General features: G+C 70.0%; 104 protein-coding genes. 45 read left to right on the forward strand and 59 right to left on the reverse strand.

All coding sequences use genetic code 11. The features are described from left to right. The first annotated feature begins 96 nt into the window (after nucleotides 1–96). Together ACLBX9_RS24370 and ACLBX9_RS24375 are read left to right on the forward strand one after the other, a co-directional pair. Nucleotides 97–1,407, forward strand: a complete 1,311-nt coding sequence (locus ACLBX9_RS24370) for an RsmB/NOP family class I SAM-dependent RNA methyltransferase (protein ID WP_447720740.1) — start codon at nucleotides 97–99, stop codon at nucleotides 1,405–1,407. Between the two features lie 100 nt (nucleotides 1,408–1,507). Next, nucleotides 1,508–2,527, forward strand: coding sequence for an alpha/beta hydrolase (locus tag ACLBX9_RS24375; protein WP_010683529.1), 1,020 nt, complete (start codon nucleotides 1,508–1,510; stop codon nucleotides 2,525–2,527). Between the two features lie 4 nt (nucleotides 2,528–2,531). Here the strand turns inward: ACLBX9_RS24375 and ACLBX9_RS24380 are convergent, their stop codons facing one another. From ACLBX9_RS24380 to ACLBX9_RS24395, 4 genes are all read right to left on the reverse strand, one after another. Further along, complete coding sequence (locus tag ACLBX9_RS24380; protein ID WP_010683528.1) at nucleotides 2,532–3,770, reverse strand: hypothetical protein; 1,239 nt, start codon at nucleotides 3,768–3,770, stop codon at nucleotides 2,532–2,534. Between the two features lie 106 nt (nucleotides 3,771–3,876). Continuing rightward, nucleotides 3,877–4,401 (reverse strand): DUF2937 family protein, encoded by a 525-nt coding sequence (locus ACLBX9_RS24385; RefSeq protein WP_010683527.1) that lies wholly within the window; start codon nucleotides 4,399–4,401, stop codon nucleotides 3,877–3,879. Nucleotides 4,402–4,471: 70 nt separating this feature from the next. Beyond that, nucleotides 4,472–5,485: a WD40 repeat domain-containing protein gene (locus ACLBX9_RS24390; RefSeq protein ID WP_447720741.1), complete on the reverse strand. Its 1,014-nt coding sequence runs from the start codon at nucleotides 5,483–5,485 to the stop codon at nucleotides 4,472–4,474. Further along, on the reverse strand, nucleotides 5,482–6,156 hold the full coding sequence (locus ACLBX9_RS24395; RefSeq protein ID WP_010683525.1) for a YoaK family protein: 675 nt from the start codon (nucleotides 6,154–6,156) through the stop codon (nucleotides 5,482–5,484). Before ACLBX9_RS24395 ends, ACLBX9_RS24390 begins: the two co-directional genes overlap by 4 nt. A gap of 207 nt (nucleotides 6,157–6,363) precedes the next feature. Here ACLBX9_RS24395 and ACLBX9_RS24400 point away from each other — a divergent pair, with 207 nt between their 5' ends. Then, the gene (locus ACLBX9_RS24400; RefSeq protein WP_447720742.1) at nucleotides 6,364–6,795 is read left to right on the forward strand and encodes a response regulator; all 432 of its coding nucleotides are present in this window, start codon (nucleotides 6,364–6,366) and stop codon (nucleotides 6,793–6,795) included. A gap of 23 nt (nucleotides 6,796–6,818) precedes the next feature. Next, a complete protein-coding gene (locus ACLBX9_RS24405) occupies nucleotides 6,819–7,184 on the forward strand; it encodes a hypothetical protein (RefSeq protein WP_010683523.1) in 366 nt (121 codons plus the stop codon). 13 nt (nucleotides 7,185–7,197) lie between these two features. On the opposite strand, the gene ACLBX9_RS24410 is transcribed toward ACLBX9_RS24405, so the two are convergent. The 16 genes from ACLBX9_RS24410 to ACLBX9_RS24485 form a co-directional block, all read right to left on the reverse strand. Beyond that, nucleotides 7,198–7,827: a DUF2939 domain-containing protein gene (locus ACLBX9_RS24410; protein ID WP_447720813.1), complete on the reverse strand. Its 630-nt coding sequence runs from the start codon at nucleotides 7,825–7,827 to the stop codon at nucleotides 7,198–7,200. A 25-nt stretch (nucleotides 7,828–7,852) separates the two neighbouring features. Then, nucleotides 7,853–8,407 carry an RNA pyrophosphohydrolase gene (locus ACLBX9_RS24415; RefSeq protein ID WP_447720743.1) on the reverse strand — a complete coding sequence of 185 codons (555 nt, stop codon included), beginning with the start codon at nucleotides 8,405–8,407 and terminating at the stop codon, nucleotides 7,853–7,855. Nucleotides 8,408–8,502: 95 nt separating this feature from the next. Beyond that, nucleotides 8,503–9,747, reverse strand: a complete 1,245-nt coding sequence (locus ACLBX9_RS24420) for a divergent polysaccharide deacetylase family protein (protein ID WP_447720744.1) — start codon at nucleotides 9,745–9,747, stop codon at nucleotides 8,503–8,505. 169 nt (nucleotides 9,748–9,916) lie between these two features. Beyond that, nucleotides 9,917–11,254, reverse strand: coding sequence for a S41 family peptidase (locus tag ACLBX9_RS24425; RefSeq protein WP_010683519.1), 1,338 nt, complete (start codon nucleotides 11,252–11,254; stop codon nucleotides 9,917–9,919). After that, the gene (locus ACLBX9_RS24430) at nucleotides 11,254–12,618 is read right to left on the reverse strand and encodes a murein hydrolase activator EnvC family protein (RefSeq protein ID WP_447720745.1); all 1,365 of its coding nucleotides are present in this window, start codon (nucleotides 12,616–12,618) and stop codon (nucleotides 11,254–11,256) included. The genes ACLBX9_RS24425 and ACLBX9_RS24430 overlap by 1 nt, the downstream gene beginning before the upstream one ends. A 6-nt stretch (nucleotides 12,619–12,624) precedes the next feature. Continuing rightward, nucleotides 12,625–13,119, reverse strand: a complete 495-nt coding sequence (gene rlmH, locus ACLBX9_RS24435) for a 23S rRNA (pseudouridine(1915)-N(3))-methyltransferase RlmH (RefSeq protein ID WP_010683517.1) — start codon at nucleotides 13,117–13,119, stop codon at nucleotides 12,625–12,627. 14 nt (nucleotides 13,120–13,133) lie between these two features. Further along, nucleotides 13,134–13,583 (reverse strand): ribosome silencing factor, encoded by a 450-nt coding sequence (gene rsfS, locus ACLBX9_RS24440; protein ID WP_447720746.1) that lies wholly within the window; start codon nucleotides 13,581–13,583, stop codon nucleotides 13,134–13,136. Next, nucleotides 13,580–14,254 carry a nicotinate-nucleotide adenylyltransferase gene (locus ACLBX9_RS24445; RefSeq protein ID WP_447720747.1) on the reverse strand — a complete coding sequence of 225 codons (675 nt, stop codon included), beginning with the start codon at nucleotides 14,252–14,254 and terminating at the stop codon, nucleotides 13,580–13,582. Before ACLBX9_RS24445 ends, rsfS begins: the two co-directional genes overlap by 4 nt. Nucleotides 14,255–14,273: 19 nt before the next feature. Next, the gene (locus tag ACLBX9_RS24450) at nucleotides 14,274–15,572 is read right to left on the reverse strand and encodes a glutamate-5-semialdehyde dehydrogenase (protein WP_447720748.1); all 1,299 of its coding nucleotides are present in this window, start codon (nucleotides 15,570–15,572) and stop codon (nucleotides 14,274–14,276) included. A 161-nt stretch (nucleotides 15,573–15,733) separates the two neighbouring features. Next, on the reverse strand, nucleotides 15,734–16,849 hold the full coding sequence (proB, locus tag ACLBX9_RS24455) for a glutamate 5-kinase (RefSeq protein WP_010683513.1): 1,116 nt from the start codon (nucleotides 16,847–16,849) through the stop codon (nucleotides 15,734–15,736). Between the two features lie 193 nt (nucleotides 16,850–17,042). Beyond that, entirely contained in the window at nucleotides 17,043–18,071 is a 1,029-nt protein-coding gene (obgE, locus tag ACLBX9_RS24460; protein ID WP_447720749.1) for a GTPase ObgE, read from the reverse strand. Between the two features lie 89 nt (nucleotides 18,072–18,160). Next, nucleotides 18,161–18,757 carry a GNAT family N-acetyltransferase gene (locus ACLBX9_RS24465; RefSeq protein WP_447720750.1) on the reverse strand — a complete coding sequence of 199 codons (597 nt, stop codon included), beginning with the start codon at nucleotides 18,755–18,757 and terminating at the stop codon, nucleotides 18,161–18,163. A gap of 185 nt (nucleotides 18,758–18,942) precedes the next feature. Next, a complete protein-coding gene (rpmA, locus tag ACLBX9_RS24470) occupies nucleotides 18,943–19,209 on the reverse strand; it encodes a 50S ribosomal protein L27 (RefSeq protein ID WP_010683510.1) in 267 nt (88 codons plus the stop codon). A gap of 86 nt (nucleotides 19,210–19,295) precedes the next feature. Further along, a complete protein-coding gene (rplU, locus tag ACLBX9_RS24475) occupies nucleotides 19,296–19,610 on the reverse strand; it encodes a 50S ribosomal protein L21 (RefSeq protein ID WP_010683509.1) in 315 nt (104 codons plus the stop codon). A gap of 190 nt (nucleotides 19,611–19,800) precedes the next feature. After that, nucleotides 19,801–20,184, reverse strand: a complete 384-nt coding sequence (locus ACLBX9_RS24480; protein WP_447720751.1) for a hypothetical protein — start codon at nucleotides 20,182–20,184, stop codon at nucleotides 19,801–19,803. A 55-nt stretch (nucleotides 20,185–20,239) separates the two neighbouring features. Then, complete coding sequence (locus tag ACLBX9_RS24485) at nucleotides 20,240–20,872, reverse strand: YceI family protein (protein ID WP_010683507.1); 633 nt, start codon at nucleotides 20,870–20,872, stop codon at nucleotides 20,240–20,242. Nucleotides 20,873–21,007: 135 nt separating this feature from the next. On the opposite strand from ACLBX9_RS24485, the gene ruvA reads away from it, so the two are divergent. The 7 genes from ruvA (at nucleotide 21,008) to ACLBX9_RS24520 (ending at nucleotide 25,987) form a co-directional block, all read left to right on the forward strand. Beyond that, on the forward strand, nucleotides 21,008–21,625 hold the full coding sequence (gene ruvA, locus ACLBX9_RS24490; protein ID WP_447720752.1) for a Holliday junction branch migration protein RuvA: 618 nt from the start codon (nucleotides 21,008–21,010) through the stop codon (nucleotides 21,623–21,625). Nucleotides 21,626–21,820: 195 nt separating this feature from the next. After that, a complete protein-coding gene (locus ACLBX9_RS24495; protein ID WP_083920207.1) occupies nucleotides 21,821–22,105 on the forward strand; it encodes a (2Fe-2S)-binding protein in 285 nt (94 codons plus the stop codon). 43 nt (nucleotides 22,106–22,148) lie between these two features. Then, nucleotides 22,149–22,646: a bacterioferritin gene (gene bfr / locus ACLBX9_RS24500; protein WP_010683505.1), complete on the forward strand. Its 498-nt coding sequence runs from the start codon at nucleotides 22,149–22,151 to the stop codon at nucleotides 22,644–22,646. A 115-nt stretch (nucleotides 22,647–22,761) separates the two neighbouring features. Then, a complete protein-coding gene (dapB, locus tag ACLBX9_RS24505; protein WP_447720814.1) occupies nucleotides 22,762–23,559 on the forward strand; it encodes a 4-hydroxy-tetrahydrodipicolinate reductase in 798 nt (265 codons plus the stop codon). 17 nt (nucleotides 23,560–23,576) lie between these two features. Beyond that, the gene (locus tag ACLBX9_RS24510; RefSeq protein ID WP_447720753.1) at nucleotides 23,577–24,212 is read left to right on the forward strand and encodes a 2,3-bisphosphoglycerate-dependent phosphoglycerate mutase; all 636 of its coding nucleotides are present in this window, start codon (nucleotides 23,577–23,579) and stop codon (nucleotides 24,210–24,212) included. Next, complete coding sequence (locus ACLBX9_RS24515; protein WP_447720754.1) at nucleotides 24,213–24,860, forward strand: alpha-ketoglutarate-dependent dioxygenase AlkB; 648 nt, start codon at nucleotides 24,213–24,215, stop codon at nucleotides 24,858–24,860. It begins immediately after the preceding gene. A gap of 158 nt (nucleotides 24,861–25,018) precedes the next feature. Continuing rightward, nucleotides 25,019–25,987 (forward strand): hypothetical protein, encoded by a 969-nt coding sequence (locus ACLBX9_RS24520; RefSeq protein WP_447720755.1) that lies wholly within the window; start codon nucleotides 25,019–25,021, stop codon nucleotides 25,985–25,987. 4 nt (nucleotides 25,988–25,991) lie between these two features. Here the strand turns inward: ACLBX9_RS24520 and ACLBX9_RS24525 are convergent, their stop codons facing one another. From ACLBX9_RS24525 to ACLBX9_RS24535, 3 genes are all read right to left on the reverse strand, one after another. After that, nucleotides 25,992–27,611 carry a gamma-glutamyltransferase family protein gene (locus tag ACLBX9_RS24525; RefSeq protein WP_447720756.1) on the reverse strand — a complete coding sequence of 540 codons (1,620 nt, stop codon included), beginning with the start codon at nucleotides 27,609–27,611 and terminating at the stop codon, nucleotides 25,992–25,994. 163 nt (nucleotides 27,612–27,774) lie between these two features. After that, nucleotides 27,775–28,197 carry a hypothetical protein gene (locus ACLBX9_RS24530; RefSeq protein WP_447720757.1) on the reverse strand — a complete coding sequence of 141 codons (423 nt, stop codon included), beginning with the start codon at nucleotides 28,195–28,197 and terminating at the stop codon, nucleotides 27,775–27,777. Between the two features lie 137 nt (nucleotides 28,198–28,334). Next, nucleotides 28,335–28,901, reverse strand: a complete 567-nt coding sequence (locus ACLBX9_RS24535; RefSeq protein ID WP_447720758.1) for a hypothetical protein — start codon at nucleotides 28,899–28,901, stop codon at nucleotides 28,335–28,337. A 573-nt stretch (nucleotides 28,902–29,474) separates the two neighbouring features. On the opposite strand from ACLBX9_RS24535, the gene ACLBX9_RS24540 reads away from it, so the two are divergent. Further along, a complete protein-coding gene (locus ACLBX9_RS24540) occupies nucleotides 29,475–30,512 on the forward strand; it encodes an aspartate-semialdehyde dehydrogenase (protein WP_447720759.1) in 1,038 nt (345 codons plus the stop codon). 199 nt (nucleotides 30,513–30,711) lie between these two features. Continuing rightward, the gene (locus ACLBX9_RS24545) at nucleotides 30,712–32,544 is read left to right on the forward strand and encodes an alkaline phosphatase family protein (protein WP_447720760.1); all 1,833 of its coding nucleotides are present in this window, start codon (nucleotides 30,712–30,714) and stop codon (nucleotides 32,542–32,544) included. Between the two features lie 79 nt (nucleotides 32,545–32,623). Here ACLBX9_RS24545 and ACLBX9_RS24550 read toward each other — a convergent pair whose 3' ends face one another. The 3 genes from ACLBX9_RS24550 to ACLBX9_RS24560 form a co-directional block, all read right to left on the reverse strand. Continuing rightward, nucleotides 32,624–32,902, reverse strand: coding sequence for a DUF2312 domain-containing protein (locus ACLBX9_RS24550; RefSeq protein WP_191991933.1), 279 nt, complete (start codon nucleotides 32,900–32,902; stop codon nucleotides 32,624–32,626). Between the two features lie 127 nt (nucleotides 32,903–33,029). Then, nucleotides 33,030–33,338 (reverse strand): DUF1244 domain-containing protein, encoded by a 309-nt coding sequence (locus ACLBX9_RS24555; protein WP_447720761.1) that lies wholly within the window; start codon nucleotides 33,336–33,338, stop codon nucleotides 33,030–33,032. 61 nt (nucleotides 33,339–33,399) lie between these two features. Next, the gene (locus ACLBX9_RS24560) at nucleotides 33,400–34,164 is read right to left on the reverse strand and encodes an N-formylglutamate amidohydrolase (protein WP_010683495.1); all 765 of its coding nucleotides are present in this window, start codon (nucleotides 34,162–34,164) and stop codon (nucleotides 33,400–33,402) included. A gap of 178 nt (nucleotides 34,165–34,342) precedes the next feature. On the opposite strand from ACLBX9_RS24560, the gene ACLBX9_RS24565 reads away from it, so the two are divergent. The 3 genes from ACLBX9_RS24565 to pyk all read left to right on the forward strand — a co-directional run bounded on the left by ACLBX9_RS24565 (nucleotide 34,343) and on the right by pyk (nucleotide 37,659). Then, nucleotides 34,343–35,662 (forward strand): glycerate kinase type-2 family protein, encoded by a 1,320-nt coding sequence (locus ACLBX9_RS24565; protein ID WP_447720762.1) that lies wholly within the window; start codon nucleotides 34,343–34,345, stop codon nucleotides 35,660–35,662. A gap of 37 nt (nucleotides 35,663–35,699) precedes the next feature. After that, complete coding sequence (locus ACLBX9_RS24570) at nucleotides 35,700–36,110, forward strand: DUF1036 domain-containing protein (protein WP_010683493.1); 411 nt, start codon at nucleotides 35,700–35,702, stop codon at nucleotides 36,108–36,110. Between the two features lie 112 nt (nucleotides 36,111–36,222). Beyond that, nucleotides 36,223–37,659 carry a pyruvate kinase gene (gene pyk, locus ACLBX9_RS24575; RefSeq protein WP_447720763.1) on the forward strand — a complete coding sequence of 479 codons (1,437 nt, stop codon included), beginning with the start codon at nucleotides 36,223–36,225 and terminating at the stop codon, nucleotides 37,657–37,659. A 169-nt stretch (nucleotides 37,660–37,828) separates the two neighbouring features. On the opposite strand, the gene ACLBX9_RS24580 is transcribed toward pyk, so the two are convergent. The 6 genes from ACLBX9_RS24580 to ubiG all read right to left on the reverse strand — a co-directional run bounded on the left by ACLBX9_RS24580 (nucleotide 37,829) and on the right by ubiG (nucleotide 42,013). Beyond that, nucleotides 37,829–38,848, reverse strand: coding sequence for an alpha/beta fold hydrolase (locus ACLBX9_RS24580; RefSeq protein ID WP_447720764.1), 1,020 nt, complete (start codon nucleotides 38,846–38,848; stop codon nucleotides 37,829–37,831). Continuing rightward, a complete protein-coding gene (locus ACLBX9_RS24585) occupies nucleotides 38,845–39,456 on the reverse strand; it encodes a tetratricopeptide repeat protein (protein WP_447720765.1) in 612 nt (203 codons plus the stop codon). Before ACLBX9_RS24585 ends, ACLBX9_RS24580 begins: the two co-directional genes overlap by 4 nt. Before the next feature lie 133 nt (nucleotides 39,457–39,589). Continuing rightward, complete coding sequence (ykgO, locus tag ACLBX9_RS24590) at nucleotides 39,590–39,715, reverse strand: type B 50S ribosomal protein L36 (protein ID WP_003601867.1); 126 nt, start codon at nucleotides 39,713–39,715, stop codon at nucleotides 39,590–39,592. 162 nt (nucleotides 39,716–39,877) lie between these two features. Beyond that, nucleotides 39,878–40,498, reverse strand: a complete 621-nt coding sequence (locus ACLBX9_RS24595; protein WP_447720766.1) for a PAS domain-containing protein — start codon at nucleotides 40,496–40,498, stop codon at nucleotides 39,878–39,880. A gap of 134 nt (nucleotides 40,499–40,632) precedes the next feature. After that, nucleotides 40,633–41,205 (reverse strand): YbhB/YbcL family Raf kinase inhibitor-like protein, encoded by a 573-nt coding sequence (locus tag ACLBX9_RS24600; protein WP_447720767.1) that lies wholly within the window; start codon nucleotides 41,203–41,205, stop codon nucleotides 40,633–40,635. Nucleotides 41,206–41,251: 46 nt separating this feature from the next. Beyond that, nucleotides 41,252–42,013, reverse strand: a complete 762-nt coding sequence (gene ubiG, locus ACLBX9_RS24605; protein WP_447720768.1) for a bifunctional 2-polyprenyl-6-hydroxyphenol methylase/3-demethylubiquinol 3-O-methyltransferase UbiG — start codon at nucleotides 42,011–42,013, stop codon at nucleotides 41,252–41,254. A 244-nt stretch (nucleotides 42,014–42,257) separates the two neighbouring features. On the opposite strand from ubiG, the gene ACLBX9_RS24610 reads away from it, so the two are divergent. The 5 genes from ACLBX9_RS24610 (at nucleotide 42,258) to ACLBX9_RS24630 (ending at nucleotide 49,667) form a co-directional block, all read left to right on the forward strand. Further along, nucleotides 42,258–43,493 (forward strand): aspartate kinase, encoded by a 1,236-nt coding sequence (locus ACLBX9_RS24610; RefSeq protein WP_447720769.1) that lies wholly within the window; start codon nucleotides 42,258–42,260, stop codon nucleotides 43,491–43,493. Nucleotides 43,494–43,682: 189 nt separating this feature from the next. Further along, nucleotides 43,683–45,944: a phosphoenolpyruvate--protein phosphotransferase gene (ptsP, locus tag ACLBX9_RS24615; protein ID WP_447720770.1), complete on the forward strand. Its 2,262-nt coding sequence runs from the start codon at nucleotides 43,683–43,685 to the stop codon at nucleotides 45,942–45,944. A 220-nt stretch (nucleotides 45,945–46,164) separates the two neighbouring features. After that, nucleotides 46,165–47,250: a peptide chain release factor 1 gene (prfA, locus tag ACLBX9_RS24620; protein ID WP_447720771.1), complete on the forward strand. Its 1,086-nt coding sequence runs from the start codon at nucleotides 46,165–46,167 to the stop codon at nucleotides 47,248–47,250. Between the two features lie 11 nt (nucleotides 47,251–47,261). Then, nucleotides 47,262–48,164 (forward strand): peptide chain release factor N(5)-glutamine methyltransferase, encoded by a 903-nt coding sequence (gene prmC / locus ACLBX9_RS24625; protein WP_447720772.1) that lies wholly within the window; start codon nucleotides 47,262–47,264, stop codon nucleotides 48,162–48,164. A gap of 420 nt (nucleotides 48,165–48,584) precedes the next feature. Continuing rightward, the gene (locus tag ACLBX9_RS24630; protein ID WP_447720773.1) at nucleotides 48,585–49,667 is read left to right on the forward strand and encodes a DUF4167 domain-containing protein; all 1,083 of its coding nucleotides are present in this window, start codon (nucleotides 48,585–48,587) and stop codon (nucleotides 49,665–49,667) included. A 620-nt stretch (nucleotides 49,668–50,287) separates the two neighbouring features. On the opposite strand, the gene ACLBX9_RS24635 is transcribed toward ACLBX9_RS24630, so the two are convergent. The 3 genes from ACLBX9_RS24635 to ACLBX9_RS24645 form a co-directional block, all read right to left on the reverse strand. Beyond that, nucleotides 50,288–51,013 carry an RlmE family RNA methyltransferase gene (locus ACLBX9_RS24635; RefSeq protein ID WP_447720774.1) on the reverse strand — a complete coding sequence of 242 codons (726 nt, stop codon included), beginning with the start codon at nucleotides 51,011–51,013 and terminating at the stop codon, nucleotides 50,288–50,290. Nucleotides 51,014–51,023: 10 nt separating this feature from the next. Then, a complete protein-coding gene (locus ACLBX9_RS24640; RefSeq protein ID WP_010683479.1) occupies nucleotides 51,024–52,106 on the reverse strand; it encodes a Ppx/GppA phosphatase family protein in 1,083 nt (360 codons plus the stop codon). Between the two features lie 112 nt (nucleotides 52,107–52,218). After that, nucleotides 52,219–52,692: a response regulator gene (locus ACLBX9_RS24645; protein ID WP_007568119.1), complete on the reverse strand. Its 474-nt coding sequence runs from the start codon at nucleotides 52,690–52,692 to the stop codon at nucleotides 52,219–52,221. Between the two features lie 312 nt (nucleotides 52,693–53,004). On the opposite strand from ACLBX9_RS24645, the gene ACLBX9_RS24650 reads away from it, so the two are divergent. The 5 genes from ACLBX9_RS24650 to adh all read left to right on the forward strand — a co-directional run bounded on the left by ACLBX9_RS24650 (nucleotide 53,005) and on the right by adh (nucleotide 58,445). Continuing rightward, nucleotides 53,005–53,805 carry a cold-shock protein gene (locus ACLBX9_RS24650; RefSeq protein ID WP_447720775.1) on the forward strand — a complete coding sequence of 267 codons (801 nt, stop codon included), beginning with the start codon at nucleotides 53,005–53,007 and terminating at the stop codon, nucleotides 53,803–53,805. 602 nt (nucleotides 53,806–54,407) lie between these two features. Beyond that, nucleotides 54,408–54,719, forward strand: a complete 312-nt coding sequence (locus ACLBX9_RS24655) for an iron transporter (protein ID WP_447720776.1) — start codon at nucleotides 54,408–54,410, stop codon at nucleotides 54,717–54,719. Beyond that, nucleotides 54,716–56,239: a PepSY-associated TM helix domain-containing protein gene (locus tag ACLBX9_RS24660; RefSeq protein WP_447720777.1), complete on the forward strand. Its 1,524-nt coding sequence runs from the start codon at nucleotides 54,716–54,718 to the stop codon at nucleotides 56,237–56,239. The genes ACLBX9_RS24655 and ACLBX9_RS24660 overlap by 4 nt, the downstream gene beginning before the upstream one ends. Then, entirely contained in the window at nucleotides 56,236–56,583 is a 348-nt protein-coding gene (locus tag ACLBX9_RS24665; protein WP_447720778.1) for a DUF3325 domain-containing protein, read from the forward strand. The genes ACLBX9_RS24660 and ACLBX9_RS24665 overlap by 4 nt, the downstream gene beginning before the upstream one ends. Before the next feature lie 338 nt (nucleotides 56,584–56,921). Next, nucleotides 56,922–58,445 (forward strand): aldehyde dehydrogenase, encoded by a 1,524-nt coding sequence (gene adh, locus ACLBX9_RS24670; protein WP_010683473.1) that lies wholly within the window; start codon nucleotides 56,922–56,924, stop codon nucleotides 58,443–58,445. Between the two features lie 80 nt (nucleotides 58,446–58,525). Here adh and ACLBX9_RS24675 read toward each other — a convergent pair whose 3' ends face one another. Further along, a complete protein-coding gene (locus ACLBX9_RS24675) occupies nucleotides 58,526–58,819 on the reverse strand; it encodes a hypothetical protein (RefSeq protein ID WP_447720779.1) in 294 nt (97 codons plus the stop codon). A gap of 133 nt (nucleotides 58,820–58,952) precedes the next feature. On the opposite strand from ACLBX9_RS24675, the gene ACLBX9_RS24680 reads away from it, so the two are divergent. From ACLBX9_RS24680 to ACLBX9_RS24690, 3 genes are read left to right on the forward strand one after another with little or no spacing between them, the layout of a single operon-like run. Further along, on the forward strand, nucleotides 58,953–59,378 hold the full coding sequence (locus tag ACLBX9_RS24680; RefSeq protein ID WP_010683471.1) for a DUF779 domain-containing protein: 426 nt from the start codon (nucleotides 58,953–58,955) through the stop codon (nucleotides 59,376–59,378). A gap of 16 nt (nucleotides 59,379–59,394) precedes the next feature. Further along, the gene (locus tag ACLBX9_RS24685; protein ID WP_447720780.1) at nucleotides 59,395–59,808 is read left to right on the forward strand and encodes a carboxymuconolactone decarboxylase family protein; all 414 of its coding nucleotides are present in this window, start codon (nucleotides 59,395–59,397) and stop codon (nucleotides 59,806–59,808) included. Beyond that, entirely contained in the window at nucleotides 59,805–60,245 is a 441-nt protein-coding gene (locus ACLBX9_RS24690) for a cupin domain-containing protein (RefSeq protein ID WP_010683469.1), read from the forward strand. Before ACLBX9_RS24685 ends, ACLBX9_RS24690 begins: the two co-directional genes overlap by 4 nt. A gap of 41 nt (nucleotides 60,246–60,286) precedes the next feature. Here the strand turns inward: ACLBX9_RS24690 and ACLBX9_RS24695 are convergent, their stop codons facing one another. The 6 genes from ACLBX9_RS24695 to gap all read right to left on the reverse strand — a co-directional run bounded on the left by ACLBX9_RS24695 (nucleotide 60,287) and on the right by gap (nucleotide 66,259). Then, nucleotides 60,287–61,339, reverse strand: coding sequence for a tetratricopeptide repeat protein (locus tag ACLBX9_RS24695; protein WP_051072154.1), 1,053 nt, complete (start codon nucleotides 61,337–61,339; stop codon nucleotides 60,287–60,289). Beyond that, nucleotides 61,336–61,980, reverse strand: coding sequence for a thiamine phosphate synthase (locus ACLBX9_RS24700; protein ID WP_447720781.1), 645 nt, complete (start codon nucleotides 61,978–61,980; stop codon nucleotides 61,336–61,338). Before ACLBX9_RS24700 ends, ACLBX9_RS24695 begins: the two co-directional genes overlap by 4 nt. Before the next feature lie 19 nt (nucleotides 61,981–61,999). Further along, a complete protein-coding gene (gene fba / locus ACLBX9_RS24705; protein WP_447720782.1) occupies nucleotides 62,000–63,070 on the reverse strand; it encodes a class II fructose-bisphosphate aldolase in 1,071 nt (356 codons plus the stop codon). Nucleotides 63,071–63,467: 397 nt separating this feature from the next. After that, nucleotides 63,468–64,670, reverse strand: a complete 1,203-nt coding sequence (locus ACLBX9_RS24710) for a phosphoglycerate kinase (protein ID WP_447720783.1) — start codon at nucleotides 64,668–64,670, stop codon at nucleotides 63,468–63,470. A 34-nt stretch (nucleotides 64,671–64,704) separates the two neighbouring features. Further along, entirely contained in the window at nucleotides 64,705–65,172 is a 468-nt protein-coding gene (locus ACLBX9_RS24715; protein WP_447720784.1) for a hypothetical protein, read from the reverse strand. An 82-nt stretch (nucleotides 65,173–65,254) separates the two neighbouring features. Beyond that, nucleotides 65,255–66,259, reverse strand: coding sequence for a type I glyceraldehyde-3-phosphate dehydrogenase (gene gap / locus ACLBX9_RS24720; protein WP_010683463.1), 1,005 nt, complete (start codon nucleotides 66,257–66,259; stop codon nucleotides 65,255–65,257). 450 nt (nucleotides 66,260–66,709) lie between these two features. On the opposite strand from gap, the gene ACLBX9_RS24725 reads away from it, so the two are divergent. The 3 genes from ACLBX9_RS24725 (at nucleotide 66,710) to ACLBX9_RS24735 (ending at nucleotide 68,058) form a co-directional block, all read left to right on the forward strand. Beyond that, nucleotides 66,710–66,994, forward strand: a complete 285-nt coding sequence (locus ACLBX9_RS24725) for a DUF4164 family protein (protein WP_447720785.1) — start codon at nucleotides 66,710–66,712, stop codon at nucleotides 66,992–66,994. Between the two features lie 42 nt (nucleotides 66,995–67,036). Beyond that, a complete protein-coding gene (locus tag ACLBX9_RS24730; RefSeq protein WP_447720786.1) occupies nucleotides 67,037–67,408 on the forward strand; it encodes a cell division protein ZapA in 372 nt (123 codons plus the stop codon). Nucleotides 67,409–67,674: 266 nt separating this feature from the next. Further along, nucleotides 67,675–68,058, forward strand: a complete 384-nt coding sequence (locus ACLBX9_RS24735; RefSeq protein ID WP_447720815.1) for a DUF1203 domain-containing protein — start codon at nucleotides 67,675–67,677, stop codon at nucleotides 68,056–68,058. 70 nt (nucleotides 68,059–68,128) lie between these two features. Here ACLBX9_RS24735 and ACLBX9_RS24740 read toward each other — a convergent pair whose 3' ends face one another. The 3 genes from ACLBX9_RS24740 to madL form a co-directional block, all read right to left on the reverse strand. Beyond that, nucleotides 68,129–68,797 (reverse strand): GntR family transcriptional regulator, encoded by a 669-nt coding sequence (locus tag ACLBX9_RS24740; protein ID WP_010683459.1) that lies wholly within the window; start codon nucleotides 68,795–68,797, stop codon nucleotides 68,129–68,131. Between the two features lie 90 nt (nucleotides 68,798–68,887). After that, the gene (madM, locus tag ACLBX9_RS24745; protein WP_010683458.1) at nucleotides 68,888–69,691 is read right to left on the reverse strand and encodes a malonate transporter subunit MadM; all 804 of its coding nucleotides are present in this window, start codon (nucleotides 69,689–69,691) and stop codon (nucleotides 68,888–68,890) included. Between the two features lie 4 nt (nucleotides 69,692–69,695). Beyond that, entirely contained in the window at nucleotides 69,696–70,154 is a 459-nt protein-coding gene (gene madL / locus ACLBX9_RS24750; RefSeq protein ID WP_447720787.1) for a malonate transporter subunit MadL, read from the reverse strand. 225 nt (nucleotides 70,155–70,379) lie between these two features. On the opposite strand from madL, the gene mdcA reads away from it, so the two are divergent. From mdcA to ACLBX9_RS24790, 8 genes are all read left to right on the forward strand, one after another. Further along, nucleotides 70,380–72,026 (forward strand): malonate decarboxylase subunit alpha, encoded by a 1,647-nt coding sequence (mdcA, locus tag ACLBX9_RS24755; protein ID WP_447720788.1) that lies wholly within the window; start codon nucleotides 70,380–70,382, stop codon nucleotides 72,024–72,026. 234 nt (nucleotides 72,027–72,260) lie between these two features. Continuing rightward, nucleotides 72,261–72,569 carry a malonate decarboxylase acyl carrier protein gene (gene mdcC, locus ACLBX9_RS24760; RefSeq protein WP_447720816.1) on the forward strand — a complete coding sequence of 103 codons (309 nt, stop codon included), beginning with the start codon at nucleotides 72,261–72,263 and terminating at the stop codon, nucleotides 72,567–72,569. Between the two features lie 2 nt (nucleotides 72,570–72,571). Further along, on the forward strand, nucleotides 72,572–73,501 hold the full coding sequence (locus tag ACLBX9_RS24765) for a biotin-independent malonate decarboxylase subunit beta (protein WP_447720789.1): 930 nt from the start codon (nucleotides 72,572–72,574) through the stop codon (nucleotides 73,499–73,501). Continuing rightward, nucleotides 73,488–74,204, forward strand: coding sequence for a biotin-independent malonate decarboxylase subunit gamma (mdcE, locus tag ACLBX9_RS24770; protein ID WP_447720790.1), 717 nt, complete (start codon nucleotides 73,488–73,490; stop codon nucleotides 74,202–74,204). The genes ACLBX9_RS24765 and mdcE overlap by 14 nt, the downstream gene beginning before the upstream one ends. Beyond that, entirely contained in the window at nucleotides 74,197–74,856 is a 660-nt protein-coding gene (gene mdcG, locus ACLBX9_RS24775) for a malonate decarboxylase holo-[acyl-carrier-protein] synthase (RefSeq protein ID WP_447720791.1), read from the forward strand. Before mdcE ends, mdcG begins: the two co-directional genes overlap by 8 nt. Continuing rightward, nucleotides 74,853–75,779: an acyltransferase domain-containing protein gene (locus ACLBX9_RS24780; RefSeq protein WP_447720792.1), complete on the forward strand. Its 927-nt coding sequence runs from the start codon at nucleotides 74,853–74,855 to the stop codon at nucleotides 75,777–75,779. The genes mdcG and ACLBX9_RS24780 overlap by 4 nt, the downstream gene beginning before the upstream one ends. A gap of 173 nt (nucleotides 75,780–75,952) precedes the next feature. Then, on the forward strand, nucleotides 75,953–76,936 hold the full coding sequence (gene gmd / locus ACLBX9_RS24785; RefSeq protein ID WP_010683450.1) for a GDP-mannose 4,6-dehydratase: 984 nt from the start codon (nucleotides 75,953–75,955) through the stop codon (nucleotides 76,934–76,936). Nucleotides 76,937–77,005: 69 nt separating this feature from the next. Beyond that, nucleotides 77,006–78,487, forward strand: a complete 1,482-nt coding sequence (locus ACLBX9_RS24790) for an aldehyde dehydrogenase (RefSeq protein ID WP_447720793.1) — start codon at nucleotides 77,006–77,008, stop codon at nucleotides 78,485–78,487. A gap of 89 nt (nucleotides 78,488–78,576) precedes the next feature. Here the strand turns inward: ACLBX9_RS24790 and ACLBX9_RS24795 are convergent, their stop codons facing one another. From ACLBX9_RS24795 to ACLBX9_RS24805, 3 genes are all read right to left on the reverse strand, one after another. Further along, nucleotides 78,577–79,533: a substrate-binding domain-containing protein gene (locus ACLBX9_RS24795; RefSeq protein ID WP_447720794.1), complete on the reverse strand. Its 957-nt coding sequence runs from the start codon at nucleotides 79,531–79,533 to the stop codon at nucleotides 78,577–78,579. Nucleotides 79,534–79,562: 29 nt separating this feature from the next. Then, nucleotides 79,563–81,272, reverse strand: coding sequence for a HAMP domain-containing methyl-accepting chemotaxis protein (locus tag ACLBX9_RS24800; protein ID WP_447720795.1), 1,710 nt, complete (start codon nucleotides 81,270–81,272; stop codon nucleotides 79,563–79,565). 1,153 nt (nucleotides 81,273–82,425) lie between these two features. Then, nucleotides 82,426–83,586: a glycosyltransferase gene (locus tag ACLBX9_RS24805; RefSeq protein WP_447720796.1), complete on the reverse strand. Its 1,161-nt coding sequence runs from the start codon at nucleotides 83,584–83,586 to the stop codon at nucleotides 82,426–82,428. Nucleotides 83,587–84,177: 591 nt separating this feature from the next. Between ACLBX9_RS24805 and ACLBX9_RS24810 the strand changes: the two genes are divergently transcribed. Further along, nucleotides 84,178–84,897, forward strand: coding sequence for an HWE histidine kinase domain-containing protein (locus tag ACLBX9_RS24810; RefSeq protein WP_447720797.1), 720 nt, complete (start codon nucleotides 84,178–84,180; stop codon nucleotides 84,895–84,897). A gap of 9 nt (nucleotides 84,898–84,906) precedes the next feature. On the opposite strand, the gene ACLBX9_RS24815 is transcribed toward ACLBX9_RS24810, so the two are convergent. Beyond that, nucleotides 84,907–86,391 (reverse strand): methyl-accepting chemotaxis protein, encoded by a 1,485-nt coding sequence (locus tag ACLBX9_RS24815; protein WP_447720798.1) that lies wholly within the window; start codon nucleotides 86,389–86,391, stop codon nucleotides 84,907–84,909. Between the two features lie 325 nt (nucleotides 86,392–86,716). Further along, nucleotides 86,717–87,583, reverse strand: a complete 867-nt coding sequence (gene pucL, locus ACLBX9_RS24820) for a factor-independent urate hydroxylase (protein ID WP_447720799.1) — start codon at nucleotides 87,581–87,583, stop codon at nucleotides 86,717–86,719. Between the two features lie 207 nt (nucleotides 87,584–87,790). On the opposite strand from pucL, the gene ACLBX9_RS24825 reads away from it, so the two are divergent. From ACLBX9_RS24825 to ACLBX9_RS24835, 3 genes are read left to right on the forward strand one after another with little or no spacing between them, the layout of a single operon-like run. Beyond that, a complete protein-coding gene (locus ACLBX9_RS24825; protein WP_447720800.1) occupies nucleotides 87,791–88,630 on the forward strand; it encodes an FAD binding domain-containing protein in 840 nt (279 codons plus the stop codon). After that, nucleotides 88,627–91,362: a molybdopterin-dependent oxidoreductase gene (locus ACLBX9_RS24830; RefSeq protein ID WP_447720801.1), complete on the forward strand. Its 2,736-nt coding sequence runs from the start codon at nucleotides 88,627–88,629 to the stop codon at nucleotides 91,360–91,362. Before ACLBX9_RS24825 ends, ACLBX9_RS24830 begins: the two co-directional genes overlap by 4 nt. Next, nucleotides 91,359–92,708, forward strand: coding sequence for an NCS2 family permease (locus tag ACLBX9_RS24835; RefSeq protein ID WP_447720802.1), 1,350 nt, complete (start codon nucleotides 91,359–91,361; stop codon nucleotides 92,706–92,708). The genes ACLBX9_RS24830 and ACLBX9_RS24835 overlap by 4 nt, the downstream gene beginning before the upstream one ends. A gap of 34 nt (nucleotides 92,709–92,742) precedes the next feature. On the opposite strand, the gene ACLBX9_RS24840 is transcribed toward ACLBX9_RS24835, so the two are convergent. The 6 genes from ACLBX9_RS24840 to ACLBX9_RS24865 all read right to left on the reverse strand — a co-directional run bounded on the left by ACLBX9_RS24840 (nucleotide 92,743) and on the right by ACLBX9_RS24865 (nucleotide 100,546). Further along, complete coding sequence (locus ACLBX9_RS24840) at nucleotides 92,743–95,460, reverse strand: ATP-binding protein (RefSeq protein ID WP_447720803.1); 2,718 nt, start codon at nucleotides 95,458–95,460, stop codon at nucleotides 92,743–92,745. Between the two features lie 211 nt (nucleotides 95,461–95,671). Beyond that, nucleotides 95,672–96,277 (reverse strand): K(+)-transporting ATPase subunit C, encoded by a 606-nt coding sequence (locus ACLBX9_RS24845; RefSeq protein WP_447720804.1) that lies wholly within the window; start codon nucleotides 96,275–96,277, stop codon nucleotides 95,672–95,674. Between the two features lie 22 nt (nucleotides 96,278–96,299). Then, complete coding sequence (gene kdpB, locus ACLBX9_RS24850) at nucleotides 96,300–98,390, reverse strand: potassium-transporting ATPase subunit KdpB (RefSeq protein WP_447720805.1); 2,091 nt, start codon at nucleotides 98,388–98,390, stop codon at nucleotides 96,300–96,302. Between the two features lie 139 nt (nucleotides 98,391–98,529). Beyond that, nucleotides 98,530–98,718, reverse strand: coding sequence for a hypothetical protein (locus ACLBX9_RS24855; protein ID WP_447720806.1), 189 nt, complete (start codon nucleotides 98,716–98,718; stop codon nucleotides 98,530–98,532). Between the two features lies 1 nt (nucleotide 98,719). After that, a complete protein-coding gene (kdpA, locus tag ACLBX9_RS24860; protein ID WP_447720807.1) occupies nucleotides 98,720–100,435 on the reverse strand; it encodes a potassium-transporting ATPase subunit KdpA in 1,716 nt (571 codons plus the stop codon). 21 nt (nucleotides 100,436–100,456) lie between these two features. Next, nucleotides 100,457–100,546, reverse strand: coding sequence for a K(+)-transporting ATPase subunit F (locus ACLBX9_RS24865; protein ID WP_020091582.1), 90 nt, complete (start codon nucleotides 100,544–100,546; stop codon nucleotides 100,457–100,459). Between the two features lie 412 nt (nucleotides 100,547–100,958). Here ACLBX9_RS24865 and ACLBX9_RS24870 point away from each other — a divergent pair, with 412 nt between their 5' ends. After that, entirely contained in the window at nucleotides 100,959–101,726 is a 768-nt protein-coding gene (locus tag ACLBX9_RS24870; RefSeq protein WP_447720808.1) for a septal ring lytic transglycosylase RlpA family protein, read from the forward strand. Between the two features lie 421 nt (nucleotides 101,727–102,147). On the opposite strand, the gene ACLBX9_RS24875 is transcribed toward ACLBX9_RS24870, so the two are convergent. The 3 genes from ACLBX9_RS24875 to ACLBX9_RS24885 form a co-directional block, all read right to left on the reverse strand. Then, nucleotides 102,148–103,197: an ABC transporter substrate-binding protein gene (locus ACLBX9_RS24875; RefSeq protein WP_010683432.1), complete on the reverse strand. Its 1,050-nt coding sequence runs from the start codon at nucleotides 103,195–103,197 to the stop codon at nucleotides 102,148–102,150. Nucleotides 103,198–103,347: 150 nt separating this feature from the next. Beyond that, nucleotides 103,348–103,854: an ureidoglycolate lyase gene (locus tag ACLBX9_RS24880; protein WP_010683431.1), complete on the reverse strand. Its 507-nt coding sequence runs from the start codon at nucleotides 103,852–103,854 to the stop codon at nucleotides 103,348–103,350. Then, the coding region (locus ACLBX9_RS24885; RefSeq protein ID WP_447720809.1) for a bifunctional allantoicase/(S)-ureidoglycine aminohydrolase at nucleotides 103,851–104,664 on the reverse strand (814 nt) is incomplete at its 5' end. The genes ACLBX9_RS24880 and ACLBX9_RS24885, both read right to left, overlap by 4 nt.

Genomic DNA, 104,664 nt, shown 5'->3' on the forward strand with positions numbered 1-104,664 from the left:
GGTCTGGGCCGCGAAGGTGCTGGAAGCTCGGCCGTATCGTGGCGACTTCGTGGGCCAAGCGTGGCCGTTTCGCGTCGTCGCAGAACCGTTCGAAGGATGAGACCGCTGACACCCGCCGCCCGCTGCTCCGCCGCCATCGAGGTCCTGACCGACATCACCGAGCGCCGCCGTCCGGCCGCCGACGCTCTCAAGGATTGGGGTCTGGCGCACCGCTTCGCCGGCTCGGGTGATCGGGCCGGGATCGCGAGCCTCGTCTACGACGCCCTGCGCCGCCGGGCCTCCGCCGCCTGGATCATGGGTGCGGATTCCCCGCGCGCCATCCTCATCGGTGCCCTGCGGCTCCAGCAGGGCCTGGCCGCCGCCTCGGTGGCCAACCTCTTCACGGGCGAGCGCTTCGCCCCGGCGCCCCTCAGCGACGACGAGCGCGCCCGCCTGGAGACCGCGACTTTGCAGGACGCCCCGCCGGAGGTGGCGGGCGACGCCCCGGCCTTCGTCCTCGCCGAGCTCGCGGCCACGCTCGGCGACGAGCTCGTCCCGGAGCTGAAGGCGCTGGCGCGGCGCGCGCCGCTGGACATCCGGGTGAACGCCCTGCGCGGCCCTCGGGACGCCGTGATGCCGGCCCTCGCCGCCCACGCGGCGGCTCCGACGCCGCACGCGCCCTCGGGCCTGCGGGTACCGATCGGCGCGGACGGGCGCGGCCCGGCGCTGCATGTCGAGGCGGAGTTCCTGGAGGGCTGGTACGAGATCCAGGACGAGGGCTCGCAGCTCGCAGCGCTCCTGGCGGCGCCCCGGGCCGGCGAGACCATCGTCGACCTCTGCGCTGGCGGCGGCGGCAAGACCCTGGCGCTTGCGGCCGAGACCGGTAACGGCGCCCGCCTGATCGCCACCGATGGCGATCCGCGCCGCCTCGCACCGATCCACGAGCGGCTCCGGCGGTCCGGCGCCGCCGCGGAGGTGCGCACGCCGCGCACCGGCAAGGCGCGGGCCGACGTGCTCGAGGATCTCGACGGCCACGTTGATCGGGTCGTAGTCGATGCCCCGTGCACAGGCTCCGGGACGTGGCGCCGCAATCCCGACGCCAAGTGGCGGCTCCGGCCCGGCAGCCTCGCTCTCCGTACCCGCGAGCAGGCCCAGGTGCTCGATCGGGCGGCCCGGCTGGTGAAGCCCGGCGGCAGGATCGTCTACATCACCTGCTCGCTCCTCGCGGCGGAGAACGACGCGGCCGTGGCCGGGCTGCTGTCGCGCTGGCGCGGTCGCTTCGATGTGGTCCCGCCCACGGAGGTGCTGGCGGCGGGGCCGGCCTCGCTCCACGAGGCGGTGCGCCGGACCGCGCACGGCGTGCAGATGAGCCCGCTCCGAACCGGCACCGACGGGTTCTACGTGTCCGTGATCGCCCGGCGGGGCTGAGTCGCGAAACCACGGCCGACCCGCGACGTTGGATCCGGGCTTTGGCATGACCCGGGTCCGCACCGACGGCCCCGGCGACTGCACAACCGGGGAGATGCCCTTGCGCCTCGACCGCCGATTCCTCCTCGCCGGCCTCGGGAGCGCCTTCGGCCTGCGCGCCGCCCGAGGAGAGGGCGAAGGACCGGCGGCCCCGGCGAACCAAGGGGTCGCGGATGCGGCCGTTCATGCCCTCCCGCGCTCGCTTCCGGGCGCCGACCTGCAGGTGATCGACCTCTGGCCGGGCGAGGCACCGGGCGGCGGAAACGGACCGGACGCGAACGGGTACCGGTACGTGGAGGGGACCTTCGGCGACATCACGCGGGTGGCGCGGCCGTGCCTGCTGGTCATGCGGCCGGCCAACGCCAACGGCGCGGCCATGATCGTCGCCGCCGGAGGCGGTTACGAGTTCATCGCCCTGGGTAACGAGGGCGTCCCGGTGGGGCGCGTGCTCAACGCGGCGGGCATCACGGTCTTCCTGCTGATCTACCGCCTGCCCGCGGAGAGCTGGGGCGCGGGACCCGACGCGCCGCGACAGGACGCGCAGCGCGCCCTCCGGCTCGTTCGCGCCCGCGGCACGGAGTTCGGCGTCGATCCGGACCGGGTCGGCGTCCTCGGCTTCTCCGCCGGCGGACATCTCATGGGCGAGACGGCGGTCGGGAGCGCCCTCGACCTCTACCCGGGCGTCGATGCCACCGACGCCCAGCCGGTGCGGCCGGCCCTGGCCGGGCTGATCTACCCGGTCATCACCATGCGCAAGCCCTTCGACCGGACCCATACCCGCCGCATCCTGGTCGGCGACGAGGTCACGCCCCTGGAGATGAAGACCTACTCGGTCGATCTCCAGGTCGGCCCGGAGACGCCGCCGACCTTCCTCGTCCAGGCGATCGACGATCCCGTCGCGGTGGCCGACCACCCGCTGCTGATGTTCACGGCGCTGCGCAAGGCGCGGGTTCCGGCCGAGCTCCATCTGTTCGAGCGCGGCGGCCACGGTTTCGGGCTCGGCGCGCCCGGCACGCCGGTGGCGGCCTGGCCGGGCCTGTTCCTGGCCTGGATCCGCCTGCACGGCTTCCTGCGGCGCTGAATCCTCAGCCTCCGCTGCCCTGCAGGCGGTGCAGCTTGGCGACCTTCGGACGGCTGGTGCGGAACTGGCCTCGCTCCACCGCGACGAACACCACGATCGCGATGGCCACCGTCGTCAGCCACCAGATCGCCGTGAGGCCGACGCTGAGGCATGCCACCGTGAAGGCAGCGGCGAAGCACCCCATCGCGCCCGGCACCAGGGCCGGGACGTCGCGCCCGGCGCGCCGGACCGAGGCGTAGAGCGCGAAGGCGGCGGCCAGGGCGCCGACGATACCCAATTCGTACCAGAACTCGAACAGGGCCGTGGTCGGCGCGTTCAGCGGCAAGAGGCCGACGAGACGTCCGCGCAGGGCGGTCTCGAAGCCGTGGCCCGTGATCAGCCGCACCGGATCGGTGGTCACCACCTTCTGCCAGCTCTTGAGCGACAGAACCGAGGGCGCGAGGGGGCCCAGGATCGCCGCGCCGGCGGGCCGTGCCAGGAAGGGCAGCAACGGTGCCACGGCGAGCAGGAGCGCCGACAGGATCGCCGTGAGCGCGACGCCGAGCCTCGGCCGGTAGCTCGTGACCGCGAAGGCCACGGCCCCGACGGCCAGCGCGGCGATCTGGGTCGCGTCCGGCTGAACGGTGAGCGCCAGGGCGACCAGCAGCGCGAGCCCCAGCGCCTCGCGGTCGCGGCGCCGGGACCGGAGCCACGCGAGCGCCGGCCAGACCAGCAGAATCAGCAGGACGAGGCCGCGGTCCAGCGCCCCGTCATCCTCGGTGCCGGGCGGGGCCATGTGGGCGCCGAACACGCCGAGCATGATCGCCACGATGGCGCCCGCCACGATGCCGAGTGGCAGGAGGTAGAGGTTGGCCGACCGCATCCGGTCGGGCAGGGCGAGGTAGCCCAGCAGCGCGAGTCCGATCGTGGCCGTGAGGTTGGCCAGGCGCTCCAGCGCCGGCCCGGGGAACGGCGTCCAGATCAGCGACAACGCCGACCACAGCACCACCAGCATGCCGGCCAGGAAGGCAGGCGCGGTCAGGAGCCGAAAGGCGGCCGGCCGCACCGGACGCTGCCGACGATCGATCACGCTGGCGATGATGAGCAGGATGACGGCGATCGGCGCGAGGATCACGGAGGCGCGGCGGGCCACCTGCGCGAGAACCGGCAGCACCACGAACAGGCCGAAGAAGCCGATGCGCCGCAGCAAGGCGGCGGCGTCGAGCGCCGGATCGATGGTGGACGAGTTCGACGCGCGGGGCATCTTGCGCCTTCTCCCGGTCCGGAACGGCCGGATCCCTGCTCGATACGCAAGGCTCGCGCAAGCCGCTGTAGACGCGGCGCCACACTCCCGAAGGCGCAGCGTGTCGTCAGGCGGCCCTGACGGTCCTTCGCGGCCGCCGGCGCATGGCCCGACCGCCGAGATCCGACACCACCCGCCAGCCGCCCCAGGCGGCGAAGAAGCCGATCAAGGCCGCGGCCAAGCCGTCCGCGGTGGTCGGCACCGCCGGGCTGAAATCCCGATAGGCGGCCTCGGCGACGGGCAGGTCCGGATCGCGCAGCATCGCCACGACGCGGCCCAGCGGGCTCGTCGTCGCGGCGAGGGCCTGCTGCTGAGCACTGAGCCGGGCGAGGCGCGCGATGTCGGCGCGGGCCGCATCGCCGCGCTTGGCGACGAGTTGGTCCGGGTTGTTGCGCAGCCGGTCGACGGCATCGTCGCGCGTGGTCCCGGAGGCCTGCGCGTCCGATTCGAGGACCGCCACCTGCCGGCGCAGCTCGTCGGCGGCGCCGCCCAGTCGTTGCGCGTATTGTTGCGCAAATTCGGGAGCCTGGGCCGCCACGACGCCGCCGAGCAGGCCCAGGGCGAGGCCGAAGGTACGGAACACGCGCAGCACGTCTCAGTCCTCCGGCGCGGTGAATCGACCACCGACAAGAGCATGCCGGCGGCCGCGGTTCCAGACGGTCTCAGCCCGGCAGCGTCAGGAGACCCGCCTTCCCGTCCGCGCAGCCGAAGAGCAGCCTTTCACCACGGCCGTCCCAGGCCAGGGCCGTCACTGCGCTTCCCGGTACGGCCGGCCGCACGAGCAATTCGGCGGCGTCGGTGAAGCGGACCAGCAGGATGCAGCCGTCCTCGTAGCCGATCGCCAGGACCGGCGCCTTCGGGTGGAACGCGACCCTGGAGACCCGGGCGGGCCGGACGCCGCATTCCCGCGGCGCCTTCCCGGTCGGCCCCTCCTTCGAATCGAACGGCCACACGATCGCGGCCTCGGCCCCGCCCGTGGCGAGCCAGTTCCCGTCTGAGGACCACGCCATCGAGCGGACCTTGCCCGGATAGCCCGACATCCGCATGTGGCCTCGATCCGGCTGAAGGCGCCAGCCGTGCAGGGCGTTCTCCTGCATGGTCGATACGACGAAGCGGCCGTCCGGCGACCACGTCACGTCGATATGCGAGCCCTTCCAGCTGATGACCTCGGCCGGGGTCTCGAGATTCGGGTACCAGAGGCTCACGCCGTTGTAGTGGGCGACCCCGAGACGGTAGCCCTTGGGGGCGAAGACGAGGCCGCGGGCGCTCGACGGCGCCTGGAAGTGCCGCTCACGCCCCTTCGCATCCCGGGCGACGACGTTGCGGCCGGCCGACCAGGCCACGGCCCCATCGGGATGGAGCGCCAGGGCGTCGATCCAGGCGCCGCCCTTGGCGAGGCCGAGCTGTTCCAGGGAGCCGTCGGAGCGGATCTCGACCACGCGGCCGTCATCGCCGCCGGTGAGCAGCCTGCCGCCTGAGCCGGCGGCCACCAGAATCCCGCTGTCGGGATGCGCGGACAGGCGCGTCAGGCCGCCCTCCCGCGCCAGCACCACCGTGCCGTCGCTGAGCGCCAGGGCGGGGGTGTCCTTCAGGACATGCGCGGCGATGACGTGGGCGCCGGGCTCCAGCGCGGCCACGTGACTGGTGAGGGACGGGTTGCTGAGGGGGCTCGTCATTGCGGGGGGACCTTCGCGGCCGACGTGCCGGCGCGCAAGACCAGGATTGCGGTAATCAGCGCGAGCCCGCCGGAGATCGCCGCCGGCGCGATCAGCGCGTACAGGGCGAACAAGCCGTAGGCGTGCGCGCCGAGATAGGCGCCGAACAGCAGCGACAGCCATACTAGCCCGTCGCCGACCCAGCCCATCGGGTCGCCTGTCCGTGTGAGGGCCTGGGCGATCTTCTGTCCCAGGCTGAACAAAGCCCCGGTGACGAAGGTCGTACCGGCGCGGAAGCCCTTCACCTGCGCCAGAACCGCGTTCTGCGAGCCCATCGCCAAGGCGACGAAGAAGGCCGCGAGGCCGAGTTCCGGCGATTGGAGGCCGAGACCGAGGCCGCCGAGGATCAGCAGCGATTCGTAGGCCAGGACCACCGGCGTCGTCCAACGGGGCGGCACTAAAATGGCGAGGCCGCTGCCGAGCACCGAGCCGGTCAGGAAGGCCAGCAGCAGGGTCGCGGGCAGGATCATCCGGTGCAGCTCGGCACCGGCGCCGAAGACCGCGAGCTGCGTGGTGTTGCCGCTCATGAACGATGTGTAGAGGCCGCCCAGGCGCACGAAGCCCAGGGCATCCACGTAGCCGGCGAGCCCGGTGAGGAGCAGGCCGATGCCGAGCTGCCAGTTCCGGCTCACGCACCGGCTCCGCGGCCGGGCCCCGGTAACGGTCTGTTAACCATTTGGATCACTTCGTTCAGCAGGGCAGGGCCGCGGTTAACGAGCCGCTCACCAAACCCGAGCAATTCGATGCAAACAGGGTGAACGCCGTGTCGGAAGGGGCCGTTGCCCCTGCGATCCGGTTCGGGGCCACGCTGCCCCGGCCGGGTGAGTGGGAGTTGCGTCATGGTTCCGTTCGCCGCCGCTTTCGTCTGCCCGTCCATGCCCGTCCTGGACCCGGCTGCCGCCACGATCCTCGTGGTCGAGGACGAGCCGACCGTGTGCGAGCTGGCCGCCGAGGTGCTGCTCGACGAGGGTTATCGGGTGCTCACCGCCGCGGATGCGTGGCAGGCCGAAGCCATCCTGGCCGGCGAGAGCGTGGACATGCTCTTCACCGATATCGATCTCGCCCGCAACACGAACGGTTTGGCGCTCGCGCGGTGGGCGCGGCGCCACTGGCCGGATCTCGCGGTGGTCTACACCTCCGGCGGGCGCGCCTGCCTGCCGGCCGACGAGGCCGTCTCGGGTTCGGTCTTCGTGCCGAAGCCGTATCGGCCCGGCCAGCTCGTGGCCCTCACCCGCGACGTCCTGCACGCCGCGCTCCTCCAACACGCCTGATCCCGCCCTCGAGGACCCACGTCATGCGGTGCATCCTTTCCGCAGCCGGCATCGCCCTGGCGCTCGCGGTGACCGCCTCGCCTGCCGGCGCGGCCTGCGACGTGAAGGGCGCGCAGATCGAGGAGACCATCGCCGCCAAGCCCGAGCTGCGCGCCGACGAGAACGCCCAGCTCGTGCGCGACCTGCGCACGCTGCGCGACGCAGCCATCGTGCTCGAGACTTACAAGTTCCCCGGTGAGTGCGAGAATCTGCTGGGCATCGCGAAGTCGCTCCTCGCCAATCCCGCCAAGACGATCGAGCAGGGCGGCGATACCGACGAGGACAAGGCCGAAAGCCTGAGCGAGGCACGGGAGCCCAAGGAGGCCGCCGGCTCCACGAAGGCGAAGTGATCCAAGCCGGCGCCTAGCGCTCCTCGCCCGCGCTGGCGCCGATCTTGGCGCGCGCCAGCGCGCGGCTCAGTTTGGCGGCGATCTGCTGGCGCAGAGTGTCGGCCATCTCGATGTCGACCAGCCGCCAGCTCAGGCCGCGCAAGCGCAGCCGAATCCGCGTGCGCTCCGCGCGCGGCGCGTCCGGCGGGATCGGGATGACGACCGCGCGGAAGCCCCGCATCTCAAGGGCTGCGTAGTAGGGCAGGAGACGGTCGACGTTGCGGATGGCCAAGCCTTGCGGCCGCGCTCCGGCAGGCCGCTCGACGTCGAGCTTGTCGGGCCAGCCGTTGGCGAGCAGGTCGATGACCGTGTCGGGCGTCACCATCGTCTCGGACAGGGCGAGGGCGAGGCCGTAGGCGGCATCGTTCAGGCGCTGGCGGTCACGCGGCTCCAGGTCGGTATCCGTCTCGGCAGCGGTGCGCATCGCCGCGGTGATCTGCCGGACAAGGGACAACCGCAGCGTCCGGAAATTCACGTGCGTCTCGACATAGGCGGCGTCGTGCCGCCGCACCGCCTGCGCGAGATCGTAGAGCGACCACAGCGGGCTCAGAGTGTATGCCAGCCAAGCCAGGGCGAGGCAGAGCGGGATCGCGAGCCAGCGCACCACCGTCAGAACCCGCGTCGGGGCGTCATGGCTCGGCCGACCAATGCGCCAGACCTGAGAACGCCGCCACCACGCTCTCGTAGACCGGGCGCTTGAAGGGTACGATCAGGTCGGGCAGTTCCGAGAACCGCGCCCAACGCCACGCGTCGAACTCGGGCTTGTGGGCGCCGCCGCCCGGCTGGAGGACGTCGATCAGTGCCTCGCCGCCAAGGAAGCCGTAAGCGAACCATTTCTGGGCTTGGCCGCGGTAGCGGCCCTTCCAAGCCTGCTTCATGACGTCGGGCGGCAGATCGTAGGCGAGCCAATCCGGGATTTCGGCCAGCAGCTTGAGCGCGTCCGGCGGGACGTTGGTCTCTTCGTAGAGTTCGCGGCGGGCCGCCGACTCCGGGTCCTCGCCAGGGTCGATGCCCCCCTGCGGCATCTGCCACATGTGCGGACCGGCGACGTGCTCGGGACCAGCATCCTTGCTCCGACGCCCGACGAAGACGCCACCCGATCGGGAGATCAGCGCGACGCCCACGCAGGGCCGGTAGGGCAGGGCGCTGCCCGGGTCCGAATCCGTCGTCATCTCGGCGACCATAGGTCAGGCGCGCGCGAGGCGGCAACGTCGGCTAGGTTCAGGGGCCGAGTTTCGGTCGCTCGGTCTACCTGCGCGGATGGAGGTCGGGCGGTCACTCAATCCGCCGTTGAGACACGCTTGTCGCGTGCGCCGCGGAGGGCGACGCTGGCCGGCACGAGTCTGAGCCCGCGAGCGTCGAGATCTTTTGCCCAGCGGGCGATTCGATCGACCGTGAGCGCCGCGCCTCCGGCGGAGACGAGAACGAAGCCGTTGGCCTTGGCGCGCGCCTCGGCCTGGGCGAGGGCGGCGTCGATGGCGTCGGCGCGCGGCGTGGCGTCGAGGACGATCTCGGCGCGGGCGATCGGCGTGCGGGCCTTGTTGGCGGGGGCGGTCGCGGGCTTCGCGCCCGTCCCATCGTCGAGGAAGCCGAGGCCGCGACCTCCGATCTCCCGCAGGATCGGCTCGAACGCCGGATCCGCCATCAACTTGGAGCCCATGAAGTTCGCGACGCCGACATAGCCCGGGAAACGGGCGAGCGCCCAGGCGAGCCGGTCTGCGTTCTCCGGCCCCTTCAGCGCCGTGAGCAGGGCTTGCGGTCCCGGATCGCTGTCAGGATAGTCGAACGGCTCCATGGGCAGTTGAAGAAAGACCTCGTGTCCGGCGTCGCGCGCCCGGGCGGCCGCGCGTGCGGCCTCGCCGCCGTAGGGCACAAAGGCGAGACTGACGGCCGCCGGCAGGCGCGCGGTGGCGCCGGCCGTGGCGGCTTGGCCGACACCGAGTCCGGTCACCACGATGGCGATACGTGGTCCCGTTCCCGCCTCCTCAGCCCGGGCATATACGTCCAGGGCGCGCGCCCGACCCTCGCCGAGCTTCGGCATCACACCGTGGCGTCCCGTCTCGGTGATCCGCGGATCCGGCGCCGGAGCGAGGCGGGGCGCACTCGGCGGCGGCACGCGAATCACCACAGCGTCCGACGGGCCGGACCCGGCGGGCCGCACGACGGTCACGCCGGAGGCCGTCTCGATCTCCTCCGCGCTGCGCTGGAGCGACGTCGGGGTCGGGGCCGTCGTGGCGACCTGCGGCTCGGTGACGGGCGGCGAGGCGGCGGCCTGTGCGGGCCGGCCGGCCGGCTCACGGATCGTGATGCTGGCTTCGACGCGGGGGTCACCGCCCCGGGAATCGCCGAGCGCCAGCACCAGCCCGACCGTGACCGCGAGGGCGATCGCGATCGCGCCGCCCGTGACCCTCGGCCGACGTGCGAACGCGACGGCGCGTCCGAGCCTGCCGCTGGGCTGCTCCGGCGCTGCCGCCTCCGGTACCCCGAGGGGTCGCGTGAGCATATCGTCGGTGGACTCGGTCAAGCGGCTCTCGATGCGGGATCGCGCTCCCTGCACCGTCGGATGCGGCGCGGATCCCCGCCACCATTGCGGCTCCGCATGGTTAACGTTTCGCTAAAGCCGGACCCGGTACGAAAAACCGCCCGGCCTGGGGCCGGGCGGGTTCAAATCTCGCGCTCCGTAACTTGGCGGCTCAGTTCGGCAGGCTGGGCTTCTGCTGTGCCGCGGGGGTCCCGTTGGCCGCGCCCTTCTGGATGCCGTGCAGGAAGTCCACGGCCGAGATGAGCTGCTTGTCCTTCGCCGGATCCGGCGGCACGTAGGCGGAGGAGCCGCCGCGCTCGTCGGTGTCCTTCTGCTTCAGGTGGCCCTTCAGTCCGGCCTCACCCTTGGTCTCGTCCTTGCCCTTCAACTCGTCGGGCACGTCCTGCGTGACCTCGACATCCGGCTCGATACCCTTCGCCTGGATCGAGCGTCCCGACGGCGTGTAGTACCGCGCCGTGGTCAGCCGCAGCGCGCCGGAGCCGCCGAGCGGGATGATCGACTGAACCGACCCCTTGCCGAAGGAGCGGGTCCCCATGATCGTCGCGCGCTTGTGATCCTGCAAGGCGCCGGCGACGATCTCGGAGGCCGAGGCGGAGCCGCCGTTGACCAGCACAACCACCGGCTTGCCCTTGGTAAGGTCCCCCGACTTCGCCGAGAAACGCTGCGTCTCGTCCGGGTTGCGGCCGCGGGTCGAGACGATCTCACCGCGGTCCAGGAACGCGTCCGACACCATCACGGCCTGGTCGAGCAGGCCGCCCGGGTTGTTGCGCAGGTCGATGACGTAGCCCTTGATCTTGTCGGCACCGATCTCGCCGGTCAGCTTGTCGATCGCCGCCCGCATGCCGTCGAAGGTCTGCTCGTTGAACTGGGTCAGGCGGATGTAGGCGACGTCGCCGCCCTCGACCTTCGAGCGGACCGGCTTGATCTTGATCACGTCCCGCGTGAGCGTGACGTCGATCGGATCCTTCGACTCCTTGCGGCTGATCTTGAGCTTCACGTTCGAGTTCACAGGGCCGCGCATCTTGTCGACCGCCTGGTTCAGGGTGAGGCCCTGAACCTGATCGTCGTCGATCTGCGTAATGATGTCGTTGGCGAGCAGCCCCGCCTTGGCGGCCGGGGTGTCGTCGATCGGCGTGACGACCTTGATCAGGCCGTCCTCCATGGTGACCTCGATGCCGAGCCCGCCGAACTCGCCGCGGGTGGTGGTCTGCATGTCGCGGAACGCCTTGGCGTCCATGTAGCTCGAATGCGGATCGAGCGAGGTCAGCATGCCGTTGACGGCCGCCTCGATCATCTTCGACTCGTCCGGCTTCTCGACGTAGTCGGTGCGGACCTTCTCGAAGACGTCGCCGAACAGGCTGAGCTGGCGATAGGTCTCGGCCGAGGCGGCCACGGCGCGCGGACCCGACAGGAAATCGGTCTGCGTGGCTACCATGGAGGTGCCGGCACCCAGGAAGGCGCCCAGCATGATCAGGGATGTCTTGCGCATCAGCCGCGAACCTTCTCGCCAAGTACCGTATTGTTCGGGCTCTTCGCCCACCACGGCTCCGGATCGATGGAGCCGCCGTCCTTCTTGAACTCGACGTACAAGGTCGGATCGCCGTCGGACCCGGGTGGCCCAGCACCCTTGTCGCCCATGCTGCCGACCGGTTCGCCCGCGAGCACGAACTGCCCGACCTCGACGCTGATCTGATCCATCCCCGCGAGCAGGAGATAGTAGCCGTCGCCCGCGTTGATGATCAAGAGTTGCCCGTACGACCGAAAAGGCCCCGCGAATTGCACCCACCCGTCCGCCGGGGCAGAGACCGTCGCCTTCGGGCGCGTCGTGAAGGACACGCCCCGCGTGGTCCCGCCGTTGCCGTCGGGCTGGTTGAAGCCGCGTGTGAGCCGTCCACTGACGGGCCGCGGCACTTCGCCCCGCACGTCGGCGAAATGCACCTTTGGGGCCAGGCGTGCCGGATCACGGAACCCGGCCGCGGCAAATCGTTCCTGCGTGACCTTGACCTCTCGTTCGGCCGCAGCCTTCGCCTCCTCGGCGGTCTTCCTGTCGGCGGCCGCTTCGGCCTCGGTCCGGTCCATCAAATCCTTGAGGGTCTTGGCCTGAGCCCCGAGCTCCGCGGCCCGCCGACGCTCGGTGGACAAGCCGCTCTCGATCTCGGCCTGCCGGGCGCGGCGGGCCGCGACCAGCGCCTGCAGGCGCTGCTGCTCGCGCGCCCAGCCGGCGAGATCGGAGGCCAGACCTTCCTTGTCCTGCGCGATCAGGCCGCGCAGGCGGATCATCTCCGCGAGATCGGCCGCGAGGGTGTCGACCTCGCCTCGCAGCTCCGGCACGACGGCGCCGAGCAGCATCGAGGTGCGTATGGCCGCGAGGACGTCCTCGGGGCTCACGAGAACCGCGGGCGGCGGCCGGCGCCCCATCCGCTGAAGCGCCGCCAGGATCTCCGCGACGATGCCGCGGCGGGCCTGGAGCGAGCGCCGGATCGCGGCCTCACTCTCGCCCATCGCCTTCAAGCGCTCTTCCAGGCGGCTCAGACGCTCCTCGGTCGCCTGCGCTTGGCGACCCGCATCGAGGAGCGCGGCATCCAGCTTGGCCCTGTCGGTCCCGATCGTGGCAATCTCGGCCTCGAACTGGGCCCGCTGGCCGGCGCTGGCCGCGAGCGCCTCCTGCACGCGCTTGAGATTTTCGGCGCGGCGATCGCGCTCCTCGGCGGCGCGCTGAGCCGAATCTGCGTCGGCGGGCATCTCGGAACGCACCGGCGTCGCAGCGACGGCGAGGGCCAGCAGGACGACGGCGCGCAGCCGGTGCTGAGGACCACGGAAGGCAACCGCCCGCAGTCTTTCCACGGTCGACATGGCCGATCAGCCCGCCTCGCCGCGATGATAGGGGTGACCCGCCAAGAGGGTCAGGCTCCGATAAATCTGTTCGAGGGCGAGCACGCGCACAAGTCCGTGGGGCAGGGTGGCAGCCCCGAAAGACAGGATCAGCTCCGCCTTCGTCCGAATTGAGGCGTCCAGACCATCCGGGCCCCCGATAGCCACGACGAGGGCAGGGCGCGCGACGTCGCGCCACGCGGCGACGCGATCCGCTAGGGCCTCGCTGGTGACATCGGCCCGCCCGCGTTCGTCGTAGGCGAGTAGGACCCCCCCAGGGGGCAGATGGGTCAGGAGCGCGGCCGCCTCTTCGGCACAGCGGTCGGTGGCGCGCCGGGCCCGCGATTCTGGGATCTCGAGGCTGTCACAGGCGGGAAAGCCCAGTCCACGCCCCAACTGGGCCGCGCGGTCGCGATATCGTGACGCGAGTTCCCGCTCCGGACCGGCCTTGAGCCGGCCGACCGCCGCGAAGATCAGACGCAATCCGGACGTCCGCCCTAGCCGGCGGCGAGCCCGACCGGACGATCAGCGCCCCACATCTTCTCCAGATTGTAGAAGCCGCGAACCTCGGGGCGGAAGATGTGAACGAGCACGTCGCCCGCGTCGATCAGCACCCAGTCGCAGGCAGGCAAGCCTTCGACCCGAGCATTGCCGAAGCCGCGATTCTTCATTTCCTGGATCACCTTGTCGGCGATCGAGCCGACATGGCGCTGTGACCGGCCGGACGTGATGATCATCGTGTCGGCGAGCGAGGTCTTACCGGCGAGGTCGATGGCGATCGTCTCCTCGGCCTTCATCTCGTCGAGGCATCCGAGGGCCAGGGCCTTCAGGTCGTCCGAGCGCGCCTGGCCGGAGGGTTCCGGGGCCTGGACGGGGGTGCGGATCGTCTCCGTTTGAATGGTCTCGGGCAGAGTCCTGGTTCCTCGTGGTGCCGCAGGTGACGTCACGCCCCGCGGGATCGTCTGAAATTGGCGGTATCGGCCGTCGATTGCAACCGTGGCGACCCCGAATGCGCAGTGCGTCCCCGAACGCCCTCGCGGATCGCCGTCGATGACAGCGTGGAGCGGGGACCGTGCAGGAAGACCCAGGCCGGAGGAGCGCGCGTCGCGAGCGTCGCCGCAGCTTCTTCCGGCAGGCGCGCGCCAGCCAGGCGGCGCGCCGCCCGGGCGCTCAGCGGGGTCATGGTCGAGCCCGGACGATCGATGACCGCCATGGGCATCAGCCGGGCGATCTCGGCGAAGCCCTTCCAGCGGTGGAACGTCGCCAGCGAGTCGGCGCCCATGATCCAGACGAAGTGGACGCCGGGCCGATGGCGCTTCAGGAACCGCAGGGTCTGGACCGTGAAGCGCACGTTGAGCGCCGCCTCGATGCCGGTCACCGCGATGCGCGGATGTCGCGCGACCGACCGGGCCTGCGCGCAGCGCACGGTGACGGGAGGGAGCGCCTTTCGGCTCTTGAGAGGGTTGCCCGGGCTGACGAGCCACCAGACCCGGTCCAGCCCGAGTCGCCGCATCGCCATGAGGGTGACATGGCGATGGCCCAGATGAGCGGGATTGAAGGATCCGCCGTAGAGGCCGATCCGCATGCCGGGGGCGCTCGGCGGCAGGGTCAGCCGCACGCCGGCTCCTGGATGGGCGTCACGGACGCGTCTGGCCGCTGCCGTGGACGCGGTACTTGAAAGTGGTCAGCTGCTCGACCCCCACCGGCCCGCGCGCATGCATGCGCCCGGTAGCGATGCCGATCTCGGCACCGAAGCCGAACTCGCCGCCATCCGCGAATTGCGTGGAGGCGTTGTGGGTCACGATCGCGGAATCGACCTCCGCCAAAAACCGCGTGGCCTCCGCGTCGTCCTCGGTGATGATCGCGTCCGTGTGGTGCGAGCCGTAGGTCTCGATGTGCTCGATCGCCGCGGCGATCCCGTCCACCACCCGCACCGCGATGATCGCGTCGAGATATTCCGTGTGCCAGTCCTCCTCGGAGGCAGCGGTGACCCGGGGGTCGACGGCCCGCGTCTCGACGTCGCCGCGAACGGCGCATCCGGCATCCAGCAGGGCGCCGACCAGGGATGCGAGATGCGTCCCCGCGCAGGCCCGGTCCACCAGCAGCGTCTCGGCCGCGCCACAGACGCTGGTCCGGCGCATCTTGCTGTTCAGGAGGACGGTGCGCGCCATGTCGAGGTCGGCCGCTGCGGCCACGTAGACGTGGTTGATGCCGTCGAGATGGGCGAAGACCGGCACGCGGGCCTCGGCCTGGACGCGCGCCACGAGGCCGCGCCCGCCGCGCGGCACAATCACGTCGACGCAGCCGTCAAGTCCGGCGAGCATCAGACCCACGGCGGCCCGGTCGCGCGTCGGCACGAGCTGGATCGCGTTCTCCGGCAAGCCGGCATCGGCGAGGCCCTGACTCATCGCCCGGGCGATGGCCATGGCGGTGCGGTGGCTGTCGGAGCCCGCCCGCAGGATGGCAGCGTTTCCGGCCTTCAGGCACAGCGCGCCGGCATCCGCGGTCACGTTCGGCCGACTCTCGAAGATGACGCCGACGACACCGAGGGGCACGGCGACCCGCTCGATCAGGAGGCCGTTGGGCCGCTCGATGGCGGCGAGCTGGCGTCCCACGGGATCCGCCAGCGACCCGACCTTCTCCACGGCCTCCGCGATGGCCGACAGGCGGCCAGGATCCAGGGTCAGGCGGTCGATCAGCGCGGCGCTCTGACCGGCGTTGCGGGCGGCCGCCACGTCGCGGGCGTTCTCGACGAGGATCTCGTCGCGGTTCGCGCGCAGGCGCTCGGCGATCCGCTTGAGCGCCACGTCCTTGGTCCGCGCGGAGGCCAGCGCCATCAGCCGGGCGGCGGCTCGGGCGCGCCGGCCGATCGCCGCCATCTGCTCCGGCAGGGCGTCGGCCTCGGCGAAATCCGATCTCAGGTTTAGGACGGGCACGCTGGCGTCCTCGGTTGGCGGCGCCCTATGCTTCGGCGCGACAGAGAGAAGACGCCGTATTTGCACATCGCGCGCCGCACGCACAAGGGTGTCCGAGTGCTGGTCGACGCAATAATCAATTCGGAGATGATTGTGATTAATCCAGTGCGGAAAGTCGAGAACTAGAACAATGCCAAGTCATCCCGATGAACCATCCAGGCGCGACCGGGATAGTTGAGCAATTCCGGGATACGCGCGCTGGGATGCCCGATGATCAAGGCGGCTTCCGCGCTGTCGTAGGCGACGAGCCCGCGGCCGTGGACACGGCCGTCGCCATCGCGGATCACCACCGCATCGCCACGGGAGAAGCTGCCTTCGATGGCGCGGACGCCCACCGGCAGGAGGCTCGCGCCGCCACGCAGCGCCTTCACGGCGCCCGCGTCGATGGTGAGGCTGCCGCGCGGTTCGAGGGAGCCGGCGATCCAGGTCTTCCGGGCAGCGGTCGGCGTGGACCCGGAGAGGAACCACGTGCAGCGAGCCCCATCCCGAACGGCGCGCAGCGGGTTCTTCTGCCGACCGTCCGCGATCACGAGGTGCGTGCCGCCGGAGGCTGCGATCTTGGCCGCCTCGATCTTGGTGCGCATGCCGCCGCGGGACAGCTCGGAGGCCGGGCCGCCCGCCATCGCCTCGATCTCAGGGGTGATGCGCTCGACCACCGGCAGATGCTGCGCGTTCGGGTCGCTTTTCGGCGGCGCCGTATACAGGCCGTCGATATCCGAGAACAGGACCAGCACGTCGGCATCGATCATGGTGGCGACCCGGGCGGCGAGGCGATCGTTGTCGCCGTAACGGATCTCCGACGTCGCCACCGTGTCGTTCTCATTGACGACCGGCACCGCGCGCATCTCGAGCAGTTTGAGCACGGTGGCGCGGGCATTGAGGTAGCGGCGACGCTCCTCCGTATCCTGGGGCGTCACGAGGATCTGGCCGGCGACGATGCCGTGATGACCGAGCGCTTCGGCCCAATGCCGCGCCAGAGTGATCTGCCCCACCGAGGCCGCACCCTGGCTCTCTTCCAGCCGCAAGGCTCCGGAGGGCAGCCCGAGCACGGTGCGCCCGAGCGCGATGCTGCCCGAGGAGACGACCAGGACATCGACGCCGCGCGCGTGCAACTCGGCGATGTCCTCAGCCAGCGCCGCGAGCCAGGCGTGCCGCAGACGCCCGGCCCCCCGGTCGACGAGGAGGGCCGACCCGACCTTGAGGACGACGCGGCGGAAATCTTCGAGGACGGGGATCATGATGCTTGCGGGTCCGGGTCGATCGAGGCGATTTGAACGAAGATCGCGCTGTTGAACAGCCACTCCGCCTCGCGGCGATCACCCGTCACGATGGCGTTGGATCAGCGGCCTGTCGGGTGTCCGCAGGCTTCCGGCAGGGCGGCGAGGCGCAGGCCGGACCAGGCTGCCGCGGGGGGCCAGGAGCTCCCGCGAATCACGGCTGCCAAGCCACGGCCGGCTGCCGCTCGGCCTCCGCGCTGGCGTCGATTTCCGCCTGGAGCGCCCGAAGCGCCTCCGGCACGCCTTTCCGGCTGGCGGAGGACAGGACCAGCGGTGCACGACCGGCCGCCCGCTTTAGCTTGGCAACCTGGCTCTTCAGGGTATCGGCGTCGAGGGCATCCGCCTTCGAGAGGGCGACGACCTCGGGCTTCTCCGCGAGACCGTTGCCGTAGGCTTCGATCTCGCCACGAACCAGCTTGTAGGTCTTGCCGGCATGCTCCGTGGTGCCGTCCACGAGGTGCAGCAGCACGCGGCAGCGCTCGACGTGGGCGAGGAACCGGTCGCCCAGCCCGACGCCCTCGTGCGCGCCCTCGATCAGGCCCGGGATGTCGGCGAGGACGAATTCGCGCCCGTCCGAGCGCACGACGCCGAGCCCGGGATGCAGCGTCGTGAACGGGTAATCGGCGATCTTCGGCTTCGCCGCCGTGACGCTGGCCAGGAAGGTCGACTTGCCGGCATTCGGCAGGCCGACGAGCCCGGCATCGGCGATCAGCTTGAGCCGCAGCCAGATCCACATCTCCTGGCCTTCCTGGCCGGGATTGGCGTGCTTCGGAGCGCGGTTCGTCGAGGTGGTGAAGTAGGCGTTGCCGAAGCCGCCGTTGCCGCCCTTCGCGAGGCGGATCTTCTGGCCGACCTCGGTCAGGTCGGCGAGCAGCGTCTCGCCGTCCTCGGCGAAGATCTGCGTGCCGGCCGGGACCTTCAGGACCGCGTCGGAGCCGTTGGCGCCGTGGCAGTTCGAGCCCATGCCGTGCTCGCCCTTCCGGGCCTTGAAGTGCTGCTGATAGCGGTAGTCGATCAGGGTGTTGAGACCCTCGACGCACTCCACCCAGACATCGCCGCCGCGGCCGCCGTCGCCGCCATTCGGTCCCCCGAACTCGATGAACTTCTCCCGCCGGAACGAGACGCAGCCGGGACCGCCATCACCGGAGCGGACATAGACCTTGGCTTCGTCGAGGAACTTCACGACCTGAATCCTTTGTCGGGTGCGGGCTCGCGGCCCGCACCATCACCGTGTCGACGGCCGCCGGCCAGCCCCGGCGCCGTGGCGCCGCCTCAGGCGGCTGCCGTCATCGCCGGCTCGGACGACGGCCTCTGCCAGCGCCGCCGGTCGAGGCGGAAGAGATCGACCGGCAGATCCTCACCGCGCGCCGGGAAGGGCCGGATCGCGCTGCCGACCGGCACGAAGCCGCAGCTCTCCAGAACGCGCCGGGACGCCGGGTTGACCGTGCGGGCCGACGCCGAGAGTTCCGCGCCGCCGGTATAGGCGAAGAAGGCGTGGCACAGGGCCGTCACGGCCTCGGCCATCAGGCCGCTTCCCCAGTAGGCCCGCCCGAGCCAGTAGCCGAGCTCCGGCGGCGCGTCGGCCGGCGCCTCGATGCTGATGACACCGATGAGGCTGCCGGGCGCCGCCCGCGGCGCGAGGGCGAGCGTGAGGGCCGAACCGGCGGTGTTCTGCGCGCGTGCCTGAAGCAGGAACGCATCCACGACCGGGGCCGGGAGCGGGTGCGGCACCCGCGCCAGCATCGCGGCGACCGACGGGTCGCCGGCCAGCTTCAGGATCGCGTCCCTGTCCTTCGCGGTCGGCCAGCGCAGCCACAGCCGCCGCGTCTCGATCCGGAAAACGTCATCACGGGTCAGATCGGGGAACATCGTGCCCTCGCAGGGCGGCGCTCCCGGCTCCGGGTCACCGCCTCAAGACGACGAAGGGGAGGATGGCGTCCCATCCTCCCCGGGGTTCCGTCCGATCCGGCCCGTCAGGGGCTCGGCAACGACGTCTCCGGTCCGGTGTGGGACACCGGGCGGGACGCCAGCTTCGCCTCAAAGGCGCCCGCCTCTTATTCCGCGGCCTCGGCCAGCGGGGTAACGGCTACGAAGGCGCGCCCGCGGCGCGTCTCGAAGCGGACATGGCCCGGTACCAGCGCGAACAGCGTGTGGTCCTTGCCCATGCCGACATTGGCGCCGGGATGCCATTTGGTGCCGCGCTGACGCACGATGATGTTGCCCGGAATGACCGATTCCGCGCCGAACTTCTTGACGCCGAGGCGCCGGCCTTCCGAGTCGCGACCGTTGCGGGACGAACCGCCAGCCTTCTTGTGTGCCATGGGATGAGCTCCGAATTCTGTTTGGCTTCGATGCGGTCGCGGATCGGTCCCTCAGGGGACCGGACGCGCCCAGCGTCTGGCGTGCGTCAGGCCGAAATGCCGGTGATGCGCACGACCGTGTGGTCCTGGCGATGGCCGCGCTTGCGGCGCGAGTTCTGCCGGCGGCGCTTCTTGAAGGCGATGACCTTCTTGTCGCGTCCGTGGCGCACGATCTCGCCGGTGACGCTGATGCCCGACAGGGTCGGTGCGCCGACCTGGGTCGCGCCCGCGCCGTCGGCGAACAGGAGGACCTCGCCGAAGGTCACGGCCTCGCCGGCCTCGCCGGCCAGGGAGGCGATGGTGATGGTGTCGTTGGCGGCGACGCGGTACTGCTTACCGCCCGTCTTGATGACTGCGAACATCGTTCTCTCGTGTTCTCGAACGGCCTCCGGGGCGGCTGCCCCTGGACCGGCTTCTTGTTTGAAGTCATTGCACGGGCTTGTGCCCGGACAACGCGAAACGCGCGGACCTCAGGGAGGCCGCGCGCCATGCGGGGTCACTACGGGCGCGGGCGCCACATGTCAATCCGCGCGTCGATCCGCGCGGCCCGGATCAGCGGATCGGCGCGCCGGTCACCAGGATCCCCTTGGCGACCGTGCCCTGCGGACCGAAGGCCGCCAGAGCCGCGGCGCACCAGGCCTCGCGGCCCACGGCGGCCAGTTGCTGGCGCACCTGGGTCGACCGGGTCCGCAGCTTCTGCTCCAGCAGGGCTTCCTGGCCGGCATTCACGCGGGCGGAGAGGCGCAGCGTCGTGAGCTGCCCGGCCCTGACCTGGACACCCGGACAGGCCTGCTCGGCGATGATCGTCGTGGAGGCGGCATCGGCGTAGTTGTCGAGCGGTGAGGCCGGGCTCGTCGGGGCGACCGGAACCTGCGCGACGGCCGGGCCGGCGAGGAGCAGACTCAGACAGGCGGCGATGGCACGTGGGCTCCGCAAAGCTCAAAACTCCCTGGTGTCGCCAACCCCCTCGGCGGCCGTGCGGCACGCACCGCTACGGGGCAGCCTTGAACTCGCCCTCGATGCGCAAGGTCACCTCGTCGCCGAGATGGGGGAGATAGGCGTTGATCCCGAACTCCGACCTCTTGATGACGGCGCGCCCGTCGAAGCCCACGGTGTAGCGCTGGTCGACCGGGTGGATGCCGGCTTGGTTGAAGGTCGCGTCGATGGCGAGCGGCCGCACGGTGCCGCGCAGGTTCAGGTCGCCGGTGATCCGCGCCGTCGTCGGGCTCGTCGGCTCGACCGTCGTAGCCGTGAAGGTGGCGTTCGGGAACTTCGCGGTGTCGAAGAAATCCGGCGCCGCGAGGTGCTCGTTGAGGCGCGCGCTGCCGGTGATCACACCGCCGAGCGGCACGCTCACCTCAAGCCGGCTCTTGTCCGGCGCCTTGGGATCGAGGGTCAGCGTTCCCGTCAGGCCGGTGAACTGGCCGTAATAGGTCGAGTAGCCGAGATGCGAGACCGACCACGTGACCTTGCCGTGATCCGGATCCAGCACGTAGGCACCCGGGCGCACCTGCGTCGGATCGGCACTCGGCGCGACCGGCACGCCCTTGCCGGCCGGATCGTCGGCTGCCTGAGCCGGCCCCAAGGAGAGGAGGCCGATCAGGGCGAGAAGTGGCGCGCGCATTCTTGTCCCCCCGGAGCGCGGCCAAGCCCGGCCGGCGCGGGGCCCGTGATTTCACGATCTCCCTGCGCGCTCAAGCACGTCTGGCGGTGACCGGCGCGCTTCTGTAGTCAGCCCTGAACAGCGGGCAGGCATGGCATGATCGGCAAGCTCAAGGGCGTGGTGGACTCCTTCGGCGAGGATTTCGTGATCCTCGACGTGGCGGGGGTGGGCTACATCGCCCATTGCTCGGCGCGCACACTGCAGCGCATGCCCAAGGTCGGCGAACCGGCGGAGCTGTCGATCGAGACCCATGTCCGCGAGGACATGATCCGCCTCTACGGCTTCCGATCGGACGCCGAGCGCGAATGGTTCCGGCTGCTCCAGACCGTCCAGGGCGTCGGCGCCCGCGTCGCCCTCGGGGTGCTGTCGGTCCTGGAGCCCGAAGCCCTGGCCGGCGCCATCGCGACGGGCGACAAGGGCGCGATCAGCCGTGCCCCCGGCGTCGGGCCCCGGCTCGCGGCCCGGCTGGCGGCCGAGCTGAAGGACAAGGCTCCGGCCTTCGCGCCCATCGATCCGGCCCTCGTCGCCTTGACCGGCGCCGTTGAGGAGGGCGCGGCTCCGCAGCCGGTGGCGGATGCGGTCTCGGCGCTCGTGAATCTCGGCTACCCGCAGGTCCAAGCCGCCGCCGCCATCGCGGCCGCGCTCAAGGGCGCGGGGGAGGGTGCGGAGGCCAAGGTCCTGATCCGTCTGGGCCTGCGCGAACTCGCCCGCTGAGGGGCGCGCGGCAGACCCTTCGAGGCCCGTTCCGATCGCCCGCCCTTGACCCGCCGGAGCAGCGGTGCCATGTCCGCCCCGGCCAGTAAAACATTGAAAAGCAAGCTACTTTTCAATCTTTCTAATCTGGCGCGGCAGCTCGGGGCGGTCCGGAAGACCGTGGCGGGCACGGGGATGGCGGGATTAGCGGCGCGGATGATCGTCTGCTCTTGTAATGTCATATCGGATGGCGCGGTTCGCGGGTGTCTCGCGCCCGGACCGGGCTGCCCGCGCACCCCCGCCCAGGTCTACGCCTGCCTGGGATGCAGCCCGAAATGCGGGCGCTGCGCCCGCACCATCCGGTCCATCATGCAGAGCGCCCTTGGCTCGGTAGCTGGGCCGTTGCCGGCCGTCGAGGGCAGCCATGCCTGCACGACGGCTTGCGCCAGCGCCTGTAGTTTGGTGAAATTCCAAACTGCGGATGAGGGAGTCGCAGCCTGATGCTTCTGCCCCCGCCTGAAAGAACGGTAAGGAGTACGGGGGCATGAAGGGCGACACCAAGGTCATCGAGTACCTCAACCGCGGACTGCGCAGCGAGTTGACGGCCGTCAGCCAGTATTGGCTGCACTTTCGCATGCTCAATGACTGGGGCTACATCGACCTGGCCAAGTTCTGGCGCAAGGAGTCGATCGAGGAGATGAACCACGCGGACCGGTTCGTCGACCGGATCCTGTTCCTCGACGGGTTCCCGAACCTCCAGGAACTCGACCCGCTGCGGATCGGCCAGAACGTCCAGGAAATCATCGAGTGCGATCTCGCCGCCGAGAACGAGGCGCGCCGCCTCTACCTTGAGGCTGCTCAGTACTGTGATTCGATCAATGATCGCGTCTCCAAGATCCTGTTCGAGGATCTGGCGACCGATGAGGAAGGCCATATCGACTTCCTCGAGACGCAACTGGAACTGATCAAGCAGATCGGCCTGCCGCTCTACGCGCAGAAGCACATCGGCGGGCTGGAACAGATCGCGCCCGAGAAGGACTGAGGCCGTTCGAGCCCCGGGCGCCGTGACGGCGTCTTCCGGGGTGACGGACAACGCGGGAGGGGTCGGGCCGACAGGGTCCGACCCCTCTACGCCCCTGACGGAGATGGGACTCGGGATGCGGCTGGTGGTGGTCGGCGCCGACGGGCGCATGGGTCGGATGCTGGTGCGCGCGGTGGCCCAGGCCGAGGGCTGCACCTTGTCCGCGGCGATCGAGCGGGCGGGCTCCCCAGCGCTGGGGCAGGACGCCGGGACGCTCGCTGGTCTGCCGGCCCTCCATGTCCCCGTGACGGACGATCCGCTCGCGGCCTTCGCGGCCGCCGACGGCGTGCTCGACTTCACGGCCCCGGCCGCCACCGTGGCCTTCGCGGAACTCGCCGCCCAGGCCCGCATCGTCCACGTCGTCGGGACGACCGGCCTGTCCGAGGAGGATCTGGCGAAGCTGAAGGCGGCGTCCTACCACGCCCGCATCGTGCAGTCGGGCAACATGTCGCTCGGCATCAACCTGATGACCGAGCTGGTGCGGCGGGTGGCCAAGTCGCTGGGCGACGAGTTCGACATCGAGATCTTGGAGATGCACCACCGCATGAAGGTGGACGCGCCCTCCGGCACGGCGCTGATGCTGGGCGAGGCCGCCGCCGAGGGCCGCGGCGTGGACTTGAAGGCCGTCCGCGTCTCGACCCGGGACGGGATCACCGGCGCCCGCAAGCCCGGCGACATCGGCTTCGCCACCCTGCGGGGCGGCAGCGTCGTGGGCGACCACAGCGTGACCTTCGCCGGGATCGGCGAGAGCCTCACGATCAGCCACCACGCCGCCGATCGCGGCCTGTTCGCCGCGGGCGCCGTCAAGGCGGCGCTCTGGGCGCATCCCAAGCCGCCGGGCCTCTACGCCATGGCGGACGTGCTCGGCCTGTGACCGGAGGCGCTGCGGCCATGGAGCGGCTCCTCGTCCTCGTCCGGCACGGCCAGAGCGAGTGGAACCTCAAGAACCTGTTCACGGGCTGGCGCGACCCGGACCTGACGGAGCGCGGCGTCGCGGAGGCCCGGGCGGCCGGCACGGCGCTCGGGCGCGACGGCTACGGCTTCGACGCGGCGTTCACCTCCGAGCTGGTCCGGGCACAGCGCACCTGCTCCCTGATCCTGGAGGAGATGGGCCTGCAGGGCATTCCGGTCGCGCGCGACCGCGCGCTGAACGAGCGCGACTACGGCGATCTCGCGGGGCTCAACAAGGACGACGCCCGCGCCCGATGGGGCGAGGCGCAGGTCCATGCCTGGCGCCGGTCGTACGACGTGCGGCCCCCCGGAGGCGAGAGCCTGAAGGACACCGCCGCGCGGGTCCTGCCCTGCTACATCACGGCGATCCTGCCCCGGGTGATGGCGGGCGAGCGCGTGCTGGTGGCGGCGCACGGCAACTCGCTGCGCGCCCTCGTGATGGTTCTCGACCGCCTGGGCGAAGATTCCGTTCCGGATCTTCAGATCAAGACGGGCGTGCCGCTGGTCTATCGCCTGAATGCCGATACGACGGTCGCCTCGAAGACGGTTCTCGCCCGGGACGGCGACGGGGCCTGAATGGCGACCGCGCTCGCGCCCGGGCTGATCCACCATCCGGGCTACCTCGACGCGGCGGCCCGCGCCCGGCTCGCGGCCGAGATCGCCGCCATCCTCGCCGACGCCCCGCCCGTCACACCGCGCATGCCCCGGACCGGCAAGCCCTTCTCGGTGCGCATGTCGAATGCCGGGCCGCTCGGCTGGGTGTCGGACGTCCGGGGCTACCGCTACCAGCCGGCGCATCCCGAGACCGGCCGTCCCTGGCCCGCCATGCCCGCGACCGCGCTCGCAGCCTGGGCGGCGCTTGCGGCGTGTCCGGCCGCGCCTGAGGCCTGCCTGATCAATCTCTACGCCCCCGGAACCCGCATGGGCCTGCATCAGGACCGCGACGAGGCGGAGTTCAGCGCGCCGGTGCTCTCGCTCTCGCTCGGCGCGGACGCCCTGTTCCGCTACGGCGGCTTGCGGCGCACCGACCCGACGCGCTCGATCCGCCTGTCCTCGGGCGATGCCCTCGTGATCGGGGGCCCCTCGCGGTTGATTTTCCACGGGGTCGACCGGCTCTATCCCGTCGGCGATCGTCTCGCCGAAAAGAGTCTCCTGGGGGAGCTGCCTCCGGACGGTCGCTGCAACCTCACGCTCCGGCGCGTCACCCCCTGCGGCACGCCATGACGGGGCGGCGGCGCCGGCATCGGCCTGGCCGACTCCCGACGATCTCCCTTCATCGTGATGCCCGGCGCCATTCGCTCGCGGCTTGACAGATCCGGTCGTCGGGCAGACCCATCGCGGTCGGAGCCCCGGGGCGGGCCCGAGAGGAGAACCGAGTTCCGATGCTGGTGCGCAACCTGACGCTGCATCTCGGGCGTGCTCTCTGCGCGGCCGCCCTGGCGGCCAGCCTCGGTTCCGCCGCCCGGGCCGGTGATCCCGTCTTCCCGCCGGGGTCCCGCTTCGGCTTCGACCCGCCGTCCGACATGTCGCTGTCGCGGCGCTTCTCGGGCTTCGAGCGCAAGGAGGGCGGCGCGACCCTGTCGGTGGTGGAGCTGCCGCCGAACGCCTTCGCGGAGCTCGTCAGCGGCTTCACCGACGCGAACCTCCTGAGCCAGGGCTTCGCGGTCGAGAAGCGCGAGGAGGTCAAGATCGGCGACAACGAGGGCATGCTCTACACCGGCGAGCAGCCCGCCGACCCCAACGCCTCCACGCCGGCGATCCGCAAGTGGATCCTGGTCGTCGGTGCGCCCACCGTCACGGGACTGATCATCGCCCAGGCGCTGCCGGATGCCGAGACCGAGGCAACGATGCGCAAGATGGTGACCGGCGTCGCCGTGCGCCCGGCCCTGAGCCTGACCCAGCAGATCGACGCGCTGCCCTTCCGAATCTCCGACATGGCGGGCTTCCGCCCGGTGCGGGTTCTGGCCGGCAATTCGGTCCTGCTGACCCAGGGCCCCAAGGATCAGATGCAGAACCTGGAGCAGCCGATCCTCGTGCTGGCGCAGGCGGTCCAGCAGCCGCCCACCGCCGAGCAGCGGGACGGCTTCGCCCGCGCCGCCCTGGCGTCGAACCAGACCCTCAAGGACTTCGTCATCGAGCGTGCGCAGAGCTACCGCTCGAACGGCGTCGAGTGGCACGAGATCGTGGCCCGCGCCATCGATCAGCCGACCAACGTGCCGGTGGTGGTCTCGCAGACCATCCGGTTCGCCCCGGACGGCTACCTGCGCGCCCTGGGTGTCGTCCGCGAGGATCAGCGCACGGGCGTGCTCGCCAAGTTCCGCGAGGTCGTGGACAGCGTGCAGGTGAAGTAGCGCCTCACCAGACCACGGCCTGCCCGTCCCGCCGCGGGTCGCTCGCCGCCACGTAGCCCTCGACGGCGGGATCGCCCATCCGCCAGATGAACTGGCCGGCGCCGAAATCCTGGTAGCTGTCCTCGATCACCTCCAGGCGGTGGCCGAGGGCCTTCAACCGGTCGAGGGTCGCGGCCGGCATCGCGGCCTCGACATTGATGTCGAGACCCTCGTTCACCCGCCAGCGCGGTGCGTCGCAGGCCGCCTGCGGGTTCTGGCCGTGGTCGAGCATCCGCACCAGCGTCTGGACGTGTCCCTGCGGCTGCATGTTGCCGCCCATGACGCCGAAGCTCATCACCGGCGCGCCGTCCCTGGTCAGGAAGCCCGGGATGATGGTGTGGAAGGGCCGCTTGCCCGGCGCGACCGCGTTGGGGCTCGCCGGGTCGAGCACGAAGCCGTAGCCGCGATTCTGCAGGGAGATCCCCCAGCCCGGCACCACGACCCCCGAGCCGAAACCCATGAAGTTCGACTGGATGAAGCTCACCATCATGCCGCTCTCGTCGGCGGCGGTGAGATAGATCGTGCCGCCGGCCGGAGGCTTCCCCGGCCCGAAGACCTGGGCGCGGTTCCGGTCGATCAGCTTGGCGCGCTCCGCCAGATAGGCCGGGTCGAGCATCGCCTCCGGGGTCACCTCCATGCTGCGGGGATCGGCGACGTACCGGTAGGTGTCGCTGAAGGCGAGCTTCATGGCCTCGATCTGGAGATGCTGGGCCTCCGGCCCGTCCACGGCCATCCCGGCGAGGTCGAACTGTTCGAGGATACCGAGCGCGATCTGCGCGGCGATGCCCTGACCGTTCGGCGGGATCTCGTGCAGCGTGTGGCCGCGATAATCCTTGGCGGTGGGCGTCACCCATTCGGGCCGGAACGCCGCGAGGTCGGCCGCCGTCATCGCGCCGCCATGGGCTCGCGCGTGTGCGGCGATCGCCTCCGCGATCTCGCCCCGGTAGAAAGCCTCGCCCCTGGTCTCGGCGATCAACCGGAGCGTCCGCTCGGCGCCGGGGAAGGTCACGAGTTCGCCGACGTCGGGGGCACGGCCCCGCGGCAGGAAGAACTCCGAGAAGCCCGGCTGGCGGGTGATCGCCTCGATCCGGGCGGCGGCGGCCCATTTCTGCTGGACCACCACGGGTGCGAGATAGCCGCGCTCGGCGATGCGGATGGCGGGCTGCATCAGGTCGGCGAAGGGCAGGCGGCCGAAGCGTTCGCTCAGCGCCGCCCAGGCGCCGACGACCCCGGGGACGGTGACGGAGTCCCAGCCTCGCATCGGCGGGCGCTCCGCTGTGCCGTACTTGCGGGCGAAGTAATCCGAGGTCCACGCCGCGGGCGCTCCCCCGGAGGCGTTGAGGCCGTGCAGGGCCTGCCCGTCCCACAGGATGCAGAAGGCGTCCGAGCCGAGGCCGTTGCTGCACGGCTCGGTGACCGTCTTGGCCGCCGCCGCGGCGATCGCCGCGTCGACGGCGTTGCCGCCGGCCTGAAGCATCTGGATGCCGGCCTGAGCGGCCAGCGCATGCGAGGTCGCCACGCAGTTGCGCCCGAACATCGGCATGCGCAGCGACGGATAGCCCGTGACCCAGTCGAACGGCTTCATGGCCCAGATCCCGTCAGCGGCAGCCGACGCGGCTGCTTCTGATGGCTTGGCATACAGCATAACCGATCGCCGTGAAGTCCCGGTGCGTCCGGTCCCAAAAACGAAGAGCGCGGACCCGAGGGTCCGCGCTCCATCGACGTCGTCGTGTGGGGGCGAACGCGCCTCAGTAGGGCCGGCCGTAGAGCGGCGAAGTCGGATCCAGGCGGTCGACGAAGGACAGGTCGACGTTGCGGATGGCCGAGGACCGCGCACCGATGAACGGGCCGTTGGTGATCGGATCCGGCAGGATGCCGCGGCCGAAGCGGTCGGTCGGGCCGTAGGGCGGCGTCAGCTGGTTGGACGCGGCGATCAGATAGGGATTGAGGGCGGGGTTGCGCGAGCCGCCGGCGCCCGGAACGCCCGAGGACAGCGGCACGTTGCCAGCGTCGAGCCAGCTGCGCGGACGCACGCGGATCGGGAGCGGCCGGCCGACGCTGTAGACCGGGCCGCGAACGAAGCCATCCTGAGCCTGGGCCGGCGCGGAGGCCGCGGCGCCGAGGCCGGCGGCGGCGATGACGCCGAGGAGGGCGATCTTGAGCGAGCGCATGGCCAACCTTGTGTGAGAGTGCCGAACACTATGGCGATCGAAGCTTAACAGTTCGCCGCCTTTGAGGAGAAGACGCTTGAGCGGGGCTGTTGTTCCAGCGGAATGGCCGAGCTTGTGCGTTTTGCCACACTCCGGCCTCATTTTTTATTTTGCGAACGCTTCGCGATCGATCCGGTCCTGCCGGCGGACTCTCCGACGGTGACGACCGACGGGCAGACGCGCTCCGGTGCGGCAGCGAAGGCGGCCGTCGTCCCGGGATCGGAGAGGTCCACGAGGCTCAGCGCATCGAGCGTGCAGGCCAGCGATTCCGGCCTCGGGGGATGACCCAGGGGCGCACACGCCCAGCCATCGAGCCGGAACGTTTCGGTGTTGCGCGTCACGAACCCGGTGCAGGTCCGCCGCGCGGCGCCACCGAAGGTCACTTCGAGGGTCTCCACCGCGCCGAACTTGGTGGCGATCAGACCGCGCGCGCCGGTCCGCACGACCGAAAGCGCCGGTCCGTCGAGGACCGGCCCGCCGGCGGCACGCCGGGCCATGAGCACGAACAATGTCGGCACGGGCCCTGGCGATGGGCCGCGCGTCAGGGTGACCCGCAGGGCCGGCGTTTCATCGGTGGCAAAATCACCCCGGGTCAGGGTGTCCTCGCGCTGACCGGTCCTCGGATCGAACCGGGCCGAGACGCGCGCAGGATCGAGTCCGGCCACGGCGAGACCGAGGCGGGCGGTGGGCAGCGGGGGCGGAGCCGGAACCGCCGTCATCGACGGCACGAAAGGCGCCTCCACCCGCTGTTCGGACACGGTCACCGGTCTGCCGGGCCGCCACGCGTAGACGCACACGAGCGCGATCAGGCCTGAGGCCAGCGCCATGCGCAGGCCGAGGGTCGCCGGCGACGATGTCCGCCGGGAGGACAGGCGGGGTCCGAATGGCTCGACCGTGTGCGCTGATCCGATGGGCATGGTGCTCGGCGCGGATAGGAGACCTCATGGCGCGTCCGCGACACTGGGCGACAAGGATTGAATTCCCTTTCCCGTCGGGCGACCCGTCACGGATTTCCCGGCCGCAGGGTGAATCAATCGTTGCGGGGCCTTCGGCCTTGACAGCGCAGGCCCTTGCGCGCCTTGCTCGCCGCGACTGTCGATCCCACCTCAGGCGAGGCCGGGTTCTGCGGCCGCGCCCGTTCGGCGGGCGCCCGTCCGGCCCGAACGATCCTTCGGCCGGCCATTCAGCAGGAGCGCGGTACCCGGATTGATCGGGGTTTAAGCGCGCGGAGACGAGAAATGGGCTACAAGGTTGCCGTCGTCGGCGCCACGGGCAACGTGGGCCGCGAGATGCTCGATATCCTGGCGGAGCGGGCTTTCCCCGCCGACGAGGTCGTGGCACTGGCCTCGCGCCGCAGCCAGGGTCAGGAAGTCTCCTACGGCGACAAGACGCTCAAGGTCAAAACGCTCGACACCTACGACTTCTCCGACACGGACATCTGCCTGATGTCGGCCGGCGGCGAGACGTCGAAGGAATGGTCGCCGCGCATCGGCCAGCAGGGCTGCGTGGTGATCGATAACTCGTCGGCCTTCCGCTACGACGCGGACGTGCCGCTGATCGTGCCCGAGGTGAACGCCGACGCCATCGTGGGCTTCACGAAGCGCAACATCATCGCCAACCCGAACTGCTCGACCGCGCAGCTGGTCGTCGCTCTGAAGCCGCTGCATGAGGCGGCCACGATCAAGCGCGTCGTGGTCTCGACCTACCAGTCGGTGTCCGGCGCCGGCAAGGAGGCGATGGACGAGCTGTTCAACCAGACCCGCGCGGTCTTCACCGCCGGCGAGATCAAGCAGGGCGGCAAGTTCACCAAGCGCATCGCCTTCAACGTCATCCCCCACATCGACGTGTTCATGGAGGATGGCTACACGAAGGAAGAGTGGAAGATGGTCGCCGAGACCAAGAAGATGCTCGACCCGAAGATCAAGCTGACGGCCACGGCCGTCCGCGTCCCGGTCTTCATCGGGCACGCGGAATCGGTGAACATCGAGTTCGACAAGCCGCTCTCCGCCGAGAAGGCGACCGAGATCCTGCGCGCCGCCCCCGGCGTGCTGGTCATCGATAAGCGCGAGAACGGTGGCTACATGACGCCCCACGAGGCCGCCGGCGAGGACGCGACCTACATCTCGCGCATCCGCGAGGACGCGACGATCGAGAATGGCCTGAACTTCTGGTGCGTCTCGGACAACCTCCGGAAGGGCGCAGCCCTCAATACCGTGCAGATCGCCGAGGTGCTGGTGAACCGGAAGCTTCTGAACCGGTCCAAGCGCGCGGCGTGAGTCGGGTCGCTGGGGCGCGAACCCAGCGATCCTGCCGCCACCGGCGGGTGAAGCATCCCCTCTTCCATCGTGGACGAGGGGATCGCACGCTACCCCGTCCGACTTCAGGCCCGGCCGGGCGCGTTCCGTCCGCCGTCGCCGTCACGCCGCTGTCATCGTCCGGGCCCACCCCGCTTCGTGGAGTGCTCGGAGATTCGGGATGCGGCGTGTCTTTGTTTCGTGTCTGATCGGCTTCGCCGTCGCGGCCACGGCCCCCGCGCAGGCAGCGCCGCGCAACGTCGTCCTCTTCGTCGCCGACGGCCTGCGCTACGGCATGGTGAACGCAGCCAACGCACCCGCCATGGATCGGCTCGTGCGGGCCGGCGTGCGCTTCACCAACACGCACTCGCTGTTCCCGACCTTCACCTTGCCCAACGCCACCGCGATGGCGACGGGGCACCTGCTCGGTGATACCGGCCAGTTCGGCAACACGATCTACACGGCCTTCCCGGTGCCCGGTGCCGGCGACAGCCTGACCCCGTTCCTCGAGAGCGATCCGGTGCTCGGCGATGTGGATGAGCACTTCGCCGGGAACTACCTCAACGAAGAGACGATCCTTCGGGCCGCCCACGCCAAGGGCCTATCGACGGCCAGCATCGGCGAGCTCGGGCCGTCGCTGGTCTTCGACCACACGGCGCGGTCCGGCCAGGACACCGTCCTCGTCGATGACAGCACCGGACGGTCCGGCGGCATCCCGCTGAGCGAGGACCTTCGCACGCGCCTCGTCGCCGCCGGCCTGCCGCTGGAAGCCCCGAAGCGAGGCGCGAATGGCGAGGCCGGAACGGCGGACAGACCCGGGACCCTGGCGGCCAATGTCGAGCAGCAGGGATACTTCACGGCCGTCGCGACCCGGGCGGTGCTGCCCCTGTTCAAGGCCCGCGGGAATCCCTTCGTTCTGGTTTACTGGTCACGCGATCCGGACGGCACGCAGCACAACCAGGGCGACAGTCTCGGGCAGCTGGTGCCGGGCATCAACGGGCCGACGAGCCTTGCCGCCATCCGCAACGCGGACGCCAACCTCGCCGAGCTTCTCGCGGCCCTGAAGGATCAGGGCCTGGCGGATACCACCGACGTGATCCTGACCTCGGACCACGGCTTCTCGACCATCTCGAAGGAGAGCGCGACGAGCTTCGCGGCGACGCAGATCTACAAGGGCGTGCCGAAGCATCAGCTCCCGCCCGGATCCCTGGCCATCGACCTGGCGCACGGGCTGGGCCTCGGCCTGTTCGATCCGGACGCCAAGGGCGCGAAGCTCGGACCCGACAGCTTCCCCAGCCGGGCCAACGGCCTGATCGGCGCGGATCCGGCGAGGCCCAACGTGGTGGTCGCGGCGAACGGCGGATCGGATCTCGTCTACCTGCCGGCCGGCGACGCGGCGCTGGCGCGCCGGGTGGTGGAGGTCCTGTCCCGCCAGGATTACGTCAGCGGCCTCTTCGTCAGCGCGGCCCTCGGATCGATCCCCGGGACGCTGCCGCTCGCCAGCATCGCCCTCGACGGGTCGGCCCTGACGCCGATGCCGGCCATCGTGGTGAACTTCCGCAGCTTCTCGACGGGCTGCGCGGATCCGACGACCTGCGGGGTCGAGGTGTCCGACACCGTGCTGCAGCAGGGCCAGGGCATGCACGGCAGCTTCTCGCGGGCGGACACCCGCAACGTCATGGGCGCCGCCGGACCGAGCTTCAGGACGGGGATCGAGAGCCCGGTTCCGGCCAGCAACGCCGATCTCGGGCAGACGATCGCCCGGATCCTGGACCTCACGATCCCGGCCAAGGGCAAGCTGGTCGGGCGGGTGCTCACGGAGGCGCTGGCCAATGGCGGCACCCCAGATTTCACGATGCAGCTGCTGCGCTCGGAGCCGGACGCGGCCGGGCAGGTGACGGTGCTCAGGCACCAGACGGTCGACGGGACCCGCTACTTTGACGCGGCCGGGTATCCGGGCCGGACCCTCGGCCTCTCCGAGGCGACCCAGTCGGCCGCCGCCGATCCGCGCTAAGCCGGCTCCCGCCGGGCGATCAGGATCCGACGGCGGGCGGCGCTCGCAGTGGCGCGCCGCCCAGCGTCGGAGCGGCGGCCTACGCCATGCCCAGCGCCTGCAAGTAGAGCTCTAGGATCGCCTCCTGCTCCTGGCGCTCGCTGTGATCCTGTTTGCGGATCCGCAGGATCGTGCGCACCGCCTTGGCGTCGAAGCCGCGGCCTTTGAGCTCGGCGAACACCTCCTTGATGTCGCCCATGATGCCGGCCTTCTCCTCTTCCAGCCGCTCCAGGCGCTCGATGAACTGCTTCAGCTCGTCGGCGGCGACCCCTTCGGCGGACGACACGTCGCCGCCGGGCCGCTGCGCTGCGGTGGGCATCGAATGGGCGTTCATGAGGCTCTCCGGACTGTGCGGCGCGGTCGCGCCCTCGACCCGTGGTTAACGGGCCGGTCTTACCGGAAGCTTAGCCGATTCCCCACCGGACGGGGATCGCGGGTTGCACGCGTCAGTGTTCCTTCGCCTGCGCGGCCGCGAAGCCGGCCTGCTGCTCGGGGCTCGCCTCGGTCTGGTGGCGGGCCTTCCACTCGGCGTAGGGCATCCCGTAGACGGCTTCCCGGCTCTGATCCTTGGTGAGGGGCACGCCCTTCTCGTCGGCGGCGTCCTTCAGCCAGTTCGACAGGCAGTTTCGGCAGAAGCCCGCCAGGTTCATCAGGTCGATGTTCTGCACGTCTGTCCGGTCGCGCAGGTGCGCGACGAGGCGGCGGAAGACGGCCGCCTCAAGCTCCGTCTGCGTCCGGGTGTCGATCTCGGTCATGGGCGGCAAGTCTCTTCTGGTCGGGGCGAAGGCGTTGATCTTGGGCTCCGCCCGGATCGGATCAAGCCGCCAGGAGCGGGCGCAGGACGCGGGTGAAGCGGTCGGCCCACTCCCCCTGACCGGTCTCGCCCGCGATGAGGTCCTGGCGGATCTCCACGAGGGCGTTGGGCAGGCCCCGCGCCGTCGCGTGCCGGTCGATCGTATCGCCGGGTAGGCCACCGCCATAGGGCTGGTTGTCGCCGACCGTCAGCCCGGCGTGATCCTCCTCGAGGGCGCGGATGAGGGGACGGGCGAAGCGCTCGTCCCGGTCGTACAGGATGCCGACCTGCCAGGGCCGCGCGATGCCTCGCCAGTAGGGCGTGAAGCTGTGCATGGTCAGGATCACCGGCGGCCGGCCGGCCCGCTCGGCCGCCGCGACGGCCGCATCGATGGCCGCGTCGAAGGGGGCGTAGAACCGGGCGATCCGCGCCCGCTTGCCGGCCTCGTCGATTCGGGCATTCCCCGGCACGATCGCGCCATCGGAGAGCCGCATCACCAGGGTCGGATCGGCGCGGCCGCGGTTCGGGTCGATGATCAGGCGGGAGAAGTTGGTGAGGATCGCCGGCGCGTTCAGGCTGGCGGCGAGGCGGCGCGTGACCGCTGCGGCACCGATGTCGTAGGCGATGTGCCGTCCGAACTCGGCGGCCGGCACACCGAGATCGATGTCCGGTGGGACGAAATTGGAGGCGTGGTCGCAGGCGATCACGAGGCCGCAGGCCGGATCGCCCGGGATGATCTCGCAGGGATGCTCCGGCAGGGCGGCCGCTTCTGTCTCCGGACGGGTCACGGGGCTCCGAGGTCTTCAGATCTGTGCGAGGGCGCCGATGGCGCTTGCCGTGGCGCGGCCGCTCGGGCAGATCACCTATCAAGGATCGTGCGCTCACGGCAAGAAACGGGCCCGCCGCCCCCGGGAGAAACGGGCGGGGATCGCGCGACACAATCGAGAGAGGAGCCCGTTCGACGCCATGACCGAGACCGTACCGCCCGTCGCCGATCCGGCCATCCAGGCGCATCGCGCGCTGCTCGACGCGATCCTCACGGCGGCGATCCGCGCCGCCCATCCGGATCTCGCCCTGCCGCCCCACCTTCCGGAGCCGAGCCCGGGCCGGCTGATCATCCTCGCCGCCGGCAAGGCCGCGGGCAGCATGAGCGCCGTGGCGAGCCGGTTCTACCGGCAGCAGCACGGCCTGGGCGACGACCGGATCGTCGGCCTCGCGGTGGCGCGGCACGGCTACGGGCAGGAGGCGCCGGGGATCCACATGGTCGAGGCGGGCCATCCGGTCCCCGACGAGGCCGGCATCGCCGCCACGAAGGAGGCCTTGCGCCTCGCCACCGAGGCCGGTCCGGACGACGAGGTGCTGGTGCTGCTCTCGGGCGGCGGCTCGGCCAACTGGATCGCCCCGGCCGGCGACCTGACGCTGACCGAGAAGCAGGCGATTACCCGGGCGATGCTTCGCTCGGGCGCGCCGATCGGCGAGATCAACACGGTGCGCAAGCACATCTCCCGCATCAAGGGCGGCCGCCTCGCGCTCGCGGCCCGCAACGCCCGGCGGATCCTGACGCTGGCGATCTCGGACGTGCCCTTCGACGATCCGGCGGTGATCGCCTCGGGCCCGACGGTGCCGGATCCCTCGACCCTCGCCGACGCCCGCGCCATCTGCGCGAAGCGCGGCATCCCGCTGCCCGAGGAAGCGGTGCGCCTCCTCAACGATCCGAACAACGAGACGCCGAAGGCCGGCGATCCCGCCTTCGCCCGCGCCGAGTACAAGATCATCGCCCGCCCGATCGACGCGCTGAACGCGGCCGCCGAGGCGGCCCGCGCCGCGGGCTACGAGCCGGTCATGCTGGGCGCCGACCTGGAGGGCGAAGCCCGCGAGGTCGCGGCCGAGCATGCGGCGGAGGCCAAGCGGCACAAGGCGGCCGGGCGGCGTGTCGCGCTGATCTCTGGGGGCGAACTCACCGTCACGATCCGGGGCGAGGGCAACGGCGGTCCGAATCAGGAATACGCGATGGCGCTCGCGGTGGCGCTGGACGGGGAGCCCGGCATCTCCGGCATCAGCGCCGACACCGACGGCACCGATGGCGGCCGCGGCCTCGCCACCGATCCGGCCGGCGGCCTGATCGACCCGACCACGCTGGAGCGCGCCCGGGCCGCCGGCCTCGACCCGGCCGCGATGCTGGAGCAGAACGACTCCACCGCGTTCTTCGCGGCCCTCGGCGACCTCGTGAACCCCGGCCCGACCTGTACCAATGTCAACGACTGCCGCATCATCCTCGTCGATTAGGCTTCGGGTTCCGGCGGCTCAGATCCTTCCCGCATTCATGGCGCTCGGCCTCGCGCTCGTCTGCGCGAGCCCCGCGAAGGCCGACCTGCGCCTGTGCAACCAGACCGGCAGCAAGGTCGGCATCTCGCTGGGATACCGCGATCCGCAGGGCTGGGTGACGGAGGGCTGGTGGGATCTGGCGCCGAAGGCCTGCGAGACGCTGCTGAAAGGCGCGCTGGCTGCCCGGTTCTACTATGTCTTCGCGGTCGACTACACCCGCGGCGGCGAGTGGAGCGGGCGGTCTCTGATGTGCACGCGCGACTCCGAGTTCACGATCCGCGGGATCGAGGATTGTCTGGCTCGCGGATTCGACCGCAACGGCTTCTTCGAAGTCGATACCGGCGAGCAGAAGAGCTGGACGATCCAGCTCACCGACCCCAGCCGGGCGGACGCACCCGCGAAGCCTTGACCGGAAGACGGCGCACTTGACGCTGTCGTGCGCGGGATGCTCACACCCGCGCACATCATGAAGACTGGGCGATGCTGTTCGCCTTGCTCCGAAAACATCGGGAGGATTACACTTGAAACGCTCGCGCCGTACGAAGATTGTCGCCACCCTCGGGCCGGCCTCCGACTCGCCGGAGATGATCGAGCGGCTGTTCCGCGCGGGCGTGGACGTGTTCCGCCTCAACATGAGCCACCTTCCGCGGGAGAAACTGCCCGAGAAGGTCGAGGCGATCCGCACCATCGAACGCGAGGCCAAGCGGCCGATCGGGATTCTGGTCGACCTGCAGGGTCCGAAGCTGCGGCTCGGCACCTTCGCGGAGGGGGCCGCGATGATCGAGGCCGGCGCGACCTTCGTGCTGGATGGCGACCCGAGCCCGGGCGACGCCGCGCGCTGTCACCTGCCGCATCCCGAGATCCTCCAGGCCCTCGAGCCGGGCCACGCGATCCTGCTCGACGACGGCAAGCTGCGGCTCTCGGTGGTCGAGACTTCGGAGAACCGGGCGGTGACGCGGGTCGAGGTCGGTGGGCGGATCTCCAACCGGAAGGGCGTGTCGCTGCCCCACACCGTGATCCCTGTGCCGGCGATGACCGACAAGGACCGGGCGGATCTCGATGCCGGGCTGAACGCGGGCGCCGACTGGATCGCCGTCTCCTTCGTCCAGCGGCCCGAGGACGTGGCCGAGGTCAAGAAGGTCTGTGCCGGCCGCGCCCTGGTGATGGCCAAGATCGAGAAGCCTCAGGCGCTCACGCGCCTGGACGAGATCCTTGAGATCTCCGACGGCCTGATGGTCGCCCGCGGCGACCTCGGCGTGGAGATGCCGCTGGAGCAGGTTCCCGGCGTTCAGAAGCGCATCACCCGCGGCGCGCGGCGCTACGGCAAGCCCGTCGTCGTCGCCACCCAGATGCTCGAATCGATGATCACCGCGCCGGTGCCCACCCGCGCCGAAGTCTCGGACGTCGCCACCGCGGTCTACGAGGGCGCGGACGCCGTGATGCTCTCGGCCGAGAGCGCCTCGGGCGCGCATCCGATCGGCGCCGTGGAAACCATGAACCGCATCGCCGAGCAGGTCGAGCGGGACCAGATCTACTGGTCGATCATCCGGGCGCAGAGCGCCACCCCCGACGAGACGGCGGCCGACGCCATTGCGGCGGCCGCTCACCAGATGGTCGACGCGCTGAATCTCGACGCCATCATGGCCTGGACCAATTCGGGTTCGACGGCGCTCCGCCTCTCCCGCGAGCGCCCGAACGCCACCGTGATCGCGCTGACGCCCCGGCGCGAGACCGCGCGCCGCCTCGCCCTGGCCTGGGGCACGCATCCGATCGTCACCAAGGATGCCAGCGACGTGGACGACATGTCGTTCCGGGCGGCAAAATTCGCGGTGCGCGAGAAGTTCGCCGCGGTGGGTGACCGGGTCATCGTGGTGGCGGGTCTGCCGTTCGGTACGCCGGGGGCGACGAACCTCGTCCGGCTGGCCTTCATTACCCGCGAGCACGCCGAGAAGGCGTGACGGGCTTGCCGCGCCGCGCCATGCCGGGGCCGTCCTCTCGTCGGGGACGCGCGCCGCGGGGCGGGCCGGGTGATCGCGCGTTCGCGGCGCCTTAGGGTGGCCGCCGCGAACGTCGGCCTGACGACATCGGCCGGCGAGGCTGATGATGACGCGGTGATCGACCTTCGGCTCAGCGGGTCGCGGCCGGCATGGCTGCGGGGGTCCCTGTCACCGCACGTGAGAGCCGAGCGACCTCATCGACCACGCGCTCTGCGGCCACGTACTGCAGCATGTGCCCGATCCCCGGCAGGAGAACGAGCCGGGCACCTGGAATTGCCCGCGCCAGGGGCACCGCCTGCGATTCGCTCCGGACGATCGGGTCCGCCTCCCCGGAGATGACCAGGGTGGGAACCCGGATCGTGCCATAGCGCGGGCTCTGTCCCGCGAGCGCCCGCGACAATCCGAGGAGGTCCTGCACATTCGCCAGCAGGGTTCCGGGCCGCAGGACCAGATCGGCACGGGCCAGTTCCGGGTAGTCCGGGTTCGCCGCCTGGGGCTGGAAGACCCGCCGCGCCGCCTCCGGCAGGAAGTGCTGCGCCAGGGGCGGCCCGATTGTCCGGCTGAGCAGCCACGCCACAGGTGGCTTCACGGCGAGCTTCCAGTACCAGGGCAGGTCCGGCATCCGGTCCGGCATGGGCATCGCCACGGGGGCGGCGAGGGTCAGGGCTGTGACCCGCTCGGGATGATCGAGGGCCAGTGCCAACGCCAGGGCCCCCGCCCAGGAATGGCCGAACACCAGCGCCGGGCCGACGCCCATGTGCTCCAACGCCTCGGCGATCAGCCGGGCCTGGACGGATGGATCGGCAGCCTCGGCGCCCGCGATCCGATCGCTCCAGCCGAATCCCGGCCGGTCGAAGGCGATGACCCGGAAACCCCGGGCGGCGAGTCGGCGACCCACCCCTTCCATCGGGTCTGACGCGTTGGCCGACGCCCCGTGCAGGAGGACGATCGGAGGTCCGTCCGGCGGCCCGTCCTGAAGCGTAGCGAGGCGGCCGCCGGTCACCGCCACGAATGGACCGGCTGGCGGATGGGCAGCCTCGACCCGCAGGCTGATAAAGAGGCTGGCCAGCGCTCCGACCGCCAGCACGAGCCCTGCGGCCGCGAAGGGGAGGGCCAGGAGGGTGAGGAAGACGGCGAACACCCGACTCACAGGTCGCGGCCGTCGACCTCCGGCGTGAGGCGGTCGATCGCCTCGCCGATCTTCTCCATCTTCGGGTAGAGGGTACGCGCCCGGCGGAAGGCCGCCAGCGCGCGAGCCTTATCGTCATTCGTTTCGTAGATCCGGCCCAGAGCCGCCCAGGCCTCGAAATGGCGAGGCTCAAGCACGAGCGCCCGCTGCAGGTCGGCGATGGCGTCGTCCTTGTCGGTGAGCAGCCAGAACACGGTGGCACGCCGGTTCCATCCCTCGGACCAGTTGGGCTCCAAGGCCGTGACCCGATCCATGAGTTCGGCGGCGAGGGGGAAATCGTGGGCGGTCACGGCTTGCCGGGCCCGATCGGTGAGCAGGTCGACGGTCGGACTGCCGGAGCCAGCCAGCCTCCGCTCGATCAGCCGGGCTATGCCCTTCGCCTCAGCGGGGTCCTCGCTGGTGCGCAGACGGGCGAACAGCTCGTCCAGGGTCGGCGGCTTGGGCGCGGCCTTCGCTTCCGGCGCCGTGCGCCCGGGCCGGTTCGCGTCCGGAGCCGCCGCTGCGACCGTGGACCCGGCAGCGAAGGCCGCGAGGCAGGCCAGGATGGCGAGGGGGCGAGACGGCATCATCGCGTCAGACTGGGCGCCGTCACCGCGCCCGTCAACGTGCCGCGGTGCCGCGCAAACGAAAGCAGCCGCATCCCGACCGGGAGCGGCTGCCTGCAAAACGATGAGTCCAGCCGTTCTGCCGGACGAGCCGTCCTCAGCCCTGGCGGGCCTTGAAGCGCTTCTGGGTCTTGTTGATCACGTAGACCCGGCCCTTGCGGCGCACGAGCTGGTTGTCGCGGTGGCGGCCACGCAGGGACTTGAGAGAGTTGCGGATCTTCATCGGTCTTTCGAGCCCGGAGGGCCGTCCATCACAAGGGTGTCGGGAACGTGGTGCGAAAGCAGGACGCGCGATCGCGTCCGGCGATCACGGCTCACGCATCGCGGGATGGCGCCGCCATATCAGGATTCGCCCCCGCTAGGCAAGGCGCCGCGGGGCGAGGCCTCAGTGGATGCTGTCGAGGTCTGGCACCGGCGGAGCGCTCACAAGCTGGCGCCCGATCTCGTGAAGCAGCGCGTCCAGCAGCGGCTTCAGACGCTCGAAGCCGGTTCGAGGGAGACCCGCCTCGGCCGAGGCGAACAGCGCCAAGGCGAGCTCGGCGACCCTGTCGATGCCGCCCACCGTGGCGTCCGTCACGCAGAACGTGGCCTCGTCCTGAACGCCGTCACCGCCCGTCTCGGTCACGTCGATGACGATCCCGCGCGCCTCGCTCACGGGTCCCCCGGCATTCCCGCCGAAGCGGCCGCGCGCCAGGACCCATCGGACGTCGCCAGGCCGCGGAACGGTTCTGTACTGCGCGATGTACAGGCCGCCCCGGCCGCGAAGATCGTCGATGAGCGCGCCGACGCGGCGCCTGTCTTCCGGATGGACGCGGTCCAGGAAAAGCGCGAAGGTCGCGCCTCGTCCGGCCCGCGCCTGCGGTACGCCGAGCATCGCCGCAGCGGCCGCATCGCAGCGCAGGACGTCGTCGGCGATGTGCCATTCCCAGGTTCCGACACCCGAGGCGGCCAACGTCTGGGCCACGCGCGCGCTGCTGTGCCGCTTGGTCCGCGCGTCGACGCCCACGGGCCCGGTCTCCTGTCCTGATATGGCGGTGATGCCCAAGGGGCACGGCTGGTCGACTCAATACCGGCGTCGCATCGCCGGCACAACGTGACAGGATCCTGTCCGATCCCGATTTTTGCCTGTCCTCCCGAGGCTTACCGGCGCTCGTAGGTCCCGGTAAGTTGACCCTTGGCGACAACACGATCGCGCATCGCCGCCAGCAATGCGCCGCGCCCCGGATCCTCGCCGAGGGACAGCGCCTGCCGGAGCGCGTAGACTTGGAACACATAGTCGTGGCGACCGTGGCCGCTCGGCGGATCCGGCGGTAGCCACTCGGATTTCTGGAAGCTGTTCCGGCCGAGCCCGCGCGCCTCGCCCGGTCGGCCGGGGCTCGGAAGGGAACCTTCATCCAGACTGGCGGGCTCGGGCGGGAGATCCCAGGCTATGAGATGCACCAGAGGTTGCGGAGTCGGACTGCCGGCATCCTCGACGAGGAGGACCAGGGCGGCGGTTCCGTCCGGCAGGCCGCTCCAGGCCAGCGGCGGCGACACGCCTTCGCCATCCGCCGTGTGTCGGGCCGGCAGGCCTGCGCCATCGGCGAAGGCCGGGCTCGACAGCGTGAGCGTCTCCGGAACGTCGGAAAAGGTCGCGTGATAGGCCGTCTTATCCCTGCCGGCCTTCAGGCCCGACAGGGCTTCGCCCACCACGCTGGGTATCTTCTCAAGCATCGCCAGCACCTCCGCCGCGAACCCAACGGCGCGCGGCGGGTCCGGTTCAGCCCCGATGCGCCGCCGCGACCATATAGTTCACGGCCGTATCCCGGCCGGTGCGCCATCCGTCGGTGAGCGGGTTGTAGACCACCCCGGTCGTGTCCGTGACCGCGAGACCGCCCGCGCGGATCGCCCGGCCGAGCTCGTCCGGCGTCACGAATTTCGCCCAGTCGTGCGTGCCGCGGGGAAGCCAGCCGAGGACGTACTCCGCGCCGACGATCGCCAGCGCGAAGGACCGCATGGTCCGGTTGAGCGTCGCGGCGAACAGCATCCCGCCAGGCTTCACCGCGGCGCAGGCCGTGCGCACGAAGGCCGGCATGTCGGAGACGTGCTCAACAACCTCCATGATCAGCACCGCATCGAAGGTCCGTCCCGAGGCGACCACGGCCTCGATGGTCTCGCCACGGTAGTCCACCGGCACGCCGGCGCCTTCCGCGTGGGCCCGGGCCACCGCGATGTTCTGCTCCGCCGGATCCAACCCGGTCACCGTGGCGCCGAGGCGCGCCAGCGGCTCCGACAGGACGCCTCCGCCGCAGCCGACATCGCAGATCGTGAGCCCGTCCAGCGGGAACGGCTTCTGGGGGTCTCGACCGTGGTGGCGGCAGAGCGCGTCGCGGATGTAGGCGAGCCGCACCGGGTTGAATCGGTGGAGCACCCGCATCGGACCGGCCTCGTCCCACCAGGTCGCGGCGAGGGCATCGAACCGCGCGACCTCGCCACGATCGACGAAGCCGTCCCGATTGTGGTCCGTTCTTGACCTGTCCATGCGTGTTCCGTCCCGACATCGGCGGCTCGCCCCGCGGACGCGCCGCGCGAGGCGGCGATCGGTACCCTGGGGCGGCCCATCACGCCGTAGCACGCCGCTGCCGGGAAAGTCGCCGCGGCGCGCGGGCGCCATGCTTGGCAGGTTGTTGACACTCCGCGGAGGCGCTTGTACCCGCCGGGCACTGTCCGGACCGGCCTGAGGCGGGCGGGTCCGATCGCCACCGGGAACCCGCGACCGAGAGACCATGCCCCGTCTGGTGATGAAATTCGGCGGCACCTCCGTCGCCAACGTCGACCGCATCCGAAACGTGGCCCGGCACGTCGCCCGCGAGGTTGCGGCGGGCTACGACGTGGCCGTCATCGTCTCGGCCATGTCGGGCAAGACCAACGAGCTGGTCGACTGGGTCAAGGACGCGAACGCGCTCTACGATGCCCGGGAATACGATGCGGTGGTCGCCTCCGGCGAACTCATCACCGCCGGCCTCCTGGCGATCGCGCTGCAGAAGGACGGGATCCAGGCCCGGTCCTGGCAGGGCTGGCAGATCCCGGTGGTGACCTCGGACGCGCACGGTTCGGCCCGCATCGCCGAGATCGACCCCAAGAATCTCGAGGCCGGCTTCGCGAAGGGTGAGGTGGCTGTGATCGCCGGCTTCCAGGGAGTCCACGCCGAGACCGGCCGTGTGACGACGCTGGGCCGCGGCGGTTCCGATACCTCGGCGGTGGCGGTGGCGGCCGCGATCGGGGCTGAGCGCTGCGACATCTACACGGACGTGGACGGCGTCTACACCACCGATCCCCGCATCGTGCCGAAGGCCCGCCGCATGGAGCGGGTGACCTTCGAGGAGATGCTGGAGATGGCCTCGCTCGGCGCCAAGGTGCTGCAGGTCCGCTCCGTGGAGCTCGCCATGGTCCACCGGGTGCCGACCACGGTCCGGTCCTCCTTCGATCCGCCGGACGCCGCGCGCCCGGGCACCCTCATCTGCGACGAGGACGACATCGTGGAACAGCAGATCATCACCGGGATCGCCTTCTCCCGGGACGAGGCGCAGATCACCCTGCGCAAGGTCAAGGACAGCCCCGGCGTCGCCGCGGCCATCTTCGGGCCGCTCGCCGACGCCAACATCAACGTCGACATGATCATCCAGACCGTGTCGGGCGATCAGTCGACCACCGACATGACCTTCACGGTGCCGGCCTCCGAGTACCAGCGCTCCCGCGCGATCCTCGACGAGGCGCGCGGCCAGATCGGCTACGCGCAGATCGAGGGCGCCACCGACGTGGTCAAGGTTTCGGCGATCGGCGTCGGCATGCGCAGCCACGCGGGCGTCGCGGCGAAAGCCTTCCGCGCGCTGGCCGAGAAGGGAATCAACATCCGCGCGATCACCACATCGGAGATCAAGTTCTCCGTGCTGATCGATGCGGCCTATACGGAGCTTGCCGTGCGCACGCTCCACTCGCTATACGGCCTGGATCAGGCCTGAGCCTGGAACGGCGCGGTTTCGAGCGGGTCGCGTGCGGTGAACTGAACAGTCACGGGCCGGTTCGGTTGTGCCAGAGCGACTCTGGAACAGGCGGCACGACCCATCCGGCGGCGGCCTCCCTGGGGTTGGCGTCAAGGTTGCAGGGTGGTCGACGCCAAGGCCGCTCACCGACGACGGAACGACGAACCGATGCCCGCTGCGCCCGGAGGCCCGCGCCTGCTGCTGCGCCGCCTCCGCGAAGCCATGGCGGAGCCGGTCAGCCCACAGGCACGCCTCGACCGGATCGTCGTCCTGATCGCCGCGAACGTGGTGGCCGAGGTCTGCTCGGTCTACGTCCTGCGGGATGACAACACCCTCGAACTCTTCGCCACCGAGGGCCTGAACCGCGAGGCGGTGCACCAGACGCGCATGCGCACCGACGAGGGCCTCGTCGGCCTGATCGCCCGCACCGCGGAGCCGCTGTCGCTCTCCGACGCCCAGAACCACCCGTCCTTCTCGTACCGTCCCGAGACCGGCGAGGAGGCCTACCACGCCTTCCTGGGCGTGCCGCTCCTGCGGGCCGGCAACACGCTCGGCGTCCTCACCGTCCAGAACAAGACCTACCGCGTCTACTCCGAGGAGGAGATCGAGGCGCTCCAGACCACCGCCATGGTGCTCTCGGAGATGATCGCCTCCGGCGAGTTGGAGGGGCTGGCGCCCGATGCCGGCACCGCCGCCCGCCGCCCGGTCCTGGCCCGGGGCATCGCGCTGGCCGACGGCATCGGCCTCGGCCACGTGGTGCTGCACGAGCCCCGCGTCGTGGTGAAGACGCTGATCGCCGAGAACGTCGAGCGCGAGGTGGCGCGCCTGGACGAGGCGATCGAGGAGGTCCGCTCGGCGATCGACGCCCTTGTTGAGCGCGGCGACCGGATCGGCACGGCCGAGTCGCGGGAGGTGCTGGAGACGGTCCGGATGTTCGCCCACGACAAGGGCTGGCTCCGGCGGATGCGGGAGGCGGTCGCCTCGGGCCTCACCGCCGAAGCCGCCGTGGAGCGGGTCCAGTCCGATAACCGTGCCCGGATGATGCGCCAGTCCGACCCGTACCTGCGGGAGCGGTTGCACGATCTCGACGATCTCACCAACCGCGTGCTGCGCACCCTGCTGGGGTCCGAGGCGGCCGGCGCCGCGGTCCTGCCCGAGAACGCCATCCTGGTGGCGCGCACCATGGGGCCGGCAGCCCTCCTCGACTACGAATCCTCGACGCTGCGCGGCATCGTGCTGGAGGAGGGGGGGCCGACCAGCCACGTGGCCATCGTCGCCCGGGCACTCGGTATCCCGGCGGTGGGCGAGGTCGAGAACGCCACGGCTCTCTGCGACGCGGGCGACGCAATCATCGTCGACGGTGTGGCCGGCGAGATTCACGTCCGGCCGGGGCCGGAGGTCGAGGCCGCCTATGCCGAGATGGTGCGCCTGCGCGCTCGCCGGCAGGAACAGTACCGGGCACTCCGGGATGTGCCGGCCCAGACCCGCGACGGGGTGCGGGTCGGTCTCCACCTCAATGCCGGCCTGCTGGTGGACTTCAGCCATCTCCACGAAACGGGCGCCGAGGGCGTCGGCCTGTTCCGGACCGAGTTGCAGTTCATGGTCGCCCAGCGCATGCCGTCCGCGGCGGAACAGCAGGACCTCTACCGCAAGGTCTTTGCCGCCTCGAAAGGCAAGCCGGTCACCGTCCGCACCCTCGACATCGGCGGCGACAAGATCCTGCCTTACATGGCCAAGCTCGAGGAGGAGAACCCGGCCCTGGGCTGGCGGGCGATCCGGATCGGCCTCGACCGGCCGGCCCTCCTGCGTATGCAGCTCCGGGCGCTCCTGAAGGCCGCGGACGGCGATCCCCTCAAGATCATGTTCCCGATGGTCGCCACCGTGGACGAGTTCGTCCGCGCCCGCGGCATCGTCGAGCGGGAGAAGGCCTACCTGAGCCGCCACGGCTACCGGCTCCCGGCCGAGTGCCGCCTCGGCGCCATGATCGAGGTGCCCTCCCTCCTGTTCCAGATCGACGAGATTGCCCGGGAGGCCGACTTCCTGTCGGTGGGCTCGAACGACCTGATGCAGTTCCTGTTCGCGGTGGACCGGGAGAATCGCCGCGTCGCGGACCGGTTCGATCCGTTGAGCGTCGCGGCGCTGCGGGCCTTCCGGCTGATCGCCGAGCGGGCCACCGCCGCGGGTTGCCCGGTGACGGTCTGCGGCGAGATCGGCGGCCGGCCCCTCGATGCGATGGCGCTGATCGGCCTCGGCTACCGCGATCTGTCGATGTCGCCGGCCGCCATCGGCCCGGTCAAGGCGATGGTGCTGAGCCTCGACGCCCGGGCGATCGCCGAACTCATCGACTCCGAGATGGCGCGCATGCAGGACGGGGACTCCCTGCGTCCGGCGCTGACCGCCTTCGCGCACGCCCACGGCGTCCCTATCTAAGCGCGTGTGCAACCCTTGCCGAACATTCGGCCAGGGTTGTACGGCAACGCCACGACGCTTTCGGTCGGCGCGCCACGGCTTCCGCTCGCGAACGGACGACGTGTGGAAGAGGGGAGGACCCGTCGGGTCGTTTCACCCTCGCAAACCCACGCCTCCTCCCGCGGGCCGTGGTCGGCGCCCGGCCCGAAGCGACACGCGCAGACCTGCAGAATCACGGGCGATGATCCCCTTTCCCACCGAGCGCCTCGACGCCATCCTGGCGCGGCACGATATCGTCACCGCCCAGCTCGCCTCGGGCGAGGGAGATCCCGACACCGTCGTTCAGCTCTCGCGGGAACTGTCCGATCTGGACCCGGTTGTGGACGCGATCCGTGCGTATCGGGCGGCGGTGGAGAATCTGGCCGGCGTCGAGGCGTTGATCGACGAGCCCGGAACGGACCCCGAGATGCGCGCGCTCGCCGCCGAGGAGAAGCCCGAGGCGCAGGAGGCGCTGGAGGCCGCGCACCGTGCGCTGCAGCTCCTGCTCTTGCCCAAGGATGCCGCAGACGAGAAGAGCGCGATCCTCGAGGTTCGCGCCGGCACCGGCGGCGACGAGGCGGCCCTGTTCGCGGGCGACCTGTTCCGGATGTACGCGAAGTATGCCGAGTCGAAGGGCTGGCGGGTCGAGGTCATCTCCGAGAGCGAGGGGACGGCCGGCGGCTTTCGCGAGGTGGTCGCGGAGGTGAAGGGGCGGGGCGTCTTCGCCCGGCTGAAATTCGAGAGCGGCGCCCATCGCGTGCAGCGGGTGCCCGACACCGAGACCCAGGGGCGCATCCACACCTCGGCCGCAACCGTGGCGGTGCTGCCGGAGGCCGAGGAGGTCGATATCCACGTCAACGACGCGGATCTGAAGATCGACACGATGCGCGCCCAGGGGGCGGGCGGCCAGCACGTCAACAAGACCGAATCGGCGATCCGCATCACGCACTTGCCCACCGGCATCGTGGTGTTCGTCCAGGAGGAGCGGTCCCAGCACAAGAACCGGGCCCGCGCCATGGCGCTGCTGCGCGCGCGGCTCTACGAGGCCGAGCGCACCGCCAAGGATTCGGCCCGCGCGGCTGACCGGAAGGCACAAGTCGGTTCCGGCGACCGCAGCGAGCGGATCCGCACCTACAATTTTCCGCAGGGGCGCGTCACCGATCACCGGATCAATCTGACCCTCTACAAGCTGGAAGAGGTAATGGCCGGCACAGCCCTCGACGAGGTGGTTGATGCGCTGATCACCGAGCATCAGGCGGAGCTTCTCGCCGCCGAAGGGATGGCCTGAGCGCGGCCGGGATGTCGGGATCGTGCCAGGGCCTGTCCCGCCGGGCCGCCCTGCGCTGGAGCGCGGCGCGCCTGCGCGACGGCGGCCTTCGCGAGGCGGACGGCGACGCGCGCTTCCTGCTGCTGGGCGTGCTCGGGCTGGAGACGCGGGACCTCCTCGTCGATGGCGACACGCGGCTCGCCGGACACGAGGCGGCAGCACTCGATGCGGCCCTGGCGCGGCGGCTCGGAGGCGAGCCGGTCGCCCGAATCTTCGGCGCCTGGGAGTTCTGGGGGCTTCCGTTCCGCCTCTGTCCCGAGACCCTGGTGCCGCGTCCGGACACAGAGATCCTCGTCGAGGCCGCCCTCGCGGCGGTGCCGGATCGGGATGCGCCTCTGCGCTGTCTCGATCTCGGCACCGGATCGGGCTGCATCCTCACGGCGCTGCTCCATGAGCGCCCGGCAGCCACGGGCTTCGGGGTCGACCGCTCGGTCGCCGCGCTGAGGATCGCCCGCGCCAACGCCTTGGCGAACGGGGTCGGCCGGCGTGCGGCTTTCCTCGCTGGCGACTGGTGCGAGGCGCTTCGAGGCACCTTCGACCTGGTGGTCTCGAACCCGCCGTACATTGCGCGAGCCGTGATCCCAACCCTTGACCGCGAGGTCCAGATCCACGATCCGCTCGGGGCCCTCGACGGCGGCGAGGACGGGCTCGACGCCTACCGCCGCATCCTGAACGGAGTGCGTTCAGGCGCGCTCCTGGCCCGCAGCGGGACGCTGGCGGTCGAGATCGGCTTCGATCAGGCCGACGCGGTGCGCGAGCTCGCCCTGGCTGCGGGGTATATCGATCGCGGATTGCGACGCGACCTCGCCGGACACGACCGTGTTCTGAGCTTCGGTCTTGCGGACGGTCTTTCAACCGGCCATCGGGATGCCTAACTTTGGGCTGACGATGTCGGCATCGAGAAAATGCTTGTTGCATAAGCCGGGGGACGCTAAAGTCGGCTTGAAGATCGCGAACCGTTCGTTAAGACGGACGATCATATGGTCGGTGGCGACCGTGGGTCGCTGGCAGGTTCGCTGATCCCCCAGACCGTCGAACCAGGGCGCGCAGGTGAGTGCGCGGCGGTTCGACAGCTTTCGAATCTGACAATCGACTGGTTGCCTCGCCTGGGTCTGAGCGCGCGGCACGAGGGATGGTCAGACAGGCGCGCAGACCGCTCCGCGGTCGCACGCGGGACGCCGCCGGATGCGCTTGGCCGGGCTGCGTCAGGAAATACCTTCCGGGCGCCCCCGTAGACAGTCGTTTGCGTGAACGAGGGTCACCAAAGACCGATGAGACCAAACCAGAATCGACGGATGCGCGGCCGCAACCGGCCGAAGGGTCCGAATCCGCTGACGCGCTCGTACGAATCCAACGGTCCCGACGTCAAAATCCGCGGCACCGCGCAGCATATCGCCGACAAGTATGCGCAGCTCGCGCGCGACGCGCTGGCGGCGGGCGATCCGGTGGCAGCCGAGAACTATTTCCAGCACGGTGAGCACTATTTCCGGATTGTCTCCGGCGCTCAGGAGCAGAACCGACCGGCGAATACCGGTGGTTATGCCAGTCGTCCGTACGACGAGGACATGGACGAGGGCGACGAGGACGGCCAGGGCAACGGCGCCGGACCGAACGGTCACGCCTATAGCGGCTACGACGACGGCGACCCGAGCCAGCAGCCGCAGCCCTACGAGAGCCGCCCGGACCAGCACCAGGATGGCCGTCAGGGCCGGGACCGGTTCCAGAACCGCGACCAACGCCGGTTCGACAACAACGGTCGGCAGGATTACCGCCGGCAGGATCAGCCGCGTCAGGACTACCGGCAAGATTATCAGCGCCAGGATTACCGGCAGGACCGCTCGGAGCGCCAGGATCGCCAGGATTTCGGCCGGCCGGACTACCGCCAGGACCGCCAGGACGGCCGCCAAGACAATCGTCAGGATAGTCGGCCGGACAGCCGGCAAGACAACCGTCCAGAGTCCCGGCAGGATAATCGGTACGAAGCGCGGCCGGACAGCCGGCCGGACGTTCGCCCCGATCAGGGCCGCTACGACGGCAATCGCGGCGAGGCACCGCGGAATGAAGGCAGGCCGGAGGGCCGCCCCGAGCGCGCGCCGCGCAGCGAGACGCCGCGGCAGGAGGCGGCACCGCGCCGCGAGCGTCGCCGCGAGCCGGCGCCCGCTGCGGTCGCCGAGGAGCCGACTGGCCTGCCGGCCTTCCTGATGGCCCCGGCGCGACCCACCCCTGCGGTCGAGCCGCCGGCATCTCAGGAGCCGGAAGCCGCCGCCAGCGAGGAAGCCCCCGCCAAGCCGCGTCGCCGCCGCCGTCCGCGTTTCGAGAGCGTCGCGGCGGATGAGGGCGGGGCCGCCCCGTCCGGCAACGACGGGCCGACGGAGTAAACGGCGGTTCGAGGACCGCGTCTTCAGGAGGGGCTGCCCGGGATGACCGCGGCAGCCCCTTTTCTTTGCTCGCCGCACGGGCACGCCGGTCGCCAGTCCTCGTCGCCATTTTCCCGAGGATCAGGCGGCGACGACGGCTGATCTCGCCGAACGGCGCGTTCTCCAGGCCCGGGTCCGTCGGGTTTCGGCAGGGTGACGCCGAACATCAGGGCGAGCGCGTCGCTCACGCGGCCAATGCAGTCGTTCGCGCAGGAGGCCCCGGGCAGACAGGAGAGGCTCGACGATCTGTCTGCCGAGGTGCGCCGGCGCAGCCAGCCTGCGGGCTGCGCGGGCCTCCAGCGGTACGACGGGCAGCCGTGGCAGCAGGTTGGCCCAGACGATCAGGACTGCGCCGGCGCCGAGTGGTCCTCGGTCGCCCGTCCGACCGACGCTGATCCCCGCAAGCGCGCATATCACGTCGACGCGGTATCGGGCGGCGAGCTGCGCCCACCAGGGATGCACCGCGTCGACGGGGCTCTCCCGCTCGAAGCGGCGGCCGAGGGCGTCGAGAGGCGCATCGGCGAGGAGCCCACCGAGGACAACGAGCGACCGCGCCCACGCAACCGGCGCCTGAGGTCGGCTCAGCCCGCGTCGGCAGACGCCCCGCTGGTCGGCGCTCCGCGATAGCCCGTCGCCAGGACGTAGAGTTCGCTGGAATCCGCGCGGCTGGCGGCCGGCTTCACGTGACGGACGACGGCGAAGTCGCGCTTCAGGTCGGTCAGGAGGGCGCCCTCGGTGCCGCCCTGAAGCACCTTGGCCAGATAGGCGCCGCCCGGTGCCAGGATCTCGCGGGCGAACGCGGCCGCCGTCTCGGCGAGACCGATGATGCGCAGGTGATCGGTCTTCTTGTGACCCGTGGCGTTCGCTGCCATGTCGGACAGCACCAGATCGGCGGGTCCGCCGAGCAGTGCGGTCAGCTTGGCCGGCGCCTCGTCGTCGAGGAAGTCCAGCGTGATGAACTCGACCCCGGCCATGGGCTCGATCTCCAGCAGATCGATGCCGACGACCCGGCCGGTCGACCCGACCGTGCGCGCGGCAACCTGCGACCACCCACCCGGGGCGGCGCCGAGGTCGACGACCCGCTGGCCGGGCCGCAGCAGCTTGTAGCGCTCGTCGATCTCGATGAGCTTGTACGCCGCACGGGATCGATAGCCCTCGCGCTTCGCCCGCGCCACGTAGGGATCGTTGAGCTGGCGCTCGAGCCAGCGCTTCTGCGACAGGGTCCGTCCGCGGCCGGTCTTCACCCGCTTCTTCAGGTCCCCGCGCACGCCGCCCCCGGAACTCGCGCCGCCGCGCCGGTCGCTCATCGCGATGTCCTCATCGCACCGGCTTCCTGTTCCAGACGCCGTCCTCCCGCATCATGTTCATCAGCAAGCCTTCGCGCAGGCCGCGGTCGGCGATGCGCAGGCGCTCGGCGGGGAAGGCCCTTCGGATCGCCTCGAGGATCGCGCAGCCGGCGAGCACCAGATCGGCGCGGTCCCGACCGATGCAGGGATTGTCCGCGCGCTGTTCCAGGCGGGTGTCGAGCAGGTCGTCGATGGCGGTGGTCACCTCGTCGTCGGTCATCCACAGGCCGTCGACGCGCCGCCGCTCGTAGCGCGCCAGACGCAGGTGCATCGCGGCGATCGTCGTCACGGTGCCCGAGGTACCGAGCAGATGGAACCGGGGCGCCGTCGCGGCCGCCGCGGCGCGCAGGGCGAAGGCGGACAGCTTCTCGGCCACCTCCTCGACCATCCCCTCGAACATCCGCCGCGTCACCTCGGCACCGCCGTGACGCTCCGCCAGCGTGACCACGCCGACCGGCAGCGAATCCCAGGCGCGGATCCGCAGGGTCGGGTCCGTAGAGGGGTTGGCGGCCGCACCGTCGAGCCACGCGATCTCGGTGGAGCCGCCGCCGATGTCGAAGATCACGACCGACTCCGCCAGCGGGTCGGCCAGCGCCGCGCAACCGGTGACGGCCAGATAGGCCTCGGTCTGGCGGTCCACGATCTCCAGGTCGAGCCCCACGCCGCGGCGGACGCGCTCGACGAAGGCCGCGCCGTTCACCGCCAGGCGGCACGCCTCCGTGGCGATGATCTTGGCGCGCTGCACCCCGCGCACCTGCATCTTGGTCCGGCAGATCCGCAGCGCCTCGACGGTCCGCTCGATCGCCGCGTCGCTCAGGCGGTCGGAGGTGCCGAGCCCCTCGCCGAGACGCACGATGCGCGAGAACGCGTCGATCACCCGGAAGCCGCTGTAGGTCGGCTCGGCGATCAGCAGGCGGCAGTTGTTGGTGCCGAGATCCAGCGCCGCGTAGGCGGCACGACGGCGATCCCGGCCCGGGAAGGGGTCAGGCGTGTGAAGCGGCGCCGCGCCGGTCTGGATTCGGGACGGTGCGGCCGCGGCGGTCTCGTCCCTCATCGGCGCGGCCGTCGATCCTCAGGGTCGGCCAGGAGCGTCGCGCTCGGCCTTTGTTGATCGATGACCCTACAGGCTCGGTGGGGAACTGCAACGTCCGATCGCAGGCCCGCGATCAGGCCACCGCCTTCATGGCGCTGGTGCGCCGCGGAATCGGGCGCAGCAGGCTCTTCACCTGCGAATACGGCCGCGGCCGGTTGATCACCTCGTCCAACCGCGACCACAGGGTCTTGGGCGAGAACGGCTTGGCGATGATCTCATTGACGCCGAGCGCCACCGCCCGGTCGACCACATTGCGGCGCGGCTGGGCCAGCATCAGGATGATCGGGATCGTGGGGCAGGGCGAGGTGGTCGGCGTGCGCGCGAGCCGGATGAACTCCTCGCCCGACAGGATCGACAGGTCCCAGTCGATGATGCTGATGTCGGGCTTGCTCTCCGCCAGCACGCCGAGCGCCTCGGCGCCGTCCGGTGCTTCGAGGACACGCTTGATCCCGACGCGCATCAGCATGTCACGCACGATTCGGCGGATGTAGAGGCTCTCATCGACGACGAGGGCCGAGAGGTCGGGGAAGGTCGGTGTCGCGATCATGACGGCCGGCGGTGCGGAGCGCGTCTTCGACCCTACCCACGCAGCGTTTGCGTTTCGCTAACGCCATCACTCCACTGCGAACGACCAGTGCGCCACGCACCGACGTCTGCGTTGTTTGCCGCAAGAAAGTAACGAAACGGGCGCGTTTGGGGCCAGAAGGTCCTTGCGGTCAAGGCCCGATTGCGTCAGGACTGGGGCGTTATTCTTGGTTACCGCGACCTGGGGTAATGATAGTGCGGGGCGTGGGCTGTCTGGGATGGCGCGCACGCGGTATTCGAGACAAGGGCGGCGGACGGTTTTTGCGAGCTTTCTATGGGACGTGGTCGTGATTTCAGGGGGCCGCAGAAGCGCGGCTTCGACGAGAGTGGCGAGCCGAGATGGCCTGATCAAGCTGCCCCCAGCGGCGGATTCGGCGGTGGGTACGGTGGTGGCGGTGGCGGCTTCGGCGGCGGCGGCGGTGGCTTCGGCGGCGGTGGCTTCGACCGCGGCCCGGCGCGTGGCGCTGCCCCGGTCGCGTCGGGGCCCGAGCGCGACGCCACCGTCAAGTGGTTCAACAAGGAGAAAGGCTTCGGCTTCGTCGAGCTGGGTGACGGCTCGGGCGATGCCTTCCTCCACATCCGCGCCGTCGAGGCGGCCGGTCATGCGGACCTCATGCCGGGTACCCGTCTGACGGTCACCACGGCCCAGGGTCAAAAGGGCCCGCAGGTGACCAGCGTCACCAGCGTCGACACGTCCACGGCCGAGGCTCCCGCGCCCCGGCGCGAGTTCCGTCCGCGCACCGGCGGCTTCGGCGCCGGCGGTGGCGGCGGTGGTTACGGCGGCGGCTACGGCGGTGGCGGCGGTGGGTACGGCGGCGGTGGCGGTGGCGGCGGCGGTGGTGGCCGCTTCGCCAGCGGCCCGTCGGTGGAGATGAGCGGCACCGTGAAGTGGTACGACCCTGCGAAGGGCTTCGGCTTCGTCTCGGTCAATGACGGCGGCAAGGACGTGTTCGTCCACCGCTCCGCTCTCTCCCGGGCCGGCCTCGACTCCCTCGCCGAGGGCCAGCAGGTCACGCTCGGCGTTGTCGAAGGCCAGAAGGGCCGCGAGGCCCAGAGCATCAACGTCGAGGACTGAGCGGGTCACGGCGGCCGCTTTGCCGCCGCGATCAGCGACGAGACTTCAGGGCGGCGGTTCCGATCGGGGCCGCCGCCTTGTTTTTGCAGACTGACCATGAACCGCGTCTTGCTGCCGATCCTGCTAAGTCTCGTCGCCGGCAGCGCCTGCGCGGACGACTTCACCGGATTTTACGCGGGTCTCAACGCTGGCTACGGTTGGGGTAGAGACCGAGCGGAGACGAGGCCCGGCAACCACGTCGTCGCTGGACGACCCGATGCCGGCGCCGATTTGCCGCCCAGCGCCATGGACGCGGCCGCGTCGATCCGAGGGGCCAAGCGTGCGGAGCCGGATAGAGTCCTGAGACGCTGAGCCACCCCGTATCGGGAGCGTGGGCCCGATTGGACCGTCCCATCACCAAGAGCCGGGCGAACAGGACAGGGCAGACGCGGCACGTGCTCCTGACAATCGGGATCCTCACGTGCGCCGTCACGGGACACCTTCTCAGCTCGGCACCTAAGCCTCTCTCGCCACACTGGAATCGTTCCGGAACATAGGCGTTGCGCCACCGCGGCGGTCGCTTTAGGTCGCCCCATGGGCTCACGGGAACGAGAGGTGGCGCCATGAGCGCCCGGGCAACGCCGACCCTGTCCGATCGCCTCGCCGTTGCAGGCCGCGTAGTCTTGGCGGCGCTCGGCGGCTACGGCGTGGCGGCGCTCGCGACCGGCCTTCTCGCGGTGACGCTGCCGGGCCCCAGGGCCGAAGCCGTGTCCGCCGCCACACTCGCGAGCTTCGCCATCATGGCGGCGGTCGGGATCTGGGTTTTCGCGGCGCGGACGCTCGCCGCCGCGGCTCTCGTCGTGGCCATCCTGGCTGCCCTTCTGGCGGCGGCTCTCTGGGCAGCGGGCGGCCTGACAGGCGGGGCCGTCGCGTGAGCCAAACCAGAAGTTTCCGCCAGGCCATGGCGTGGCTGCACACGTGGTCCGGCCTTTTGGTCGGCTGGGTGCTGTTCGCGATCTTCGTGACCGGGACGGCGAGTTACTATCGCAGCGAGATCTCGCGCTGGATGCGCCCCGAACTGTCCGAGTCGGCCCCTGACCCCGTCGCGGCGGCCACCCGCGCCGGCATGTTCCTGCGCAAGACGATGCCGGACGCCGTGGGCTGGTCCGTCAGGCTGCCGAAGGCGGACAGCCCGGCCGTGGAGGTCTACTGGTGGCATAGCCCCGCCGGCCCCTACCACCACGCCCTCCTCGATCCCGCGACCGGGGAACGGTCGGCGGTCCGCGACACGCAGGGCGGCGATTTCCTCTACCGCTTCCACTACGAGCTGCATCTGCCGCCGATCTGGGGGCGCTGGATCGTCTCGGCCTGCGCCACGATCCTGCTGATTGCGCTGATCGCCGGTATCGTCACGCACCGGCGCATCTTCGCCGACTTCTTCACCTTCCGGCGGGATCGCTCGGCACAGCGCGGATGGCTCGACGCCCACAACGTGGTCGGGGTCCTCGCCCTGCCGTTCCACCTGATGATCGTCTATTCCGGCCTCGTCCTGCTGTCGTCGATGCTGATGCCCTGGGGCATCCAGGCGGCCTATCACGGCGACGAGCTCCGCTATTACGCGGAGGCGGGCATCATGACGCCCGGCCGTCCGCCCGAGGGTCGGCCCGGCGTGCCGCTGCCGCTGGGCCAGATCGTGGACCAGGCGACCGCCGCGGGCGGTGAACCGCCCGAAGTCCTGTTCGTCTCGATGCCCGGGGATGCCGGCGCGACCGCGACGGCGTATTTCGAGGAGCCACACGGGCTCACGCATCTCCACCCGCAGATCGCCTACGCCGCCGATACCGGCGCCGAGATTTCCCGGGTCGGCGTGGCCGGGGCCGCCACGCGGACGGGCGCCGTGATGGCCGGCCTCCACCAGGGCCATTTCGCGCCCGCACCCCTGCGCCTGCTGTTCTTCCTCTGCGGCGTGATGGGCGCCGCCGCCATCGGCTCGGGCCTCGTGCTCTGGACGGTTGCGCGGGCGCCGAGGGGCGCGGATCCGGAAGGCTTCGGCCTGCGCCTCGTGCGGTTTCTGAACATCGGGACCATCGCGGGCCTTCCGGTGGGATTGGCGGCCTACTTCTTCGGGAATCGCCTCCTGCCGGCCGGCCTTGAAGCCCGGGGCGACTGGGAGGTCCGCGGCTTCTTCGCCGCCTGGGCGATCGCCGCCCTGCTGGCGATGCTCTACCCGCGGGCGAAAGCCTGGTCCGCGGCGCTCGGCCTGGCGGCAGCTGCCTTCCTGGCGATCCCGGTCGCCGACATGTTGACGGTCGGCGAAGCGCGATTCCTCGGGTTCGACGCCGCGATCACGGTGATCGGGCTGGTGCTCCTCCTTGGTGCCCGGCTCGCGGCCCGGCGCGGCGAAATTGCCCGCGAGCGGGCCGTCGCGACCCTGCACGGGACCGTCGAAGCGTGACCGTTCCCGCTCTGCTGTTGAGCCTGCTCCTGGGCTTCTCGGGCTTCGCCGCCCTGGCCTTGAGCCTGGACCGTCATCATCGGGCCGCCTTCCGGTCGCCCGTGCCCCGGCGGCGGGTTCCGGGCCTCCGTGCGGCCGGATGGTCAGGGCTGGCGCTGTCGTTCGCGGCGGCCGTGGCGTCCGCGGGCTGGAATTTCGGTCCCGTCCAGTGGACCGGGGCGTTGACCGGATCGGCCTTGATGGTCGTGGCGCTGATCTCCTATCGGCCGCGCTGGCTGCGGCCGGCCGCGCTGGCGGCGCTGCCGCTCGCCGCCCTCATCCTTCCGCTCACCTTCCTGGGCTGATTCCTGAGCTGATCTTGGCAGGCCGCGCTCCCGCGCGACGCCGTCGCCCGATGGGTGCAGGCCTTCCCGACGGGTCGTCTGATCGCGCGCCGCTCCGGTCAGCGGTCGAATGGTGGCGCCGGAGCCGCCGGATCGCCCCCCTCGCGGCGCTGGCCGGAAGGGCGTAGGATCGCCTCACTCGCGCACTGGCCAAAAGTCCATCTTGATTCGGCGCGCCAAAAGCCATTGGCTGCGACCATAGTTGAACCGGACGCGGCCCTGAGATCGGTCGCCCGAGCGCCAGCTTAAGCCCAAGAGCCGCGGTTCGCGAGGCCGGGGCCCACGGAGGGAACACAGCGATGAACAAGCCGGAATTCCTCGGCGACGCCAAGGTCAAGTCGCCCTTCTCGGCCCGCTACGAGAACTTCATCGGCGGCCAGTGGGTCGCCCCCGCGGCCGGCCGCTACTTCGAGAACACCTCGCCGATCACCGGCAAGGTCATCTGCGAGGTCGCCCGCTCCGATGCCCAGGATGTCGAGAAGGCCCTCGACGCCGCCCACGCCGCCAAGGAGGCCTGGGGCCGCACGGCGCCGGCCGAGCGCGCCCGGATCCTCCTCAAGATGGCCGACCGGATGGAGGAGAACCTCGATCTGATCGCCCTGGCCGAGACCTGGGACAACGGCAAGCCGATCCGCGAGACGACCCACGCCGACATCCCCCTCGCCATCGACCATTTTCGCTACTTCGCCGGCTGCGTGCGGGCGCAGGAAGGCTCGATCTCCGAGATCGACCACGACACGGTCGCCTACCATTTCCACGAGCCGCTGGGCGTGGTCGGTCAGATCATTCCGTGGAACTTCCCGATCCTGATGGCGGTGTGGAAGCTCGCCCCGGCTCTCGCCGCCGGCAACTGCGTGGTCCTCAAGCCCGCCGAGCAGACCCCGGCCTCCGTGCTGGTTCTGATGGAGATCATCGGCGACCTGCTGCCGCCGGGCGTGCTCAACGTGATCAACGGCTTCGGGCTCGAGGCCGGCAAGCCGCTCGCCTCGTCGCCGCGGATCGCCAAGATCGCCTTCACGGGTGAGACGACCACCGGCCGCCTCATCATGCAGTACGCGTCGCAGAACCTTATCCCGGTGACGCTCGAGCTCGGCGGCAAGTCGCCGAACATCTTCTTCGCCGACGTGGCGAACGAGGACGACGACTTCCTCGACAAGGCCCTCGAGGGCTTCACGATGTTCGCCCTCAATCAGGGCGAGGTCTGCACCTGCCCGAGCCGGGCGCTGGTGCATGAGTCGATCTACGACCGCTTCATGGAACGGGCGGTGAAGCGCGTCGAGGCGATCACGCAGGGTTCGCCGCTGGACCCGGCCACCATGATCGGCGCCCAGGCCTCGGGCGAGCAGATGGAGAAGATCCTCTCCTACATCGACATCGGCCGGCAGGAGGGTGCGCAACTGCTCACCGGCGGCGAGCGCAACGTCAAGGACGGCGAGTTCGCCGAGGGCTTCTACGTGAAGCCGACCGTCTTCCGCGGCCACAACAAGATGCGCATCTTCCAGGAGGAGATCTTCGGACCGGTCCTGTCCGTGACGACCTTCAAGGACGACGCCGAGGCGCTCTCCATCGCCAACGACACCCTCTACGGCCTCGGCGCCGGTGTCTGGACCCGCGACGGGACCCGCGCCTACCGATTCGGCCGGGCGATCCAGGCCGGGCGCGTCTGGACGAACTGCTACCACGCCTACCCGGCCCATGCGGCCTTCGGGGGCTACAAGCAGTCCGGCATCGGCCGCGAGACGCACAAGATGATGCTCGATCACTACCAGCAGACCAAGAACATGCTGGTCAGCTACTCGGCCAAGAAGCTCGGGTTCTTCTGAGCTTCTTGTCGGGTCAACCCCCGAGACAACTTCAGCCCCGGCCGCAAGGCCGGGGCTTTTTCGATCCGGATCTAACCCGGTCAGTCGAGACCGAAGCCGTAGCCCTCGAAGGGCGCGTTAGCGATGGACCCGGGGGCCATCGGTCCGGCATCGCCGCTGACGCTCGGGATGTCGTCCGGCGGCCCGTCCCAGCCGACGACGCCCATCGGGTTGTCGGGCGTCACGTTGGGGTTTCCGGCGACGCGCCACGCGTGCTGGACGAACAGAGGCTGCTCCCGGGGCTGGACACGGAGCGAGAGCGGGTCGGCCGAGGCAGGCCCAGCGAGGGCGAGCAGGGCGAGGGCGAGGCAGGCGACGGGCTGGCGATGGATCATGGCGGGCTCTCCCGATCCCCAGGGGCGATGAGCCCCGGCGATCAGGAACACAACGCGCGGCGGACCGAGTCGGAACCAGCGTGGAAATCCGCCGAACACCGCGCATATTCAGACATCGGGAGCGGAGGCTGGCATGGATACGGACACGACGATCGACGCCAACGTTGCGGAGCAGGTCGGGGCCGACGGCACGCCCCTTCGGGTCACCGCGACCCCGAAAGCGCTCGCGCTGATCGACGAGTTGCGGGGCGAGTACGGTCCGGTGATGTTCCACCAGTCCGGCGGCTGCTGCGACGGCTCCTCCCCGATGTGCTATCCGGTGGGCGACTTCGTCATCGGCGACGGCGATGTCCATCTCGGCACGGTCGGGGGCGCCGACTTCTTCATCAGCCGGTCGCAGTTCGAGGTCTGGAAGCACACGCACCTGATCCTCGACGTCGTGCCTGGCCGTGGCGGCATGTTCTCGCTGGAGAACGGGCGGGAGAAGCGGTTTCACATCCGCTCGCGGATGTTCTCCGACGCGGAGAATCGCGCGCTCGAAGGGGCCTGCAAACTCTGACGAAGGAGGGGCGGCCGTGGCGACCGTGAAGCTCTGGAACGACCCCGAGGCCGAGGCCGATCCACGCGTTTGCGCGGTCTTCGCGGATATCCGGGCGACCCGCGGCTCGGACTTCGTCAACAACTTCTGGCGCGGCCTCGCCAACGATCCCGCGCTTCTGGAGCGGACGTGGACGACGCTGAAGGCCGTGATGGGTCCGGGCACCCTCGATCCGCTGACCAAGGAACTGGTCTACATGGCGGTCTCCATCGCCAATGGCTGCCCTTACTGCATCCACTCCCACACGGCCGCGGCGCGGGCGAAGGGCTTGACGGCGGAGCAGCACGGGGAGTTCCTGGCGGTCGTCGGCATGGCGAACCAGACCAACGCGCTGGTCAACGGCATGCAGATTCCTGTCGATCCCGCCTTCAAGGTGGAGGAAGGTCCATGAGTTCCGGGTCCGACGCGCGGGGGGAACCGTTCCGGGTGGTGCACGAGAGTGCGCCCTTCCGGGGCAAGCAGGGGCACCTCTACCGGCCAGCGATCTCCGCGGAAGCCGTCGGGTCGAAGGCGCTGCACATGCAGCTCCTGGAGATCCCGCCGGGCGAGCGCGCCCACGCCCACAAGCACGAATCGCACGAGACCGCGATCTACGTCCTGTCGGGCGTTTCGGGGTGCTTCTGGGGTGAGCGGCTGGAGAACCACGCGATCGCGGGCGCCGGCGAGTTCGTCTACATCGCCGCCGACGTCCCGCACCTCCCGTACAACCGCAGCCAGACCGAACCGGTCACCGCGGTGATCGCCCGGACCGACCCGAACGAGCAGGAGAGCGTGGTGCTCCTGCCGGAGCTGGAAGCCGGCGTCGACTGGTCGAAGGCGGAGGCCTAGAAACGGTCTTCACGTCGGAGGCGAGCGGCCTGGGGGCCCCTTCAGCGCTGCTCGATCCGCTCGTTGGCGAGGCGCTCGGCCCGGCCGCGCTCATCCGCCGAGAGACCCGAGAGCGTCTGGTCGAGCCACGCGTCCGAGAGGCCCTGGCCAGCGGCGGCGAGGTTCCAGGCTGCCGCCTCGACGAGGTTCTTCCCGACGCCGCGCCCGACGGCGTAGAGCCGCGCCACACGGTTCTGCGCGATCGCGTTGCCGCGGGAGGCCGCGTGCAGGAAGTAGCGGGCCGCCGAGCGCTCGTCCTTGGTGACGCCGTTGCCGTTGAACAGCAGGATCGCGTACTCGACCTCGCTGGCGAGATCGCCGTTATCCGCGCCCCGGCGGAACCACGCCGCCGCCTTGACCGGGTCCTTCGGCACGCCGCGGCCCTGAAGGTAGAGCACGCCGAGATCGTGCTGAGCGGGGCCGATCTCCGCTTCCGCGGCCTTGCGGAACTGGGCCGCCGCCGCAGCCTCGTCGGCGGACGCGCCGCTGCCGATCAGGATCAGGCCGAGATTGTAGGCCGCCGTCGGCGAGCCGTGGGCCGTGGCCTCTTCCAGCCAGCGCCGGCCGGCCTTCGCATCCTTCGGCATCCCGCGGCCGTCGAGCGCCATCAGTCCCAGCGACGACATCGCGGCGGCATCGTTCTGCGCGGCTGCGAGCCTGTACCACTCGGCAGCCTTGACGGGATTCTGCTTCACGCCGAGCCCCTGGTTGTACAACTCGCCGAGCAGCGTCATCGCGGGCGCATCCTTGGGATTGGCCTCGATGCGCTTGGTCGCCTCACGGAAGGCGGTGACGTACTGGCCGCGCTGGTAGGCGCCGTAGGCGAAATCCGGCGGCTGGCCGTTCGCGGGCGGTACGGCGCCGCGCGTGTAGTTCGGCGTGTAGGGGCTCGGCAGCTCCGGCATCTGCGCCTTGCCGGGCTGCGCGGCGGCGCCGGCGGCAGCCGGCACGGGGGTCCGGGCCGGATCGGCCGGTCCGGAGGCCGCCCAGGCCGGCAGAGCCAGGGCACAGGCGACTGCCAAGCCCGGAACCCGACGAAGCGCGCGACCGCTCACGCGGCCTTCTCCTGCAGGACGCGCTGCGCCCGCTCGACGGCGCCGGGATCCTGCAGCCAGAGAGCGCTCTCCAATCCGATGAACTCCGAACCGGTCGCGCAAAGCGGCGCGACCTCGTCGGGCGCGGCCGCCACGGCGATGCAGGGCGTCTCGAAGATCTCCGCCCACCACGCGGCGCGGGCGCGCACGGTCTCCGGATCCGGCGCGACGCCGTCCGGATAGAGGCCGCCGAACATCAGGTAGTCGATCCCGGCTTCCCCGGCCTCCATGGCCGTATGCTTGGTCTCGAGACCGCCGGCGCCGAGAATGCGCCCGTCCCGCAGCCGGCCGCGCAGGTGCTTCAGGTCGCGCGGCTTGTCGACGTGGATGCCGTCGGCGCCGCCGCGGATCGCCACCGCGGCGAGATCGCCGGCAAAGCCCGGACAGGCCACGACCAGGGCGGCCCCATGCTCCTGCGCCACCGGCGCGACCTGTTTGACGCGCGCCGTGAGACTGCGCTCGTCGCCGGCGGCGAGCCGAAGGATCACCGCGGCGACATCGCCGACGGCGCAGGATTCCCGCAGGGCCGTCACGAAGATCTCGATGCCGCCGGCATCGAGGCCGTGCGGCCCGAGCAGGGCGAGACGCGCGCTGTTGCTCATCGGACCCGCTGCGTCACCCTCAGCGTGCGCCGATCTTCGGGTCGAGGGCGCCGCTGGCGTAGCGCTTCGCCATCTCGGCGACCGAGATCGGCCGGATCTTCGAGCCCTTGCCGGCGGTGTTGAACTCCTCGAAGCGCTGCTTGCAGAGCTTGGTCATCGCCTCCATGGCGGGCTTCAGATACTTGCGCGGATCGAACTCGGAGGGGCTCTCCGTGAGCACCTTCCGGATCTGGCCGGTCATCGCCATGCGGTTGTCCGTGTCGATGTTGATCTTGCGCACGCCGTGCTTGATGCCGCGCTGGATCTCCTCGACAGGGACGCCCCAGGTCGGCTTCATCTGGCCGCCGTATTGATTGATGATGTCCTGCAGGTCCTGGGGGACCGACGACGAGCCGTGCATGACGAGGTGGGTCGTCGGCAGGCGGCGGTGGATCTCCTCGATCACGTTCATCGCCAGCACCTCGCCATCGGGCTTGCGGGTGAACTTGTAGGCGCCGTGGCTCGTGCCCATGGCCACCGCCAGCGCGTCGACCTTGGTGGCCTCGACGAACTTCACGGCCTCATCCGGATCAGTCAGGAGCTGGTCGTGGCTCAGCGTACCCTCGGCGCCGTGTCCGTCCTCGGCCTCGCCCTGGCCGCTCTCGAGCGAGCCGAGCACGCCCAGCTCGCCCTCGACGGAGACGCCGGCCCAGTGAGCCATCTTGGTGACGTTGCGGGTGATCTCGACGTTGTAATTGTAATCGGCCGGGGTCTTGCCGTCGGCCTTCAGCGAGCCGTCCATCATCACCGAGGTGAAGCCGTACTGGATCGCGGTGGCGCAGGTGGCTTCGTTGTTGCCGTGGTCGAGATGCATGCAGACCGGGATGTGCGGGTAGATCTCGACCAGGCCGTCGATCAGCTTGGCCAGCACGACGTCGTTGGCGTAGGCACGGGCGCCGCGGCTCGCCTGCAGGATCACCGGCGAGTCGGTGGCGTCGGCCGCCGCCATGATGGCGAGCCCCTGCTCCATGTTGTTCAGGTTGAAGGCGGGCACGCCGTACTCGTGCTCAGCGGCATGATCGAGGAGTTGCCGGAGGGTGATGCGTGCCATCGTGCCTGTCTTCCCGTTTCCGTCTGGTCGTCCGCCCGATCGCCGGTCGCGCCGTGAAGCTCTCAGCTGGGCTATATCGTGCCGGTCTGCCGAGTGCTTCGCTTTCGGTCAATCTCCGAAACCGAATTGCGTATTCCTTCGGCGGATGATCCTCAGCCGGTTCAGCTCTCCACGGCCCGAACCCGTTCCCCGACCTCACTGACACGCACGTCGACATCGCCCCTGTGCGCGTCGAGCCTGTCGAAACGCACGAGCGCCTGAGCGTGAATCGCCTCGATCCCCGTCAGGGTCTGGAAGGTCGCGTTCCCCCCTTGTCACCCATCGACTCGGCCGCCCGGGCGATGACGGCCGGCAGTATAGATCGTGACGAGCCAGGGGACGAGAGCAGAGTGCCGTCTCAGCCCTTCGCGCGCAGGGCTTCGACACCCGGGAGGGCCTTGCCTTCCAGCCATTCGAGGAAGGCGCCCCCCGCGGTCGACACGTAAGTGAAGGTCTGCGCCACGCCGGCATGGTTCAGAGCAGCCACGGTGTCGCCGCCGCCGGCCACGGAAACGAGGTTCCCGTCCTTCGTCCGCGCGGCCGCATGCTTGGCGGCGGCCACCGTCGCGGCGTCGAAGGGCGCGAGTTCGAACGCCCCCAGCGGACCGTTCCACACCAGGGTCTTCGACCCGTCGATCGCGGCGTTGATCTCGGCGACGGAGCGCGGCCCGGCATCGAGGATCATGCTGGACTGCGGCACGGCATCGACCGGGACGGTCTCGTGCGGGGCCTGCGCCTTGAACTCCGTCGCCGCGACGGCGTCGACCGGCAGGATGATCCGGCAGCCTGCCTTCTCGGCGGCGGCCAGGATCCGGGTTGCGGTCTCGGCGAGGTCCTTCTCGCAGAGCGACTTGCCCACGGTCTTGCCCTGCGCATGCAGGAAGGTGTTGGCCATGCCGCCGCCGATCACCAGCATGTCGACCTTGGCGACGAGGTTTTCCAAGAGATCGATCTTGGACGAGACCTTGGCGCCGCCGACGAGGGCGATCACCGGGCGCTGCGGCGATTCCAGGCCCTTGGTCAGGGCGTCCAGCTCCGCCTGCATTTCGCGGCCGGCATAAGCCGGCAGGCGGTGCGCCAGTCCCTCGGTGGAGGCGTGAGCCCGGTGGGCGGCCGAGAAGGCTTCGTTGACGTACACGTCGCCGTTCGCCGCCAGGGCATCGGCGAAGGTCGCGTCGTTCTTCTCCTCGCCGGCATGGAAGCGGGTATTCTCCAGCAGCAGCACGTCGCCGTCCTGCAGCGCCGCCACCGCCTTGGCGGCCTCGTCGCCGATGCAGTCCGGCGCGAAGGCGACCGGGCGGCCCAGGGCCTTACCCAGGGCCGGGACCACCGGCTCCAGCGAGTCCTTCGGCTCCCGCTTGCCCTTCGGACGCCCGAAATGCGCCAGCAGGATCACCTTCGCGCCCTGCTCGGAGACCTCGTGGATCGTCGGGACGACGCGCTCGATCCGGGTCGCGTCGGTGACACGGCCGTTCTCCATCGGCACGTTCAGGTCGACGCGCATGAGCACGCGTCGACCCTTGAGGGATCCGGCATCGTCGAGGGTGCGGAAGGCGCTCATGCGGTGCTGTCGAGGTCCTATGCGGGTCGTTGTCTTACTGGACGGTGGTGCCGATCGCGGCCCGTTGCGGCAGCAGCCGGTCGATGTTGAGCCGCTGCACCGCGACCAGCAGCACGACGGTCAGGATGGCGGTGATCACGGCGGTCAGTACGAGGGCGCCGGTGCTGGGCAGGCGCCGCGTGCGCTCGGCGAGGCCGCGCATCTCCGTCCGGAGCGCCGCCAGATCGGATTGCCGGGCCGCCTCGTTCATCCGATTGGAAGCGTTCTCGACCTTGTCCTCGACGCGGGACAGCAGCGCCTCGGATCGAGCATACTTGTCCTCGATCCGGGAGCACTTGTCCTCGATCCGCGCGAGCTGGTCGAAGAGCTGGTTTGCGGGGAGGGCGTGGGACGGGGTCGCGACCGCCGGCGCGGCCGTCGCGACCGGCGGCGTCGGAGCGGGCCCAGGCGCGGGCGGCACGGCCGACGGAGTGCTCGACGTACCCAGCGAAGCGTCGGTCATCCCTGGAGAGTCCCTGGTTCGAGGTGAGGCCGTCCGATGAAGAGCGGGTCGCCGCCCTTCGAGGGGCGGCGGACATCGTCGATCAGATGAGCTTCGCCATCGCCACGGCCGTGTCGGCCATGCGGTTCGAGAAGCCCCACTCGTTGTCATACCACGACAGGATGCGCACGAAGGTGCCGTCCATGACCTTGGTCTGGTCGAGGTGGAAGGTCGACGAGTGCGGATCGTGGTTGAAGTCGATCGAGACGTTCGGCCGGTCGGTCACGCCGAGCACGCCCTTCAGCGGGCCAGCGGCGGCGGCCTTGATGGCGTCGTTGATCTCCTGGACCGACGTCGCGCGCTTGGCCGTGAACACCAGATCCACCGCCGAGACGTTGGGGGTCGGCACGCGGATCGCCGTCCCGTCGAGCTTGCCCTTCAGCGTCGGCAGCACGAGTCCCACCGCCTTGGCGGCCCCCGTCGAGGTCGGGATCATCGAGAGGGCGGCGGCGCGGGCGCGGTAGAGATCCTTGTGCATCTGGTCCAGCGACGGCTGGTCGTTGGTGTAGGAGTGGATCGTGGTCATGAAGCCGCGCTCGATGCCCACTGCCTCGTCCAGCACCTTGGCGACCGGCGCGAGGCAGTTCGTCGTGCAGGAGGCGTTCGAAACGACGAGGTGCTCGCCGGTGAGTTTGTCGTGGTTGACGCCGTAGACCACCGTCAGGTCGGCGCCGTCGGCCGGGGCCGAGACGAGGACGCGCTTGGCGCCGGCATCGAGATGGGCCTTCGCCTTGTCCTTCGAGGTGAAGATGCCGGTGCATTCGAGCGCGATATCCACGCCGAGGTCGCGATGCGGCAGCTCGGCCGGGTTGCGCACGGCTGTGACCTTGATGCGCTTGCCGTTGACGACGAGGAACTCGCCGTCGACCGCCACCTCGCCGGGGAACCGGCCATGTACGGAATCGTAGCGGAGCAGGTGGGCGTTGGTCTCCACCGGGCCGAGATCGTTGATCGCCACGACCTCGATGTCGCTGCGGCCGGCCTCGGCGATCGCGCGCAGGACGTTCCGGCCGATGCGTCCGAACCCGTTGATGGCAACCTTCGTCACGGCGTCACTCCTTCCTGATGCGGCTCAGCGCCCGCCGGACCTGAGAGTGCGGTCCCCGGAGCGGTCTTGGCAGCCCGCCTCTGTGCCGGGCTGATCTGGCCGGGCGGATCTGGGCGGACGGGTTTGAACCGGCGATGAACCGGGCCGGGAGGACCGGGCTTCGCGCCCGTGGCCGTCGGATCGGACGGCGCGGCTGAGGCCTCGGAACTGTCGCGGACCGGCCATCCGGCATGTCTCGTGCGCACCCTCTCGGGAGCGCGCGGCTGTCTAACATGGTGCCTTGACCTGTCAAACGCGAGACCGTGACAAAGGCCCGCGTTCCACCGACCAATAAACAGGTTCGCGCGGTTCCACCGCGCGAACCGATCGATCACGCGGTCGGATGCCATTTCGGGCTAGAATTCCGGATGCATTCGACGGAAAGCTTGTCGTCGAAGCGGACGAAGAACCATGGCCGACGATATCGACCTCAGTCCCATCGACGCGGCGCTCGCGCACCTCGATGCGGCCGTGAACCGCCTGGATGCCGTCGTCAGTCATCGACTCGAGTCCGCGGCGCAGCCGGACGACCGGGATGCGGAACTCGCCTTGATGAACGAGGATCGCGCAAGGCTGGCCGCGGCCCTCGATGCGGCGAGCGCGCGCCTCGCCGAGGTCACCACGACGACCGGCGAGGTCGGCCAGCGGCTCGACCGGGCGATCGAGACCGTTCAGGATGTGCTGCAACGCTCCTGACGCGGCGCGTGCCGCCGCCCGGAGCGCTCACCGGAGACGCCCTTGCCGCAGATCAACGTCACCATCGACGGACGCAGCTACCGCATGGCCTGCGGGGAGGGGGAGGAGGCCCACCTGACCGGCCTCGCCGGCACGCTGGATGAGCGGATCGCCGAGATGCGCAAGAGCTTCGGTGAGATCGGCGACATGCGCCTGCAGGTGATGGCGGCGCTGACGATCGCGGATGAGCTGGCCGAGCTGCGCGGCCGGCTCGCCGCATTGGAGGCCGACAATGCGGAGTTGCGCGTTGCCGCGGAAGCCGCCGAGCGCGGCCGGACCGGCGACGCCGAGCGCGCGGCGGGCGGTATCGGCCGGGCGGCCGAGCGGATCGGGAAGCTCGCGGAGGCGCTGGCCGGCCCGGCGCCGCGGGGCTGAGGACCGGCGCCGGCGGTATCGGCATCGGTGGTCGGCATTTTCGGCGCAACGGCGGTCGAGCGGCTCCCGTCGGAATGATGCTGGATCGCCCGGTTTGAGAGCAAGGATCGGGATGCTTCGCGCCACGACAGGTCTCAGACAGGTCTCGGAGACGTCGCGGGAGTGTCCGAATGACCGACTTTCAATGCATTCCGATCGCCGCAGAGACCGCCGATCGCTTCCGTCGCACCGGACTGGACGATCGCGGCAACGCGATCCGGCGGGTCATGGCCACAGCGAGCGGCGCATTCCCATGCCGGCACTGCCTTCGCTTGGCAAAGCCGGGCGAACCCATGTTGCTCGGCTCGTACGATCTACCGAAGCCCCGCGGCCTCTACTGGACCCCGAGCCCGATCTTCCTGCACGAGAGGACCTGTCCCCACGCCGAGATCCGGAACGCGGTGGCGCCGATCATCCGCGCCAACCCGCTCGTGTCGGTCCGGGCTTACGATACCGAACACCAGTGCCTGTACGATCTCGGCCATGTCTGCGCGGGCGACGACGTCGATGCCCCGCTCGAACGCGCCCTCAGCGATGCGCGCACGGAATTCGTGAACGTCCACACGGCGAGGCCGGGATGCCTGCTCTCGCTCGTCGTCCGCCTGGCGTGACAGCCAAGGCCCCACAGGAGCGTCCCGCCGAGCAAGTTCCCCGCGGACGCGATCTGTCCGGTCGACCGCCTCAACCCGTCTCGGCGATGTAACGCCCCAGAGCCGCCGCCGCGCGGAGCATGTGCGCCCGCATCCGCCGGGCGGCCGTCTCGCCGTCGCCTTCCGCGATCGCCGCCAGGATGTCGCCGTGCTCCTCCCGGGAGCGGCGGATCCGGTCGGAGTGGCGCAGCTGCGTCCGTCGGAAGGCCGCCAGCCGCTCGCGGATCGCCAGGGCCTGCTCGGCCATGAAGGCGTTGTGGGTCCCGGCGTAGAGCGCCTCGTGGAAGATCCGGTTGAATCGGTCGTAGGCGTCGAGATCGCCGGCCTCCACGGCCGCGGCGGATTCCTCGTGCAGCTCCATCAGGCCGCCGCGCTCCAGGGGTGTCATCCGGTAGGTCGCGAGGCGCGCGCACATCGCCTCGATCTCGGCGGTCGTCTCGAACATGTCGGCGATCCGCTGTGGTGTGAGGCGCGCAACCACCACGCCCCGGCGCGGCCGGATCTCCACGAGGCCCGAGGCCGCGAGCTGGCGCAGCGCCTCCCGGACCGGGGTGCGCGACGCGCCGTAGCGCTGTGCGAGATTCTGCTCGTCGAGGGCCGTACCGGCCGCCAGGGTACCCGACGCGATGGCGTCCGTCAGCGCGTCGCGGATCCGGTCCGAGAGCAGGCCGCTGTCGATCTTCTGGAAATCGCCGTGCATTCGCCGCTCCTCGACCCCGCCGCGCGGAGCGGCTTTCAGTCTCCGGGGCAGACGTTGCGATAGCACACCCTCATCCGCAGGGCCGAATTTTCAACCGAGGAAGGCCCGCACCGTCAGGAACAGGATCGAGGGACCGACGAGGCAGCCGATCCCGGTGTGGAACGTGGCGGTCAATGCACCGTAGGGCACGAGCTTGGGGTCGGTCGCCGCGAGACCGCCGGCGACGCCGCTGACCGTCCCCATCAACCCGCCATACGCCATGGCAGAGCGCGGGTTATCCAGGCCGATCAGCCGCGCCACTAAGGGTGTCCCGACCATCACCATGACCGCCTTGGTGACGCCGGTCGCGATGGAGAGCGCCATCACGGTGGAATCCGCGCCGATCGCCGCGCCGGTGACCGGGCCCACGATGTAGGTGATCGCGCCCGCGCCAATGGTCGTGACCGACACCGCGTCGTGGTAGCCGAAGGCCATGGCGGTCAGCGTCCCCACGATGAACGGCAAGATCGTGCCGAGGGCGAGCGCCAATACGCCGAGGAGCCCCGCGCGGCGGGCCTCGACCACATCGACCTCGAAGGCTGTGGCGACGATGGCGAAGTCGCGCAGCATCGCGCCGCCCATCAGGCCGATGCCGGCGAGCGCCGGGAGGTCGGCGAGCCCCTTCTTGCCGCCGGTGTAGAGCCCGCCGCAATAGGCTAGGACCAGCCCCAGCACGATGGCAATGGCCGAGCCATGGACCCGCCCGTTGGTGAGCCGTTTGGCGGCGAAGTTGGAGATCAGGATCAGCGCCCCGACCACCGCGAACGCGGCCACCAGACTCTGCTCGACGAAGACGTGCTCGATGCCGTGCCAGACGGCGTGCCCGATCCCGTGATCCCCGGATCCGTTTTCCATGGCGTCAGACCTTCCTGGCGACGGATGAGGCAGGCTGGACGGGGACGGGCGGCTCCGTCCCCCCGCCGATGACCGATCCGCCGTGCTCGACCGTCCCGGTGGATGCGTCGCGGCGCCCGACGCGGCTCAGGAGGGCCACGGCACCGAAGCACAGGACGAGCGAGCCTGTGGCGGCGATCAGCACGATCGGGCCGCCGCTGACCGCCGCGACCACGTTCTGCTGCGCTGCCATCGCAACGACGATCGGGATGTACATCCCGGCCCAGAACTCGACGCCGAACTGGACACCCTTGGTCAGGCGGCCGCGCCGCGAGAGCCACAGCCGCGCGGCGATGAGCAGGATCATCGCGATGCCGACGCCGCCGACATTAGCCTTCACGCCGAGCAACAGGCCCAGAAGATCGCCGAGATACACGCCGATCAGCGTGCAGGCCGCGAGCAGGGCGACACCGAGGACGATCATCGGCGTTGGCCTTGGTAGAATACCGGTGACCTGCCGGCTGCCAGCCACTGCCCCGACGCGCGCGTCATGGTGCGTTTCCTTCCCAAATCAGCCTTCGGCCGTTCCGTTCAGTATGCAAGATATTGACAATTGGGCAATCCCGTATACGAAAGCGTGATCTGTTCGGCTTTGAAAATACGGACGGCCGCTCTATTTGGCGTTCGGCACACCGACGAGGGCGCGCACATGGACGATTGGCGCGGGGAGAGGCAGGCGCGCGAAGCCCGGATCGCGGCTGGCCGCGCGCAGGCAGACGGCAAGGTCGTGCCGGCCGAGGCCGTCGTCGATCTTCTGGAGGCGATCCTGCGACCGGGCGACCGGGTTTGCCTCGAAGGGGACAATCAGAAGCAGGCGGATTGTCTCGCCCGGGCGCTGAGCGCCTGCGATCCCGAGAAGGTCCACGATCTGCACATGGTCCAGTCGGGGATCGTCCTCCCGGAGCATCTCGACGTCTTCGAGACCGGCATCGCCAAGAGGCTCGACTATTCCTATTCCGGTCCGCAGGGCGCCCGCATCGCCAAGATGCTCTACGGCGGCCAGATCGAGCTCGGGGCGGTGCACACCTACCTAGAGCTGTTCGCCCGCTACTTCGTCGATCTGACGCCCAACGTGGCACTGATCGCGGGCGTCTCGGCCGACCGGGACGGCAACCTCTATACCGGGCCCAACACCGAGGACACGCCCACCGTCGTGGAGGCGACGGCCTTCAAGAACGGCGTGGTCGTCGCGCAGGTCAACGAGATCGTCGAGACAGTCCCACGGGTCGACATCCCGGGCGACCGGATCGACTTCGTGGTGGAGGCCGACAAGCCGTTCTACGTCGAGCCGCTCTTCACCCGCGACCCGGCGGCCATGACGGAGACCCAGATCCTGATCGCCATGATGGCGATCAAGGGAATCTACGCCGAGTACGGCATCCGCCGCCTCAACCACGGCATCGGATTCGGGACGGCGGCGATCGAGCTTCTGCTGCCGACCTACGGCGAGAAGCTCGGGCTGAAGGGCAAGATCGCCACCCATTGGGCGCTGAACCCGCACCCGACCCTGATCCCCGCGATCGAGTCGGGCTGGGTCAAGCAGGTTCATTGCTTCGGGTCCGAGGTCGGCATGGACCGCTACATCCGCGAGCGGCCCGACATCTTCTTCACAGGTGCGGATGGTAGCCTTCGCTCGAACAGGGCCTTCTGCCAGACGGCCGGCCTCTATGCCTGCGACATGTTCATCGGCGCGACGCTGCAGATCGACCTGATGGGCCATTCCTCGACCATCACCCAGTCACGGGTCGCGGGCTTCGGAGGTGCCCCCAACATGGGCTCGGACCCGCACGGACGCCGCCATCCCTCGGACGCCTGGATGAAGGCGGGACGGGAGGGGCAGATCGTCGGCGACCCGGCGCTGATGCGCGGGCGCAAGCTGGTCGTCCAGCTCGTCGAGACCTTCGGCGACAAGCTGGTGCCCACCTTCGTGGAGAAGCTCGACGCGTTGGAACTCGCCCAGAAGATCGGGCTCGAGCTGGCGCCGGTGATGATCTACGCTGACGACGTGACCCACATCGTCACCGAGGAGGGCATCGCCAACCTCCTGCTCTGCCGCGACGCCGACGAGCGCGAGCAGGCGATCCGCGGCGTGGCGGGCTACACGGAGGTCGGCCGCGGCCGTGACCGGGCGAAGGTCGAGGCCTTGCGCGCCCGCGGCGTCATCCGGCGGCCGGAGGATCTCGGCATCGAGCCGCTCGACGCGGATCGGGCGCTCCTCGCCGCGAAGTCGATCAAGGATCTCGTGCACTGGTCCGGTGGGCTCTACGAGCCGCCGGCGAAGTTCCGGAACTGGTGAGCCGCGGCTGAACGCGATGTCGAGACCTTCGCCGTCTGAACCTGAACCCGAGGGCCCGGTAGACCTTCCGATCTCGCTCGTTGCGAAAGAGACTCCAAGCGCGACCTCATCCCGAGGTCCCGGAGCGCAGCGCAGCACCTCAGAATGAGGGTGTGCAATGGAAGCTCTGAGTCGGACAGGCTCTCTGTTGAGGCGTTCCGTATGGATCGCTGGATGCCCCACAAGGAACCGGCCATGGAAACCCTGACCTTCCGCCACACCACCACGAAGCCGCTGGCGGGCTCGGTGCCGAACGCGATCACCGGCGTGGTCGCCTCGGGCAACCTGGAGATCCTTCTGGAGCGGGTCCTGCCGGCGGATGCCTGCGAAGTCGCGATCGCGACGCCGATCTCCGGGTTCGGCGACGTCTGGGAGGCCGTGGTGGCGGATTTCGTCGCCCGGGCCCAGCCGGGCGGCGTCCGCATCAGCATCAACGACGGCGGCGCGCGCCCCGACACCGTATCGCTGCGCCTGCTTCAGGGCGCCCGGCTGATGGAGGCCTGATCATGGCGGGTGACCGCGCCGCGCGCGTCGATCCGGATGCTCTGAGCTGGTACGAGGCCACGGCGCGCCAGCGCGTGGCGGCCTTCGTCGATCCGGGCAGCTTCCACGAGTTCCTCGGCCCGACCGAGCGGCGCATGAGCCCGCACCTGCCGCTGTTCGATCTCCCCCGCGCCTTCGACGACGGCATCGTGGTGGGCCGCGCAGCGCTCGACGGCAGCCCGGTGCTGATCGCCGCGCAGGAGGGCCGCTTCATGGGCGGCGCCTTCGGCGAGGTGCACGGGGGCAAGATCGTCGGTCTGCTCAGGGCCGCCCTCGACGTGAAGCCGATGGCGGTGCTGATCCTGTTCGACACCGGCGGCGTGCGCCTCCAGGAGGCCAATGCCGGCGAGACCGCCATCGCCGAGACGATGCGGGCCATCGTGGACGTCCGCGCCGCCGGGATCCCCGTCATCGGGCTGATCGGCGGGCGTGCCGGCTGCTACGGAGGCGGTGGCCTCATCGCCGGAACCTGCTCGCGGCTGGCGGTGTCCGAGGGTGGCCGCATCTCGGTTTCCGGTCCGGAGGTGATCGAGACCAACAAGGGCGCGGAGGAATTCGATTCCCGCGACCGGGCGCTCGTCTGGCGCACCATGGGCGGCAAGCATCGCAGGCTCATCGGCGGCGCCGACGCCTTCTGCGCCGACACGGTCGCGGAATTCCGGCGGGCAGCCCTCGACCTCCTCGGCCGGGCGCCGGCCTTCGACCTTGAAACCCTGGAGGCCGAGCAGGCGCGCCTCGAGGCCCGGATCGCCCGCTTCGGCGATTGCCGGGATGCCACGGATGTCTGGGCGCGGCTCGGCGTCAACGATCCCGAGCGGGTGCCGGCGATGGACGCGGAGGCCTTCGTCGAGACCGTCCGCCGGATCAGGGAGGCCGACCATGACGCTCGATGAGATCCTCGCGTCCCTTTTCCCGGGCGGACATGACGTCGCCGTGCGCGACGGGCTTGTGACCGGCAGCGGCCCCTTCGCGGGTGGCAGGATCCACGTGGTGGGCATCGATGGCGACACGCCGCTGGGCGTCGACGGCGCTCTGGTCCTGTCGCGGGCGGTGCTCGACGCGGTGCGGGCGGGCGACCGGGCGCCGATCCTTGTCGTGGTCGATTCCGACAGCCAGCGCATGAGCCGGCGCGACGAGCTGCTGGGCCTGAACGAGTGCCTCGCGCACCTCGCCAAGACGGTGCTGCTGGCCGACCGCTCGGGGCATCCGACGATCGGGCTGATCTACGGCCATTCGGCTGCGGGAGCGTTCATCGCCACCGCGCTCGCGACCCGCGTGCTGGCGGCGCTGCCCGGCGCCAATCCGAGCGTGATGGACCTGCCGTCGGTGGCCCGCGTCACCAAGCTTCCGCTTGAGAAGCTCCAGGACATGGCGAAGTCGACGCCGGTCTTCGCCCCCGGCATCGACAACATGGTGGCGACCGGTGCGGTCCACGCGGTCCTGGATCCCTGCACGCCGCTGGATGGCCAGATCCGCGCTCTGATCGACGCGATGCCGTCGGACGACGTGCGGGACCGTCTCGGCGAGGCGCGCGGCGGCCGGCCGGTCGCCCGCTCCGTGGCCGAGGCCGTCGGCGATCAGGCGCGCCTTGGCTGAGCCCTACAGGCGCCACGACCTCGTCCGGGCCGATCCGGCAGCCTGGGCGGCCTGGCTCGACGCGCGGCCGGATCTCGTCGCTGTCCCGCATCTGCGAGGCTGGGCCGAGGCGGGGCGGCCCTTCGTCGTGCGCCGCCGGGTTCCGGGAGATGACGCCGGGGCCGTCCCCCTCGGACTGCCCTTGCCACCCGCCGACGGCAAGCGGAGGATCGGGCTGGCGCTGCCTGAGGAAGCCCTGACGGCGCTATCCCCGATGAGCCTGATCGACGTCGCCGGCGATGCCCCCGCGGCCTGGCGCCCGGCCATCCGGGATCTCGTGGCGATCGGGGCCGGGCACGGGATCGTGCCGCGGTCCTTCGGCGGCCTCCTGTGGCAGGCGGTCACCGGCCTGACCTACCTGACCGCCACCTCCGATCTCGACCTGCTCTGGCCGTGTCGCGAGGCCGTCCCGGCGGGCCTGCTGACGCAGATCCGCAACATCGCGGACGTGGCGCCCATGCGCATCGACGGGGAGATCCTGCTTCCGGACGGGTTCGGCCTGCACTGGCGGGAGCTGCTCGAAGCCCCGGCCGGCGGCTCCGTCCTCGCAAAGAGCGTGGACGCACTGGCGCTCCGGCCGGTCGATCCGCTGCGCGTTCCGGTGGCGGCATGACCCTCGCCCTGCTCCTCTCCGGCCAGGGCGGCCAGCACCCGGGGATGTTCGATCTCACGGCCGACGATCCGGCGGCGCAGCCGATCTTCGCGGCCGCCAAGATCCATCTCGACGGCACCGATCCCCGCGACCTCGCGCGGGCCGGCGACGACCGCCTGCACGCCAATCGCGCGGGCCAGATCCTGTGCTGCACCGCCGCGCTCGCCGCGTGGCGCACCCTCGGCCCGGCGCAGCCGGATCGCGCCATCGTGGCCGGCTACAGCGTCGGCGACCTCGCGGCCTGGGGCGTCGCCGGACGGCTCGATCCGGCGGACGTCCTGGCCCTCGCCGCGCGGCGCGCGGAGGCCATGGATGCCGCCTCCGCGGCCGGATTCGGGCTGGCGGGAATCCGCGGGCTGGCACTGGACACACTGGCGAATCTCGCCGCGCGGCACGGCTGCCACCTCGCGATCCGCAATGCGGCCGACAGCGGCGTCGTCGGCGGGCCGCGCGACGCCCTCGATGCCCTGTGCGTCGAGGCGAGCGGGTCGGGAGCGCAGCGAGCCGTGGTCCTGCCGGTCCACACGCCCTCCCATACGCCGCTCCTCGCAGCCGCCACGGCGGCGTTCCGGGACGCGCTCGCGCAGGCGACGCTGCGGCGACCGGCACCCGCGTCTCCCCGCCTGGTCAGCGGTCTCGACGGCGCGACCGTGTTCCGGGTCCCCGAGGGTCTCGAGAAGCTCGCCCTGCAGATCTCGCGGCCGATCGACTGGGCCGCCTGCCTGGATGCCTGCCGCGAATACGGTGCCGACCGCGTTCTGGAACTGGGTCCCGGCCACGCGCTCGCGACCATGGCCCGGACCATTATGCCGGATGCCCGGATTCACGCGCTGGATGAGTTCCGGTCGCTCGCGGGCGTCATCGACTGGCTCGGCAAGCGGTGAGCCGACCGGCCGACGCGCCGGGACGTCCGATGCGCCCACGCAGAGCTCAGCCCCAGGTTGATAACCCGACCGGACTTCACACCGCAGCGGAAAGGACCGATGTCGTGGCCTTGCCTTGACGGAGATGCCGTCACGGTCGTAGCAGCCGGGCACAATCGGAACAGGACGGATACATGACGGCCAAGCGAGCGCTGATCACCGGGGTGACGGGCCAGGACGGCGCGTATCTGGCGCAGCTGCTGCTGGAGAAGGGCTACGCGGTCACCGGAATCGTGCGCCGCTCCAGCCATGCCGGCGTCTTCGACCACCGGTTGAAGTGGCTCGGCATCCTCGACGAGGTCGAGCTGGTCGACGGCAACCTGCTCGACCTGTCGGCGCTGATGCGCATCGTCCAGGCCGCCAAGCCCGACGAGATCTACAACCTCGCCGCCCAGTCGTTCGTGACCTCATCCTGGCAGCAGCCGCTGCTCACCGGGCAGGTCACGGGCCTCGGCGCCGTACACATGCTCGAATGCCTGCGCTCGGTGGCGCCCAGCGCGCGTTATTATCAGGCCTCGACCTCGGAGATGTTCGGCCTGATCCAGGAGGAGCGCCAGAGCGAGTCGACGCCGTTCTACCCGCGCTCGCCCTATGGCGTGGCCAAGCTCTACGCCCACTGGATGACGATCAACTACCGCGAGAGCTTCAACCTGCACGCCTCGAACGGCATCCTGTTCAACCACGAGAGTCCGCTGCGGGGCGTCGAGTTCGTCACCCGCAAGGTCACGGACGCGGTGGCGCGGATCAAGCTCGGCAAGCAGAAGGAGCTGCGGCTGGGCAACATCGACGCCAAGCGCGACTGGGGCCACGCCCGCGACTACGTGCAGGCGATGTGGCTGATGCTGCAGCAGGACCGGCCCGACGACTACGTGATCGCCACCGGCCGCACCACCACCGTACGGGACATGTGCGCGATCGCGTTCAAGCATGTCGGTTTGAACATCGACGACCACCTCGTCATCGACCCGGCCCTGTTCCGTCCGGCCGAGGTCGAGGTGCTGTTGGGCAACCCCGCCAAGGCGAAGGCGACCTTCGGCTGGGAAGCGGGGACGAGCCTGGAGGCGCTGATCACCGAGATGGTCGACGCCGACATCCGCCGCCTCAGCGCCAACGCCTGAGGCGGTCGGGCTCGCCGCCGCCCAGGTCCCGGTCCATATGGCGCGCATCCCGTCTCGGAGATGCGCGCCGTGAAGACCTATCAGCTCTACATCGATGGCCAGCACGTCGACCCGGTCGAGGGCGCGTGGTTCGAGTCGATCGATCCCTACCGCGGCGAGCCCTGGGCCCGGATCCCCCGGGCCTCCCGCGGCGATGTCGACCGGGCCGTGGCCGCCGCCAAGCGCGCGATGTGGGAGGGCCCCTGGGCCACCATGACGGCCTCCGCGCGCGGAAAGGTGCTCCGCCGGATCGGCGATCTCGTGGAGCGCGAGGCCAAGGCGCTGGCCGAGGTCGAGGTGCGCGACAACGGCAAGCTCTTCGCCGAGATGTACGGCCAGACCCGCTATCAGCCGGAATGGTGGTGGTACTACGCGGGCCTCGCCGACAAGGTCGAGGGCGCCCAGGTGCCGATCGACAAGCCCGAGACCTTCGCGTTCACCCGGCACGAGCCGGTGGGCGTCGTCGGGGCGCTGACCGCCTGGAACTCGCCGCTGCTGTTCGTGGCCTGGAAGTGCGCGCCGGCTCTGGCGGCCGGCTGCGCGGTCGTCGTGAAACCCTCCGAATTCGCCTCCGCCAGCACCCTCGAATTTGCCCGGCTGACCAAGGAGGCCGGCCTGCCGGACGGGATGTTCAACGTCGTCACCGGCTACGGCGGGGAGGCCGGCACGGCCATCGTGGAGCATCCGGACGTGGCCAAGATCACCTTCACGGGCTCTGACGTCACGGGGGCGAAGGTCTACGAGGCGGCCGCGCGCCAGATCAAGCGCGTGTCGCTGGAACTCGGCGGCAAGTCGCCCAACATCGTCTTCGCCGACGCCGACCTGAAGGCGGCCGCGGCGGGCGCGATCTCCGGCATCTTCGCCGCCACGGGCCAGACCTGCATCGCCGGATCGCGGCTGCTGGTGCAGAACAGCATCCGCGAGGCGTTCGTCGAGCGGTTGGTGGATCTCGCCCGTACCGCCAAGCTGGGCGACCCGATGCAGGCCGATACCAATATCGGGCCGATCACCACGCCGCCCCAATACACCAAGGTGCTCGACTATATCGCGCTCGCCAAGAGCGAGGGGGCGCGCTGCGTCTTCGGCGGCAACCCGGCCTCCGGTCCGGGCGTGATCGGCGGCCAGTTCGTGGAGCCGACGATCTTCACTGGCGTGACCAACGACATGCGCATCGCCCAGGAGGAGGTGTTCGGCCCGGTCCTGTCGATCATCGGCTTCGAGGACGAGGCGGAGGCGCTGCGGATCGGCAACGACGTCATCTACGGCCTCGCGGCCGGCGTCTGGACACAGGATATCGGTCGCGCGATGCGGATGTCGAAAGGATTGCGGGCCGGCACCGTCTGGGTGAACACCTATCGGGCCGTAAGCTACATGATGCCGTTCGGCGGCATGAAGCGTTCCGGAATCGGCCGCGAGAGCGGCATCGAGTCGATCCGCGAATTCCTGGAGACCAAGAGCGTCTGGATCTCGACCAGCCGCGACGCGCCGGAGAACCCGTTCGTGATGCGCTGAGCGAGACCGCTGCAGCCCACAGCGGTCCCCGTCAGCCGGCTTGCCGGCGGGGTGACCGCGCGCGCTGCCCCTTCGGCGGATCAGGACGGCTACTTGGCGAAGTGGGTGGTCGACATGCGGTCGGTGATCAGTTCGACCGGCATCCAGTCGATGAGCCGGACTGGTTCGTGCCGCATCATCGCCAGGGCGATGTCGACCGCGCGCCGGCCCTGAGGGGCCGCGTCCTGGTAGACCGTCACGGCGAGGCGCTTGCGCTGCATGGCGGTGAGGCCGTCCGCGGACGCGTCGACGCCGCCGATGAGGATGTGGCCGGGGGGTATACCCGCAGCCTCCACGGCGTCGGCGGCACCGAGCGCCATCGCGTCGTTGGCGGTCGCGATGGCGTCGATCCCGATGTTGCCAGCGAGCCATCCGGCGACGAGGGTACGGGCCTTGCCGCGATCCCCGTCGGCCGCGCCTTCGGCGACCAGCCGGAGGCCTGCGAATCCGGCCAGCACGTCCTTGATCCCCTGCATGCGCAGCGCCGCGCCCGCATGCGCGGGATTGCCCGCGATGAGGGCGAGCCGTCCCGTCCCGTTCAGCATCTGGGCCAGCTTGCGCATCTGAAGACGCCCGGCGACGAGATCGTGCGGCCGCACGGAAGCGATCCGTCCTAAGGGCCACGGGTCCGGCGGGCCGTCGTCCAGGAACACCAGCGGGATGTCGGCCTCCCGCGCGAGGCGGGTGAGGGTGGGACGCACCGAGGTCTCCACCGGCGTGATCAGCAGCGCGTCGACCTTCGCGGCGATCAATTGCCGAACCTGCGCGACCTGCTGCGCGCCGGCGCCGTCCGGCGCGTGAGCATACGCCACGGCCACATCGTGCGCTTTCGCCTGCTCGGCGATACCCTCCAGCAAGGTCCGCGTGGCGGCTGCAGGCGGGGGCATGGCGATACCGATGGTGGCGGAGAGCGCCGGCATCATCCCGCAGGCCAGGCTGAGCAGGGCAACCATCAGCGCGACCATCGCCCGGGGCCCCTCGCAGCGGTCCTGTCCTATCCGGCCCATCCCTGCCTGATCGTACAACACGGCGCCTCTCACGCGGCCTGAACACTCTGGAGGATGCGCGCCGATTCCGCGCTCAGCCGATCGGCGTCGCCCGCGAGGGCACTTGCCGCACCGCGGAGGGCGTTCACGGTCGCATCGAACTGCTCGGCCGCGCCGGCATCGTCGGCGATGCGTGCGCTCACCGAGCCGGCATTCCGGGCGGCCTGCTCGAGGGTTTGGACGATTTCCCGCGCCGCCGTACCTTGCCCGTCGAGACCAGCGGCGATCGTCGAGACGGCCCGGCTAATGTCCTCGATCCGGGTGGTAACGGAAGCGATCGCCGCCACCGCATCCGTCGTGGCGCCTTGGATCACCGTCACGTGCCGCCCGATATCCTGCGTTGCCTGCCTGGTCTGACCGGCCAGCGCCTTCACCTCGGCCGCGACCACCGCGAAGCCCCGGCCAGCCTCACCGGCGCGGGCCGCCTCGATCGCGGCGTTGAGGGCCAGAAGATTGGTCTGAGCGGCGATCTTCGCGATGATCCGGACCACGTCGCCGATCCGATCGGCCGCACCGGTCAAAGCGCGGACGAGGGCCGTCGTCCGTTCCGCGTCATTGGTGGCGCCGCTCGCCAGTGCGGTCGTCGATCCGGCTTGGCGGCCGACCTCGTCCATCGACGTGCCGAACCCTCTGGCGAGGGCAGAAGCCACGCGGATCTGGGATTGCGCCTCCTCCACCATCGCCGCTACCTCGGTCGAGCGATCCGCGCGCGCCGCGGCGATCCGGCTCAGGAGATCCGCCCGTCCGCGCAATTCGCCGACCCGCGCCGTCACCGAAGCCACGACGCCGCCCATTGCCGACGTGAAATCCGCCTCCGGCGCGCGTGGCGGGGAGTGCCGCTCGTGCTCGGCGGCGGCGCGGACCTCCGAGGGCTCCTGCTCGGGCACGCGGCCGGCGACCGAAAGGGGATCGGAGGCTCGCAGCGCGGTCGCCGAGCATGCCGGCGCATCGCCACTCTCCGCCGCCGCAACCGGAGTGCCGGGCGCGGCTTCGGCCTGCCGGTGCGGGACGCGTTTCCGCGCGTGGAAAACCGCCGGGACATGGTGGAGGCTGAACCAGACGGTCGCGAGCGCCAGCGCACCCGCGAAGGCTGCGGCTGCGACGTGCTCCATCGGAACCGTGTCGGCTGCGGCATCGACACCGGCGGCCTGCGTCAGGGTTCTGGCCTGCCGATGGGCCAGCACGGCGTCGACCGCTTGCGCGAGCGCCTTCGCATCGTCCTGTGACGGCGTCACAAGGACCGTTTCAGCCAAGTCCCATTCACCGGCCCGGTCCAGGGCTGCCGCTTCAGCGCTCACCGCCAGGACATGCTGCCATGTCTCCCAGAGCCGTTCCGCGAGTCGGCGCTCCTCCGGATCGACGACCGTCCGCGCGTAGGAGATCCAGGCAGCCTCGAACGCCTGACCGATCGCGATGGCTTGGTTTCGATGCCGCCGCCGCGCTGCTTCCGGAGAGGCGTGATGCGTGAGCAAGTCGATCGCGCGCAGCTCATAAGTAAATTGTTTCAAAGCGCCTAGCGTCGTCAGCACCCGAATTTCTTCGGCAATCGAGCCAGGCACCTTTCGGATCTTATCAGTCCCGAAGAATGGATATGTGCCAATTCTTATTGAAAGACACGTCAGTAACAAAATCAAAGATACCATCAATATGTGATATATAACAAAAGATCTCCGCGGAAAATCGTTCATTGCGGACAGCATAAAACTTAATTCCAAACATTCTGTCGCATTCGCCTATTGCGTTCGAAAGATGGAATCAAGTTTTAGACGAATACAACAGTCGTATTATAAAATATCGCTTGGATATGAATTCAATCTGAGATCTTCGAACATATCCTTCGTCAAGAAAGCTTTTCACCGGCGAATCTGTGAGTGCATCACTTGTGTCGTCGGCGCAGCTGGTGCTCGACGCGACCGCTGCGGATCATCCGGAGCGGGACGAGCCTGTGCGGAGGGGGCATCTCCAACGGATGCTCCCTGTTCGGCAGAGATCCCACCAAAACGCAGGCCGGAGGCACCCGCGCGGATCGGTCAGGCGCCCGCAGGTCTCGCCGCCGTCCGTTCGTTCACGGAGCGGCGCGTATCAACACGCGCAGAAACGATGCCGGGCCTAAGCCCCGGTCCGCCGGCGCGACCAGCGTCAGAGCGGCCGCGTCTGCCGCTCCTTCATCCACAACAAGCCGGCGATCCCCATCCACGGGCATACGAACACGATGAACGCGAGCAGTCCCACGTCAGACCTCCCGATCGAGCAGCGCAGACCTCAGGAAACGTCGGCGGCGTTTGCCGGATCCCGCTCGTGCGCCACGGCTCGAGCCTGACGGGCCATGGCGATCAATTCGGATGCTGTCAGGCCGCGTGATGGAAGCATCTCTTCCCGATCGGCCTCCCTCGGTATCCGCGGCGCCGGAGGCAGCGCCGCCTTGGTCCATCCGGGCCAGAGCCGCTTCAGCCGTTCCGCCTTCCGTACCGCACGTTCGCCCACGCAGACGCCTCCCGCACATCACCTGCGGCACGGGTAGGCGAGAGCCGAGGCGCCGGTAAGTCGCGGAGGGGCACAGCTCCGACTCTGACCCGGCGCCAGCGGTATGCGCCCGCCCCTGGGCAGAGCCGGCGACTGCCCTAGCGCTACGCTTGTTGGTTGTTCAGCGCGTGCTTCCGGCGGGAGGAGGGCTGGCGAGTCCTGTCCGGCTGAATGCCCTTGGTGCAGCCGCCAGCGATCCCGCTGCGCATTCAGGGCGAGTGCTGCTGAAGGTCCCTTCGGGCCGAAGCTTCGGCAATGGGCGTGATCGGCGAGGATCGATCACGCCACCGCTGGGAGCGGATACGGTCGCCGTGATTCTCCCGCGCGTCTCTAAAGTCGCCAGGTGGGCGCAAACTCCACGTTGTACGACGACTGATCGGCACCCCAGACGGGATCCACCATCTTGCCGAGCGCTTCCTCGGCAAGCCTGGAAATGCGCGGACGATGCTCCGCGGGAGTCTCCGGATGGCCCAGGATCGTCAGACACGCGTTCATGCACGCCCGATACTGACCAGTACAGAAGGCGTTGACGGAATATTCGTCCAGCAAGCCATAGTTATAGATCCACGGCTGCAGAAATAGAGCATCACGCGGCATACGCGGCGGAAGACCAGCCTCGGCATAGTAAAGGCCTTTCACGTAGTCGCGATGTTCTCTGCAGTAACGGCTGGCCCCGTGCCGGGCCTCCGCCCGCTCGGGACAGATTGCTATGGCCCGATCATACACGTCGAGGACCGCGCTGGCAGGCTCGTTCAGGCTGTCCATCAGATAGGCGGCGCTGAGGAGACTTATGTAAATCTCCTCGTGCCAAAAACCGAGTTCGGCCCGCTTCAGGTAATATTCGAGCGCCTTTCGGCGATCGCCGATATCGCGATAACTTTGTGCGAGGTAGAACGTGTAGCGGGTGATCAAGAACGGGTCCTGCTCGGTCGCCAGCGCTTTCTCAAGGACATCGACATCGCGCCGGTAAGTGCCGCGATCAAGATGGCGCGCGCCGTCCTCTCCTCGACGCATGGCAAGCGGCAGCACCGGAAGGGGGCCAGCCTCGTCGCACGTGAGGAATTCGTGAAGGACGCCGCGGTATTGCCAGTTGAACGCGTTACTGACCAGTTGCAGGCGTGTATACTTCGTAAAACTATCCAAGATGGTGACCGCGTAGCCGGGCATATCGAGCTGCGGCATCGCGAAATCCGGCGGGATGATCAATTCGTCATCCGCGTCGATGATCAACGTATAGTCGGCGTGCGGGCGCGCCAGCACCAGCGCCTCGCTGCGATTGGTCGCGAAATCGACCCAGGGTCGACTCAGGACGTCCCCCGGCACGTCCGACATCGCCGCGCGGATCACATCTTCGGTCCCGTCGGTTGATCCCGTGTCGACGATCACCCAATGATCAATGACTGGCCGAACCGAATCGAGGCATCGACGAATAACGTGTGCCTCGTTCTTGACAATCATCGAGAGACAGACGGTTTGTCCGGAATAATTCATTTGAATTCGACGTCGCCAAACGGTCTGAAGAGCGATAATATTACTTCGTTCAGCGTTTTACTCTCTCGATTGGACGAAGGCAAAGCTAATTTCTGCGCTTCTAAGGCAAACAATCGAAACGTATGTACTCGATTTCTATAAATATAGCCGACTATCGACAGATTTAAATGGCGTTTGTTGTCACAATAAATCAGTATCACGCCAAGCTAAAAATTTTAACGCTGTCATCACATGATGTCCACGCGTGATTGCGGGTTGGATCAGTTCAGGGCGCGGGAGCAGAGCCTGTGTCTGCCTGCGAACGAAACTCCATTTCCCAGGTTTGCCGGAAGGGGACCGCGACCCGAGCACCCGTCCTCGACCGCGGAGGCGCGTCATGCCCGCTTCAGCGTGAACCGGGTTCCCGGCCACGCGAGCGATCCCCTGCGGGCGGAGCGGCTGCTGTGCGACCGCGGGCCTCCGGAACGCGCGCGCAACGGGGCGGGATCGCGCAGTTGACCGAGATTTTTCGACACGTGATGCTTCCGCACGGAAACACCCGACTTCCGAGCCGCACACAACCTGAAAACGCTTCGCGCGGAGAAGCCCGGCATGGCAGAGTCTCAAGAGATCGAGGTTCGCCTCGTGCAGCTCGAGGCGGACAATACGCGCCTGCGTCGTCTTCTGGACGAGGCCGGCGCGCCCGACGGGCTTCGCCACGGGTTGCGCGACACCATGGCGATGCTCCGGGCGGTGCTGCGCCTCTCGGCCGAGACCGCCGACACCGTCGACAGCTACGCGACGCACCTTGAGGGCCGGCTCGACGCCATCACGCGGGTTCGGGTGACGGCCGACACCTTCGGCGAGGTCAACCTGCACACCCTCATCTCGGACGAATTGATGATCCATCTCATCCGCGAGGGCGAGCAGGCGGAGCTGTCCGGGCCGCCGGTCCGCCTCCGGCCGAAGGCGGCGCAGCTTGTAGCTCTCGCGATCCACGAACTGTCGAGCAACGCCATCGAGCATGGGGTTTTGGGACTCGCCGCGGGTGACGTCGCCGTGGGCTGGTCCGTCGACACCGACGCCGGCCACGGGGCGGGCGATCTGACGCTGACCTGGAAGGAGACGGGCGGCGCGGGTGTCGTGCCTCCGACACGGCGCGGTTTCGGCATGCAGGTCCTCAAGGAGATGCTGAGCTACGAACTCGGCGCCCGGGTGGCCCTGGCCTTCGAGCCCGACGGCCTCCGCTGCACCTGCCGCTTCCCGCTGACGCCGCGCGTGGGGCGCGTGGTCGAGGAGAGCGGCGCCGACGAGAACGGTGACGGCGCCTGAGCTGCGGCGCTACGCCAGGGCGCGAGAGGCTTCGCGCACCTGCCGCGTCGCGCAGTCGACCCGCAGGCTTGCCTGCGCGATGGTCTCCATGCCGGCCGAGATCGCGGTGACGCCCTGGGACGCCGCCTGCATGCTGCCGGACATCTCGCGGGTCACCGCCGACTGCTCCTCCACGGCCGCCGCGATGGTGGACGACACCGCGTTCAACGTGCCGATCGTCCCCTGAATGGCGCCGATCGCCTCGACCGCCTCCCGGGTCGCCGTCTGGGTCGCCGCGATCTGCCCGCGGATCTGGTCCGTCGCCCGACCCGTCTGCTCAGCCAGAGTCTTGACCTCGCTGGCGACCACCGCGAAGCCGCGTCCCGCCTCGCCGGCGCGGGCGGCCTCGATCGTGGCGTTCAGCGCCAGCAGGTTCGTCTGGGCCGCGATACCGGAGATCAGCCCGACCACGTCGCCAATCTGCGTCGCCTGCTCGCTGAGGCCGGCGACGATGCACCCCGTGCGCTGCGCCTGTTCGACGGCCTGACCGGCGATCCCCGCCGCGTGGCTCACCTGCTGGCTGATCTCACTGACGGAGTACGACAGCTGCTCAGCGCCGGAAGCGACGGACTGGATCTCGTTCGAGACCCGCCCCACCGTCTCGGCGGCCTGACCGGTCTGGCGCGTCACGTCCGCGACGGCGTCACCGATGGCGTCGAGGTCGTTGCCGATGGTCCGTTGCGTCTCGGCCCGACGCTGCCGCTCGGCGACCTGAGCGGTGATGTCGGTGGCGAACTTCACGACCCGTATCGGGCGGCCGTCGGCGTCGGTGATCGGATTGTAGGTGGCCTGGATCCAGACTTCTCGACCGCCCTTGCCGGTGCGCCTGTACTCGCCGGACTGGTACTCGCCGCGCGCGAGTGCGGCCCAGAACGCACGATAGGGCTCGCTCGTCCGTTCGGCTTCGCTGACGAACAAACTGTGATGGCGGCCGACGATCTCGTCGAGGCGGTACCCGACCGCACCGAGGAAATTCGCATTGGCACTCAGGACCGTCCCATCGAGCGCGAAGGCGATCACCGCCTGCGAGCGGTGCAGCGCGGTGATCTGCCCTTCGAGATCGAGCGAGCGCAGCTTGTGCGCCGTGATGTCGGTGGCGAACTTGACGATCTTGACCGGTCTGCCCGCCCCGTCGAGAACCGGGTTGTAGGTGGCCTGGATCCAGACTTCCCTCCCACCCTTGGCGATGCGCCTGTATTCGGCCGTCTGGAACTCGCCGTGCCGGAGCTGCTCCCAGAAGCGCCGGTACGCCTCGCTCTCCCGATCGGCCGGGTTTACGAAGAGAGTGTGATGACGGCCGCGGATCTCGTCCAGCGTGTAGCCCATCGCGGCCAGGAAGTTGCTGTTCGCTTCCAGAATTGTGCCGTCCAGAGCGAACTCAATCGTAGCGAGAGAACGGCTCAATGCCGCCAGCTTGGCGTGCTGGTCCTTGCGATTCTTCAGGCGCGAAAACACGGCGTCCTCCAATATTTTAGCGCCCGGCCTAACACAGCGGCAGGCTTTTGAGATCTCGTCAGATCTTCGGCTTCTTGCCGATCACGACATAGATCAGTTTCTGGTTCAGCGTATATGGCCGAAAAACTTGAGACCAGAGATAGCCGCTCGGCCTTGAACATCGGTTAAAACAGTCGCCCTCATCTCGGGCAACCGGTCAAAACTCCGCGAACAAGGCTGAGGCAAAGGGCGGAAACTCACCCGGAGATTGCAGCAACTTAGCGTAAGTTACGGGATTCTGCTCACCGTGAGTTGTGGTCCGGCGAAAAGCTGAGGCGATCTGTCCTCATCCTGACAGAGCGGTCCCTGTCTCAAGATCCCGGCGGATCGTGGCCTCGATCAGACCGCAGGGCTCGTCGGTCGGCAGGAAGACGGTGCCGGGGTTATCGAGCCCGAAGGCCCGCAGGTCCAAGGGCAGATAATGCTTGTTCGGCATCACGAACGAGATCTCCGCCAGTTCGGAGATCGTGTCGAGCACCGATATGCCCATCCTGTACATGCTGTCCTGAACGCTGCGGCTGTAGGTGGTGGCAAACGTCGACAGCAGACTTTCCAGGATGCGAGCGTTGGCGACCGCGTAGTCGGACGGCGGCCGCGACCAAGTCCACGTGGCATCCATGCTGGTCGCCGCGATGCGGTCGTGGGTGTCTGGCAGCGTGCGGTAGCCATCATCGACGAAATCCGCCCATCCCGACCGCGTGGTCTTCATCAAGGTGTAGCCACGCAGCCCCGAGCGCACGGTCGAGCCGGCGCGACTGGCGGAGAGCGCCACGAACCCGAAGCCGTTGCCGTCGCGCGTGAAGGTATGCCCGTGCGGCGCGCCGTCGACGCCGTGGCGCAGCCAGCGCGTCTCCTCGGCCTCGATGGTGACGGTCTGGACCTGCGGATAGGTCTCGAGCAGCACCTGCGCCACGGCGGCCGCGAAACCTTCCGCGTCGGCCGCGACGTTCCGGGCCGCGGTGACGTTGACGATGTTCTTCACGCTGTCGGTGGCGATGCACGCCCGGTTGTCGCCCGCGGTCCAGGCCGCGTCGAAGCCGCCGGTCATCATCACGGTGAGCGTCAGCTCGCGGGGGACATGGTGATCGCCGTCGCGGGTCAGGCGCATGATCCGGACGCGTTCCTTGCCGTAGCGCGATGCGGTCAGACGCATGGAGGTCTCCGATGGGCGCCACCGACGGCGCGGCGGCTGAGCTTAGGTCGTGAGCGGCCGCGGTTCCAAGGCCGCTCGGGACAGTCCTGTCGGGACAGCCCTGTCGGGACAAGCCGGTCAGGCCAAGTCGAGGCTTGACCGCGGCCACCCGCCGACAAGCATAGTGCGCGGCCGAGACGGGCCGATTCCGGGCCGGTGAGGGGGGCCATGGATCTCAACACCGTCGAGACCGTCATCCGTCCGCGCAGCCGGGGCGAGTTGCCGCCTTGGCAGGAGGGGGATGCCTGCCTCGCGGGCGGGACATGGCTCTTCTCCGAGCCCCAGCCGGCGACGCGGCGCCTCCTGGATCTCGCGAGCCTCGGCTGGCCCCCGCACACGATCGACGCGGACGGCCTGACCCTCGCGGCGACCTGCACGATCGCACAGCTCGACCGGCTGGAACTCCCGCCGGCCTGGATCGCCGCGCCACTGGTGGGACAGTGCTGCCGGGGTTTGCTCGGATCCTTCAAGATCTGGAACACCGCGACCGTGGGCGGCAATCTCTGCCTCGCCCTTCCGGCCGGGCCGCTGATCGCCCTCGCCACAGCCCTGGACGCAACCTGCACGGTCTGGTCCCCGGATGGCGGCGAGCGGGGCTTGGCCACCACGGCGTTCGTCCTCGGGCCGCGGCGCACGGCGCTGCAGCCCGGAGAGATCCTGCGGAGCGTGTCGATCCCGGCGGCAGCCCTCGCGCGCCGGACCGCGTTCCGGCGGATCAGCCTCAGCCCGAACGGTCGCTCGTGCGCGCTCCTGATCGGGACCCGGGACGCGGACGGCGCCTTCGCGCTCACCGTGACGGCCTCGGTGCGGCGCCCGCTGAAGCTCGCCTTCGCGGGACTGCCGGAGCGCGCGGCGCTCGTGGAAGTCATCGACGACGCCATCCCGGACGCCCTTTACTACGATGATGTTCATGGTCAGCCCGATTGGCGTCGCCACGTGACCCGACACCTCGCCGGGGAGATCCGCGACGCGTTGCAGGATGCGCCGTCCGAGGGGGCAGGCTCATGAGGCTCACGATCAACGGCCATGACCACGACGGCGTGCCCCGCGCCGGGCAGTGCCTGCGGACGTACCTGCGCGAAGCCGGCTGGTTCGGCGTGAAGAAGGGCTGCGACGCGGGCGATTGCGGCGCCTGCACGGTCCATCTCGACGGCGAACCGGTGCACAGCTGCCTGATCCCGGCCTTCCGCGCCGAGGGACGGAGCGTGACTACCGTCGAGGGCCTCGCCGGCCCGTGTCACGCCGGAGATGCCGAGCCTTCGTCACTCCACCCGGTGCAGGCCGCCTTCCTGGCCGCGCAGGGCTTCCAGTGCGGCTTCTGCACGGCCGGCATGCTCATGACGGCCGCCGCCCTCGATCAGGGCCAGAGGCGGGATCTCGGCACCGCCCTGAAGGGCAACCTCTGCCGCTGCACCGGCTATCGCGCCGTCCGGGACGCGATCGCCGGCATCGCGGCACCGGATCGGTGGCGCGGCTCGGGCGACCCGGTGGGGCAGAACCTGCCGGCACCGGCAGCCCCCGCGGTGGTGTCCGGGCGAGCCCGGTTCACTTTCGATGCCGCCTTCGGGGAGGCCTTGCATCTCAAGGTTCTGCGCTCGCCCCACGCCCATGCCCGGGTCGCGGCGATCGACACGGCGGCGGCCCGGGCGATCCCCGGAGTCGTCGCGGTGCTCACCCACGCGGACGCGCCGGAGCGCCGGTTCTCCACCGCCCGCCATCAGGATCCCCGCGACGACGCGGCCGACACCCGAGTCCTGGATCCGGTCCTGCGCTTCGCTGGGCAGCGGGTCGCCGCGGTCGTGGCGGAGACCGAAGCGGCCGCGGAGGCGGGCTGCCGGGCCCTGCGCGTGACCTACGAGCTTCGTCCGGCTCTCCTCGATCCCGCACGAGCGCTCCTGCCCGACGCGCCCCGCGTGCACGATCCCCTCGACCGCTCGGGAGAGGAGGTGCCACCTGGCGCGACCCATCCGAACCTCGCCGCCGAAGTGCAGGGCGAGGTCGGCGACGTGGAAGCCGGCTTCGCCGAGGCCGACTTCGTGTACGCGCAGACCTTCGCGTCGCAGCGCGTCCAGCACGCGGCCCTCGAAACGCATGGCTGCGTCGGCTGGCGCGATCCCGACGGGCGCCTGACCCTGCGCACGAGCAGCCAGGTCCCGTTCTTGACCCGGGATGCCCTGTGCGACCTGTTCGGTCTGGAGCGCGATGCGGTGCGGGTCGTCTGCGGCCGGATCGGCGGGGGCTTCGGCGGCAAGCAGGAGATGCTCACCGAGGATCTCGTGGCCCTGGCGGTGCTTCGAACCGGCCGCCCGGTGCGCTGGGAATTGACCCGGCAGGAGCAGTTCACCGCGACGCCGACGCGCCACCCGATGCAAGTCGGCGTGAAGGTCGGCGCCCGCCGTGACGGGACGTTGACGGCACTCAGCCTGGACGTCCTGTCCGATACGGGCGCCTACGGCAACCACGCCGGCGGCGTGCTCCATCACGGCTGCAACGAGGTGCTCGCCGCCTATGTCTGCCCCAACAAGCGGGTCTCGGGCCGCGCGGTCTACACCAACACACTCCCGGCCGGTGCCTTCCGGGGTTACGGCCTGAGCCAGACGATCTTCGCGCTGGAATCGGCCCTCGACGAGGTCGCGCGCGGGCTCGGGCTCGATCCCTTCGCCCTGCGCCGGATCAACGCCGTCAAGCCGGGCGACCCGCTGGTCGCGCACAGCCTGGCCCCGCACGACGTGACGTTCGGAAGCTACGGGCTCGACCAGTGCCTGACCCTGGTGGAGGAGAGGCTCCGGGCCGACCCTGGCCCGGACCCCGAGCCCGGCTGGCGCGCCGGCACCGGCATGGCCATGGCGATGATCGACACGATCCCGCCGCGCGGCCACCACGCGGAGGCGCGGGCGAGCCTCGATGCGGACGGAGGCTTCACCCTCCACGTGGGCACCGCCGAGTTCGGCAACGGCACCAGCACGGTGCACCGCCAGATCGCGGCCTCCGTACTCAAGATCGCCCCCGAACGCGTGCGGATCGCCGGTGCGGATACCGACGCGGTCGGCCACGATACGGGCGCCTACGGCAGCACCGGCATCGTCGTCGCGGGCCTCGCGACGCTGCGCGCGGCCGAGGCGCTGGCGGACCGATTGCGGGCGCGGGCATCGGAAATGGCGGGCACGACGCCCGAGGCCTGCCGCGTGGTCGAATCCGCCGTCGAGACGCCGAATGGCCCGGTTCCGCTCGCCGCCCTCGGTCCCCTGGACGCCTCCGGCCGGTCCGACGGTTCTCCGCGCTCGGTGGCCTTCAATGTCCAGGCGTTCCGGGTGGCCGTGCATCCGGTGAGCGGCGTTGTCCGCATCCTCAAGAGCATCCACGCCGCCGATGCCGGGCGGGTGATCAACCCGATGCAGTGCCGCGGCCAGGTCGAGGGCGGAGTGGCGCAGGCGATCGGCGCCGCGCTCTACGAGGATCTCCGCATCGGTCCGGACGGGCAGGTCGTCACGCAGGCCTTCCGCGACTACCACATCCCGGCCTGCGCCGACGTGCCGGACACGGATGTCTTCTTCGCGGACACCTACGACAGCGTCGGGCCGCTCGGCGCGAAATCCATGAGCGAATCGCCCTTCAACCCCGTCGCGGCCGCCCTCGGCAACGCGATCCGCGACGCCACCGGCGCCCGGCTCACCGCCACGCCCTTCGCCCCGGACCGGATCTACAAAGCCGTCGCCGCCGGGCAGGGCGCGGTCCCGTGACGGACGGAACGCGCGACCCTGCGACCCCGGCGTCGCGCCGGGCCGGCCTGCTGGAGCGCACCTTCCGGCTCGCCGAGCACGGCACCAGCGCGCGCACCGAGGTCCTCGCCGGGCTGACGACCTTCCTGACGATGGCCTACATCGTGTTCGTCAACCCGAGCATCCTCGCGGAGGCCGGCATGCCCCGCGGCGCAGTGTTCGTGGCGACCTGCCTCGTGGCGGCGCTCGGCTCGCTGATCATGGGGCTCTACGCCAACTACCCGATCGCCCTGGCGCCCGGGATGGGGCTCAACGCCTACTTCACCTACGTGATCGTCCAGGGGCTGGGGTTCACGTGGCAGGCCGCCCTGGGGGCGGTGTTCATCTCCGGCCTGTGCTTCCTCGCCGGCACGCTGACCGGTCTGCGCGCGTTGATCGTCGACGGCATCCCGCGCTCGATGCGGATCGCCATCACGGTGGGCATCGGCCTGTTCCTGGCGATCATCGCGCTGAAGAATGCCGGCGTCGTCGCGGCGAGCCCGGCCACCTTCGTCACGCTGGGCGACCTGCACAAGCCGGAGACCGTGCTCGCGGTGATCGGCTTCCTCATCGTCGCGGTCCTGTCGGCCCGAAAGGTCCGGGCCGCACTGCTCACCAGCATCCTGACGGTCACCGCGCTGAGCTTCGTCTTCGCGGGCAACACCTTCCAGGGTGTCGTCGCCCTGCCGCCGTCGCTGGCGCCGACGTTCCTCGCCCTCGACGTTTCGGGCGCTCTGTCGGCCGGCCTGATGAACGTGATCCTGGTGCTGTTTTTGGTCGAGCTGTTCGACGCGACCGGCACGCTGATGGGGGTGGCGAGCCGCGCAGGGCTCCTCACCGACGACCGGCTGCCCCGGCTCAACCGGGCGCTGATGGCCGATTCCGCGGCGGTCTTCGCGGGCTCGCTGCTCGGCACGTCGAGCACCACCGCCTATCTCGAGAGTGCTTCCGGCGTGGAGCAGGGCGGCCGCACCGGCCTCACCGCTGTCACCGTGGCGGCGCTGTTCGTGGCCTGCCTGTTCTTCGCGCCGCTGGCCGCCGCAGTCCCGGCCTACGCCACGGCGCCGGCCCTGTTCTACGTCGCCTGCCTGATGCTCCGCGAACTGGTGGCCCTCGACTGGGACGACCTCACCGAGGCGATCCCGGCATGCGTCACCGCGCTGCTCATGCCGTTCACCTACTCCATCGCCACCGGCGTCTCCCTGGGCTTCATCATCTACGCGGTGCTGAAGCTGCTGACGGGCCGCGCCCGGGAGGTGAAGCCGGTGGTCTGGATGATCGCGGTCGTGTTCCTGTACAAGCTCGTGGAGACAGGGGGCGCCCACTGACGGGGCGACCGTCGGCGGCCCGCACGAACCGGTGTCAGGCGGCGATGTCCCTGGCGGCGCTCCGGCCCGGGACCGGCAGGGCGATGGTGAAGCAGGCCCCGCCGCGGTCCCGGCGGTTGCGGGCGGTGATGGTGCCGCCCATCGCCTCGACGAATCCGCGGGAGATGGCGAGGCCGAGGCCCGTGCCCGCCCGCACCCGGTCGCCCTTCTGGGCGCGGTAGAACTTGTCGAAGATCCGTTCGAGATCGGCCTCGGCCAGGCCGCCGCCCTCATCGAGCACCCGGATGCGGACCTGCGCGCCGTCGCGCTCCGCCCGTACGGTCACGGTCGAGCCTTCGGGCGCATATTTGGCCGCGTTGTCGAGCAGGTTGACCAGCACCTGCTCGAACAGGACCGGATCGAGGGCGAGCGGCGGCAGGTCCGGCGCGACCTCGACCGCAACCCGGTGCGCGGCGAGGACCTTCTGGGTCCGGCGCAGGGCCGTATCGACCGTCTCGGCGACGTCCTGCGGCGACAGATTCGGCGCGACCGCGCCCGCCTCCAGGCGGGTCATGTCGAGGAGGTTGGCGATGAAGCGGTTGAGCCGCTCCGCCTCCCCGATGATGGTGCCCAGAAGCTCCGCCTTCGCGTCGGGCGCCAGGGCCGCTTCGAGGTCGCGCAGCGTGCTCGCCGCGCCCAGGACCGAGGCCAGCGGCGTCCGGAGATCGTGGCTGATGGAGGTGAGCAGCGCTTGGCGCAGCCGGTCGGTCTCGGCGGCGCGCTCGGCCCGGTCGAGATCCTCGACGAGCCGCACCCGCTCGATGGCCAGCGCCCCCATGTCGGCCAGGGCGTCGAGCAGGCGCCGCCCCTCCGGAGTCAGGATCGGGCCCGTGCCGTCCGCGTCGAGGCCGATCACGCCGATCGTGCCGCGTCCCGTGCGCATCGGCAGGAACAGGCGCTTGGCGCCCGGCAGCGTGTCGGCGCCGCGGCCGGCCGGCCGCTCGTTGTCGAACGCCCACTGGGCCGCCGCCACGTCGGCCTCGTCGAGCCTGTCCTCCGGAGGGTAGCCGGCCATGACCGTGACGATCCCGGCCTCGGGGAGCAGGAGCACCACGCGGACCTTCAGCATCGCGGCCACCTGCGCGCTCGTGGCCCAGAGCACGTCGTCGAGGGTCCCGCAGGCGGCGAGCTTGCGGGAGAAGCCGAACAGACGCTCCGTGGCGCGGGCGCGGCCCTGGCTGACCACAGCGACCCGCCGGGCCCGGGAGGCGAGGTTCGAGACCAGCACGGCCACCAGCGTGAACAGCAGGAAGGCGGCGACGTTGGTCGGGTCGGCGATCGTGAAGGTGTAGACCGGCGGCAGGAAGAAGAAGTTGTAGGCGAGCGAGGCCGCCACCACTGAGACCAGGGCCGGTCCCAGCCCCCAGCGCACCGCCACCGCCACGACGGCGGTTAGAAGGAACAGGTCGGCATTCTCCACGCCGGCGTAGGGCTGCGCCAGGATGGCGCTCCCGAGCCCGGCCGCGATCGCCGCCAGGGCGCCGAGATAGGCGCGCGGGTGAAACCCGGAGCGTGGCGCCGCCATCGTGATCACGCGACGCGGCTGCTTTTCCGCAGGCGCCGCCTCGCCCGGGACCACGTGCACGCTGATGTTTCCGCTGTCGCGCAGCAGGTCGTGGACCACCGAGCCGTGGAGCAGCTCGAACAGCCAGGAGCGGTTCGCCTTGCCCACCACGATGTGGTTGACGTTGGCCGAGCGGGCATAGGCCAGCGCGTCATCGGCGATCCGGCGGCCGCCCGGCAGCGTGACGGCGTCGCCGCCCAGCCGGTCGGCCAGCCGCAGCGCCTCGGCGATCCGGTCGCGCTCCGCCTCGCTCAGGGACGCCGCCCGGGCGCCTTCGATGGAGAGGGCCGTCCAGGGGGCGTGCAGGCGGTCGGCGAGCCGCTTGGTGTAGCGGACGAGGCCGGCCGTGCGCGGGTCCTCGTTCACGCAGACGAGCACGCGCTCACCTGCAGCCCAGGGGCCGGGGATCGCGTTGGCCCGCATGTGGCCGAGCAGCTCGTCGTCGACCCGATCGGCCGTGCGACGGAGCGCCAGCTCGCGGAGCGCCGTCAGGTTGCCGCGCGAGAAGTAGTGCTTCAGGGCGCGCTCGGCGTTGGTCGGGACGTAGACCTTCCCGTCCTTGAGCCGCTGGATCAGGTCGTCGGGGTTGAGGTCCACGACCTCGATGTCGTCGGCCCGGTCGAGGACACCGTCCGGCACCGTCTCGCGCACCCGGATGCGGGTGATCGCGGCGACCACGTCGTTCAGGCTCTCGACATGCTGGATGTTGAGGGTCGTCAGGACGTCGATGCCGGCATCGAGCAGCTCCTCGACGTCCTGGTAGCGTTTCGGATGGCGGGAGCCGGGCGCGTTCGTGTGGGCGAGCTCGTCGACCAGCGCCAGGGCCGGGCGGCGGGCGAGCAGCGCGTCGAGGTCCATCTCCTGCAGGACGGTGCCATGGTACGGCACCGCGCGGCGGGGGATCGTCTCGAAGCCGTCGAGCAGGGCTTCGGTCTCGGCCCGCCCGTGCGTCTCGACGACCCCGACCACCACGTCGGTTCCGGCGTTCAGCCGGGCGCGCCCGATGGTCAACATCTCGTAGGTCTTGCCGACCCCCGGCGCCGCGCCGAGGAAGACCTTGAGCCGGCCGCGCGTCCGCTCCTCGCGGCGCGCCGCTTCGAGGAGCGCGTCGGGGGAGGGGCGGTTCGGGTCGCGGCCGGATTCAGGCATGATCGGCATCTTAGCAAAACGCTGCGGAAGTCTCGGCCCCGCGCGACTTTGCGAGCGGAGCGAAGCAACCCAGGGCAGCGCGACCTCGACGAACGTGGCACCGCTGGACTGCTTCGCTCCGCTCGCAAAGACGGGGCGGCTCCTGCTGCAGCCTGTTCCTTGTTCCGGCTGCCGCTTCTCGATCGTCTCCTGCGGTCAGGGTCCGGCACCCTCAGCGGCGTGCAAGATCGTCCAGTGCGAGGTTCAGCGCCAGGACATTGACGCGCGGCTCCCCGAGGAGGCCCAGCGTCCGCCCCTCGGTGCGGGAGGTCACGAGCGCGCGCAGCGTCTCTTCCGGAATCCCGCGGGCCTTGGCCACCCGGGGCACCTGGAAGTCGGCGGCCTCCGGCGAGATGTCCGGGTCGAGGCCGGAGCCGCTGGTGGTGACGAGATCGACCGGCACCGGCGCCCCGGCGTTCTCGGCCTTCAGGGCGTCGAGGTCGCCCTTGACCCGTTCGGCCAGCGCCGCGCTCGTGGGCCCGAGGTTCGAGCCCGAGGAATTCGCCGCGTTGTAGGGTGCCGGCACGGTCTTGGAGGCGTCCGCGGGGTCGGCCGCGGTGGTCGCAGAGGGCCGTCCGTGGAAGTAGCGGGCGCCGACGAAGTTCTGCCCGATGAGGCTGGAGCCGACGATATGGCCGTCGCGCTCGATCAGGCTGCCGGAAGCCTTGGCGGGGAAGATCACGCCGGCGAGACCCGTCATGGCGAGGGGATAGGCGAGGCCGGTGATCACCGTGAGCGCGGTGAGAAGGACCAGGGCGGGGCGAAGCTGTCTGAGCATGGGAGGTCTCCGGGCGGCCGGTTCAGGCGAGGTGGAGGGCGCTGACGGCGAGGTCGATCGCCTTGATGCCGAGGAAGGGCACGAGGACGCCGCCGAGGCCGTAGATCAGCAGGTTCCGGCGCAGCAGCGCGGCCGCGCCGACGGCGCGGTAGGTGACGCCGCGGAGCGCCAGCGGGATCAGCGCCACGATGATCAGCGCGTTGAAGATGATCGCCGACAGGATCGCGCTCTGCGGCGAGGCGAGATGCATGACGTTGAGGGCCTGGAGCTGCGGGTAGAGCCCCAGGAACATCGCCGGGATGATGGCGAAGTACTTGGCCACGTCGTTGGCGATCGAGAAGGTCGTCAGCGCGCCGCGGGTCATCAGCAGCTGCTTGCCGATACCGACGATCTCGATGAGCTTGGTCGGGTCGCTGTCGAGATCGACCATGTTGCCGGCCTCGCGGGCCGCCACCGTGCCGGTGTTCATGGCGACGCCGACATCGGCCTGCGCCAGCGCCGGGGCGTCGTTGGTGCCGTCGCCGCACATGGCGACCAGCTTGCCCTGCGCCTGCTCCTTGCGGATCAGCGCGAGCTTGTCCTCCGGGGTGGCCTGGGCGAGGAAATCGTCCACCCCCGCCTCGGCCGCGATGGCGGCGGCGGTCATCGGGTTGTCGCCCGTGATCATCACGGTGCGGATGCCCATCTGGCGCAGCTCCGAGAAGCGCTCGCGGATGCCGCCCTTCACGATGTCCTTGAGATAGACGACGCCGAGCAGCTGCCCGTCCCGGGCCACGGCCAGCGGCGTGCCGCCGGCCTTGGCGATCGCCTCGGCGATGGAGCGGATCTCGCTCGCCGCGCCGGATTCGGCCTCCGGACGGAAGGCCAGGGCGGCGCTGGAGCCGCGGGTCGCCATGGGCTGCGCCGATACGGAGGCGATGACCGAATCCACCGCGCCCTTGCGGATGGACGACCCGTCCAGATCGACGCCGGACATGCGCGACTGGGCTGTGAACGGCACGAACGTGGCGTTGCGCCCGGCCATGTCGCGGGCGCGCAAACCGTACTTCTCCTTGGCGAGCACCACGATCGAGCGGCCCTCCGGCGTCTCGTCCGCCAGGGAAGCGAGCTGCGCGGCGTCGGCGAGCTCCTGCTCGGTCACGCCCGGGACCGGGCGGAACTCGGTGGCCTGCCGATTGCCGAGGGTGATCGTGCCGGTCTTGTCGAGGAGCAGCGTGTCGACGTCGCCCGCCGCCTCGACGGCCCGGCCCGACATGGCGAGCACGTTGAACCGCACCAGCCGGTCCATGCCGGCGATGCCGATGGCCGAGAGCAGGGCGCCGATGGTCGTCGGGATCAGCGTCACGAACAGCGCGACCAGCACGATCACGGGGATCGAACCGCCCGCGTAGCTGGCGAAGCTCGGGATCGACGCCACCGCGAAGACGAACACGAGGGTCAATCCGGCGAGCAGGATGTTGAGGGCGATCTCGTTCGGCGTCTTCTGCCGGGAGGCGCCCTCGACCAGGGCGATCATGCGGTCGACGAAGGTCGAGCCGGCGGCCGCGGTGATGCGGACCTTGATCTCATCCGAGAGCACCTGCGTGCCGCCGGTCACCGCGGAGCGGTCGCCGCCGGATTCGCGGATCACCGGGGCCGATTCGCCGGTGATGGCCGCCTCGTTGACCGACGCGACCCCCTCGATCACCTCGCCGTCCGAGGGGATCAGGTCGCCGGCCTCCACGAGGACGACGTCGCCGACCTTGAGGCTCGTGCCCGGCACGGTCTCGTAGGCGCGGCCCTGGCCGGTGAGGCGCTTGGCGGTCATCTCGGTGCGGGTGCGGCGCAGGCTGTCGGCCTGGGCCTTGCCGCGCCCCTCCGCGAGCGCCTCGGCGAAGTTGGCGAAGATCAGCGTGAACCACAGCCACAGGATGATCTGGCCGGAGAAGGCGAGATCGCTGCCTCCCGTGACGAGGTCCCGGGCGAACAGCACGGTGGTGAGGGCGGCCACCACCTCGACCACGAACATCACCGGGTTGCGGATCATGGCGCGGGGGTCGAGTTTTCTGACGGAGCCGACGAGGGCCGGCCCGATCAGGGCGGCGCTGAAGAGGGAAGAGGTCTGACGAGACATGGGCGATGTCCGGACGGGAGATTGAAGGAGGGCCCGCCGTCTTTGCGAGCGGAGCGAAGCAATTCAGGGCAGCGCTGCGTTCGGAGACGCCGAGCCTCGCTGGGTCGCTTCGCCGCGTACGCGATGACGGCGGAGAAGCTCAGTCTGCAGCGCCGACGGTCAGCGCGTAGGCCGCCAGCAGGGCGAAGCCCGCGAGCATCACGACGCCGACGAGGGCCAGCACGAGGTCAGAGGTCCGCACCGGCTGCGTACGGTTCCGCCGGGACGGTTGCCGGTGCAGCACGAGGTGGTGGCGCGGCAGGCGTCGGGAGGGGAGGGCGCGCGGCATCTCAGCCCCCGGCCGCGAAGGTCTGGCCGGCCGCACCCGCGAGGTGCTCGACCACGGGGCCGAGCGCCAGGGACGGGAAGAAGGTCAGGCCGCCGATGATCAGGATCACGCCGACCAGCAGCCCGACGAACAGGCCGCCATGGGTCGGGAGCGTGCCCGCCGAGGCCGGGACGGTCTTCTTGGCCGCCAGCGACCCCGCGATGGCCAGGACCGGGATCTTCACGAAGAACCGCCCGACCAGCATGCCGATGGCCAGCGTGCTGTTGTAGAACAGCGTGTTCGCCGTGAGCCCGCCGAAGGCCGAGCCGTTGTTGGCCGCCGCAGACGTGTAGGCGTACAGGATCTCGGTGAAGCCGTGCGGGCCGGCATTGGCGGGGCCTGCGAGCCCGGCGGGCAGCACGGTGGCGAGCGCCGTGAAGCCCAGCATCATCAGCGGCAGGCAGAGGATGCCCAGCATGGCCATCTTCACCTCCTTCGCCTCGATCTTCTTGCCGAGGTATTCGGGGGTGCGGCCGACCATCAGTCCCGCCACGAAGATCGCGACGATCACGAAGATCAGCATCCCGTAGAGGCCGGCGCCGACGCCGCCGATGATGATCTCGCCGAGCTGCATGTTGAGGAGCGGGATCAGCCCGCCCAAAGCCGTGAACGAGTCGTGCATGGCGTTGACGGCGCCGCAGGAGGCCGCGGTGGTGATCACCGCGAAGAGCGCCGAGGCCGCGATGCCGAAGCGGGTCTCCTTGCCCTCCATGTTGCCGCCGGTCAGCCCGACGCTGCTGAGCACGGAGCTGCCGTTGGCCTCGGCCCAGTAGGTGACGGCGACGCCCGCCAGGAACAGGACGCCCATGGCGCCGAGGATCGCCCAGCCCTGGCGCTCGTCGCCGACCATGCGGCCGAAGACGTTGGTCAGCGCGGCGCCGATCACGAAGATCGAGACCATCTGGACGAAGTTCGACAGGGCGGTGGGATTCTCGAACGGGTGCGCGGCATTGGCGTTGAAGAAGCCGCCGCCGTTGGTGCCGAGCATCTTGATCGCGACCTGGCTGGCCAGCGGCCCGAGCGCGATGGTCTGCTTGGCGCCCTCCAGCGTGGTGGCATCCGCGTAGGCACCCAGCGTCTGCGGCATGCCCTGCCAGACCAGGAACAGCGTGTAGGGGATGCAGAGCGGCAGCAGCACGTAGAGGGTCGCCCGGGTCACATCGACCCAGAACGACCCGATCGTGCCGGTGGAGGCGCGGGCGAACCCGCGGATCAGCGCCACCGCCACCGCGATGCCGGTGGCCGCCGACAGGAAGTTCTGGTGCGTCAGCCCCAGCATCTGGGACAGGTACGACAGCGTGGTCTCGCCGCCGTACGACTGCCAGTTGGTGTTGGTGATGAAGCTGGTCGAGGTGTTGAACGCGAGGTCCGGCGCCACAGCGGTCTGGTCGGCCGGGTTGAGCGGCAGCACCGCCTGCAGGCGCAGGAGCGCGTAGAGCACCGCGAAGCCCAGCACGTGGAACAGGATGACCGCGCCCGTGTAGGCGAGCCAGTGCTGCTCCTGGCGGGCATCGATGCCCGACACGCGGTAGAGCCCGCGCTCGACGGGGCCGAGGACGGGCGAGAGGAGGGTGCGCTCTCCGGTGAAGACGCGGGTCATGTACGACCCGAGGGGCTTCACGAGCGCCAGAACGACCGCGCAGTAGAGCGCGATCTGGATCCAGCCGTTTAGGGTCATGGGGGAGATCCTGCGGGCCGCTCAGAACCGCTCGGGGCGGACGAGGGCATAGGTGAGGTAGACGAGGAGGCCGGCGGTCACGCAGGCGCCGAGGGCGAGGTCGAGGGTCATGACAGCCCCTCAGAGCCGGTCGCAGGCGGCGGCGTATCCGGCCGCGGCGGCGAAGAAGGCGAGCCCCCCGGCGAGGAAGACGAGGTCGAGCATGGTGGTCGTGTCCGGTTCGGCGACCGGCCGCGGAGGCTCCGCGGCCGGTCCTGGCCAGCCGGGACAGTGGCCCCGAACCGCGTTAGGGTTCGAGACGGGGCCAGGGGTGCCCGTATAAGGGCCGCATAAAGGTCGTCGGGACGCCGGACCGCGGGGCCGCCGACGCGCGCGAGTCTCGGCGATCAAGCTCGGGCAAGCTTGACCATTGGAACGGCTCCCTATTCCACAGGTCAGTATTTCGCTTTAATCAATCTTCCGGAACATATTAACGAAATATGATTTACGTCGCTGTGGAAACGACAGACGACGGGTGAGAGCTATGACGCGCCTGAGCGGCCAAAACAGGTTCGGGCGTGCCGGCGGCTGGTTGTTAGCCTCGATCGTTTCGCTCGGCGGATGCCCGGCCCTGGCCGGTGACGCGTCCTTCGATCGCGGCCAGGGGGCCGGATCGCCGACGAGCTCGCTCAGACGGGAAGCGCCGGTCTTCTCCTATCGCCAGTTCACGTCACGCCTGCCGGCGCTCCCCGAGATCGATGGCGAAGCCGAGACCGGAGACCACGGGCCGATCGCCTTGCCCGACCTGCCGGCCCAACCGACGGCCTCCCGCGGATGGGCGGGTGCCATGGGTCGCTTCGGCCACGGGCTCGACGCGGTGTCGGCGCAGGAGAGCCTGTCCCGCGTGCTCGCCGAGAGTGCAGAGCATCAGGCAGAGGAGCCGGGCACGACAGCCACGATCGCGCAGCGTGACGCGCCGCAGGGCTCAGACAGCGAGCGTCAGGATCGGCAGCCGCGGACGGCGCTGCTCGGGTCGGGGCGGGCGAGCTGGTACAAGCATTCCGGGCGGACGGCCAGCGGCACGGTGTACAACCCCGACGCGCTGACAGCCGCGCACCACACCTTGCCGTTCGGCACGAAGGTGAAGGTCGTCAACAAGCGGAACGGGCGCGCCGTGGTCGTCGAGATCACCGACCGCACCAACGAGCGGACCAAGGCGAAGCGCAACTACGCGATCGACCTGTCGCGGGCCAGCGCCCGGAAGCTCGGTATCGAGGGGATCGGACAGGTGGCGCTCTACCGGGTCGAGTGATCGTCGGCCCACCCCCATACGGTTTCGTCGAAGGCTTCGGTCTGTGCAGCCCGCTCCGTCCTCTCGCGCGTTGCGAAGCGGTCGAGGGTTGCGCGACCCTTGTCGGCGTGGCGCCGACGGGGTTGCTTCGCTGCGCTCCCGAGGACGGCACAGACCGGACTGACCGGAAACGGTTCAAGCCCGTTGGCTTCGGCTCCTCCGCTCCGCGTTCTCACCTCAAGGTGCGGCGTCAGTTGGCGTATCGGAGGTATCCGCTGCGCTGTGACACCGCACGACACAAGGCTTCATCCGGACCCACGTCCCGCAGAGCGCGGCGGGCTCGATCCTGGTTGGTCGAATGGGTTCCCGATCAGACCGTCAGCGAAGTCGCGCGTTCCCGCGCATCGGGACTGACCGGGACCGGAGGATGCGCCCGGCGCAATCAGCTCCCGGGCAGATCGTGAACCTCTTCGAAGAAAAACTCCTTCCAGCTCGTCGGCTTCTGCTTGATGTAGCCGGCGCGGGAGAAGAACTGGGCTGCCGGAAGCAGGTTCTGCGGGGCTGCGGAGAAGACCATACCGGGGCGTGCGATGAGCGCGGTGAGCGCGTCCGCCGAGATGCTCTCCTTGTTGACCTCGAGGTAGATGCCCGCCGCCGCCGGCTTGTCCTTCTCGATGAGGGCGATGGCTTCCTTGATGGCCCCGACGAAGGCCGCGATGATCTTCGGATTGGCGTCGTGGAACGTCGTCGTGCTGTAGACGCAGCCGTTCGTCAGGGGGCCACCCATCACCGCGACGGAATCGAGGACCTCGTGGACGTCCGGCATGGCCAGCTCCTGGTCCTGGTAGGGCGGCTGCGAGAAGTGCGCCGTGACGCCGTTGTTCTTGTTCTGAAGCGCGATCATCGCGTCGGGATGTCCCATCCCGACGGTCATCGCGTTGAACTTCTCGAGGGCACCGGCCCCGAACTGCTTCTCGACGGCGATGCCCAGCACCACGGGCTGCGTCCCGACCCGGATCGTCGGGACCGCGATCCGGTCGTTCGGCCCGAAATCGGCCAGCGTCTTCACGTTCGGGTTGTTGGTGACGAGCTTCATCGGCAGGGCGCCGGTTGCCACCACGCCCTTCACCCGTCCGCTCGTCTTGCCCCACATGATCAGCATGTTGGGACCGCCGCTGATCACCATGTCGACGCCACCCGACAGCAAAGCGTCGTTGCTGGCGCCGCCGTTGGTCAGTCGGGTCCACGTCACCCGCAGGTTCTCGATCCCTGCGGCCTTGGCGTGCTTCTCCACCAGACCGAGCTTCTCGGCGATGACGGCGGGCAGATAGGACAGGCCCGGCTGCTTCGCGATGCGCAGCTCGCTCGCCTCGGCGCGCGCCGGACCGGACCCGATCAGCGGCGAACCGAGGGCCGCCGCCGCGAGACCGTGGCGGAGAACCGTTCGCCGGGTCGCGCTGCCGCACTGTGTCGTGAAACTGCCGGAACGCATGAGCCCCTCGTCCGCGATGGATCGCTCCGGCCGGTCACTCCGGCCGAGGCGCGCGGCGACGCTACTTCAAGAATGCGTTACCGGGTAGCCGGTATTGGTATTCCAACGAAGCGTCTGAGCAGGCGCCCGCTTTTCATCCCGCGCCGAGGCCTAGCCCGCCTCGGGCAGCATCACCGTCCAGGCCTCGTCGAAGAGGTGCTCCTGCAGGTTCTCCCCGGCGCCGCCGCGGTCCACCACGACGAAGTCTTGGGCTTGCCCGAAGGGCGTGAGCACCCCGTGCCAGGTTCCCGGCGCGTAGCACACGCCCTGCCAGGGCTCCGTGACGAAGGCCTGCGGGCGACCGGGGCGACCGCCCTCGTCGGGGCATGTCACCACGAGGAAAGGGGCCGCGCTGAGCGGGATGAACGCTTGGCTGCCGAGGGGGTGGCGCTCGACGAGCCGGAACGTCAGGGGCAGGGGATACGGCTCAGCCTCGACGAGGCCGACGACGACCCTGCCGTCATCGCCGGTGACCCGAACCGTCGCGAGATCGTGGTAGCGACGGGCCATGCCGGCGTTCATCGGGCGCGGTTCGGTGGCGGCCTTGTCGATCACCGTGCCGAAGGGAGCAAAGGACTCGGCCGTCAGAGGACGCGCCGTGAGGGCGCGTGGGCTCATCGCGCGCCCGTCCGGGGCCGGAGTGCCGCGTGGCGGTTGACGTCCTTGTAGAGGAGGTAGCGGAAGGGTCCCGGTCCGCCGGCGTAGCAGGCCTGGGGGCAGAAGGCGCGCAGCCACATGTAGTCGCCGGCCTCGACCTCGACCCAGTCGCGGTTGAGCCGGTAGACCGCCTTGCCCTCCAGCACGAACAGCCCGTGCTCCATGACGTGGGTCTCCTCGAACGGGATCGAGGCGCCCGGACGCAGCGTCACGATGTTGACGTGCATGTCGTGGCGCACGTCGTCGGCGGCGACGAAGCGGGTGGTGGCCCAGGCCCCGTCCGTACCGGGCATCGCCGCGGGCGTGACGTCGGCTTCGTGGGCGAGGAACGACGGGGGCGCGTCGAGGCCGGGCACGCGCTCGTAGGCCTTGCGGATCCAGTGGACGCGGGCGGGCTCGCCGCCGTCGTTGCGCAGGCTCCAGGCCGCCCCGGGGGCGAGGTAGGCGTAGCTGCCGGGCCGCAGGGCGTGCGCGCGCCCGTCGAGGACGAGCCGCAGCTGGCCGCCGACCACGAAGAGCACGCCCTCGGCCTCGGGATCCGGCTCGGGCTGCTCGCTGCCGCCGCCGGGGGCGATCTCCATCAGGGCCTGCGCGAAGGTCTCCGAGAAGCCCGAGAGCGGCCGGGACAGCATCCAGGTCCGCGTGCCGGTCCAGAACGGCAGGACGCTGGTGACGATGTCGCTCATCACGCCCTTCGGGATGACTGCGTAGGCCTCGGTGAACACGGCCCGGCCGGTCATCAGGGCGGTCTGCGGCGGAAGGCCCCCGCAG

The organism is Methylobacterium sp. A49B (genome assembly GCF_053346215.1).

Coding starts and splice junctions, on each gene's coding strand:
- ACLBX9_RS24370 (WP_447720740.1), top strand. CDS start 97: ATGAGACCGCTGACACCCGCCGCCCGCTGCTCCGCCGCCATCGAGGTC.
- ACLBX9_RS24380 (WP_010683528.1), bottom strand. CDS start 3,770: ATGCCCCGCGCGTCGAACTCGTCCACCATCGATCCGGCGCTCGACGCC.
- ACLBX9_RS24390 (WP_447720741.1), bottom strand. CDS start 5,485: ATGACGAGCCCCCTCAGCAACCCGTCCCTCACCAGTCACGTGGCCGCG.
- ACLBX9_RS24400 (WP_447720742.1), top strand. CDS start 6,364: ATGGTTCCGTTCGCCGCCGCTTTCGTCTGCCCGTCCATGCCCGTCCTG.
- ACLBX9_RS24405 (WP_010683523.1), top strand. CDS start 6,819: ATGCGGTGCATCCTTTCCGCAGCCGGCATCGCCCTGGCGCTCGCGGTG.
- ACLBX9_RS24415 (WP_447720743.1), bottom strand. CDS start 8,407: ATGGTCGCCGAGATGACGACGGATTCGGACCCGGGCAGCGCCCTGCCC.
- ACLBX9_RS24425 (WP_010683519.1), bottom strand. CDS start 11,254: ATGCGCAAGACATCCCTGATCATGCTGGGCGCCTTCCTGGGTGCCGGC.
- ACLBX9_RS24430 (WP_447720745.1), bottom strand. CDS start 12,618: ATGTCGACCGTGGAAAGACTGCGGGCGGTTGCCTTCCGTGGTCCTCAG.
- proB (WP_010683513.1), bottom strand. CDS start 16,849: ATGATCCCCGTCCTCGAAGATTTCCGCCGCGTCGTCCTCAAGGTCGGG.
- ACLBX9_RS24465 (WP_447720750.1), bottom strand. CDS start 18,757: ATGTTCCCCGATCTGACCCGTGATGACGTTTTCCGGATCGAGACGCGG.
- rpmA (WP_010683510.1), bottom strand. CDS start 19,209: ATGGCACACAAGAAGGCTGGCGGTTCGTCCCGCAACGGTCGCGACTCG.
- rplU (WP_010683509.1), bottom strand. CDS start 19,610: ATGTTCGCAGTCATCAAGACGGGCGGTAAGCAGTACCGCGTCGCCGCC.
- ACLBX9_RS24485 (WP_010683507.1), bottom strand. CDS start 20,872: ATGCGCGCGCCACTTCTCGCCCTGATCGGCCTCCTCTCCTTGGGGCCG.
- ruvA (WP_447720752.1), top strand. CDS start 21,008: ATGATCGGCAAGCTCAAGGGCGTGGTGGACTCCTTCGGCGAGGATTTC.
- ACLBX9_RS24495 (WP_083920207.1), top strand. CDS start 21,821: ATGATCGTCTGCTCTTGTAATGTCATATCGGATGGCGCGGTTCGCGGG.
- bfr (WP_010683505.1), top strand. CDS start 22,149: ATGAAGGGCGACACCAAGGTCATCGAGTACCTCAACCGCGGACTGCGC.
- dapB (WP_447720814.1), top strand. CDS start 22,762: ATGCGGCTGGTGGTGGTCGGCGCCGACGGGCGCATGGGTCGGATGCTG.
- ACLBX9_RS24510 (WP_447720753.1), top strand. CDS start 23,577: ATGGAGCGGCTCCTCGTCCTCGTCCGGCACGGCCAGAGCGAGTGGAAC.
- ACLBX9_RS24515 (WP_447720754.1), top strand. CDS start 24,213: ATGGCGACCGCGCTCGCGCCCGGGCTGATCCACCATCCGGGCTACCTC.
- ACLBX9_RS24520 (WP_447720755.1), top strand. CDS start 25,019: ATGCTGGTGCGCAACCTGACGCTGCATCTCGGGCGTGCTCTCTGCGCG.
- ACLBX9_RS24525 (WP_447720756.1), bottom strand. CDS start 27,611: ATGAAGCCGTTCGACTGGGTCACGGGCTATCCGTCGCTGCGCATGCCG.
- ACLBX9_RS24530 (WP_447720757.1), bottom strand. CDS start 28,197: ATGCGCTCGCTCAAGATCGCCCTCCTCGGCGTCATCGCCGCCGCCGGC.
- ACLBX9_RS24540 (WP_447720759.1), top strand. CDS start 29,475: ATGGGCTACAAGGTTGCCGTCGTCGGCGCCACGGGCAACGTGGGCCGC.
- ACLBX9_RS24545 (WP_447720760.1), top strand. CDS start 30,712: ATGCGGCGTGTCTTTGTTTCGTGTCTGATCGGCTTCGCCGTCGCGGCC.
- ACLBX9_RS24550 (WP_191991933.1), bottom strand. CDS start 32,902: ATGCCCACCGCAGCGCAGCGGCCCGGCGGCGACGTGTCGTCCGCCGAA.
- ACLBX9_RS24555 (WP_447720761.1), bottom strand. CDS start 33,338: ATGACCGAGATCGACACCCGGACGCAGACGGAGCTTGAGGCGGCCGTC.
- ACLBX9_RS24565 (WP_447720762.1), top strand. CDS start 34,343: ATGACCGAGACCGTACCGCCCGTCGCCGATCCGGCCATCCAGGCGCAT.
- ACLBX9_RS24570 (WP_010683493.1), top strand. CDS start 35,700: ATGGCGCTCGGCCTCGCGCTCGTCTGCGCGAGCCCCGCGAAGGCCGAC.
- ACLBX9_RS24585 (WP_447720765.1), bottom strand. CDS start 39,456: ATGATGCCGTCTCGCCCCCTCGCCATCCTGGCCTGCCTCGCGGCCTTC.
- ykgO (WP_003601867.1), bottom strand. CDS start 39,715: ATGAAGATCCGCAACTCTCTCAAGTCCCTGCGTGGCCGCCACCGCGAC.
- ACLBX9_RS24600 (WP_447720767.1), bottom strand. CDS start 41,205: ATGCTTGAGAAGATACCCAGCGTGGTGGGCGAAGCCCTGTCGGGCCTG.
- ubiG (WP_447720768.1), bottom strand. CDS start 42,013: ATGGACAGGTCAAGAACGGACCACAATCGGGACGGCTTCGTCGATCGT.
- ACLBX9_RS24610 (WP_447720769.1), top strand. CDS start 42,258: ATGCCCCGTCTGGTGATGAAATTCGGCGGCACCTCCGTCGCCAACGTC.
- ptsP (WP_447720770.1), top strand. CDS start 43,683: ATGCCCGCTGCGCCCGGAGGCCCGCGCCTGCTGCTGCGCCGCCTCCGC.
- prfA (WP_447720771.1), top strand. CDS start 46,165: ATGATCCCCTTTCCCACCGAGCGCCTCGACGCCATCCTGGCGCGGCAC.
- prmC (WP_447720772.1), top strand. CDS start 47,262: ATGTCGGGATCGTGCCAGGGCCTGTCCCGCCGGGCCGCCCTGCGCTGG.
- ACLBX9_RS24630 (WP_447720773.1), top strand. CDS start 48,585: ATGCGCGGCCGCAACCGGCCGAAGGGTCCGAATCCGCTGACGCGCTCG.
- ACLBX9_RS24635 (WP_447720774.1), bottom strand. CDS start 51,013: ATGAGCGACCGGCGCGGCGGCGCGAGTTCCGGGGGCGGCGTGCGCGGG.
- ACLBX9_RS24640 (WP_010683479.1), bottom strand. CDS start 52,106: ATGAGGGACGAGACCGCCGCGGCCGCACCGTCCCGAATCCAGACCGGC.
- ACLBX9_RS24645 (WP_007568119.1), bottom strand. CDS start 52,692: ATGATCGCGACACCGACCTTCCCCGACCTCTCGGCCCTCGTCGTCGAT.
- ACLBX9_RS24650 (WP_447720775.1), top strand. CDS start 53,005: ATGGGACGTGGTCGTGATTTCAGGGGGCCGCAGAAGCGCGGCTTCGAC.
- ACLBX9_RS24655 (WP_447720776.1), top strand. CDS start 54,408: ATGAGCGCCCGGGCAACGCCGACCCTGTCCGATCGCCTCGCCGTTGCA.
- adh (WP_010683473.1), top strand. CDS start 56,922: ATGAACAAGCCGGAATTCCTCGGCGACGCCAAGGTCAAGTCGCCCTTC.
- ACLBX9_RS24675 (WP_447720779.1), bottom strand. CDS start 58,819: ATGATCCATCGCCAGCCCGTCGCCTGCCTCGCCCTCGCCCTGCTCGCC.
- ACLBX9_RS24680 (WP_010683471.1), top strand. CDS start 58,953: ATGGATACGGACACGACGATCGACGCCAACGTTGCGGAGCAGGTCGGG.
- ACLBX9_RS24690 (WP_010683469.1), top strand. CDS start 59,805: ATGAGTTCCGGGTCCGACGCGCGGGGGGAACCGTTCCGGGTGGTGCAC.
- ACLBX9_RS24700 (WP_447720781.1), bottom strand. CDS start 61,980: ATGAGCAACAGCGCGCGTCTCGCCCTGCTCGGGCCGCACGGCCTCGAT.
- fba (WP_447720782.1), bottom strand. CDS start 63,070: ATGGCACGCATCACCCTCCGGCAACTCCTCGATCATGCCGCTGAGCAC.
- ACLBX9_RS24710 (WP_447720783.1), bottom strand. CDS start 64,670: ATGAGCGCCTTCCGCACCCTCGACGATGCCGGATCCCTCAAGGGTCGA.
- ACLBX9_RS24715 (WP_447720784.1), bottom strand. CDS start 65,172: ATGACCGACGCTTCGCTGGGTACGTCGAGCACTCCGTCGGCCGTGCCG.
- ACLBX9_RS24725 (WP_447720785.1), top strand. CDS start 66,710: ATGGCCGACGATATCGACCTCAGTCCCATCGACGCGGCGCTCGCGCAC.
- ACLBX9_RS24735 (WP_447720815.1), top strand. CDS start 67,675: ATGGCCACAGCGAGCGGCGCATTCCCATGCCGGCACTGCCTTCGCTTG.
- ACLBX9_RS24740 (WP_010683459.1), bottom strand. CDS start 68,797: ATGCACGGCGATTTCCAGAAGATCGACAGCGGCCTGCTCTCGGACCGG.
- madM (WP_010683458.1), bottom strand. CDS start 69,691: ATGGAAAACGGATCCGGGGATCACGGGATCGGGCACGCCGTCTGGCAC.
- madL (WP_447720787.1), bottom strand. CDS start 70,154: ATGATCGTCCTCGGTGTCGCCCTGCTCGCGGCCTGCACGCTGATCGGC.
- mdcA (WP_447720788.1), top strand. CDS start 70,380: ATGGACGATTGGCGCGGGGAGAGGCAGGCGCGCGAAGCCCGGATCGCG.
- mdcC (WP_447720816.1), top strand. CDS start 72,261: ATGGAAACCCTGACCTTCCGCCACACCACCACGAAGCCGCTGGCGGGC.
- ACLBX9_RS24765 (WP_447720789.1), top strand. CDS start 72,572: ATGGCGGGTGACCGCGCCGCGCGCGTCGATCCGGATGCTCTGAGCTGG.
- mdcE (WP_447720790.1), top strand. CDS start 73,488: ATGACGCTCGATGAGATCCTCGCGTCCCTTTTCCCGGGCGGACATGAC.
- ACLBX9_RS24780 (WP_447720792.1), top strand. CDS start 74,853: ATGACCCTCGCCCTGCTCCTCTCCGGCCAGGGCGGCCAGCACCCGGGG.
- gmd (WP_010683450.1), top strand. CDS start 75,953: ATGACGGCCAAGCGAGCGCTGATCACCGGGGTGACGGGCCAGGACGGC.
- ACLBX9_RS24795 (WP_447720794.1), bottom strand. CDS start 79,533: ATGGGCCGGATAGGACAGGACCGCTGCGAGGGGCCCCGGGCGATGGTC.
- ACLBX9_RS24800 (WP_447720795.1), bottom strand. CDS start 81,272: ATGCTGTCCGCAATGAACGATTTTCCGCGGAGATCTTTTGTTATATAT.
- ACLBX9_RS24805 (WP_447720796.1), bottom strand. CDS start 83,586: ATGAATTATTCCGGACAAACCGTCTGTCTCTCGATGATTGTCAAGAAC.
- ACLBX9_RS24810 (WP_447720797.1), top strand. CDS start 84,178: ATGGCAGAGTCTCAAGAGATCGAGGTTCGCCTCGTGCAGCTCGAGGCG.
- pucL (WP_447720799.1), bottom strand. CDS start 87,583: ATGCGTCTGACCGCATCGCGCTACGGCAAGGAACGCGTCCGGATCATG.
- ACLBX9_RS24825 (WP_447720800.1), top strand. CDS start 87,791: ATGGATCTCAACACCGTCGAGACCGTCATCCGTCCGCGCAGCCGGGGC.
- ACLBX9_RS24830 (WP_447720801.1), top strand. CDS start 88,627: ATGAGGCTCACGATCAACGGCCATGACCACGACGGCGTGCCCCGCGCC.
- ACLBX9_RS24840 (WP_447720803.1), bottom strand. CDS start 95,460: ATGCCTGAATCCGGCCGCGACCCGAACCGCCCCTCCCCCGACGCGCTC.
- ACLBX9_RS24845 (WP_447720804.1), bottom strand. CDS start 96,277: ATGCTCAGACAGCTTCGCCCCGCCCTGGTCCTTCTCACCGCGCTCACG.
- kdpB (WP_447720805.1), bottom strand. CDS start 98,390: ATGTCTCGTCAGACCTCTTCCCTCTTCAGCGCCGCCCTGATCGGGCCG.
- ACLBX9_RS24855 (WP_447720806.1), bottom strand. CDS start 98,718: ATGCCGCGCGCCCTCCCCTCCCGACGCCTGCCGCGCCACCACCTCGTG.
- kdpA (WP_447720807.1), bottom strand. CDS start 100,435: ATGACCCTAAACGGCTGGATCCAGATCGCGCTCTACTGCGCGGTCGTT.
- ACLBX9_RS24865 (WP_020091582.1), bottom strand. CDS start 100,546: ATGACCCTCGACCTCGCCCTCGGCGCCTGCGTGACCGCCGGCCTCCTC.
- ACLBX9_RS24870 (WP_447720808.1), top strand. CDS start 100,959: ATGACGCGCCTGAGCGGCCAAAACAGGTTCGGGCGTGCCGGCGGCTGG.
- ACLBX9_RS24875 (WP_010683432.1), bottom strand. CDS start 103,197: ATGCGTTCCGGCAGTTTCACGACACAGTGCGGCAGCGCGACCCGGCGA.
- ACLBX9_RS24880 (WP_010683431.1), bottom strand. CDS start 103,854: ATGAGCCCACGCGCCCTCACGGCGCGTCCTCTGACGGCCGAGTCCTTT.